This window comes from Microbacterium sp. (assembly GCF_036566905.1).
GTDB lineage: Bacteria > Actinomycetota > Actinomycetes > Actinomycetales > Microbacteriaceae > Microbacterium.
Map to the genome: position 1 here is coordinate 1 of NZ_DATCVK010000230.1, position 108,640 is coordinate 108,640.

Below are 108,640 nucleotides of genomic sequence, written 5' to 3' on the forward strand. Positions count from 1 at the left end.
CGACACGCCCGCCGCGAGCATCGCGAGGGCGCCGCCCACGAGTCGCGCCGGCGTCACCGCCACGATGCCGGCGGGACCTACGCCCGCACGGTCCAGCAGCAGACCGCTCACCGTCTGCCCGGCGACCACCCCGACCGTGAACAGCGCGACGCCGATGATGCCGACCGCGAGCGACTGGGTCGCGACCGAGAGCGCGCCGGCCACGCCGCCGCACAGCATCCAGATGGGAATGCGGCGTCCGCGAACGCCGGTGACCAGCGCGGCCAACCCTCTGCGCCCCTGCGGCAGCGCCGCCGAGAGCACGAGGAGCACGATCAGGCCGGAGCCGAACGAGATCACGGCCGCGACGAACCCGTCGCCGATGCGGACGCCGAGCTGGCCGTTGATGCGGGCCTGCACCGCGGTGAGGATGCCGATGAGCGCGGCGCCGCCGAGGCCGATCCAGACGGGCGGGCGGGATGCGGTCACCCGATCCATCTTGCCTGCTGCCGGTGCGTGGAGCCGACTACGGGACTTGAACCCGTAACCCCCGTTTGTGGGATGCGCGATTCCGCATCTTACCGAAACCTACCCGGACCTGGGCGGAATTGGTCGATCGGCAGCGCGCGAGGTTCCGCGATATACCGCTGTTTCCCGCTCAAAACCCCGAGTAAACAGCGGATCGCTACCGAGTGCGCCGCTGCCTCTTCGCTGTCGCGACCACGGCTGCGATGTCGAGACCGAGCGCATCGCAGAGCGCGTCGAGCTGGTCGACGTCAGGAACGCGCACACCGCGAAGGTACTTCGACACCTGCGACTGGGAGATCCCCGATGCCTCGCCCACCTGCTCCTGCGTCATGCCGGACTCGAGGAACGCGCGGTCGAGCGCTTCAGCGATCAAGCGCGACAGCGACGCATTCCCCCAGTTCACGGCCTGAAGGTATAGGTGCCGCAACGTTGGTGACATCGGGACGCTCGGACTAGTTCATTTGAACTAGTCTCCTCGTGGGAGTGGCCTTTCCTGGGGACGCGATCCGGCTCGAGTGGCGGGCGGACGCGGGGTAGGTGGAGAGCAGACCGGTGACGACGATCGTCCTGAATATCGACAGCATCAACGCAGCAGCCCTGCGCATCGGGCGACCCGATGTCGTGGTGACGGCGTCGGAGCCAGTGACGTGTGAGCTCGTCGTGCGATTACACCTGCTGCTCGGCATGGACCTCGCGGCGCTCGGTCACGTCATCGACGAACTACGGACCCTCGCCGTCGCAGGATGAGGTGCGCCGTCATGGCGTCGTGCGCCTGGCCCTGGATCGACGCGGCCGTGCGGTGCAGGAGCTGGTAGTACCTCGCCGGCGTCAGCCCGCGGTCGCGGATCGCGTTCTCCTTCGCGTGCGAGTGGCGCGGCCAGGCGCGCTCGAAGTCGAGCGGCTCAGGTCCTCTCACCGAACCCGATCCTGCAGCGTGTAGTGACGGAGGAACCACGCCTCCGTGCAGATGTTCTCGTGGTGGGAGTCGACCTGCCCCCACGACACAAGGCGTCCTTGCCCCTGCTCCCACGAGTCGAAAACCAGCTCGACGTACACCTCGACATTGTCACTGTTTCGTCGCCAGACGTCGTCCTGCTCCACGGTGGTGCTATCCCCAGTTGCCACGGTGGATAACTCTGCATGGTGGTTCCGACATCGAGGTAGCCTGACCGCCATGGAGACGCGTGGTTACACGCGGCCGCTGTTCTCAGGCGATGACACCGCGGCCGACGTCGAGGCGCTCGGCGAGCTCGGCGCGTCGAAGGTGACGGCCGAAGTCTCGCACCGTTCACGGGTTCACCGGACTATGGCGATCGCCGATCTCTCCCCCGGCGACGTCCTGATCGTGACGTCTCTGGAGCGGCTGGACACCCGCCTACCTGGCCTGGTGCGGGTGCTGCTCGAGCTCCGCCAACGCGGCATTCGTCTGCAATGTCCCGTGGCTCCCGCGGTCGAGACCGACGCTGATGCAGTCACGGCGATGCTCAGCGCGCTGGTCGACTTTCAGCACCGTGTCCACTCATCGGCCGCGAGGACCGCAGACTACGGCGGGCGCCGAGGGCGACCGCGCGCACTCGATGCAACCGGCGTCGCGATGGCTGTCGAGCTACAACGGGCAGGCCGTACGATCCCCCGCATCGCGCAGATCCTCGGCGTCGGGCAGTCCGCTGTCAGGACCGCCCTCAACAGCCCGGGCGCCGAGGGAGGAACGCGTGAAGATGACAGATGACGATGGCGCTCAGCCTCGATGCGAGGAGTGCGGCGTGCTGATGCGTGACATCCCCGGCGGCTGGGAATGCCCGGCGTGCGGGCACCTGCTGGTGCCGATCGTGCAACAACAGGAGCAGCCACCGGAATTTGACGGCCCGAGCATCCGCGGGGGCTGAGACAATTGCAGGTTTGCTACTGGACTCACGGTCGCGGGGTGCTGCTCCGCGAGGAGACCGACGTCGTTCCGGCCACCGGAGAGATCGTCACATTGCGGAGCCGCGGCCTGGTCGGCCGGGTGATCCTTCGCGACTTCGCGACAGCACCCGACGGCAGCGAAGAGCTACTCATCGAGCTGCAGCTGGCCACTCGCGCCGAGACCCGCCGACGTCGGCTCTGACCCACTAGTACGTCACCGCTCCGTCGTCAACGGGGTACCGGCGCAGGCTTGGTGTCGCCATCGTCGAACACAGGAGGGGACTTTCGTGCTGCAACCAGTACAACAAGTCGAAACGCCCGATGGGCACTCAGGCCGCATCGTCGCGATCCGAGCCCGCGCCGGGAATCTGCACGCGACCGTCGACGAGAGCGGGATCACGGTACGTGCGGTGCTGCTCACTGGCGGCGAGGTCCGCTGGAACGCCGACGTGGCGCTCCAGCCGCTGACGTGGGCTCCACCGACCGAGGACATCGAACTCGACGCATCCGTGATGAGTCACCATCAGAGCTGACTGGGGATAGCCGGCCCAGAGCCGGCGGCTGCCCTCCCACGTTGGGGCTGGGAGGGCAACTCCTTCTTGAGGATCGCGGTTGACCAGGCGCCCTTCAACCGCCAGGCATCCCCGGCGGACCACATCAGGACGGCGACCCGGTCTAGCGCAGCTGCGCGCGGATGACGTCGTCGATCATCCGCAGCTCGACCCAGTCGAGCAGGGGCATCGGTTCGCGGGTGTTGAACGTGGCGTCGGCGACGATGCCATCGCCTCCGCGTGAGAACGAGTAGCAACCGTAGTCGTGACCGTCGGAGCCGAGGGCGCGAGGACCCTCCATTTGGTCTCCGGCGCCCGCGCCGAGCCTGCCATACGGGTCGTCTTCGACGAGCGGCCACGTGAGCCGGAACGTGGTCCGGAGGTTCCAGAACTCCACCGAGGTGAGGAACACACGGTGGTTGCGGACGACGTACTGCTGCTGCACAGGGATATGGACGGACAGCAGATCGAGGGTCTGCGGGAACTGGGAGAAGTCGAGGTCGTCGCTCACGGGCTGAGACTATCGCTGGCGTCGGCGTAGCCTCTGGTCGTGGCCGCCATGTCGTTCGGTGAGTACTGCGAGCAGCATGGCATCCAGCCGGAGGAGGACGGTGCGGGCGTTCGCGGCATACCCGCACGAGATCAGCTGGTGGGACGGCGACGCCGAGCGCGTGGAGCTACCGGGAGCGGCGGCGTCGCCGACGCGGAGCGAACTCCAGATAGAGCCCGGCGACGATGACAAACGCGAGTAAGGCGAATAGCCAAGGGTTCTCGAGCATCCCCTGCCAAATCCCGCCCACCATGATCCCGATGCCCTGCCAGAACGCGGGCAGGAACGAATCCCCCAGATTCCCCATGCGAGAACCGTACCGGCAGACACCGACTCCGGACGAGGGTTCGCGCGAGGGGTCGTACCGCTAGCCGATAACGGGAGGTATTGCCCCCGCGGCGACCGCGAACGGATACCGCAGCCGGTTGGCTTCATCACCATCGATCTGCAAAACCCAGTTGTAGACACCCCCGGGGGCAAGCGGCAATCCAGTACCGAAGTCCAAAACCACGATGTGGCGAGAACTCAACTGATCACGCACCGATACCGGCCCGGGTAGTTGCGGCTTCTCGATCGTGGTTGCTTGACCGATGCGCAGCGCCTGCGGCCCAGCAGGGCCTGGGAGCTGCACGAGCTCTCCGTGCTGCTCAAGCATGACCTCGATCGCACACTCTGCAGGGAGATAGGCGCTAGGGACGTCCACAATAGCCACCAGCGAGATGCGCGTGGTGAGACCCTGTTCCGGCTGAAAGCCGAGCATTGCGACGCCACCGCCGACCACGCTGAGCTTGCCGGTCGCGTCCATCATGGCGAAATCCGCCAGGATCAAGGACAGTGAAGCGTGCTGTGAGACTTCACTCATGCGGCAACCGGGACAGGTCCCGACGACACAGAAACGCCAACCCCACCGTGCCCCGAGGCGACACCGCTCGCCTGCGTTGCAAACGCCGTCCACCAACCGACGGCATGCACTTCAACGGCAGAGGCAACGTTCAGGGCCATGCCTTCATCGGTACGCTCGACGAGCTGCACTGTCTCGCCTTCAAGGTAGAAGTCAACGCCGTCGCGCACGAGAGTACGTGTCTCCTCGAGAGTCGACCCGACGGCGGTGAAGCCGTCGAGATCGTCTGACTCCGCCCACCACGACTCGTCTTCGTGGTGGTAGCTCACGAACAACTTCCGCATGGTCACCCCTTCAGGCCTAAGAGAGCGGCCGCCTCGGTCTCGGACAGGCCCGCGTCACGCAGGATCTTCCTGACAACACCTGGAGGTATCGTCGCACCCTCATGATACGAGAACAAGATACGGCCCCGGCCCACACACTCTAGGTGCCGGTGCGAGCCATTCTGTCGTTTGATCGCATACCCAAGCCCGAAGAGCAGCGCGAGCATCTCGCCAGCCTTCTTCGAGGGATACACGGGCACCGGATGATTGTTGCATGTCGCACCCCCGACGCATCCGTGATGTCGGTGGTGAGCACGTAGCCTTTCTAACTCTCGGCCGGAGGAAGGATCCCGGCCACCCTTGACGAAGAACCGTCGCTACGAGGCGCACTACGACGCCCTCAACGACAAGCGCATCGCGGAAGCACCAGCCCGCCCGATCACACTGCCGGCGGCCGCGTACGGGCCGCACGAGCTCGAGTGGGTGCCGACAGGCCGATCGGCGCCGGCGGTGTGGGCGTGGGTGTCCTGGCCCGACCGTCCCGCCGAACGGATCGCGGCGTTCGCGAAGGGCTGGAACGATCGCGTGGTCGTCGTCGCATGGGACGGGCCCGGCGGGGCGATCGACACCGTCGTGTGGCGCAACGCGGTGACCCGTCGTGAAGCCTGACGACGTGACCCTTGTCCGCTACAAGGTGGACAGCTAGGTTGAGACGGCGGCCAGTGATGGGACTTGGGGTCCACTTACATCATTGGCCGCACTGGGGACTGGGGAAGAACGGCCGGCCTCTGCACGGGCGCTCCAGCGGCGGCCCCCTCGAGCCCGGACGTGCTATCAGGCTCGAGGGGGACCGGGCCAACTGCGACGGTGTGCGCCCGCTTGGGGACGGAGCGCACGGCCCATTTGGTACTGGGGAGACCGGGCAGAGTGTCAGCAGAAGGCCAATCTCACCTTTCCACAGACCTGCTGTCCGGTTCCATTCCCTTCAGGTTATGAGCTTGTTACAGGTCGTGGTCGTGAACGACGAAACGCCCCCTCGAACCCGGCTCCGTGATGGAGTCGAGCCCGAGGGGCGTTCAGCTATGTGCGTTCGATAGGTGAGCTTGTCCCCCGAAGAGGGGACACGACGTTCACCACGCGGAAACACGCGATCGGTACCGTGAGGTGCGTGCCAAGTGGAGGAACAGCAGCCGGTCGTGGTTTCGTAATCCCGTCGCTCGACGGGCTCCGGTTCGTCGCGATCCTGCTCGTGGTCTGGGGGCACGCACAGCTGCCGTACCAGTTCATCCGCGAATCCGCGGGTGTGACGATCTTCTTCTTCCTCAGCGGCTACCTGATCACGACCCTGCTGCGCCGAGAGTTCGACAAGACGAACCGGGTGTCGATCAAAGACTTCTACCTGCGCCGGCTGTTCCGCATCTTCCCGCCGCTATACATCGTCGTGACGATCATGGTCGTGCTCTCGCTGGCCGGGGTGCTCGCGAACGCGATGACCGGGTGGGGTGCGCTGGCCTCCTACGGGTTCTGGGCGAACTACTTCATCATCTTCGAGGGCCGCGAAGGGCTCCCCGCCGGGATGAACGCGCTTTGGTCGCTGGCGGTCGAGGAGCACTACTACCTGCTGTTCCCGCTGATCTACATTGCCCTGCGCAGGTGGCTCCCGAGCCGGTGGTGGCAGGCCGGCGTGCTCGCCGCGATCTGTGTGGCGATCATGGGGTGGCGGGTCTGGCTGTTCGCCCACGATGCCGGATACGACCGCATCTACCTCGCCACCGACACCCGCGCTGACGCGATCCTGTGGGGCTCCATTCTCGCGATCATCGCGAACCCGATGTACGGCGAGATCAAGTCGCCGCGGCGCCCGTGGATGCTGACGCCGATCCTCCTCGCGTCGGTCGCGGTGTTCTATCTGGTCACCCGCATGCCGGATTCGATCGGGATGACCGTGGGCTACACCGTGCAGGCGGTCGCCCTGGCCGGGGTGTTCATCCCGTTGATCATGGCGCCCCGGTCGGTGATCGGCCGGGTGATGAACTGGCGCCCGATCATGTGGGTCGGCGTGATCTCGTACTCGGTGTATCTGATCCACCGGCCAGCACTGATGCTCGCCGAGGAATACCTGCCCGGCCCGCTGCTGCTCCGATCCGTCATCGGTATCGCCGCCACCGTGCTGCTCTCATGGGCGATGCTCGTCCTCGTGGAGCGCCCATTCGGGAAGCTGCGCAAGAAGCTCGGACACGCAGGTGAGACCACCAACACCGCGGTTAACGACGAAACTCCCTCGGGCGCACCCGAAGGTGAGCCCGAGGGAGTCTCGAAGGGGTCACGCGTAGACGTGTAGATCGTCGAACGAGTTCGGCGTGACGGCGCGCAGCGCCGCGTTGGTGTCCGTCGCGAGATGCGAATCCGTGACCGACCCGACGAACTGGCCGTTGACGAACATCCGGTACACACCGCCGGCCAGGCAGACCACCTTGACGGTGTCGCCCGAGCTGACCGGGATAGTCGATACGAGCAGTGCCGTCGTGGTGCCCGACACCACCTTGACGATTTGCCAGAAGCCGCCCGAGGACCGGACCACCCCGACGTTGCTCGAAGAAGTGGTGCCGCGCAATAGCACGCCCACCGTCGAACCGGCGAGGTAGTTCGTGAGCGTCGCCTCGATCGTCCGCGCGACCACCCCTGTGTTGAACGCGGCGATCGACGCCGTGCCCGTCGCCGTAGAGAACGCACGGTTGTTCGAGATCGACCACGACACGCCACCGGCGTATGCGACCGGCGAGCAACCGGAGTCCATCGTCCCGAGTCCACCGGTCGCATCGGCACGGTTGAAGGTGTCGCCCATTAGCAGCGCACCGGTCCAGCCGAATGCCGCAGCCCACGCCGAGGTGCCGGCCGGGCTCACCGCGGCAACGCGCACCTCGTATTGGTCGCCAGCGTTCAGCGCCGTGAGGGTTTGCGTCGTGGCGGTCGACGCCGCGTGCGCGAAGGTGGTCCACACGCTGTCACCGACCAGGCGGTATTGCACCGTGTAATCGGTGATGTCGTCGGCGATCAACGGCTCTTCCCACGCCGCGACCAGACTCGTCGACCCCGAGGGAGTGACGGCGAGACCCCACGGCGCCGTGGCCGACAAGCCACGGGCATCGATGCGGTACGAACCGGTGATCGCCTGTTCAACGACCGCACCGTCACCGCGGTAGTCACCGCTGATCTGGATGCCAGTCGCCGCGAGGCTGGTCCCCAGAAGCGCGAGACCCTCTTCGGTGTTGTCCCATGTGCGGACGTCGACGAGGAGGTCCGTCGAGGGAAGCCCGATCTCGATCCCGCGACCGCCGTTGTCGTACGACGCGCCGCGGATGGCGGTGTGTGGAGCGAACCCGCCGCCGGACTTGGTGGCGATGCCGTCGCCGACGTTGTGGTGCGCCTGCACATCGAACGCGTAGGCGCCCGCCGTCGCGAGACCGATCAGCAGTCCCGTCCCGTTGCCCGACAGCTCGCCGCGGAGGCGACCGTTCCTGCCCGCAGAAGGGGCGAGCACGGTGCGATCGTGCAGGACACCCGCGTACGTGTTGTTGACGGCGATGATGTCGGCCGTGAGCCCGTCAGAGCCGCAGTCGCGGAAGCCAACGAAGTTGCCCTCGACGTACGCGCGGATCCGGGAGCCCTTCGAGAAGTGCCAGGTGATGTCGCCGGCCACCTTGTACAGCTCCTGCGTTTCGGTGAACACGCCGTGGAAGCCGCAGTCGAATGCCGAGACATCGAGCACGTAGTCCTCGACCTCGAACAGGCCCGTCCCGATTCCGAATCCCGATCCGCCCGACGTCGTGAGCGGATCGACGGCGAGTTCAATGAGCCCGCGTCCGCAGCCGCGTGCGACGCCGGTCACGACGGTGTCGCGCAGGAAGTCGCAGCCGAAACCGGTCGCCCACGTTTCCTTGATCAGGATGTCGCGGAACCGCGCGTGGTTGAGGTCCTGGATGAACCAGGCCTTCATCATCGTCGTGTAGGTCGCGTTGCTCTGCTGCGATCCGTCCACCGTGTGCGCATCCACGTAGACGTGCTCGATGCTCCCGAAGCTCTTCGCCGCGTGGAACATCGTCGCGTTGGTGGGCGCCACGAATGTGACGCTGGTGGGATCGCCGTTCGACGCGATGCCAACGCCCGACTTCCAGCGGAGCCCGTATGGCGCGCCGGAGAGCGGCTCGAAGCCCTGGCGCACGAACCGCATCACCGACCCTGGCTTCACCTGGATCTTTCGCGGCTTGCCGTCGGCGATGAACCACGCGTTGCACTGGTCGACGGCGCGCTGCCAGATGGTCGTGTTGTTGCCGCTTCCCGACCCGTCGGTGACGAGGGTCTCCCCCGCGTTCACGAACTGCTCGATTGGGACCACCCCGAAGACGGATCCCGCGATCGCAGCCATCATGCCATCGGCGGTAATCGGGATGGCCTCTACCGCCGCCTGAGCGGCCAGGGCCGCGTCGCGAGCAGCTTCCGCAGCTTCCACCGAAGACACGGCAGCAGCAACCGCCGCCGCATCGAATCCGGCCTCCGTGAGAACGCCAAAGCGTGACTGAACTCGGGTGATGAACGTTCCCGACTTGATGTTCACCTCGGGAGGGTTGCCCGCGACGGCGAACTGCGGGAGCACGCCGTCGGCGTTCGACGTGAGCGGTGCGATCGCCGCGCCGGATGCCGGCTCGAACACAGCGAGCGGCGTCGTGAATGACAGGTCGTCGACGGCGAACACCTGGAAGGTGGCTGAGCGGACGAGTCGATCCTCGTCGGGCGCGACGTTCGGGTTGTACGCGAGCGAGATGTCGAACTTGTCCTGAACCATCAGCGCGGGTCCTCCTCGATGGCGCCCTGGTACTCGGCGTGGGTCGATGAAGCGGGGTCAAGGAGCGGCGACTCGTTGACGACAATCACCTGCGCGGGAACGACGCGGGTCGGGTCAGCGGGCAGCGTCGCGAGGATCAGGCGAACGAGCGAGACGAGAGCGGCCATAGCGGATGCCTGCAGGACCACGCCCCAGTCGACGTCGGTCAGGAGAACCGCGCCCAGCAGACCAGCAGCGAGAGCCTGAGCGAACGTCTTCACCACGCGCTCGACAGCGGCGAGCCACCACGGCAGATCGACGCCGTCGACCTCGGGCAGACCGGCGAGCGACGTCGCGAGCGACGCAACAGCGCCGACCGCGCCGGCGGAGACCACGGTGAGCCACGATACCTCGGCCACGAGCTGCGTCGCCGCGAGGTACGGGAGAGCGATCGCGACCGCCGAGTAGAGCGCACGCTTGGCGGCGTCCTTCCACCAGACAGGGTTGGCGAGGTTGGAGAGCGCCAGCTTGGCGCGCAGAGACAGCTTCATGATGACCTCCTCAGGTCGTTGGGTTCTCGGTGTCCTCGATCGACGGATGCCGGCCGGGCTCGACACCCAGCGAGAGCAGCTGGTAACGGAGGAACGCCGCGTGCTCCTGCCACGCGATGCGGCGCTCCCGCTCCCGGTCGGCGCGGGCATCCGCGGCGCGCTCCCCCGCTTCGGCTTCGGCCTGCAGGGTGAGTGCGTGGTCGCGCTGCGCGATGATGTCGACGCGGCGCTTGTCTTCCTTGCCGGAGACGCCCTTTCGTGCCAACGACACGACGGATGCGATCTCTCGGATTGCGGCGCCGATGCCTCCGGCGCCGAGCACCGCCACGAGGACTGCGATCCAGTTCAGTTCCACAGTGGTTGCTCCTGGATCACTCGTGACGTTGGACGAAGTTCGGCGTCTTCCTCCGTAGGGCCTCGGCCATGCGTGACCGGAAATCGCTGTGATCGGGGTCGGTGGCAAAGATCTGCAGCTCAGCCCACCGCCGGACCATGAGACCCATGGCGACGAGCACGAGTGCGACGGCGACCGAGGACGTGATGGATGCGAACGCGAACCGGCCGAGGACGACGAAGTAGATCAGGATCCCGAACGCCGCGAGCACGGTCGCGGGTACCTCGACCATCCATCGGCGCATCAGTCGGCCGACGAATCCCACGCCGCCGCCAGCGAGCAGGAGGAACGCCCACACGACGATGAGCCATGGGGCGGACTCGAGTTCGTCGACGACCGTCGCTGGCGTGCCGACGAGCGCGTACACGCCGCCGACGAAGACCGCGGCGTAGACGACCAGGTCGATGATGCGGATGATCGCCTCGAACCGGCGTCGACGGTCCGCGGGCACCGGGAACCTATCCACCGTCACCCTCCGTTCAGCAGCGGGATCGCCCACGACAGCTCCCACACGAGCACTCCGGTGCCCGCGAGGATGAGGATCGTGGGGGGCCAGGGCCCGCGCCACCACGTCGTGCGGCGGCGCGGGCCAGCATGGTGCGGCCCGCTCATCGGTTGAGCTTGTCCCAGGTCAGAGGGCCGACGAGGCGGTCGACCGTCAGCCCGTTCTTCGACTGGAAGTCCGCGAGTGCGGCGCTGGACTTCGGACCCCACCGGTTGTCGACCGCGAGGCCGTAGCCGTGGCGGTTGAGTGCGACCTGGATGTCGGCGTACGTGAGCTCGCCTGCAGACTTCGAGCTGGGGCGTGCGGGCGGGAAGAACACGGCGTCGGTGTTCGGACCCCAGATGCCGTCCGCGACGAGGCCGGCGCCCGCCTGCGCTGCCTTGACCTTGGCCGTGGTCTCCGGGCCGTACTTGCCGTCGACGGCGGCGCCGACCTTGCGCTGGATGTCCTCGACCGAGCGGTTGACGGTCACGCGTCCGACGCTCGTGTCGCCGCGACCGGCGAACGTGTAGTGCACCGGATCGGTGGCGCCGTACCACTCGAAGCCGAACTCCTTGAGCTTTGCGCGGTCCGAGGTGTAGTTGTACACGTCGACCGCGATGCCGCCGCTCTTGACGTGGTTCGACGAGCTGGCGGGGCGTGCGGGGGCATACAGGCCGGCCCGCTCGCCGCGGTCCCACTTGTCGATGATCTCCTGCTGCTGCGCCTCGGTGACGCCGGCGCGGTTGATCTTGATGACGCCATACTTGTCCTCGAGCGCGTTGATCGCGTCGGCGGCGTCCGCCCGGAGCCACATGCCCGGGTGGTTCTTGAGTGCCTTGGTGGTCATGGTGTTTCGGGTCCTTTCACGACGAGAGCCCCGGCACGTTGCCGAGGCTCGCTTTGGGTGTTGCATTGGACTTGCGTTATCCGAGCTGGACGAACGATCCGCCCTTGCCGATGCGCATCTCGGGGATGATGAACGCGTTGCCGCGGCCAACCGTCGTCGGGGCTGGCGGGAAGGCGTTCCCCTTGCCGACGTAGAACCCCGCCGGGAGGGTGATCAGCCCGTCCGCGGAGGGGTTGGAGAATCCGCCGTTGTCGACCGAGCCGTTGTGGGCGTACACGCGAAACCGGTATGCGCCGCCCGGCGTGAGGCCGGTCACGACCCGCGACGTGTTGTTCTGGATCGAGTGGTCGATGTACGGCCCGGTGCCAGCGGCGTTCGGCCAGAACCGCAACAGGTAACCGTCGATCCCCGCACCGCCGTTGTCACCAGAACCGCCCCACGCGACTCGGACCGATGTCGGAGTGACCTCAGAGAACGTCGGCGTGCCGGGAGGCGACGGCCGCTTGGGGATGCGCGGAGCATCGACCCACGCGTCCCCGGATCCGCCTTCTCCGATGTTGGAGTGCGGGACCTTCATGTACGCGTTGCTGGCGAACCCCGGCCGATAACCTGACCCGTCGTGGTCGTGCCACGTCGAGCCCGACGCGATGATCCGTTCGAAGCCGATCGGGCTCGGGATCGTGAACGTGCCGTAGTAGGGGACGCCGCCGATTGACGTCCACCATTCGCACGTGGCGTTGGTGAACGAGCCCCAGTTGGCCTGGTCGCGGAGTCGGACGTTCCAGTCGAAGCGCGATCTGTTCGCAGCCCAGTCCTGCACGCCTGAGTACCAGACGTCGATGCCGACGCGATAGTCGCGGGCACCGTTGAGCTGCCCCTCGGCGTAGGCCATTACGGCACCTTCGCCCAGACGAGGTTGTCGGCGTACGGAGGCGCCGTCGTGCCGACGTATACCGAGTCCGGCGCCCAGGCCGGCGATGCGCCGTCATAGGCAAGGATCCACGCGACGCCCTGGATGCGCACGCGCGATCCAATCCGCGAGAGATAGTCGCGCACGAGCAGGTCACGGGCCACGAGCCCGCCGCCCGAGCCTGCCCAGCAGCGGACGTCGACGAGATCCTGCACGGCGGCCTGACCGGCTGCGAAGCGCGCCAGGAACAGCGGCTGGTCATCCTGGTCCCCCGGCCCGGTCTCGCGCGTCGGCAGCGCCCGCGTCGCCCCTCCCTGGATGAGCACCAGCGAGGTGTCGCCGGTCACCCAGTTGCGGCGCAGCGCGACGAGATCCCACCGGTTCCCCGTCGCGACCGTGGCACCGGTGAGCGTCACGGCGGCGTCGGAGGTGTCGAGGATGCCGTGGCCGTACGCCTCGCCGGGCTGCACAATAATCTCGCGAGTGCCGACGCCGACGCCGCACGCGAACGCATCCTGACCGAACACCGAGTACTCGGCGCCTGCGTGTGCGAGCATCCGGCCGAGCTCGGCGTAGTTGATGGCGCGCTCGTAGCCGACGGACGTGATCGTCATGGTTACCTTCTTTCGAGGTTGCGGACGGAGGTCGCCAGCGATCCGACGAACTCGGTCAGCCGCACTTGCGGGTCGTCGACAGCGAGCCCGACCTTCGGGACGACGACGAATCCGGCGTCGGCGGTGTGAGTGATGCCGATCTCGCTGATCACGTCTTCGGCAGTCATCGCGCCGGCTTGAATGGTCACCTTCGTGCCGATGCCGTAGGCGGTGGGGAACCGGAACCACGACGTCTCACGGAGCGTCGCCTCCACCCCGGCCTTCGCGGCGGCGTCGGCGAGCGTGGCCTGTCCGTACGGGACGAGGTTCGCGCCGGCCTCAGCCATCCGGGAGTCGTCGAAGCCTTCGATGATGCGCTGCAGCGCGGTCTCGCGGGTGGGATTGATGACGAGGGCGAACTCGCGTTCCTCGCCCTGGCCTGCGCCGCCGATGACCGCCCGGGTCATCGTCGGGCGTGCGCGCCGCCACTTCCAGCCCGCGAGCACGCCGGACTGCGGCGTGAGCGGCCGCGTGTACGCCGTACCGGCGCGCACCGCGACCTCCCACAGGTCCGTGCTGGCGTTGCGTTCGATGGTCAGCTGCAGCCGGTCGGCGGTGAGCGCAGGGAGGATGCGGTCGGCGAGCGGGTGCATCCGCAGCTCGGTCGTCCCTGAAGTGCCGCGCCCGGCGCTGGCGGCGATAGTCCACGGCAGCCCGAGGCGGGTCGCATTGGCCGCGATCGCCGCGAGCGCGCGCGTCTCAGACGGTCCCGAGTAGCGCGCGTATTCGTCGACCTGGGCGGTGATCGCGGCGCCGGGGTTCTGCCATCCGAGGATCTGCGAGAACCACGCGAAGTCGTCGATCACCGGGATCGTCACGGTGCCGTAGGGGCCCTCGCCCGACAGGTCGCCGACGACACCCTCGAGGAGACGTGTGGTCTGCACGGGCGCGTTGTCCTCGACGGTGACCATCCACACGGCGGCGCGGACGCCGTCAGCGAGCAGCTCAGGCACGGCCGGGTGCGAGTCCTTCACCGTCAGGTACGCCGTCGACGGTGCGTTGTAGCGGAGGGTGCAGGTGGTCTCGTCGGGCGCGATCTTGGTGATGAAAGAGCGGCCGGCGGTCTGCAGTTCGACTTCGATCCGGTGCTCGCGCATCAGAACGCCCGCCAGTGCAGCGGCACGAGCTCGGCGGTCACTGAGCCGGTGCCGGACGTCGTGATGGTCAGCGGGGATGTGCCGCGCGAGGGCACGGGGCCGAAGATCTGGAATCCGAGTGTGCTGGTCACGTCCACCTCGTCGAGGGTGGCGAACTGGCCGGCTGGGTCGGTGTCGATCTTCAGCACCGAGCCGTCGGCGACGGGGAACGGCACCTCGATGACGGCGCCGTCGACGCCGAGCTCGAGGCCGGTATCCTGCGGGCCGTTCACGATCCACGTGAGGTAGGCCGGCTCGTTGCCGGGGTTGTCGATCTCGGCCTTCGCGAACGTGGCGATCGGCGTCGGGTAGTAGTCGTCGCCGGGCTCGTCTGGGATGAAGTCGACGTCGGCTTCGGCGTAGAACGTCTTGCGGATCGGCTTGCCGCGCCAAAGCGGCCGCGGTGCGGTGAGCTCGACGCCTATGAGCGCGCGTCCGGTACCGAACGGGTCACGGGTGAACGCGTAGTCCCCCGCGAACTGGCCGGTGAGTGGAAGGGTGCGCGCCTTGTCGCCCGCGCCGACGGTCCAGATCCCGGGTCGGATCGGGTGCACCGAATCGAAGAACCCGGCGTACTTCGCCTCCCAGTCGTCGACGTTCTTCGCCGCGAACACCAGCGGCCAGTACACCGAACGCTCCCCGATCCGGTAGCCCATCAGGTCGACCCCGGGAACGAGCGGGGTCTCGGACTTGTAGACCGTCATCGCGGGCATGTGCAGGCCCTTCACGCCCGGGCCCATGCCGGGGACGGCTCCGCGGGGATCGGAGAGATCCCACACGGAGCCGTCGAAGCCGGTCCAGCTCATGAACAGCGACTGGAAGCCGCTCGATCCGCTCGGGGCCGCGAGGGGTGCGGCGAACACGATCGGCATGTGACCTCCTAGGTGAACGGCAGGACGTCGAGTGCGCGGCCGAGCTGCTCGCGCTGCTGCCGTGCGAGGTCGGTCGGGTCGTACGCGTAGTTGTCCCCGTTGTGCACGACCTGGATCGGCGCCGCTGGTACGTCACCGTCGGCGGCCGCACCGCTCGTCGAGCGCGTCGACGACGTCGCCGCCGCAGTGGCCACAGTCGCGCTCACGGTCGCCATCGCGGCCCGAGCACGCGTTGACGCGGCCGCAGCCGCCTCCGCGAGCGACTCACCGAACGCGGGCGCCTCTGCGTGGGCCCCGTCGATGAACTGGGCCATGGTGGCCTTGCCCGACTCCTTCAGCTGCCGCCAGCCGGGCGAGGACAGAGGTCCACGCTTGGCGGGCGAGTGCGGGAAGAAGTCGAGGATGCCGCCGAGCACGGAGCCGATCGCGTTGCCGACGGCGCCGACCATGCTGAAGAAGCCATCGATGATGCCCTGGATGATCTGCGCGCCAAGGCCGAGCCAGTCGACGTTGGCGAGACCATTCCAGATCGCCTCGATGATCTGCGGCAGCATCTCGATGATCTTCGGGATCGCCTGCAAGAGACCGACAATCAGCGCGACGATCAGCTGGATGCCCGCTTCGATCAGCTTCGGCAGCATCGTCAGCAGCCCGACGACGAGCTGCACGACAAGGTTGATCGCCGCGGTGATCAGCTGCGGGAGTGCGTTGATCAGGCCGGTGACCAGCGACAGCAGCAGCTGGATGCCGGCCTCGATGATCAGCGGCAGGTTCTCGATGATCGCGCCGAGCAGACCGATCACGAGGTCGAGCGCCGCCTGCAGCAGCGTCGGCAGCGCGCTGATGAGACCCATCACCAGCGCCATGAGCAGTTGGATGCCGCCCTCGATGATGATCGGCAGTGCCGCGACGATCGCCGTGAGCAGCCCGGTCACGAGCTGCCCTCGCGGACGTCGGCGGCCGCGTCGAAGATGGCGATCTGCTTGGTCGTGGTGAGCTGTTCACGGACGGGGTCTGTCCCGTACGCGGAAGAGGCTGACGACCAGGCGCCGCGCAACGGGAGCTCGCTCGGTTCCGTCCAGTCCTCGACGACCGCGTCCGGGTTGTACGGATCCGAGATCTCGGCGGCGCGGAGGCGAGTGAAGCTCTCGGCGTGCTCCGGCTCGTTGCTGGCGATCCAGTCGAGTGCGTCGGTCATCGTGTCCCCCACTCGAGGCGGTAGGGCTCGAGTGCGTCCTTCTCGGGCTGGAGCAGCGGGATAGCGATGGGTGCGCCGCGATCGAGCGCGCCACCCCGTGAGGAGCCGTTGACAGCCTCGGACGCGTCGACCCGGCCGGCGTTCGGGCCGCGCTTAGCGACGCCGGCGATGATCGCTGCTACCTCGGGAACCTCGTCGAGGTCGTACCCGTGTCGCAGCTGGACGGTGACGCGCCCGAAGCGATCTGTCCAGCATCCGCTTGGGAGTCGCAGCATGCCGGCGCGTGATGTGTCGACCTGCGTCGTGACGTCGACGCCGTCGTTGGTGACGGAGAGCACCTCGACGACGCGCAGCGACGGCAGGAGGATGTCCCGGCCGCCGCTGCCGTCGAGCGTGAGCGTCTCTTCGATGAGCGGAGCCACATGCCAGCCACAGTGCCGCCGCACGGACCCGTGCGCGGCCGCGAGCCAGAACGCCGGCCCGATGGTCGTGGTCGGTCCGACGATGGGCGGGATGGCAGGCATGTGGCCCCCTCTCGATTACTTGTCGCCGCTGGTGCGGCTCTTGGTGGTCGAAGGCTCGCGGACCTTCTTGACGTCGGGCTCCGCGACCTTGGTCGCCAGCTCGTCGTCGTCGATCTGCTCAGCCGCGACCGGCTCGCCAGAGTCGGGCACGGCAGCCTCCTCTTTCGGCGCGTCCGCGGACGCGGCGCGCTTCTGCTCGAGCTCACGCTCGAGGTCAGCGCGACGCCCTGCGATCTCCGCTTCCAGGGCGGCCTCGGCCTTCGCGCGGCTTGCGTCGAGCTCGGCCTGCAGTGCGGCGCGTGCCGCCTCGGCCTGCTCTGCGGCCCAGGCGTCGGTGTCAGCCACCGGCACCTTGGTCTGCACTGTGCCGACGACGTCGGCCCGCTTGGCGTCCTTCTTGCGGTAGCGGACGTTGTCCTTGACCACGATGTCGCCCATCACGCACCTGCCGTGAGGTCGAGCACCGCCAGCTTCGCGGGCTGCCGGAACAGCTGGAGACCGCGGAGCTCGGCGCGGACGTACACGAGATTGCGCTGCGCGTAGTCCTTGTGCTGGTTGAACGCGAGGATCGACAGCGCCTCGTAGATCAGGAACTGGAACGCACGGAAGTTGCCCATGATCGCCTGACCGACCGGGACCGCTGCCGAGGTGACGCGCGGCGTCGCCCAGATGTTGGTCGGGCCGGCGGTGAAGGGGCCGCCGCTGTAGTAGCGGCCTTCCAGATCCTTGAGGAGGTCGAGCGCCTCGTCGTCCTCGGGGTTGAGGAGGATCGCCTGCGGGATCGTGTTCGACGTCTCGCTGAGCAGGGTCTTCGCCTTGCGCACCGTGGTGACGACGTCGGTCGCGAACGCCTGCTGCAGAACGCCAGTGGTGTTGAGGATGCCGTCGGGCTCGCCGTTCGCCTCGTCGCCGGCGAGGATGATCCGCTCGATCTCGTCGCGGAGGTTCTGTGCGAGGATGCCGTCGATCAGCGACGCGAGCGCGCCGTCGTCGTTGAGCTCCTGCTGCGTCGCCTCGATGCCGTCGGCGTAGGTGTGCGCCTTCGCATCGGCGGTGCGGGTCTGCAGGTCGGAGATCGGCTTGAGGTTCGCAGCGTTGTTGTTCGTCTGCGCCTCCGGCACGATCGCGGCGTTGTTCGTCACCGCGATCAGCTGGCGGTACTCCAGCCAGGCCGAGTTCGTCACGCCGACCGTGATGAGGTCGAGCAGCGTGTTCGGCTTGCGGTAGGTGACGTCCTCGATGCCCGGCAGGCGGGTCGGGCTCGTGTCGCCGTTGTCGATCGTGTTGAGCGGCGCCTTGACCGCCCGCACGGACGACTTCTTGGACGCGAGGTCGCGGGCCTCGATCGAGATCGGGGTGCCCTTGGCAGCGCCCTGCGGGTACCGCTCGCGGAACGCCTTGAGCGCCTCGGAGCCGACGAACGCCTCACCGACCGATCCGGGCTGCTCGGCACGCGCCTTGCGGCCGCCGGGCTCGCCGGCGGTCTGCTGCTCGTCGGCGGCGAACGCCGACTTCAGCGCCTCGGCAGCCGCGTCCTGCGCGTCGATCTTCGACTTGACGTCGGCGATCTCCTCCGTCAGCTTCGGGACGCGCGCGACCTCGTCATCTGTGAGGTTCTCCGCACCCTTCTTGTGCAGCTCCTCGGCCTCCGCCAGCAGGGCCTGCAGCTTTGCCTTGAGATTCATCTCAGGCGTCTCCTTTCGCGGCCCTGGTGGCCGTCATTGTGAGGTTGAGCAGCGCGACAGCCTTCTGTCGCGCTACGAGGAAAGCCCCCGAATTCTCGGAGGCTTCGTCAGCTTCGCCGGGGGTCGGCTCCGCGTCTGTCGGGTTGTCTTCTTCCGCGGGCGGATCGCCGCCGGGAGTCTCGTTTTCGGTGGTCGCGGCCACCAGCTCGGCCGCCGACTTCACGTCGATGAGGCGGGTCTCGGGATTCGCGCCGCGCAACACGAGCGAGACTTCGACGAGCTCGAACTCGTAGATCTGCCAGATGTCACGGCCGTCCTTCTCGACGCGGCGGATGCCCTCGGAGGGCTCGAACCCGCCGACCGAGAACTCCTTGATCCGCTTCGACTTGAGGAGGCGAAAGGCCTTCGCCGAGGTCGTGTCCTCGAGGTCGAACTGCATGGTGACGACGAGCCCCTCGTCGGTCTCCTCGCCCTTGGCCTCCGCCAGGTGCGCGTCCATGACGGCCCACTGGTGGTTCCAGAGGATCGGGATCGGGTCGTCACCGAATCGCTCGAGCGACGTCTTGAAGGCGCCGGGCATAATCTCCTCGTCGTACGAGTCGACCACCCCGAACGCCGAAACGAGCGCCGTCACGACGCCGGTGTCGGCGTCGGCGGCCTTCACGGAAACAGCGAAGCTCTTCCGCGCCTCACGTACTGCAGGTGCTGCCATGGTGGCCCCCTTCGTCATGCGGCCGGCGCATCGTCTTCACCGATGCCTCGGTCGTCTGTGGTTGCGCCAGTGACGCCGTCCTGCGGGGACGCCTGGCCGCCCTCGATGACGTTGAGCGGAACGATCAGCTCGTCCGTCCCGTCCTTCTTCGACAGGTTCAGCGCCGCCCGCGCCTCGGCGCGGGTCATGTACGGCCCGCCCACCGCGGTGGAGAGCAACTTGGCCTGCTCGAGCAGCGACCCGTTGATCGCCGTCTGCCGGTCGAGTTCGGCGTAGAAGCCGTCGCCGGCGAGGGTCGGCACGACCTCGGCGTTGAACGCCTGCTGGAACTCCTCGAAATGCGGGCCGAGGACCGGGCCGAACAGCATCTGACGGAACGCGGCGACGTTGCTGTTGGTGCCCTCACGGGCGCCGACGAGCTCCGGCGGCACGTAATAGGCGGACGCCACCTCAGCGTCGGTGAGCTTGCGCCCCTCGATGTCCTGAGCGTCGACGGGAGCGATGGACTTGGACCAGTCCTCCCACTCCATCCCGTCCTCGAAAAGAGGGGCGCCGTCTGCCTGCCCTGTCCGCCATTCCCGGAACGTCTGCACCCATCGGGTGCGCTGCGTCTCGCCCCACTTAGGCGCGGTCGCGGGGCGCTTGACGATGCCGGAGAACTTCGGGCGCTCGTCCCACTGCCGGCGCCGCCAGTCGACGGCGTCCGCCTGCTCTTGCAGGATCGCGTCGAGCGTCGTCAGCGGCGAGATGCCGTCACCTGACCAGGCGTCCCATCCTGTGCCGAGTGCGAGCGGTAGGTCCGTGACGTCGACGGTGCGACCAGCGACGTTGACGCCGACGAACTGGATCTCGTCCATCGCATTCGACTCGATGACGAGAGCCCGCGGTGGGATGCGGTGGGGAACCCCATCAGGGGTGAGAAGCACCGCCCACCGGTCATACAGGCATTTGTCGACGGTGATCCGGTACATCAGCTGGAAGCCGGTTAGGAACCGCTGCGGTCGGCGCAGACGCTGCTCGGCGATCGACTCAGACGCGCGGCGCCGGTCGTCGTCGTCGATCCGCTCGAAGACCTTCCACTGCACGGAGGCCACGTTCCGCGCGATGAAGCCGACGACCTTCCGCAGCGACGGCTGCGTCTTCCACGCTTTCTCGGGCGTCAGCTTCGACAGATTCGTGGTGCGGGTGAGAGGGATCCCGGGATCAGGAGTGAGGAACGGCAGCGACTGGCGGCCGCTGAGGCCGGTGAGCGGGTCGATCTTCGCGAGCTCGCCACCGACGGTGGTGAGTCCGACCATTAGCTGATCACCTGCACCGTGAGCACTGCGCGGGCGTAGACGACGATCATGCCGGGGACCTCACCGTGCTCGGTGGCGACGTCGACGAGCCGGATGCGGCCGAACCGCCACGAGCCGGCGGTCCGGCCCGTGAGCACGGAGCCGTCGACGAGCGACACGGTCACCCGGTGGCCCGCGCGGAACTGCGCGCGGTCCATCCACCACATCAGCAGCCCGCAGAGCGCGAGGGTGGCGATGACGGCCGTCATCCCCTGGGCCAGAACGTCCATGAGGTCCTCCTTCTAGGCGACGAGCAGACCGTGGTCCTCGTACGCCGACGACTCGAGCTCGGGCATGACCTCGAGTCCGTACGCCGCATTCGACACACACACCAGCGGTGCGATGTCCACCGGCGACGCCTCGCGATCCCACACCCGAACGTCATTGAGCTTCTTGGTGACCGCATGCTTCACGGCCTGGTCCAGCGCCTCCTGCGAACGGTGCCGCATGCGCTGGTCGTCGACGCGGTCGTGCATCTTCCCGGTGCCGGCACCGAGCGCCGGGCCAGAGACCTCAATGACAGTGAGACCCAGCTTCTCGAGCGGATCCTTCAGCTCGGACGCGTGGCAGCCGCGCGCCTGCAGCGCGACGAAATCGATCCCCCACTCGTCGGCGATCGCCTTCACGCGACCCGCCACGGCGGTCATGCGTGAGACGACGTCGATCACCTCGAGGTGCTGCAACCCGTCCTCGCGCCACCCGGCGACGCCGATCCAGGTGCGCTTGCGGTCCGATGATGTGTCGACGCCGAGGATCACCGGTGAGGAGGGCGCGATCTGCGAGCCCTCGTAGACGATGACGCCTTCGTGGTCGACCCGCGGCGGGTCCGCGAGCAGCGGCCAGATCTCGACGTCCAGCGACGGCTCGAGCGTTGCCGTCACCCAGATGCCGAGCACCTCGGTGCGCGTGACGTGCTCGGGCTCCCCCGATGCCAGGTCGGACAGCAGCGCATCAACCTCGTAGCCGTACCCGATCGACGGGTTCGACTGCAGGTAGGCCTCTGGGTCGTCGAGCTTGCAGTCCTCGGGCGCCGACCACTCGAAGATGCCGATCGACACGTCGTGGGTGTTGGCGTACTCCTCGATCGACGCGATCCCCGCGTCGACGTACTTCTGCCAATCCTCGAGCGCGGCGAGCGCCGACTCGCGGATGTCCTTCAGCACGACCGAGCGCGCGTCGCCGGCTGACGAGATCGCCCACATCTGCGAGTTGTATGTGCCGTTGAGCGTCTTCGAGAGGGCGGCCCAGCCCTCCCAGTTCTTCTGCTCTCGCAGCTCGTCGAGCACCGCGCGTGAGATGGAGTCACCGCGGCCGCCGCCCGACGTCGACGCTGCGATCTGATACTGGGCGCCGTTCTTCAGGATGATCGCCTCAGAGCCGTTCGACTCTGACGGCGGCATCGCCTCGGCTACCAGCGCCGGCACAAGCGCCGCGCGGGCGGCCGGCGAAAACCGACCCGGCCACTTCTCGACGTTCGGGTTACAGCGGCGCAGCACCCGCTTCCAAACCTTCTTGGCAGTGTCCTTATCCTGCGCGGTGCCGAGCACGAGGAACTCATCGGCCGGCACGTGATCGGGGAAGCTGTCGCTGTCGACGAATAGCCACCACAGCGCGAGGACCTCGATCAGTTTCGTCTTGCCGTTCTGCCGGCCAACGATGATGACAACCTTGCGGAACCGGTACCGACCGTCCTCGAGCAGCTCGAGCGCGTGGATCAGCAGCCACTTCTGCCACGGCCGCAGCGTGATGCCAAGGAACATCGCGGCGAACTCGATGACGTGGAACCCGTGCGACGTCTCTGAAGTGAGCTCACGCAGAGGCCGCGTCCACAGCCGCGGCGTCATCGATCCCTTACCGCGCTGCAGCGCCCCCCTTAGCTCGCTTGAAACTCGCAAAGTCCGCCACCTCCGGGTCGACCGCCGGCGCCGCCGGCACCTCAGGCTCCTCAGCCACCGGCGGGTCCTTCTCGTCTGGGTCCGAGCCGCCCACACCCGCGGAGCCGGGCGCAGCCGCGAGCACCCGGCGCGCGTCACGCAGCGCCGTCAAGTACTGCTGCCGAGTCCGCGGCTCCGCGCCGGCATCGAGTTCGGCAGCGAGATCCTTGAGCAGCTCGACCAGCGGACCCTCCTCATCGAGCCGCGACAGCCCCGACTCCTGCAGCATCCGGTCGACCGCGGCCGCATGACGCCCCGGCGTCGGCGTAGCATCCGGCGCACCGGTAGCACTCGACGACGGCACCTCGGGTTTGCTCGCCGCCTGCGACTCTTTCGTCTCAGCCTTCTTGCGGGCCCGGTACGCGCGCATGTACTCGCGCTGCTTCTCGCGGCTACGGCTCACCGTGACCTCCTCGCGGTGTCACACCCGCAGGTGTCACAAGTGCAGCGGCGCGCGCCAGATCCGCGGGGAGAGAGGAAGCCCGCGGGAGGTGGGCCGGGTTCGGGTGTGTGGAGACTCAAACGCCCCTCCCCGTGTGTGACTCTTCTTCCGCTAGAGGGTGGGTGCCCATTGGCGGGAGAGGATGCCGAGGCCGCCGACGGCGTCGCTGTTGCCTCGGCGTTCGTTGCAGCCTGCGTGTGATGGTCGCCAGTTCTCGGGGTCGTCGTAGAGCTCGGGGTGTGTGGAGGCTGGGTAGAAGTGGTCGCGTTGGAAGCGGTCGTTGTTGGTCCAGTCGTCCCAGGCTGCGGCGTAGTCGATGGGTAGGTGGCAGAGCCAGCAGGGCAGGTCTGCTTCGGCGCATTCTGCCCGGTATTGCTTGCGTGCTGCACGGTCGGCGCGCGTGGACTTGTGATGCTGGCTCACGCTGCCTCCTGGTGTGCTGAGGGCGCGTTAGGGCGGGCTGTTCTGGTTGAGCGTTCCCTGCGCGCGTATAACTCAGTCCCTTAGTTACTAATCAAAGAGCTGTGGCAACTGGGAAAAACGCGCCCTATCGCGCCCTTTGGGCCGGAATCCGCGGAATCATGCGGTAGGACGAGGGTCCGATGCCGTTTGGGATCGCGCCCTAATCGCGCCCTCGCTCGGATATCGCGCCCTATGGCCGGTTGCGGGGAGGGCGCGATTTGGGGCGCGTTCTTCAATGGGGGTTTGAGAGGCGCCGGCTGTGGTTGGCCGGCGCCTCTCTGGGTGCGGTGCAGGTGTCTCCTCGCCCGAGGAATTGGCGGGCGTCGTGGGAGTCCTTCGCGGGAGCATGAGTTCGCGTTGACACCGGTTTGATCCTCGACCGAGAGGTCGAGGCGTTTGGAGCTGGGGAGCCGCTTTCACTGGCACAGGGTCGAGATACGATCGCGACGTGGCGCGTGACGATTTCTCGAGCAAGGTAAAGAAGAAGCTCGAAGAGCGCGCTGGTCACACGTGTTCGAATCCGACGTGTGGGCGGCCGACCTCGAGGCCGGGGCCTACGTATGACAGTTCGGTGCGCGTCGGTGTGGCGGCTCATATTGCTGCAGCGAGTCCAGGTGGACCGCGGTTCGACGAGGCGATGACGAAAGAGCAACGCGAGTCGATCGAGAACGGTATTTGGTTGTGTTCGTTCTGTGCTCACGCGATTGACGTCGTTCCCGAGGCGTTCCCGGCTGACGCCCTGCGGGTCATGCGCCGCGACGCCGAGAGTCGTGCATCGATCCGCGCGAACAGTAACGCAGCCATTGTGGATGTGCTCGCTGCCATCGACGAAGCATCGGCGGCCGTTCAGAACTTCATCAACGGCCGGGATATACCTGTCGAGTCGCGGTTCAGGCAGCTGCTATCGGAGAGCCACATTCTGCTGAAGCGCGACGAGACCGACGAAGAGGGCAAGCGCATCTGGGACGAAGCGGGCGCATACCTGGTGGAGGAATCGATGCGTCTGCACCACAGCTACATGACGGAGGTGTCGCCGCTCGTCGCCAAGGCGTTGGCGCGCATCTCAGAGATTCTGCCGCCTGCCGAACAGTTGCTGCTGGAAAAGCTGGTGCGCGAGGCGGAAACAGCCCAGATCAATCGGCTCGGTCGCGAGTCATTAGGCGACGTGTTCATTCGGGTGCGGACGCTTATCGAGCGGCGGTAGCTGCTCTCGGTTGCGAGATCGTTCCAACACTGACGTTAGGGGCGGCAAGTACTCCGGTGTCAAATGGGGCGCGTGAATTCGTATTTCGGCGTGTCTCAGGCGAAGAGGCGGTCGAGTACTGCGCCGGCGGCGGGGCCGATGTGGGCGACGGCGTCGGCGTAGTGACCTTTGGTGGTGCGTTCGTGCTCGTGGCCGAGCTGGTCGCGGGCTGCTTCGATGCCGAGCTCGTCGCGGAGGACAGTGGCGACCGTCTTCCGGAAGCTCTTTGGCGTGGTGCCTTTCCAGGGGGTGTCGGCGAGTGCTGCGCGCCAGGTGGTGCGGTAGTTGTTCGGGTGTCGGAAGGTGCCGACCGCGGAGGGGAATGCGAATTCGGAGAATGAGGCGACGCGGCGGCGGAGCAGCATTTCGACGACGTGCGGTGGCAGCTCGAGCTCGCGCATGCCGGCGTCGCTCTTGGTGAACTCCTGGACGAAGAACTTGCCGTCGCGGTTCTGGGCGATGGTGCGCTTGACCCTGACGCGGCCGGCTGCGAGGTCGAGCGCGTCCCATTGGAGGGCGAGTACTTCGCCGGTGCGCATGCCGGTGCCGATGAACATGTCGGTGGTGTCGAGCAGCTCGGATGCGCGCGGCCGCCGCGGTCGGCGATCGCCTTCGCTGCGTGGTTCGGTGCCGGCGTCCCACTGTTCGAAGCGGGCGCGGATGCCGCGGACGCTGTCGACGTCGGGTGCGGCTGGGCGGGTGCGGCGTTTTGGCTGCTCGGGCGCGGGTACGTCAGACATGGGGTTGGGCTTCACAGCACCGTGTCGGGAGGCGAGGGTGAACATGCCGCGCAGGCACACGTGGGTGGTCGCTGCAGTGCCGGGGCCGGACGATTTCGCGAGGGCGGCCAGGAACCGGTCGAGGCGTGGCACGGTGATCTCGTTGAGTCGAACGGCGCCGAGGCCGGGTTTGATGTGCTTCTCGATCGCGCTGCGGTAGATCCGGATCGATCCCTCCGCGAGCTGATCCTGTTGTTCGCGCATCTCGAGCCACTTGGCCGCGAGCTCGCCGACAGTCGAGGCGGGTGTGAGGTCCTCGCTCGCGGGGGCGAGTTGCTTCTTGAGCGCACGGATCAGGTTGCGCTCGGCTTCGGCAGGCGTCTTGCCCTGGCGCTGCATCGGCTTGGTGACGCCGTCGCTGCCGCGGTAGTAGGCGACGGCGGCGGGCTGCCCGTTGACGGTGGTGCGGCGAATCTTGCCCCACGTTTCAAGCTCGAGGGGTGGTCTAGGCATATGCGCTCCTGTGGTGCCACTGGCCGATGCCCATGCGTGCGCGGACGTAGGTGACGCCGCGGAGTCGGGTGAGGCAGTGCTGCTGGTACACGTCGATCAGCTCGGGTGTGACGGCGAGTTCTTCGGCGATCGCGTCGACGTCGTGGGTGAGGCGCTCGAGCTCGGCGTAGCGTTCGGGGTCGATGAGGAGGCGTGCGGCGAAGACGTCGGCTGCGCGTTCGGCGCGAATGTCGTCTTCGCAGCCATGGCCGTAGTGGTCGTGCCCGAGCTCGTGTGCGAGGACGACGCGGCGTTCGATGGGCGTGAGGTCGAAGTCGTAGACGACGCGGCGCCGGTCGAGGTCGTAGAACCCGCGGTATGGGCGCGGCAGGTGCGCGACGTGCACGGTCACGCCTCGGCGCGCGGCGTAGGCGATGAGCTCACGCAATGATTCCCCCCGGATCAGTCACAACGCCATCAACCCTGTGCGGCACCGCCGACATTCACTCCGCGTGGTCCGTGTCGCCCTTGCGGGGCTTCTTGTCTGCGGCGCGCTTCGCTGGCATGTCGCTCTCGTGCACGCGGCCGATGTACGGGATCTCGTCCTCGGGTGCGGGTAGGCGCTGCTCGTCGAGCACCTCCTGGATGACGTCGGAGGAGATCGGTTCGGTGAGCGCGGTGGTCGCGTTGCCGGCTTCGATGCGGCGCACGATCTCTTTGGAGAGCTCGAGGTCGGTGTACTCGTCGAGGCCGTAGGCCTTCGGTGTGCTGGCGTTGGCGAGGTCGTCGGTGGTGAGGTAGCCGGTCGCGATGAGGGCGAACACGGCGCTCTGTCCGAGCTTGCGTGCAACGGCCACGATCGTGTCGGCGTCGGGGCGCGGGGTTTTGCCGCTGAGCCACCTGCTGACGGTGGCGTCGTTCTGACCGAGTGTCCTGGCGAGGTCTGCCTGGGAGAGGTCCGGAGCTGCTCGCTTTAGGTACTCACTCCATGGCGTCGGTGATGTAGGCACGCCCTGAGTATTGCATGTCTGCAATAACTTTGCATGGGCTTTGCCGCAAGATTCCGCGAATTCGAAGCGCAACACGGGTGCAAGAAAGTTGCAATCGCGCAGGTCGTGTGTACGGTTACTCGCATGCAGGAACTTGACACCAATGCAGGACAGCCCAAAACGTGGCTGCGCCGCGAGAAGCTCAACGAGCTTCGGAAGGCCAATGGTATTCAGACCGAGGCTGAGCTCGCGCGGATCATCGGCGTCTCCCCCGAGACGCTGTGGCGGGTCTCGAACTACAAGATGCCGGCCTCGGGCGGCTTCATCGCGCGGACGCTGATCGCGTTCCCGCACGCGTCGTTCGAGGTGCTGTTCGAGGTCACCGCGAGCGAGCCTGCTGCGGCGGTGGCGTGATGATCTGGCTTACCCCGGCGCAGGTCTCGGAGCAGACCGGCTTCGCCCAGCAGACCCTCGCTAACTGGCGGTCGCAGACGACCACCGGTGACGTGCAGGTCGGCCCGGAGTTCGTGAAGGTCGGCCGGCTCGTCCGGTATGACGCCGACGCCGTGAAGGCGTGGCAGCAGTCGCAGATGACGGCGGCGGCATCATGAGCCCGCAGACCGGCCGCCTGCTCACGCCGGCGCGAATCGTGCTGGTCCTGTCGGGCGCGGCTCTTGCCGCCCTGGCGTGGACGCTGATCCGCGGCGTCTGGGACATGGTCACGCTCATCGGTCTCGCGGCCGCGGTGACGCTCATTCTGTTCGGCGTGTACGGCCTGTTCGACGAGGTCGTGGCGTCGCCGTCTCGACGCGTGATCCCGGTGTCGTTCGACTGCCGCGGCGGGGTGCACGGCGGGTGCCCTGTGTGCTCGTGCGAGTGCCACTCGGGCGATTCAGCCCTGCACTCCCCCTAGTCCCCCGCCGGGGTGCGACTTCCCGACCGACGTCCCCCAGCGTCGGCGCCCCCGGCGGGCCCCTTCCCTGCAGCACCGCATCTCACCGATTCACCGATCAACAGGAGTCAGCATGTCCACCCGCATCCTCGTGCACGCGCCGGCACTCAATCGCCGCCGCCCGATGCACGCTCGCCGCGCATCGGTGGCCGAGGAGGTGCCGGTCGAGTACTCGACCGACCAGCAGCCGCCGCGGTGGCTGGTGGTCGGCACCGGGATCCTCGGCCTAATCACGTTCGCGATGTTCATCGTCGGCCTGGTCGTGATCGCGTGATCGCCGTCGGCATCGACCCATCGCTCACCTGCACGGGCGTCGCGGTGATCGACGTCGAGGGCGGGGCGATCACTCGTCGCGTCATGTCGCCGAACATCGGCAACACGCTGCTCGCGCGCCGCAACCGCATCCGCCAGGCAGTGGCCGGCGTCCTCGCGACCATCCCCGCACGCATCGACGTGACCGTCATTGAGGTGCCGACGTCCCGTCAGCAGTTCGGCGCTCAGAACGAGCGCACCGCTCTCTACTGGTTCCTCGTCGACCAGCTGCTCGCACGCGGGCCCGTGGTGGAGGTGGCGCCGTCGAGTCGAGCGAAGCTCGCGACCGGCAGCGGCCGCGCCACCAAGGGCCAGGTCGTCTCGCTCATGCGCGCCGCGTTCCCCCACGCACACATCCCGGATGACAACGCCGCCGACGCGCTCGCACTCGCATGGGCCGGCGCTCGCTGGGGCGGCGCCGAGGTCCCCGCCTACCTGCCCAGCCAGGAGGAGGCGCACGCGCGCCTCGACTGGCCCTCAACCACCCACTGAAAGGAACCCCGCATGGTCAAGCTCGCCCCGTCGCTCCCGAAGGAGTACGACGACAACGGCCTCGAGTCGAACACCCGCTATCTGCTCGGAATCTATCCGAAGCAGGAATACGTCCCCGTCGTCGCGCTGGTGCGCACGAAAGAGATCACGCAGACCGAGAACTTCGAGCGCGTCCCGAAGCTCGAGATCGTGCACGTCGAGATCGCGATCGACGAGGACGACCAGGAGGCGGTGCGCGACCTGCTGCGTCGCCTGCGCGACCGCCGGGTGCAGCACATCAAGCAGCCGCTCGACCTGCCCGACACCGAGCCGGTGCCTGCGGTACCGCTCGAGCTTGAGGCGAGCGCCGGCGAGTACTCGATCGAGATCTCCGACGAAGCGCCCGGCTCGTTCGAGCTCCGCCTCGTCGCCCCGTCCGGCGCGGACGTGCTCTCGCGGCACGCACTGCCCCGCGCCGAGTACGGCGAGATCCTGCCCGGCACGCATCCGCTGCACCTGCTCGAGCCGGCGCTCGGCGAACTCGTGCGGCAGCTAATCGGCGAGTACGAGCAGGGCTTCGCCGTCGACGAGACCGACGACGTCGTCGACGCGGAAGTCGTCGACGAGACCAACCCCACTGAGGAGGACTGACCCATGAGCACGCCCGCACCCATTACCCCGATCCGTGCCGACGAAGCCGGCCTGAGCAAGTCGGACGCGATCGCGAAGCGGCTGATCGAGCGTCGCGCGACGCTCGAGGCCGACCGGGAGTTCATCACCGCGGAGCTCGATGCGCTCGATGCGCAGCTGCTCGACCTGGTCGGCGGTGTCGTCGGCACGCACGAGCTCGGCGGTTCCAAGGTCACCGTGCGCGAGTACTCGCGCACCGACTACGCCGCGGTCGAGGCGAAGTACTCGGCTGCCGAGTACCCGCAGCTGTATGAGACGAAAACGGCGCTTGACCAGGCCGCGGTGAAGCGTGAGTTCGCCCCGGCTGCGCTCGAGGAGTTCAAGGTGCGCGGCAAGAAGTCGGTGACCGTCAAATGACCGGCGTCGATCACGTCCACGAGGCGACACTCATCCTCGCGGAGGGCGAAGCTGCCGTCGAGAAACTCCGTGATCGCCACGAGCGTGGAGATTTCGACGCAGCGGATGACTACGGCAAGAAAGCCGCCGGGTGCTGGACGCAGGCCCAGGCGCACGCGACGCTCGCACTCGTCGAGCAGCACCGCATCGCCAACCTCATCGCCTTTGTGGCCCACGCGTCGGCGGCCGTCGGCGACGAGGCGACCCCGGAGGCGATCGCTTATCTGTCCGCGATCACCTCACAGATCCGAGAGGCACTCGGGCTGTGACGTCGGTGGAGGACCTCTATCTCGGGGTTATCAAGGACGGGATCACGCGGCACCCGCGGTCCCTGCAGAAGCGCATCGGCCCCAGCGAAATGGGTCGGCCCTGCGATCGGTGGATCCTCCACAAGCTCAACGGCGACGGTGAGCCCGACCGCGGGCCGGCATGGAAGCCCGCGGTCGGGACCGCCGTCCACGACCAGCTCGAGCGGTGGTTCGACGCCGCGAACCGTGGCGGTGGCGAGGTTGACCGCACCGAGTGGGTGACTGAGTGGTCGGTGACGGTCGGTCAGATCGGCGGCCAGGACATCGATGGCCACTCTGACCTGTTCCACGTGCCGACCGGCACCGTCATCGACCACAAGATCGTCGGCCCGAAGCAGCTCTCGAAGTACCGCCTCCACGGCCCCAGCCAGCAGTACCGCGTGCAGGCGCACCTCTACGGCAAGGGGTTCACCGACGACGGCGGATGGGGCCCCTGCCGCGCGGTGGCGATCGCGTTCCTTCCCCGGGACGGCGAACTGTCCGGCGCGTACTTCTGGTCCGAGCCGTACAACCCGCACCTGGCCGCCGAGGCGCTGCAGCGCGCGAACCGGCTGTGGACGATGCTCACCGTCGTCGGCATCGATGCCGCGCTGGCCGCGTCGCCGCTGTGCGATGACCAGTGGTGCACCTGGTGCAAGACCGAGAAGCGGGCGCAGCATCGCGCCGCCGGCGGTTCGCTGTTCGACATCGGCGAGCTGCAGGTGGTCCCCGAGCCTCAGCCTCGGCAGCTCGCGCTGCCGGCGCCGATCCCGATTCGCCCGGCCGAGCCCGCCGCGCCGACCCGCTGCACCGTCTGCGGCGAGCCGATGGCACCGATCGTCACGATGGGCGGCTTCACCACGCACCCGTCGTGCGACCCCGAGACCCCGGCCCCGAGGCCGGTCCCCGCGACACCGCAGCCAGCGGCGCTCGCACCCGTCACCAACCTGTTCGACCGCTGACAAGACCAACCAAGGAGAAGACCAACCATGTCCCTTTTCAACTCGTCCAGCAAGGGCCTCAAGTTCGACCAGATCGGCGTCACCCACACGGGCACCGTCAAGTCGGAGCCGCGCGAGCGGCAGCAGACGAAGTTCGGCACCCAGGAGCCCGCTTTCTGGCCGAACGGTGACCCGATGATGCAGATCCTCGTCGATCTGCAGACGGACCAGCGCGAGGACCCGAACGACGACGGCGCCCGAACGCTCTACGTCGCGTCGGGCAACATGAAGCGCGCGATCAGCGACGCGATCCGCACGGCGGGCGCGTCGGACATCCTGCCCGGTGGTGTGCTGACGGTGCAGTACGTCGGCAACGATCCGGCGTCGAAGAACCCGGCGAACCCGGCAAAGATGTACGCCGCGCAGTACACGGCGCCGCCGTCGGGTTTCGTCGCTCAGCCGGCGGCCGCGGCGCCCCAGCAGGCGTTCGTCCCTCAGGGTCATGGTGCGCCGACGTTCGTGCCGACCACGGCGGCCGTGGCGCCGCAACCGGTCTCGCAGCCGGCCGCCCAGCCGGTGCAGGCGCCGTTCACGCCGGCCGCGACGCAGCCGCACCCGAGCGGCCTCACTCAGGACCAGATCGGCAAGCTGCAGCAGCTCCGCGCCGCCCAGATCCCCGACGAGACCATCGTCACCGCGATCGGTGCGACGCCGCAGCAGCTCGCGACGTACGACGCCACCCCGTTCTGAGCGACACCGCCCGGATGGTCGCAGGCGCGGTTCGACTCCGCGCCCGGGCACATGACGAATACAAGCGAACCGAGCGTCGCTCAGCGACCGATGACGTGCCCTGACTGCTCCAACTTCATCAAGGTCGGCGACCCGGTCACGCGCGGCAACGCGTTCGACGAGTGGCGGCACGTGCGCTGCCCGAGAACGAAGTTCGACTTCGACCCCACGGACGTCTGTCCCGACTGCTTCACGGTCCGCACTTCGACCGGAGCCTGCAACTGCGCATGACCACTCTTCTCACCACCGCGCTCGAGCTCCACGCCGCCGGGCTCTCCGTCGTGCCTGTCGCGGCAGACGGCTCGAAGCGGCCGCTGGTGTCGTGGAAGAACTACACCGCGAACCCGGCTGGTACGGATCAGCTCGAGTCGTGGTTCGGTGACACGGGAGTGCAGGGCATCGGCATCGTCACCGGTTACGGCGACGTCGAGATGCTCGAGGTCGAAGGCAAGGCGATGGCGTCGATGGGCGACGTCGTCGAGCTGCTCGACGGCACCGGCCTCCGTCCGCTCTACGACAGGCTTATCGCGGGCTGGTCCGAGCAGTCACCGTCCGGCGGACTGCACCTGTTCTACCGCCTCTCCGAGGGCGACGTCCCCGGCAACACCAAGGTCGCGTCGCAGCCCCTCGACGTCCCGCCCGGCCGGGAGACGCTCGCTGAGACCCGCGGCACTGGCGGTTTCGTGGTGCTCGCTCCGTCGGGAGGCGGCGTGCACCCGACCGGCACCGGCTGGATCCGGCTCGCAGGCGGCCCCGCGTCGATGCCGACGATCAACCGCGAGGAACGCGACCAGCTGCACGCCGTCGTGCACGCCGCGCTCGACACGATGCCGGCCGAGACGGCCGTGCCCGCGGGGCCCGTCGACGCGAAGTGGTCGACGAGCTACCAGGCCCAAGCAGGCGACATCACCCCTGGCGACGACTTCGAGGCGAAGACGGACTGGTCAGAGATCCTCATCGGCTGGGCGCATGTTTTCGACCGCGGCGCGACGAAGTACTGGCGTCGGCCGGGGAAGAACGACGGCATCAGCGCGACGACCGGGCATGCGGGCGATCGCGACCGCCTGTACGTGTTCACGTCGTCGACGGACTTCGAGCCGGAGGTGCCGTACACGAAGTTCGGTGCGTACGCGCTGCTGAACCACCGCGGTGATCACGCCGTGGCCGCGAAGGCGCTCGTCGACGCTGGCTACGGGCACCGCGCGCCGCGCGAGCTGGCGCCCGCTAGCCGCACGACGTCGACGGGCACGCAGCTCGCTGTGCTCGGCAATGCCGCGGCCGCGACGGTGCCGGCAGCGGCGATCGGCTCGGACAGCGCGGACCTCACGGACGACGGCAACGCGCGGCTGCTGGTCGCCGAGTACTCCGGCGAACTCCGCTACGTCCCGGACGCCGGCAAGTGGGTCACGTGGGAAGGGACACGCTGGGTGTGGCACCCGGACGACGGGCCCGCGATCGAGGCCGCCCGTGACGTGATCCGGCGCATCCCGACCGACAACGCGCAGTTGAAGGCGTGGCGGCTGAAGTCGATGCGCGCCCGCGCGATCGCTGATGCGGTGCGCCTCGCTCGGTCGGCACCCGCGATGCGTCTTGACGCGGCCGCGTTCGATCGTCACCCGTGGCAGCTCAACACCCCGGGCGGTGTCGTCGACCTGCGCACCGGCGCGATCGCTACGCCGACGCCGGCGCTATTCCACTCGAAGCAGACCACTGTGACGCCGGATGCCGGCATGCCGACGCCGCTGTGGGACAAGTTCCTCGCGACGACGTTCCAGTCGAACGCGGCGATGGAGCGGTATATGCAACGCCTCGCCGGGCTGATGTTCATCGGCGAGGTCATCGAGCACATCCTCCCCTTCGCGCACGGCAAGGGCGGCAACGGCAAGGGCGTCTTCGCGGAGGTGCTTTCCTCGATCGCCGGCGACTACGCGACCGCCGCGCCGCAGGGCTTCCTCGTCGTCGGCCGCGACAAGCACGAGACCGAGCTCGCCAAGTTGCAGGGCCGCCGCCTCGTGACGGTGTCGGAGATCAACGCGAAGACCACCTTCGACGAAGCGAAGCTCAAGTTCCTCACCGGTGGTGACACGATCACCGCCCGCTTCATGCGGCAGGACTTCTTCGACTTCACGCCGTCGCACACGTTCCTGATGCTGGCGAACGACCAGCCGCAGGTCGAGACGGGCGGCGACTCCGTTTGGCGACGAATGCGGCTCATCCCGTTCACGCACACCGTCACCGACTCCGAACGCATCGACAACCTGCAGCAGCGCCTCGTCGACGAGGAAGGCCCCGGGATCCTGGCCTGGATCATCCGGGGCGCCGTCGACTATGCCGCAGACGGGCTCCGTACGCCGGACGAGGTCCTCGCCGCGACCGACACGTACCGCGCTGAGGAGGACCATCTCGGCCGGTTCGTCGAGGAGCGGTGCGCGGTCGGCGGCGGCGACATCGTCCGCGTCGAGATGAGCGAGCTCCGCCGCGCATACGACGCGTGGTGCAGAGAGCAGCACGAGGAAGCGATCACGGCGCAGTCCCTCGGCCGGCAGTTGCGGCAGCGATTCGACATCGGCACCGCCAAGTCCAGCGGTCGCCGCTTCTACACCAACGTCACGCTCTACGCGCCCGAGACACCAGAGGACGACAGCAACGGCGAGAGCACCCTTCGGTGGGACCAGCGATGACCGCCACCACGCCGCTCTACGCCACCTGCAGCTCGTGCCGCGGCCGCGTCGTCGAGGTCCGCTGGGACTGGCAGCAAGACCTGCTGATCGGTGAGCCGCGGCTCGAGCCCGTCGCCCTCGACTACCAGCAGGTCACCGCGTGTGTCATAGCCGGCATCCCGCTGTGGCAGCTGCACGAGCACGCCGGCCGCCCAGTCACGTCGCGGCGCACCAGGTGGTGGCCGAAGCGGAAGGTGCCCGGCCACATCCTGCCCGAGCACGCATGCGGCCGCGTCTGGGATGCCTTCCCGATCGACCTCGCACCCGACCCCGCATTGATCCCCGAAACCTGCCCGTTCTGAGAAGGAGTTCATCATGACCGAAATCACTCGAAGCGTCGAGCAGTTGGTTGCCGACGTCGACGTCGACGACGACGGGTACGTGTGCGTCACCGTCACCGCCCCGCTCACGGTCGACGAGGCTCGCGACGTCGCCCGCGCGATCCTCGAGGCTGCACAGCAGGGCGCGGCGTATCTCGCCGAGGAGGGCACGCGATCGGCGTCCGCGGTCCCGTCCTGGGCGGAAAAGGTTCACGGTATGCCGCTCACCGGTTACTCGACCACGACGTGCTGCGGGATCTCGCCGTTCGAGCTACCGGCGGTCGACCGCATCACCGCGCACCCCGACGCGATCACCTGCAGCGGAAAGGGCGGTGCGTCATGAGCAAGCCGTTTCAGCCCTCGTTCGCGCCTGAGACGCGTCCTCGCGAGGCGCCGGTCACCCGCTGCAAGCGGTCATGCTGCTGGTCGCCGTACGGGCACATCCCCCGGCAGGGATGCACCTGCCACAACACGAACGGAGCACGGTGAGCTGGCTAGTCCTGCACGACCGTCGTACGCGTCGCCGTGTGAAGGCCGTTGAAGTCAATCTGCGTCGCCTCGCTGTCGCCAGGGAACGTGAACTCGAACGGACGCCCCGCCTGGGCCTTGGCCTGGAAGAGAACCGCGTCGTCACCCTCGAGCGAGTGGGTGCGGCCGTCGAAGGTGACCTCGAGCGTGGTGCGGTTGTTGCTGCCGAAGAAGTCCATGCCGGAACCCTATCGGTGGTGATCGCATGATCGCGGATCTCGCCGCCGTCGAGGCGATCGATCCGGAGGCCGCCTATCACCGCTGGGTGGAGCGGTTCCTGTGGCATGTCGACCAGTTGCCCAGCGTGGTTGAGACGACTGGGACCATCGCCGTGGCGGCGCGCGGCGTGCACGCAGCGCCGCTGAGGGAGCGCGTCTCCGGGGGCGGGTACATCGACAACATCCCGCTCGTCGACGGCCCCGAGGCGCGGAGCGGGCGCGCTGTGTGGTCGGCGTTGCGGGGCTACCTGGTGGTCGCATCATCCCGGCTCGGCGTCGAGGCGCCGCAGATCCCCGCTGGACTCCCGGACGACGTCGAGCTCGCCCGCCAGTGGGCGTACGCGGCCAACGAGTGGCTCGCGGCGGTCGTCCACGAGATCCGCGATTGGCCAGACCTCGCCGAGCTCGAAGAGGCGCTGTTCCGTCTCATCCGACGAGCCCGCGGCCGCGTCGACCCGCACACCGCACGGCGCGCACGCCCCGAGCTCTGCAGGACTTGCGGCGAGGCCGCGGTGCTCGTCGATTGGATCGACGGGCCCGACGGCGCGGCCGAGCTCGCGAAGGCATGCAAGGTCTGCGGCCAGACCTACACAGACACCGGCAACGAGAACAGGAGCGAGTGATGGGCTACAACATCGGAGCGAAGGGCGTCGCGATCGGGCTGCTCGCGTTGACGGGCGGCGACCGGCAAGAAGCCGACCGGGTCTGGAAGGAGATCCGCTACGGGGATCCGCGTGACGTCGCGGAGGCGCTCGACATGGTCGAGGCGGCGATCGCGGCCAAGTCGGAGGACACACCGTGACACCGCGTCATTGCGCCGGCTGCGGTCAGCCGATCGGCGAAGCGGATTTCGTAGAGACGGTCGACGGATTCGTGGTGCACGAGGGCTGCACGCCGGGAGCGCACGAGGCCGGGCACGCATGAGCGACCTTCTCACCTACCGGCAGGCTGCGGCCCTCGTGAAGCGGTCTCCGCGCACGATCCGCTACTGGCGGCAGCAGGGTATGCCGATGGGTTGGGAAGAGCGCGACGGACAGCTGGTTCGCGTCGTCGAGCAGGAAGTGCTGCAGGCGTGGTTCCGCGCGCGCCTCGTGGCCTGGCCGACGCATCGCTGGCGGATGCGGAAGAAGCTCAGCGAGTTGCATGCGAGCAGCGAGGACCAGCGTTAGGTCTCGCGCGGCGGGCCGGAATCGATGATCTCCGCCTCGACGGTGGGTCCGCTATCGGACACGATCCGCACGACGCCTGGGCGGACGCCCTCGAACTCGAGCGATGAAATCGGGTGCTCGCCGCGAAGCCAGCCGAACAGCTGACCGCTTCGACGGTCGATTACGCGCAGCTTGGCGTCGACGGGATTCGTCGCGCGTACCTCCTGCTGCACTTTGTCCAGGAACGTCTCGACCGGCCGCTCGCCGTGGCCGAGGACCGCAACGAGCTTCGCGCGGGCAGTGACCAGCTCGATGTCTGCGCCCCGGTAGTTGTGTGCCTTCTTGGCGAGCACGTCGAAGTATTCGAGCGCGCGCTCCGTTCGCTCTGTGTCGCGAGCCGCCTTGGCCACCCGTCGGCGCTCGCGATCAGCGCGCCACTCGGGGCCCCAGTACTGCGCAAGGACACCAGTCACCGCGATCACGACCGAACCGATCGCGCTAATCAACGCGATGGCGACGACATCCGACATGCGCGACAACCTACCGGGAACTGCTAGCCGCGGCGATCGTGGTGGGGGGGTCGATGTGTCCGCAGTTGCCCCGTAGGCACCGGCCGAAAACCCCGAGTAAACAGCGAAAAGCCCCGAGCCTCACTTGGAGGACCGGGGCATATTCTGCTGTTCACCCGGGGTTATTGGAGCCGACTACGGGACTTGAACCCGTAACCCCCGTATTACAAGTACGGTGCGCTACCAATTGCGCCAAGTCGGCAGAGCGCCCAGTCTAGCGGCGCCCGTGCGGGCACCCGATCAGGGAGCCGTCGTCGGCGTCGGCGTGGGGCTCGGCGTGGCCTTGTAGTACGCGTCGCTCGCGATGGTGAGCACGAACTGCGCGAACTCCTTGGGGTCGTCGAGCTTGCCGACGTACTGGGTGCCGTTGACGAGCACCATCGGCGTGCCGGTGAGGGCTGCGCCGTCGGTGTCGGGCAGCTCCTGCAGGGCACGGTCGGTGGCGGTCTTCGCCCACGAGGCGTACGACTGGTCCTCGATGCACGCACGCACGACCTTGGGGCCGTCCAGGCCGGTCGCGATGGCGAGGGCCGCGAGCTCACTGTCGCTGTAGCCGTCGGAGTCCACCTCGGGCTGCTGGCGCAGCAGCGCGTCGTTGAACGCGAAGAAGTAGTCGGGCGCGTGCTGCGCGACGCATGCCGCGGCGCCGGCGGCGCGCAGCGAGTACTTGGTGCCGTTCGACTTCGCCGTCAGCATCGCCACCGGGTAGTAGGTCAGGGTCGCGGCGCCGTCGCCTACCCACTCCGACAGCTGCTTGGTGTTGGCGAGCTGGAAGTCGCGCGAGCCGGTCGAGAGGTAGTCGACGTAGACACGGATTTCGACGGCCGGGGCCTCGGTGGGGCTGGCGGTCGGCGTCGGCTCGGGCTCGGGCTCGGCGGGCGGACTCGGCGTGGCCGCCTCGCCCTCGAGCGAGCCGTTGGAGTCGGGGTCCACGGAGTCGACGCCGCCGCCCCTGACGTCGGTCACCACGAAGCCGTCGTTCACGACGTTCGCGGGGCTCATCATCGGCTTGGACGCACTCGACGACACGGTCCACGTCACCACGACGGCGATGACGGCGACGAACGCGACCGCGACCACTGCGAGCGAGGTGCGACGGATCAGCCGCGCCCGCGACTGTCGCACCTTCACCTGCTGTGCCTTCTCACGCACGGCGTCGCGGCGCTCGCTGGACGCGGCGTTCTGTGACTCGTCGCTCGACATGGAACCTCTCGGGGCGGAAATCAGCCGGTATCCGGCGGGGCCGAACGGGAAAACGGCCGTCCACGATGCTAGTCAGCCACCCTGGGAAATGCCCAGACGCAACCTCCGTACGCGCCGTGTCATACTGTTCGTGCGCCCGATGAAGGGCGTGCGGGAAAGCCCCCGCTCATTCCATCACTACGGATCGTCCGGCACGTACCTGCCGGTGAAGGAGAAGAGAACATGGCGTCCGTCACGTTTGACAACGCAACTCGTCTGTACCCCGGGGGCACTCGCCCCGCTGTGGACAAGCTCAACCTCGAGGTCGCCGATGGTGAGTTCCTGGTTCTCGTCGGCCCCTCGGGCTGCGGCAAGTCCACGTCGCTGCGCATGCTGGCCGGCCTCGAAGAGGTCAACTCCGGCCGCATCCTGATCGGCGACCGTGACGTCACCGACGTCCCCCCGAAGGACCGCGACATCGCGATGGTCTTCCAGAACTACGCGCTGTACCCGCACATGACGGTCGCCGAGAACATGGGCTTCGCGCTCAAGATCGCCGGCGTCGGCAAGGAGGAGCGCGCCGCTCGCGTCCTCGAAGCCGCGAAGCTCCTCGACCTCGAGGAGTACCTGACCCGCAAGCCGAAGGCGCTCTCGGGTGGTCAGCGTCAGCGCGTCGCCATGGGCCGCGCGATCGTCCGCCAGCCGCAGGTGTTCCTCATGGACGAGCCGCTGTCGAACCTCGACGCCAAGCTCCGCGTCCAGACCCGTACGCAGATCGCGTCGCTGCAGCGCCGCCTCGGCGTCACCACCGTCTACGTGACGCACGACCAGACCGAGGCGCTCACCATGGGCGACCGCATCGCGGTCCTCAAGGACGGCCTCCTGCAGCAGGTCGGCACCCCGCGCGACCTGTACGAGAAGCCGAACAACGTGTTCGTCGCCGGCTTCATCGGCTCGCCCGCCATGAACCTGTTCCCGGCGCACCTCGCCGAGGGCGGCGTGCAGTTCGGCGACACGGTCGTGGGCATCGAAGCCGACACGCTCGGCAAGGCGCACGGCTCCGACGTCACGATCGGCGTTCGCCCGGAAGACATCCAGGTCGCCCCGGCGGACGGCAAGGGCCTCACGGTCACGGTCGACCTCGTCGAGGAGCTCGGCGCCGACGGCTACCTCTACGGACACGCCGACGTCAACGGCAAGCGCACCGACATCGTCGCGCGCGTCGACGGCCGCCGTCACCCGATCGCGGGCGACAAGGTGGCGCTGGCTCCGGTTCCCGGGCACGTCCACGTCTTCGACATCGAGTCGGGCGAGCGCCTCACGGACCGGGCGATCGCCGCGGCGTAACACCGTTTCGCATCGCGACGGCGCGGGTGGGAGCAATTCCCCCGCGCCGTCGCTGTCTTTTCAGGAGGCACCGTGCCCGACGCCCTGAGCATCACTGCGAGCAGCGTGGATCCCGGGCTGCTGACGCTGCCCTGGTCGACACCGCTCGGCGACTGGCCGTCGCAGCACATCGTGTTCCTCCCGAAGGGCATCTCCCGCCACCTGGTGCGCTTCGCCAACCTCTCGGGCCGCGTCGTCGCCATCAAGGAGACGACGCAGGCGATGGCGCAGCGCGAGTACGACATGCTCGGCAACCTCGCACGTCTGGACGTCCCCTGCGTCGAGCGGGTCGCGGTGATCGCCGGGCGCACGGATGCCGCGGGCGAGCCGCTCCCGGCCGCGCTGGTGACCGCGCACCTGAAGTTCTCGCTCCCCTACCGCGCCCTGTTCACCCAGGTGCTGCGGCCCGACACCGCCACGCGCCTCGTGGATGCGCTCGCCCTGCTGCTGGTCCGTCTGCACAACGTCGGATTCTTCTGGGGCGACGTCTCGCTGTCGAACACTCTCTTCCGCCGCGACGCGGGAGCCTTCGCCGCCTACCTCGTCGACGCCGAGACGGGCGAGCTGCACGAGAGCGGGCTGACGCCCGGTCAGCGCGCGCACGACCTCGACGTGGCCCGCACCAACATCGCGGGCGAGATCATGGATCTCGAGGCGGGCGGGCGCCTGGAGGGCGGCGTCGACGCCATCGCGGTGGCCGACGGCATCGTGTCGGCGTACCACGCGCTGTGGGCGGCGCTCACCGACGAGGAGAGCTTCCGCGCCGACGAGGCCTGGCGCCTGACGGAGCGCGTGCAGCGGCTCAACGACCTCGGGTTCGACATCGGCGAGATGTCGATCCAGGCCACGGCCGACGGCGCCCGGGTCTCGATCCAGCCGAAGGTCGTCGATGCGGGCCACCATCAGCGGCGGCTGCTGCGTCTGACCGGCCTCGACGTGGAGGAGAACCAGGCCCGGCGCCTGCTCAACGACCTCGACGAGTTCCGCGCCCGCATCTCGCGTCTGGGCGACGACGAGGAGATGGTCGCCCACGAGTGGCTCACGCGCGTATTCGAGCCGGTCGTCAAGGCGATCCCCTGGGACCTGCGGTCCAAGCTCGAGCCCGCCGAGGTGTTCCACCAGCTGCTCGAGCACCGCTGGTACCTGTCGCAGGCGAAGGGGAAGTCGGTGCCCCTCGCCGAGTCGCTCACGAGCTATATCGACAACGTGCTGCGTCACCGCCGCGACGAGGCGACGCTGATGGGCCCGCCGACAGAGACGGTGTCGCTGTCGATCATCACGTCGCCCACGCCGGTCGTCGACGACGAGGAGGTCGACATCGACTGGCGCGACCTGGTCTGACGCCCCACCTGGAACAGACACGAGAGGCAGGTCCCGCCCAGCGGTGACCTGCCTCTTCGCGATCCGGGCTCAGTAGCCGACGGTGAACCGCTTGCGGGGGTGCTGCGGGTTCTCGATCTCGTCGACGATGGCGACCGCGAGGTCCTCGCCCGAGATGTACGACTCTCCCTCGGCATCGGTCACGATGACGTCGCCGCCGGTGCGGTACGAGCCGGTGCGCTCGCCCGGCTTGAAGGCGCCGAACCCGCCGGCGGGGTGGATGTAGAACCAGTCGAGCGACTCCGGCCCGGCCTGCAGGTCTTCGAGGATGCCGATCGCCTCGAGGGCCTCGGGCTTGTAGTCCTCGCTGAACGACGGCAGGTCCACGACCCGCTGCCCGTCCTCGGTGACGAGGCTGCCACCGGCACCGCCGATGACACCCAGCCGGACACCCTCGGGCAGGAGCGAGGCGAGCGCGGCGATGTTCGGGCGCACCAGGCCCTGCATGTCGCCGCGCGGCGCCACGGCCGACACCACCACGTCGACGCCCTCGAGCTGGGCGAGCAGGTCGGGCACGTCCGTGAGCGAGCCCTCGATGTACACCGCGCCCGGCTGGCGCTCGCTCGGGACGCGGCGCGCGATCGCGAGGACGCTGTGGCCGCGATTCACCGCCTCGGCGACGATGTGACGTCCGGCGTAGCCGGAGCCTCCGATGACGGCGATGCGTGCCATTTTCTGCCTTTCGATCTGTCGTACCGCCGAACGCTCGCCGGCTCTGGGTGGGAGAAGCGCGTCACAGGGCTGTTCATTCCCGTGAATGCGTCATACGGCGTCTCAGGCGGGCGGCGCGGTCCGAAGGGTCGCGACCTGATAGAGGGCGACGGATGCCGCGATGCCCGCGTTGAGCGACTCGGTGCTCGACGAGATCGGGATCGAGACGATCTGGTCGCAGGTCTCGGTGACCAGCCGCGAGAGGCCCTTGCCCTCGGAGCCGACGACGATCACGACGGGGCGATCGGCGAGCTGGAGCTCGGGGAGGGAGACCTCTCCCCCGCCGTCGAGCCCGAGCACGAACACGCCCTGCTTCTTGAAGTCCTTGAGCATCGCGGTCAGGTTGGCGGCGATCGCGACGGGGATGCGGGCGGCTGCTCCGGCGCTAGTCTTCCATGCGGCCGAGTTGACGCTCGCCGAGCGTCGCTGCGGCACGATGACGGCGTGGCCGCCGAACGCCGCTGTCGAACGCAGGATGGCACCGAGGTTGCGGGGGTCGGTGATGCCGTCGAGCGCGACGAACAGGGGCGTCTGGCCCTTCTCGATCACCTGCTCCAGCAGATCCTGCGGGTGGGAGTACTCGTACGGCGGCACCTTGAGGGCGACGCCCTGGTGCACCCCGTCGAAGCCGGCCATGCGATCCAGCTCGGGCCTCGTGACCTCGAGCACCGGGATCTCGCGGTGAGTGGCGATCGCCAGCATCTCCTTGACGCGGTCGTCCATCTCGACGCGCTGCGCGATGTAGAACGCGGTCGCCGGGATCTTCGCGCGGAGCGCCTCGAGCACCGAGTTGCGACCGGTGACGGTCTCGGTGTCATCGTCCTTCTTGCCGGGGCGCGACGAACGGGGAGCCGGCTGCCCGGGCTTGCCGGTGCCGCCCGCGGCGGTGTACCGCTCGGCGGCCGCCTTGCGCTTGCCGGCGGGGTGCCACGCGCGGTCCTCGGCCTTGGGCGTCGGCCCGCGACCGGCGAGCGACCGCTTGTTCTTGCCGCCTGTGCCCTTCGTGGGGCCCTTCTTGTTGCCCTTGCTCGCGCCGGGGCGTCCTGGCTTGGCCATCAGTTCTCCTTCATGCGGGGCGCCGCCCCGTCAGTTGCTCTCCGCGGAGCGAGGCGTGTCGGCGACACTCCAATGCGTTCCGTCGGGTCCGTCTTCGAGGGCGATGCCGGCCGCCGCGATCGCATCGCGGATGCGGTCGGCCGCCGCCCAGTCCTTCGCCGCGCGCGCGTCGGCGCGCTGCGCGATCATCGTCTGCACCAGGGCGTCGAGCGCGGCTGCCTCGGCCGAGACGTCCGTCGAGCGCCAGTGCGGGTCGAGGGGGTCGATGCCGAGCACCCCGGTCATCACCGCGACGTCGGCGAACGCGCGCAGCGCGCCGTCGCGGTCGCCGGCGTCGAGCGCCGAGTTGCCGTCGCGCACGGCCTCGTGCAGCACGGCGAGCGCCTGGGGCACGCCGAGGTCGTCGTCGAGGGCTGCCGCGAACGCGGCCGGGACCGCGGCATCCACGCGCACGTCCTCAGCGCCGCGGAGCGTCCGGATCGCGCGCTCGAGGAACGTGCGGATGCGGTCGAGCGCCGCCTCCGCCTCGTCGAACGTCGAGCCGGTGATGTCGAGACTCGAGCGGTAGTGCGCCGCGGCGAGGGCGTAGCGCACGACGAGCGGGTCGCGTTCGCGCAGCACGTCCTCGGCGAGGACGAAGTTGAACAGCGACTTCGACATCTTCTGCGCGCCCACGGTCACGAGACCGTTGTGCACCCAGTAGCGCGCGAATCCGTCGCCGGCGGCCGTCGACTGCGCCAGCTCGTTCTCGTGGTGCGGGAAGCGCAGGTCCAGACCACCGCCGTGGATGTCGAACTCGCTGCCGAGATAGCGCCGCGCCATCGCGGAGCACTCGATGTGCCAGCCGGGGCGTCCGGCACCCCAGGGCGAGTCCCACCTCGCCGTTGCGGGCTCATCGGCCTTGGCGCCCTTCCACAGCGCGAAGTCCCGGGGGTCGCGCTTGCCGCGCGGGTCGGCGTCCGAGGCGGGCTCCATCGCGTCGAGGCTCTGTCGTGTGAGCGACCCGTACGACGCCCACGACCGGACGTCGAAGTAGACGTCGCCGGCGGCATCCGCGCCGGCGCCTGCCGACGGGGCGGCGTACGCGTGCCCCGCGTCGATCAGCCGCGCGATCAGCTCCTGCATCTGCGGGATCGAGGCGGTCGCGCGCGGCTCGTAGGTGGGAGGAAGGATGCCGATGGCCGTGTACGCGTGCGTGAACTCGAGCTCCATGCGGTAGGCGAGCGCCCACCAGGGCTCGCCGTCGCTCGCGTTCGCGAGCACCTTGTCGTCGATGTCGGTGACGTTGCGGACGAACGTGACGCGGCCGTAGCGGTGGGCGAGCCAGCGCCGCAGGATGTCGAAGCTCAGCGCGCCGCGGAGGTGCCCGATGTGGGGGCCCGACTGCACGGTCGGGCCGCAGACGTAGATCGTGACGTTTCCGGGGTCGAGGGGCACGAAGTCGCGCAGGGCCTGCGCCTTGGTGTCATACAACTGAACCGTCACCGCACCAGCCTACCGGCGGGTGCCACGGCGACCCCTGGGAGCCGGGTGGCGCATGTCGGTCGAAGGGCGACGATGCGGATATAAACGGAGGGTGCATGTCCTCGCCGTCCTCGCCGCCGCCGTGCTGTTCGGCACGACCGGGACGTCGCAGGCTCTCGGCCCCGACGGGACGACCCCGCTGTCGATCGGCGTCATGCGCATGGTCATCGGCGGCGCCGGTCTGGCCGTCATCGCGTTCACCCTCGCTGCGCGCCACGCCCGCCGGCGCCCGGACGCCACGGCGAAGAGCCTCCAGTCGCTGAGACCGTCGAAGGGCGGCATCCGCCCTCTCGCCCTCATGGTGCTCACCGGCGTCTGCATCTCGGTGTACCAGCCGCTCTTCTTCCTCGGCACCGGCCGCAACGGCGTGGCGGTCGGCACCGTCGTCGCGCTCGGCTCCGCCCCGATCCTCGCTGGCCTCCTGGAATGGGCGCTCACACGACGGATGCCGAGCTCGACGTGGATGGTGGCGACCGCCCTCGCGACGATCGGCGTCGTGCTGCTGGGCTTCGGCGGCGAAGCGGGCTCCGCCGGCGGGACCGATCCACTCGGGCTCCTCGGCTCCGTGGGCGCCGGCGCCTCCTTCGCGGTGATCGCCAACGCGCAGCGGCGACTGCTCGACGACGGGTGGGATCCGTTCACGGTCGTGGGCGCCATGGGGGCGAGCTCGGCGCTCATCTGCGCCTGCGCGCTGCCCTTCGTCGACCTGGCGTGGCTGGGCACGCCGACGGGCTTGGCGATGGCGCTGTGGCTGGGGCTCGCGACGATCTCGATCGCCTACGTCCTGTTCACCTGGGGCCTGAGCGGGCTGACCGCCGCCACCGCGGCGACACTCACGCTGGGCGAACCGCTCACGGCGAGCGTGCTCGGGATCGTCGTGCTCGGCGAGCGGCTCTCGGCGCTCGCGATCATCGGCCTGATCGTGCTCGCAGCGGGCCTGGCGCTGCTCGCCTGGGGCTCGCGCGCGCCGCGCGACCCCGCGCCGTTCGCGGTCGAGGCCTGACCCCCCCACGACGCTCGAAACACGCCTGCAACAGCGGCGTGGCACACTGGCCGCGACATGCAGCGCACCATCGAGATCCGCACCGACGACCTGAGCGGCGAGGCCACACGGCGCCTCATCGCGTTCCATCTGGCGGGCATGCACGACACCTCTCCGGCGGAGAGCGTGCACGCGCTCGACATCGACGCGCTGCGGCATCCGTCGCTCTCCGTGTGGTCGGCGTGGATCGACGGCGAGCTCGCAGGTGTCGGTGCGCTCAAGGCGATGGATGCCGACCGCGGTGAGATCAAGTCGATGCGGGTCGACGACCGGTTCCGCGGCAGCGGGGTCGGGCGCGCGGTGCTCCGCCACATCGTCGATGAGGCACGACGGCGGGGCATGTCGAGCCTGTGGCTCGAGACCGGCACGACCGCCGACTTCGCACCGGCGCAGCGGCTGTACGAGAGCGAGGGCTTCGTGCTGTGCGGGCCGTTCGAGGGCTACGCGGTCGATCCGTTCTCGATCTTCATGACGCGCTCGCTCTGACGGCCCGGTCGCGCTGGCCGCCAGGTCGCGTCAGGCGGGGACCACGACGGCGACGGCGAAGACCGAAACCCCTTCGGTGCGCCCCGTGAACCCGAGCCCATCAGTGGTCGTCGCCGACACCGCCACGGGTGCTCCCCCGAGCGCGGCCGACAGCGCCCGCTCGGCCTCGGCACGGCGGCTCGAGAACCGGGGGCGGTTCGCCTGCACCTGCACCGAAACGTTCCCCACACGCCACCCCGCCTCGCCCAGGAGGGCGACCGTGCGGCTGAGGAACACGTCCGCGTGCGCGCCTGCGTACTCCGGGTGATCGGTGCCGAAGTGCGTGCCGATGTCGCCCAGGCCCGCGGCGGAGAGCAGCGCGTCGACGATGGCGTGGGCCACGGCATCGCCATCGGAGTGTCCCGAGAGCGGTGCCTCGCCGGGCCATTCGAGGCCGGCGAGCCACAGCGTGCCGTCGCCGCCGAAGGCGTGCACGTCCGTGCCGACGCCGACGCGAGGGATCGGGTGCGGGTTCTCCAGGTGCGCGGCAGCGTGCGGGGCGGGCGCGGTGAGCAGATGGCGGGCACGGTCGAGGTCGGCGGCGGTCGTGATCTTGAAGGCGAGCGGATGCCCCGGCACGGCCGCGACGGCATGACCGGCCTCGGCGACGAGAGCGGCGTCGTCCGTGAATTCGGCACGAGCCGCGGCATATGCCGCGTCGAGCACGTCACGACGGAATCCCTGCGGGGTCTGCGCGGCGGCGAGCTCGGCACGGTCGACGACGGCGACGATCTCGTCCGCCACGACCCGCTTGATGGTGTCGATCACCGGGAGCACCGGGATCGCGCCGGCCGCCCCGGCATCGATGGCGGCGACGACGCGTTCGAACACCTCGGACGGGGTCAGGGCACGGGCCGCGTCGTGCACGAGGACGATCTCGACGTCCGCCCAGAGGGCGTCGAGCCCGGCTGACACGGAGGCCTGGCGGGTCTCGCCGCCGGGGACCACCGAGACGAGATCACGGCGTTCGCCTGCCGTCGCCAGCGCCTCGCTCCACGCATCGCCCTCGCGCCCGACGGGTGCGACGATGACGACCTGCGCGACCGGTGCGGCGAACACGCCCGCGAGCGCGTGGCGCAGGATGCTGCCGCCGTCGATGCCGACGAACGCCTTCGGCGCGCCCGCTCCGAGGCGGGTGCCGGAACCTGCGGCCACGACGACGATGCCGATGCGCGGCACGGGGGTGATGCTCACCCGATCACGCTATCGCGATCGACCTCGGGCGCCGCGCAGGGCGTCCGCCACGAGACGGCGCACACAGCAGAACGGCGCCCCGTGGGGCGCCGTTCTGGGAGTCTCAGCTTGCGAGGACCTCGTCGAGGAGGACGCTCGCCTTCTCCTCGTCCGTCTTCTCAGCGAGCGCCAGCTCGGAGATCAGGATCTGCTTCGCCTTGGCGAGCATCCGCTTCTCTCCGGCCGACAGGCCGCGGTCCTGATCGCGGCGCCAGAGGTCGCGCACGACCTCACTGACCTTGATGACGTCACCGGAGGCGAGCTTCTCGAGGTTGGCCTTGTAGCGGCGCGACCAGTTGGTCGGCTCCTCTGTGAAGGGAGCGCGCAGCACCTCGAAGACCTTGTCGAGACCCTCCTTGCCGATGACATCTCGGACGCCGACCAAGTCGACGTTCTCTGCGGGGACTTCGATGATGAGATCACCCTGCGTGACGTTGAGCTTCAGGTACTTCTTCGTCTCGCCCTTGATGATCCGGTCTTTGACCTCGATGATCGTTGCCGCCCCGTGGTGGGGGTAGACGACCGTCTCGCCAACCTCAAAAAGCATGGAGTTATGTCCTTTCGGCAACCTCCAGGATACCACAGGAGAAATACGCTAAGGTTCTCCGCCCCACCGGCCGGGCGGTGACACATCCCCCACCGGGCATCGGCCGCCGCGGCGCTCCGCGCGGTCGGCGGCGAGCCCCTAGAATGCTGGAGAACCGTCATCCGTCTAGGAGGATCCGTGATCTCGATACACCGCCGCAGCGGTTCTACGCGCGGACGATCCGCGGCGGCACTCGGCACCCGCAACCGCCGGCTGATCGCCTCGCTGGCCGTCGGCGGTGCTCTGGTCCTCACCGCCACCGGGTGCAGCATGATCTCGCCCCAGGCGACCACGATCGGCTACTCGGCCGCCGAGGGCACGAATGTCCACGGCTCCGGCCCCCTCGAGGTGCGCAACGCCCTCATCGTGGCGAACGAGGACGGCTCCGAGGGCAACTTCGTCGCCGCGATCATCAACCGCACCGACGACTCGCACACCCTCAACGTCGAGATCGGCGAGGACGGCGTCGCACTGACGGTGCGTGTGCCCGCCAACACGACGGTGAGCCTCGGCTCCGAAGAGGACGAGCCGCTGCTGATCGAAGAGCTCGACGCGCTGCCCGGCACCGACGTCACCACCTTCTTCCAGTCGGGCGACGCCGAGGGCACGCTGGTCTCCGTGCCGGTCCTCGACGGCTCGCTCGACTACCTCTCCGCGCTCGCTCCCTGAGCGGACGCGTCGCACGAACGACGAAGAGGGCGCCCCGGTCGGGGCGCCCTCTTCGTGCGTCGGCCCCGCTCAGCCCTCGAAGCGGTAGCCGAGGCCACGGACGGTGACCAGCATCTCGGGGGATCCCGGGTTCCGCTCGATGCGCGAACGGATCCGCTTGATGTGCACGTCGAGCGTCTTCGTGTCGCCGAAGTAGTCGCTCCCCCACACGCGGTCGATGAGCTGCCCGCGCGTGAGCACCCGGCCGGCGTTGCGCATCAGCACCTCGAGCAGCTCGAATTCCTTGAGCGGCATGTTGATCTCGCCGCCCTCGACCGCCACGGTGTGCCGGTCGATGTCGAGCACCACGCGGCCGCCCTCGAGCACGCGATCCTCGAGGTCGGCGTCGATCTGCGAGAAGCGCCGCAGCACGGCACGCATGCGCGCCAGCAGCTCACGGGCCGAGTACGGCTTGGTGACGTAGTCGTCCGCGCCGAGCTCGAGCCCCACGACGATGTCGACCTCGGAGTCCTTGGCCGTCAGCATGATGATCGGCACCGCCGAGGTGGTCCGGATCTGCCGGCACACCTCGGTCCCCGGCATCCCGGGCAGCATGAGGTCGAGCAGGACGATGTCGGCACCGCGCTCCCGGAACGAGGCGAGGGCCGCCGGGCCGTCCTCGGCGATCTCGACGTCGTACCCCTCGCGACGCAGGAGGTAGGCGAGCGGGTCGGCGAGATCGGGCTCGTCCTCGACGATCAAGACGCGGGTCATGCGGGGTCTCCATTCCTGCCGGAGGCGAGGTTCTTGCCGGCAGCAGGGCCGACGGTGGTTCGGGGGGCGGTCGCGCCGGCGCCGGTGGAGGCCGCTCCGACGCCGGCGCCGGCGGCCCCGGCGGAGGCAGCGGTCGGCCGCTTCTTCTTGCGTCCGCGCTTGAGTGCGGGCTCGATGTCGGGGGCGTCGATCTGCGGCAGCCGGATGGTGAACGTCGACCCGCGGCCGGGGCGCGACCACAGCCGCACCTCGCCGCCGTGCCGCTGCACCGCATGCTTGACGATGGAGAGCCCGAGGCCGCTGCCGCCGGTGCGGCGCGCTCGTGCCGGATCAGCGCGGTAGAAGCGCTCGAACACGCGGTCCTGCTCGCCCTCGGCGATCCCGATGCCGCGGTCGGTCACGGCGATCTCGACGACGCGGTCCACGGCCTTGATCCCGACCCCCACGCTCGAGCCGCGGGGCGAATAGGCGATGGCGTTCGCGATGAGATTGCCGACGGCCTCGCTCAGGATCTGCGCGTCGCCGTGGACGTAGAGGCCGCGGGCGCCGCCTCGCACCACCTCGACGCCGGCCGAATCGGCCTGTATGGCATGCGCGTCGAGCGCGGAGGCGATGACCTCGTCGATCGAGACGTCCCGCTGCGGCAGCTCGTTCGAGGCCTGCAGGCGCGAGAGGTTCATGATGCGCGAGGTCAGCAGTGCGAGCCGGTTCGCCTCTGCCTGCAGACGCGTCGCGAAGATCCGCACCTGCGGCGGGTCGTCGGATGCCGACTCGATGGCTTCGGCGAGCAGGCTCACTGCACCCACCGGCGTCTTGAGCTCGTGACTCGTGTTGGCGACGAAGTCACGGCGCATCTCTTCGACGCGCTCGCGCTCGGTGATGTCGCGGAGCACGAACAGGGTCAGGCGCGGCGAGATCCGCGAGGCCCGGACGACCACCAGGCGGGGTTCGGCCGGCGGGGCGCCGCGACGCATGCGCATGGTCTCGGTGGCACTGGTCTCGGTCGCGACCGCGTCGCTCGTGCGCACGCGGCGCACCAAGGCGCGCAGCTCGTCATTCGGGAGCGTGCCGCCCTCCACGAGGTCGAAGGCGGCGGCTGCCGCGGAGGCGGCCAGGACCGTGAACGACGCGTCGACGACGAGCGCGGCGTCATCCATGCCGTGGAGTACGCCGCGGACGCCATCGGGGATCTCGACCGACATCTCCGCGTGCGCACGATCGCGCGCCCGCATCGCCGCGACGACGACGGCGGAGATCGAACCGCCGATGATGATCCCCGCGAGGAGGGCGAGCAGCGCGAGCTGCGTCGTGTCCATGCGACCAGCGTAGAGCCACGCTCATGGTGGGATCCGACGGGAACGGGAGGGACGCGGCATCGGCCGGGTACTGTTCACCGCGGAGGCACCATCCGTTAACCTTCCCTGGCGACAATCGGCGGGGCGCGGGGCCGAGCCTCTCCCCAGAAACCCATGAAAGGTGCGTCGGAATGCGCGAAGTCTTCCACCAGTCCCTCGAGGACGTGCAGGGGCGTCTCGTCGAGATCGCCGAACTCGTCACGGTCGCCATCGACAAGGCGACGCGCGCGTTCGGCACGAGCGACGTCGCCCTGGCGGAGGAGGTCATCGAAGCCGACGCGGTCATCGACGAGAAGGCCGTCGAGCTCGACGAGCTGGCCATCGAGATCCTCGCGCGTCAGCAGCCGGTGGCGCGCGACCTGCGCATCGTCGTCAGCGCGCTGCGCATGAGCGCATCGCTCGAGCGGATGGGCGACATCGCCGAGCACATCGCCCAGCTCACCCGCATGCGCTTCCCCGAGCGAGCCATCCCCAAGGGGCTGAAGTCGACCTTCCTGAAGATGGGCGAGCTCGACGTCGAGGCGGCGCGGCAGCTGACCGAGCTGCTGCGCACCCAGGACGGCGACCTCATCGACGAGATCCGCAACGCCGACGACAAGCTCGACGAGCTGCACGTCTCGGTGTTCGAGAAGGTGCTGAGCGACAGCTGGCAGGGCGACCCGTCGGCCACTGTCGACGCGACGCTCGCCAGCCGCTACCACGAGCGCTTCGGCGACCACGCCGTCTCGGTGGCGAAGAAGGTCGCCTACCTGTCGACGGGCGACTGGACGACGAGCACCGACACCATCGACGTGGTGACCCCGCAGTAGCCAGGCGCCACCGCGCCGCAGAAACACGAAGAGCGGATGTCTCCCGGGGGAGGCATCCGCTCTTCTGCGCGTCTGGGCTCAGGCCTTGCCCTGGTTGGCGACCGCAGCGGCCCCGGCAGCGGCGGCCTCGGGGTCGAGGTACTCCCCCGGGCTGAGCGGCTCGAGGTTCTCGTCGAGGCGGTACACCAGCGGGATGCCGGTGGGGATGTTGAGCTCTGAGATGTCGGCGTCGCTGATGCCGTCGAGGTGCTTGACCAGGCCGCGCAGCGAGTTGCCGTGCGCCGTCACGAGCACGGTCTTGCCGGCCCTCAGGTCGGGGACGATGTCGCTGTGCCAGTACGGCAGCATGCGGTCGATCACGATCTTGAGCGACTCGGTGTCGGGCACCTCGCCGTCGATGCCCACGTAGCGCGGGTCGCCGACCTGGCTGTACTGGTCGTCGGCGGGAAGCGGCGGCGGCGGCACGTCGAACGAACGGCGCCACAGCATGAACTGCTCGTTGCCGAACTCCTCGAGGGTCTGCGCCTTGTCCTTGCCCTGCAGGGCGCCGTAGTGCCGCTCGTTCAGGCGCCACGAGCGCTTCACCGGGATCCAGAGGCGGTCGGCCGCGTCGAGGGCGATGTCGGCGGTCTGGATGGCGCGGCTCAGCACCGAGGTGTGGAGGACATCGGGCAGGACGCCGGACTCGGCGAGCAGCTCGCCGCCGCGCGCGGCCTCGGCCTTGCCCTGGTCGGTGAGGCGGACGTCGACCCAGCCCGTGAACTGGTTGGTCTTGTTCCACTCGCTCTGGCCGTGACGGAGGAGGATCAGCGTATAGGGCGCGGTCATGCGCCCCATGATATCCGGGCGATGACGCCCGCCCCGGCGCTGTGTCGGCGGGCGAGACCGTCAGCTGCCCATCGCGGCGGCCTGGCATCATGGGGGGATGGCGCGGGCACCGGTCGGGCAGATCACGCGCGGCACGACCGGGACCAACCGGCTGCGGCGCGTGGATCGCTGGATCGCACGGCAGCCCGCCCTGCGCCGGGCCTCCGACCCGCTCGTGGTCGACCTCGGCTACGGCGCGAGCGGCGTCACCGCGCTGGAGCTGCACTCCCGGCTCGCGCGCGTGCGCCCGGACGTCGAAGTGCTGGGTCTCGAGATCGATCCCGCGCGCGTGGCCCGCGCCCGCGCGCAGCTCGCGCAGGTACGCAGCGGCGACACGTCGTTCCCACCGGGCGCCCGCGTCTCGTTCGCACGCGGCGGGTTCGAGGTGCCGGTGGCCAGTGGCCGCCGGCCCGCCGTCGTGCGGGCGTTCAACGTCCTGCGTCAGTACGAGGAGGCCGAGGTCGCCGAGGCCTGGGCGACGATGGCCGGTCGTCTCGCCTCCGACGGGCTTCTCGTCGAGGGAACGTGCGACGAGATCGGACGGATAGCGACCTGGGCGGCGATCGGCCCCGACGCGGCGCCCCGCGCCCTCACGGTGTCACTGCGACTGGCCGGGCTGCAGCATCCGTCCATCGCCGCGGAGCGGCTTCCGAAGGCCCTCATCCACCGGAACGTGCCCGGCGAGCGTGTGCACGCGTTCCTGGCTGCTCTCGACGCCGAGTGGGAGCGCGCGGCGAGCGTCTCGCCTTTCGGTCCGGTGCATCGCTGGCGCACGGCGCTGTCGGCGCTCGTCGACGGCGGATGGCCGATCCTCGAACGCTCCCGGTGGCGGCTGGGCGAAGTCACCGTCCCGTGGGAGGCCGTCGCGCCGCTGTGACGCCCGAGTCTCACAGCCGCGGCAGCAGGGCGCGCGCTTCGGCCGACGGCATACCGGTCGCGGTGAGCAGGTCGACCGCGAGCGGCCGCAGCGCGGTGATGAGGTACTGCTCGCCCGGCGACCCGTCGGGCAGGATCTGCGCGGGATCGAGGCGGATCGCCACCGCCCGCACCGCCTCCTGCGCCGCGGGTTGGAACGAGATGTCGTCGAGGCTCTCGCCGACGAGGGAGGCGCCCCGCATCAGTTCGGCCAGGAGCTCCGCCGGAACGGGACGGCGCTGGCCGTCGTCGCACAGGTACACCGCGCGGCGCGCGACCACGCGAAGATTGCGGGTGGCGAAGTCCATGGCCTGCAGCACGGTCTGATGGCGCCGCAGCTCGGCGCGCTGGGGGCGCAGCCAGGGCGAGAACCCGGCGACCGCGAGCCCTGACTCCAGGGACGCACGCCATTCGTCGATCCGGGGGCCGATCGCCCGGGCCTTCTCGAGTCCTCTCGTCGCCCGCAGCGCATCGCCGCGGCGGAGCGCCTGCACGATGGTGCGCGCGGCGGCATCGGCCGCCGCGAACACGGCGTGCCCGTCGCGCGCCTCCTCGCTGCGGGGGTTGCGCGGGATGAGCGCGGTCACGACGAGCGCGGCCACACCGCCCACGATCCCGTCGATGAGTCGAGAGAACGGCTGCGACGCCGGCAGTGACATCACGATCGACGCCTGGATGCCGGCCATGATCGCGAACGGCGGGTACGGCGACAGGAACCGGGCGACGAGCAGCGTGACACCGAGCGCGAGGGCGAGCTGCCACCACCCCGGCCCGACGACCACGACGAACCCCTCGGCGACGAGGATGCCCACCAGCATCCCGACGACCGTCTCGAGCACGCGGCGAGGACGGGCGTCGCGCACGAGACCGAGGCTCGAGATCGTCACGGTCGCCGCGAGCAGCGGTGCCGGATGCCCCACCACGTAGTGCGCGAACGCCCACGCGGCGGTCGCGGCCACCGTGATCTGCACGATCGCGATCGCGGATCCGCGGACGCGCGCCAGCTGCGGCCGCACATCGAGCCGGGCGCGCCAGCCCGTGGGCACGGTCTGGGTGATCGCGGCGGTGTCGCCGTCGCCGCTCACCGCTGCCGCTCCTACTGCGCTGCCGCGCGGCGGGACAGCCGGGTGATCCGGGGAACGTTCGCCGTGGCGCCGGCGTCGGGCGGCACCACGACCTCTTGCGCTGCGGCGATGGGGCCGTCGGCGGTGTCCACCGTGAGCGGCGCGTCGACGGGTGTGGTGCGGCGCACGACCGCCAGGGCGATGGGCCCCTCCTCGTAGTGCAGTGCGGCCGACGTCACGATGCCGACCGCGTCGTCGCCGATCCGCACGGCCGCGCCGTGCTCGGGCAGGACGCTGTCCGAGCCGTCGAGCTGCAGTGCCACGAGTCGTCGCGGCGGGTGGCCGAGATTGTGCACCTTCGCGATGGTCTCCTGGCCGCGGTAGCACCCCTTGTCGAGGTGGACGGCGGTGCGCAGCCAGTCCAGCTCATGCGGCAGAGCGCGCTCGTCGACGTCGGCCGTCCAGCGCGGGCGCCACGCGGCGACGCGGAGCGCATCGACCGCCGCGAGCCCGGCGAGCTCGAGATCGCCGGCGGCCGCGGCATTCGCGATCCGCTGCTCCTCGTCACGCGTCACGATCGCTTCGGCCCAGTCGCGGTCGGCACCCGGATGCGGGTCGACCGGGGCGTACGCATGCCCGCCGGGCGCGACGGACGGCCACGGGTCGCGCCACACCAGCGGCACCCCCGACGGCGTGGCGGGCGAGATGCGCTCGAGCGCGGCCGCGGTGCCACCGACGACGGCATACTCGTCGTCGGCGATGCGCGGGGCGACACGCAGCCGGAAGCGCATCTTGCGCAGCCAGTCGAACAGGCCGTCGACGTCGGCCCGATCGGCGATGAGCCAGGTGGTCTCGCCGTCATCGAGGACGGATGCCGCATGCTCGACGTGTCCTTGCGGGTCGAGGATGAGCAGCTCGGTGCTCACGCCGGGTTGAAGGCGCGCCAGCGCCTGCGACGACAGCGAGTCGAGCCAGGTCAGGCGGTCCTCACCGGGTACCGCGATGACCGCGCGGTCGCGGCGCGGCGCGATCGCGGCGCCGGCGGCGAGACGGCGCTGCTCGACGAGGGGGCTGCCCACGTGCTGCAGACCGGCGTCGTCGACGACGGCGCCGGGGACGGCGGCGAACGGGTCAGTCATCGATCACTCTGCTCATGAAGGGCCTGCTCATTTCGGGGATCGCTCATTCCACCGCGCTCATTCCAGCTTGGCGAGGCGGGCTGAGGCATGCGCGCCGAGTTCGAAGCCGAGTGCGGCGATGTCCCACGCCCACAGCAGATGGCCGTCGACGAGGCCGTACATGCGCGTCGCCGCTGCGTAGGCCTTGGCGCTGGCAGGACGCACCACGGCGTCCGTGGCGATGTCGATGCGGGGGCCCTTGATCTGGCCGAGGTACAGCTCGCTCACGCCGTCGGCGTGCACGAGCGCCACCTCGAGGTCGAACCCGCCGTCGCCGTTGCGCACCCCCTCGATGTCGTCGGCGGTCCGTGCGACCGGAGCCGAGACGGCCGGCAGCAGGCCGGGTCCGGCATCCGCATCGGTCGCGGAGAGGGCGAGACGCCAGTAGCCGAGCTCGGCCACCAGCCGCGTGCGCGCCTCGGGATCGTCGGCGTCGTGCAGCCACGCCTCGGCGGAGTAGTTCAGGTAGTCGCCGCCGTCGTGGCTGAAGCTCACGCGGTGCGTGAACTCGCCCGTGTAGGCGTGGTCACCGTAATCGATGACGCCGGTGCCCTCCCACACGCCGATGAGCCACGACAGCGGCACGAGCTCTGCGGGAAGGTCGGTCGGAATCTCGAGCACGACGCGACCCGTCAGCGCTGGCCGCGGTACAGGTTCTTGACGACGACCGCGGAGACGAAGACGATCGCGAGCGACGCCAGACCGAGCAGGCCCACGAAGAACAGTTCGAGCGCGACGAGATCCATGAGACCGAGTCTAACCGGGAACGAGGGCGGCCAGACCGAAGCCGAGACTGATGACGCCCATCACCAGCGCCGCACCGAGGACGCTCGCCGCCACCCGCTCGGTGAAGCCCTGCGAGCGGCCCGACCAGAGCTGGGTGGCGAACGCCACGATGAGGCATCCGCCCAACCCGACGCCCAGCCAGGCCGCGCGCCAGTCCGGCGTCGCGAAGATACCGACCACGATCGCGATCAGCGCCGCCAGCACCCATACGGCGACGATGCCTCCGAAGGTGCGACGAGGGGCGAGTTCTGGGACGGCCACGGCTCCATCATCGCCCATCGGGTCGCTCGGCGCACGCGTCCCGATGGCGTCGACGATGGTCATGAGAGCGGACCGTCTCCCGCCCACGCCCTACACTGGGGTTCGCGGCGCGCCCCCACGCGCCGGGAAGGCGATCCATTGGCACAGCTCCTGGTTCTCAGTTCCACTCACGGAGGCGGCCCCGTGCTGCCCTCGCTCGAGTTGCTGAGCCACCGCGTGCGCCTGATCCCCGCCGAGCCCGCCCAGCTGGTCAACGCGCCCAGCGCCGACATCATCTTCGTCGACGCCCGTGTGGACCTCGTCGGAGCGAAGTCGCTGTGCAAGATCCTCAACACGACGGGTCTGGACGCCCCGCTCCTGCTGATCGTCACGGAGGGCGGTCTCACCGCCGTCTCACCGGACTGGGGCGTCGACGACGTGATCCTCTTCACGGCGGGTCCCGCCGAGGTGGACGCGCGCATCCGGCTGGCGGTCGGACGCCAGTCGGCCGAGCAGGTGTCGACCCGTATCCAGACGTCGGGCATCACGATCGACGAGTCGTCGTACTCGGCCAAGGTGCACGGCCGGCCGCTCGACCTCACCTACAAGGAGTTCCAGCTCCTGCACTTCTTCGCCACCCACCCGTCGCGGGTGTTCACGCGCGAGCAGCTGCTGAGCGAGGTCTGGGGCTACGACTACTTCGGCGGCACCCGCACGGTGGATGTGCACGTCCGGCGGCTGCGCGCCAAGCTCGGCGACATGGAGCAGCTCATCGGCACGGTCCGCAATGTGGGCTACCGCTTCAACGTGTACGAGGACGAGCCCGAGCCCGCACCTCGCGAGCGCACCCAGGCCTAGGGGCGACCGGGCCCGACCCGCGGCATCCGTCCCGCCGTTCACACTCTCGTCACGTGACCCTGCAATGATGAGGGGATGATCGAACCCGAGGTGCTCGACGCCGGCCTGGGCGATGCGGACGACGACGACTTCGACCTCTCGGAGGTCTTCGACTCGCAGCTTCCCGACCATCGCTACCTGGACCGCGAGCTCAGCTGGCTCGCATTCAACCAGCGCGTGCTCGAACTCGCCGAAGATCCGAACCTGCCCACGCTGGAGCGCGCGAACTTCCTGGCGATCTTCGCGAACAACCTCGACGAATTCTTCATGGTGCGCGTCGCAGGCCTCAAGCGCCGCATCGTCACCGGTCTGGCGCTGCCGACGAACATCGGGCGCTCCCCCGCCGACGTGCTCGCGGACATCTCGGCGGAGGTCCGCCGCCTGCAGTTGCGCCACGCCGAGGCGTGGACGTCGCTCGTCAAGCCGGCGCTCGCCGACGCCGGGATCCAGATCGTCTCCTACGACACCCTCGACGAGGACGAGCGTGCGCGGCTGTACGACTACTTCCAGGCGCAGGTCTTCCCCGTCCTGATGCCGCTCGCGGTCGACCCGGCACACCCGTTCCCCTACATCTCGGGGCTGTCGCTGAACCTCGCGATCCGCATCCGCAGCGCCCGAACCGGCCGGCAGGAGTTCGCGCGCCTGAAGGTGCCGCCGATGCTCCCCCGGTTCGTCGAGCTGCCCGCGGCTGCGGGGACGGTGCGCTACCTGCCGCTCGAGGACCTCATCTCCAACCACCTCGACGACCTCTTCCCAGGCATGGAGGTGCTGGACCACCACGCGTTCCGCCTCACGCGCAACGAAGACGTCGCGATCGAGGAGGACGAGACCGAGAACCTCATCCAGGCGCTCGAGGCCGAGCTGCTGCGACGCCGCTTCGGCCCGCCGATCCGGCTCGAGATCACCGACGACATGGACGACGTGACGCTCGATCTCCTCGTCAAGGAGCTCGACGTCACCGAGCAGGAGGTCTACCGCCTCCCCGGCCCGCTCGACCTGCGGGGACTCTTCGATCTGCGCATCGATCGTCCCGACCTGCGCTTCACGCCGCACCTGCCGACGACCGCTGTCGCCTTCCAGCCCGGCGACAACAACGAGCGGCCCGACATCTTCGCGTCCATCCGCAAGGGCGACGTGCTCGTGCACCACCCGTACGAGTCCTTCGCGACCAGCGTCCAGGCGTTCCTCGAGCAGGCGGCGAAGGATCCGCACGTCCTCGCCATCAAGCAGACCCTCTACCGCACGTCGGGCGACAGCCCTATCGTGGAGGCCCTCATCGACGCCGCCGAGGCCGGCAAGCAGGTGCTGGCCCTCGTCGAGATCAAGGCGCGCTTCGACGAGGCGAACAACATCGTCTGGGCGCGCAAGCTCGAGAAGGCGGGCGTTCACGTCGTGTACGGCCTGGTGGGCCTGAAGACCCACTGCAAGCTGGCGCTCGTGATCCGCGAGGAGAACGGCGTACTGCGCAGCTACAGCCACGTCGGCACGGGCAACTACAACCCCAAGACCAGCCGGGTGTACGAGGACTTCGGCCTCTTCACGGCCGACGACGTCGTGGGCCGCGACCTCACCCGCCTGTTCAACGAGCTGAGCGGTTACGCGATCGAGAAGAAGTTCAAGCGCCTCCTGGTCGCACCACTCCACCTTCGCAAGGGTCTGCTGCGGCTCATCGACAAGGAGCGCCGCAACGCGCTCGCCGGCAAGCCCGCGAGCGTGCGCATCAAGGTCAACTCGATGGTCGACGAGCAGATCATCGACGCGCTCTACCGGGCCAGTCAGGCCGGTGTGAAGGTCGAGGTGTGGGTACGCGGCATCTGCTCGCTGAAGCCGGGCGTCGAGGGCATGAGCGAGAACATCACGGTCCGCTCCATCCTCGGCCGCTACCTGGAGCACTCGCGCATCTTCGCCTTCCACAACGACGGTGACCGGGTGGTGTACATCGGCAGCGCCGACATGATGCACCGCAACCTCGACCGGCGGGTCGAGGCGCTCGTGCGGGTGTCGGCACCCGCCCACGTCAAGGAGCTCAACGACCTCTTCACGCTGTCGATGAGCGACACCACCAGCTCGTGGCATCTCGGGCCCGACGGCGAATGGGTGCGCCACAACGTGGGCGAGGACGGCAAGCTGCTCCTGGACCTGCAGGACCGGACCATGACCAACGTGCAGCGCCGGCGGCGGGCACGGGCGGTGCGATGACCGAGACGGCCGTCTACGCGGCCGGGGGCGTCGTCTGGCGTGTCGTCGACGGCAAGCTGCGCGTGCTCCTGATCCACCGCACGAAGTATCGCGATGTGACGCTGCCCAAGGGCAAGGTCGACCCCGGTGAGATGCTCGCCGAGACGGCCGTCCGCGAGATCCACGAAGAGACCGGCATCCGTGTCGCCCTCGGCGTGCCCGTCGGCGTCTCTCGCTATCGACTGCCCAGCAAGCGCACCAAGATCGTGCATTATTGGGCGGCAGAGGCGACGGAGCCGGCGATCCGCGCCTCCGCATTCATCCCCAACAAGGAGATCGCCGCGATCGAATGGGTCTCGCCGAAGAAGGCCCTTCGCCGGCTCAGCTATCCCGTCGATGCCGAGATCCTGGAGTACTTCGTCCGCCTGATCGACGAGGGGGTGCTGCGCACCTTCCCCATCGTCGCTCTGCGGCACGCCAAGGCGGTGGCCCGCGAGGAGTGGGACGGCAAGGACGCGGCACGTCCGCTCGGGGCGCGCGGTCGGAAGCAGGCCGACTCGATCGTCGGCCCTCTGCTCGCATTCGGCGTCCGCAAGATCGTGTCGAGCCCTGCCGTTCGCTGCGTCAAGACGGTCGCGCCGCTGTCGGCCGCACTCGGCCGCAAGATCGACACCACCAAACTGATCGGCCAGGACGCGTGGGAGGAAGGCAAGTCCGACGCGCGCACCGTCGTCGGCGAACGCGTGCGCGCACGCAAGCCCTCCGTGGTGTGCAGCCATGGGCCCGTGCTGCCCGACATCCTCAGTGAGCTCGCACTCGCGACGGGCACGCTGCGCGGGTCGTACCTGGGCAGCGCCTCGGCGCTCGAGCCGGCAGCCTTCTCGGTCGTGCACATGTCGGTGGACAATCCCGGCTCGGGCATCGTGGCCATCGAGACCCACATCCCGAAGGTCTGACGCGCGCGCCTCAGCCGGGTGAGTGAACAGCAGCCCCCGGATGCCGCGGAATTCCGCAGCCGGACACCTGGCGATCTCGATGCCGACGCATGGATGTCGGCATCCCGTTCACCTTCCGTTCACCCGCGCAGCGCACTCTCTTAAGAGTCCGAGCCTACGTTTCAGAACGAACCCCGCACCGGGTTCGAACCCGAAGGCCTTCCCGGGCCTCTTTCCCTGACACGTGAAGGATTCACACAGTGAAGATCTCTCGCATCGCCCAGGTGGGCGCTGTCGCCGCAGTCGCGGCCCTCGCCCTCGCCGGCTGCGCTTCCAACGAGACCCCCTCCGCCGCGACCACCGACGCACCCGAGTCGAACCTCTCCGGCGAGATCGCAGGCGGCGGCTCCTCGGCTCAGGAGGTCGCCGTCCAGGCATGGACCGCCGGCTTCCAGACCGCCAACCCCGACGTGACGATCACCTACGACCCGTCGGGCTCGGGCGCCGGTCGCGAGTCGTTCCAGGCCGGAGCCTTCCCGTTCGCCGGCTCCGACCGCGCGTTCAAGGTCGAGGAGATCGAGGCCGGTCCGTTCGACGGCTGTGTCGAGGACTCGGGCATCATCGAGCTGCCGACGTACATCTCGCCGATCGCCGTCATCTTCAACGTCGAGGGCGTCGACTCGCTCAACCTGGACGCGGCGACCATGGCCGGCCTGTTCGCCGGCACCATCACCAACTGGAACGACCCGGCGATCGCCGCGCTCAACCCCGACGTGACGTTCCCCGACCTGGCCGTGACGCCGGTGCACCGCGCCGACGACTCGGGCACGACCGAGAACTTCACCGACTACCTCTACCAGGCGGCCGGCGACGTGTGGACGAACGAAGCCGACGGCGTCTGGCCGCTGTCCAGCGGTGAGGCCGCACAGGGCACCTCGGGCGTCGTCTCCGCCGTCGCGGGCGGCAACGGCACCATCGGCTACGCCGACGCGTCGCGTGCCGCTGAGGAAGGCCTCTCGACCGCCGCGGTGAAGGTCGGCGACGAGTTCGTCGAGTACTCGCCGGAGGCGGCCGCCGCCATCGTCGACGAGTCGCCGTTCGAAGAGGGCCGCGGCGAGGGCGACCTCGCCATCGAGCTGCACCGCACCTCCGACGTCGCGGGCGTCTACCCGATCGTGCTCGTCAGCTACATGATCGCGTGCCAGGAGTACGCCGACGCAGCCGTGGCGCCGATCGTCAAGGGCTACCTCCAGTACGTCGCGAGCGCCGAGGGCCAGGACGCGGCCGCCGCCGCGGCCGGCAGCGCGCCGATCTCGGACTCGCTGCGTGAGCAGGTCAACGCCGCGATCGACCTGATCGTCACCCAGTAAGGCCCCGATACCCGGCCCGGTCGTGACGATCGGGCCGGGTGTCACCCTGAGAACCTGAATCCAGAAGGACACCATGACCACCACGACCGCCCCCGCCTCGGGCAAGGTCAAGCAGCGGCCGGGCGACCGCTGGTTCTCGGGAACCGCGCTCGGCGCCGGCGTGATGATCCTCGTCACGCTGGCGGCGGTCGCCATCTTCCTCGTCATCCAGTCCGTTCCCGGTCTGACCGCCACGTCGAACACCGCCAGCATCCTTTCGGGAAACTTCTGGGAGTACGTCTGGCCGCTCGCCTTCGGCACCGTGTGGGCCTCCTTCCTGGCGCTTCTCATGGCCGTCCCGCTGGCGGTCTCGGTCGCCCTCTTCATCTCGCACTACGCACCCCGTCGACTGGCCCAGGGGCTCGGCTACGTGGTGGACCTCCTCGCCGCCGTTCCGTCGGTGGTCTTCGGCCTGTGGGGCATCCTGGTGCTCGCCCCCGCCGTTCAGCCGATCTACGCATGGCTCAACGCCAACATGGGATGGTTTCCGCTCTTCAGCGGCACGGTCTCCAGCACCGGCCGCACCATCTTCACCGCCGCGATCGTCCTCGCGGTGATGGTCGTCCCGATCATCACCGCGATCTGCCGCGAGATCTTCCTGCAGACGCCCGTGCTCCACGAGGAGGCCGCGCTCGCACTCGGCGCCACGCGGTGGGAGATGATCAAGATGGCCGTCTTCCCGTTCGGCCGCAGCGGCATCGTCTCGGCCTCGATGCTGGGCCTCGGGCGCGCACTCGGCGAGACGATGGCGGTCGCCATGGTGCTCTCCGTCGCGAACGTGGTGACCTTCCAGCTGTTCACGGCAGAGAACCCCGGCACGATCCCCGCGAACATCGCCCTGACCTTCCCCGAGGCGTACGGCGTGAACATCAACGTCCTCATCGCCACCGGCCTCATCCTCTTCATCGTCACCTTCGCGGTCAACGCCATCGCCCGATGGATCGTCAGCCGCCGCAAGGAATTCTCGGGAGCGAACTGACATGACCGTGACGACCGCTCCTCCCCAGGCTCCGGAGTCGGCGCCCGTGCGCGAGACCCCGCGGCTGACCAGCGGCCACCTCCCCTCGTGGGCGCCGTGGGCCATCCTCGTCGGCAGCCTCGTCATCAGCGCCATCCTGTTCGCGATCGTCGCGATGGGCTCCGGGGAAGGCTTCAACGTCGCCGGCTGGGCGGTCGTGGCTGCACTGGTGTACCTCGCGCTGATCACGACGATCTCGTCCCTCGTCGAGGGCCGCCGCAAGGGCATGGATCGCCTGGTGACCGGCGTCGTGACGATCGCGTTCCTCATCGCCATGGTCCCCCTCGTCTCGGTGGCGATCACGGTCGTCGTGAACGGCGTCGCCGGCATCTCGGCCGAGTTCTTCTCCTCCTCGATGCGCAACGTCGTGGGCGAAGGAGGCGGCGCGCTCCACGCGATCGTGGGCACCGTCCTCATCACGCTCGCCGCCGCCGTCATCTCGATCCCGATCGGCATCTTCACGGCCATCTACCTCGTCGAGTACGGCCGCGGCGGACGCCTGAGCCGCGGCATCACGTTCCTCGTCGACGTCATGACCGGCATCCCGTCGATCGTCGCCGGTCTGTTCGCCTACGCCCTGTTCGCTCTGTTCCTCGGTCCCGGCATCCGCATGGGCATCATGGGCTCGGTCGCGCTGTCGGTGCTGATGATCCCGGTCGTCGTGCGTTCGACGGAGGAGATGCTGCGCCTCGTGCCGAACGAGCTCCGCGAAGCGTCGTACGCGCTCGGCGTGCCCAAGTGGCGCACGATCGCGAAGATCGTCCTGCCGACCTCGCTCGCCGGCATCACCACCGGCGTCATGCTCTCGATCTCCCGCGTGATCGGCGAGACCGCCCCGCTGCTGCTGACGGCGGGCGTCGCGACCTCGATGAACTACAACCTCTTCCAGGGCCGCATGATGACCCTGCCGGTCATGGCCTACTCGCAGTACATGAACCAGGGCATTCCGGCCCAGGCCTACATCGACCGCGCGTGGGCCTGCGCTCTCGTCCTCATCGTCATCGTGATGCTCCTCAACCTCATCGCGCGCCTCGTCGCGAAGGTGTTCTCCCCCAAGCTGGGCCGCTGAGCCTCCACCCGAAAGCACTGACAGGAATCATGTCCAAGAGCATCGAAGTCAACGACCTCAACGTCTACTACGGCGACTTCAAGGCCGTCGAAGGCGTCTCGCTCGGCATCGAGCCGCGCAGCGTCACCGCCTTCATCGGCCCGTCGGGCTGCGGCAAGTCGACGTTCCTGCGCACGCTCAACCGCATGCACGAAGTGATCCCCGGCGCCCGCGTCGAGGGCGAGGTGCTGCTCGACGGCAACAACCTCTACGGCGCCAACGTCGACCCGGTGCTCGTGCGCCGCCAGGTCGGCATGGTGTTCCAGCGCCCCAACCCGTTCCCCACGATGTCGATCAAGGAGAACGTGCTGGCGGGCGTCAAGCTCAACAACAAGAAGATGTCGAAGTCCGACTCGGATGCTCTCGTCGAGAAGTCGCTCCGCGGCGCGAACCTGTGGAACGAGGTCAAGGACCGCCTCGACAAGCCCGGATCGGGCTTGTCGGGCGGCCAGCAGCAGCGCTTGTGCATCGCACGCGCCATCGCCGTCTCGCCCGAGGTGATCCTCATGGACGAGCCCTGCTCCGCCCTCGACCCGATCTCGACGTACGCGATCGAGGAGCTGATCGGCGAGCTCAAGAACGACTACACGGTCGTCATCGTGACGCACAACATGCAGCAGGCGTCACGGGTGAGCGACAAGACCGCCTTCTTCAACATCGCGGGCACGGGCAAGCCCGGCAAGCTCATCGAGTACAACGACACGCGGTCGATCTTCACGACTCCGTCGGTGCAGGCGACCGAGGACTACGTCTCCGGTCGATTCGGCTGAACCGCCCGATCGCTGCACGAAGCCCTCGCCGATCGGCGGGGGCTTCGTCGTCGGTCGGGCTCAGTCGTGCGGGCTCAGTCGCGCGGGCTGAGCAGATAGCGGTTGAAGGATGCCGTGAGCTCGGCATCCACCGGCACCGGGACGTCGTCGATCGCCGTGATGGGCGCCGCCAGACGCACGCTCGACACCAGCCACGCGGCATCCGCGTCCGTCAGAGCGCTCGTCGGGAGCGTGGCGTAGCCGGTGTCGTGCCCCTGCTCCTCGAGGTGGGCGAAGAGGCTCAGCTGCGTCGTGCCGTGGAGGATGCCGCCGTTCGGCGCGGGCGTGACGAAACGGCCGTCGATGCGCAGGATGAGCGAGGCGGTGGGCGCCTCGAGCACGAAGCCGTCCGAGGTGACGAAGACGGCGTCGTCGGCCCCTCGGCGCTTCGCCTCGCGGATCGCGGCCATGTTGACCGCGTACGACAGGGTCTTGGCGCCGAGCAGCAGCCAGGGCGCCTTCGCAGGGGTGTCGATGCCGTAGCCGCGATCGAGCGTGACGACCCGGATGCCGTGCTCGCGCACGGCGGTGTTGTCGGCGGCGGCCGCCACCGTCACCCACGCCGTCGGTGCGGGGCCGTGCTCGACGCCGCGGCTCAGGATGAGCTTGATCACGCCCTCCCCCTGGCGCGGCGCGTGCTGGGCGGCGGCGTCGACGGCCCGCCGCCACTGCTCGAGGTGGGGAGCCGCAAGGTCGCAGATGCGCGCGGAGTGCGCGAGCCGCTCGAGGTGGGCCTGCGTCTCCTGCGGGTGTCCGTCGACGACGCCGATCGACTCGAAGATGCCGTCCCCACGCTGCGTGCTCAGCTCGCCGACGCTCAGCGCCGGCGCCGACGGGTCGATGACTCGGAAGGTGTCGGCGAAATCCGAGCGAGGATCGTCGGATTTCGCCGGGTCGATGACGAGCGCGAAGAGCAGTGCCATGCCCCCGAGCCTAAGCGTTCGGGAATGCCACGCCCCTCGTCTCGGTTACACTGGATCGGCCGGGCCGCAGTAACCCCGGGCTCCATCTTCTGCCGCTGCGAGCGGCTCCGCGCCGAGAGGCGTTCTGCGGCCCGGCACTCTCGTACCCGGGCGATGCGCACGGCCCATCGAGCGGGAACGCCTCTCCCGCGCAGCGGAATCAGCGCTGCGGCGTTCGGCGGCCCGGCACTCTTGTACCCGGGCGCAGCCGGCGTCAGGTCAGGGCGTCGCGGCGCCAGAGGGCGGCGCAAGCCGACAGGTCGGCCCCGTAGTCCGAGAGGCGCAGCGCCCGCGTGGTGAACGCCGATGCGCGGTCGGGCTCGGTCGTCTCGTAATCGTCGGCGAGGTGCGTGGCACCCGATGCCTCGACGCGGCAGAAGGCTGCAGCGCGGTCGAGGGCGACGGCGAAGTCGCCCTCGAAGAGCCCGCGCAGAATGGTGTCGACCAGCGCGACGAGCTCGTCGGGACCGGCAGGCGACGGCGCGCCGGCCACGACATCGTCGACGGAGGCGAGCTCGGCACGGCCGCGCTCGTAGAGGAGCGCGGCCGTGCGCGGGTCGTCGTGGATCATGAGCTGCACGAGGTACAGCCGCCACAGCGCGCCGGGCAGCGTCTTCGCGGGCGAGCGCGACCACAGCTCGGCCAGGTCGTCGATGCCGTGCTCGTCGGTGAACGAGACGAGCCGGTCGACGACGCGGCCGTCCGGGTCGGCGCGGACCCTGGCGAGCAGGGCGTGCGCGGTGGTGTGCGCGACGCGCGAGACCTCAGCCGGGTCCTCGGCCGCAAACGCCCGGTCGAAGACCTCGGCCGGGCGACGGACGGGCTTGTGGAACTCCCTGGACGAATCGCTCATTCCGTCCAGGCTACTCGCCGCCACGAGCACCGGCTCGCGCTGCATCGCGGCTGCCCAGGGCAGGCACATGACCCGGCGCTCAGACCTGGTTGATGCGGATGTGGTTGCCGGCGGGGTCGCGGAACGCACAGTCGCGCGGCCCCCAGCCCTGCTCCTTGGGCTCCTGGAGCACCTCCGCGCCGAAGGCGCGCAGCTTCTCGAACGTCGCGTCGAGGTCGCTGGTCGTGAAGACGTAGGGTCCGGGGCCGGAACCCTTCACGACCAGTCGCTGGAGCGACTCACCGTCGTCCGGCGAACGGCCGGCGGATGGGTCGGACACGACGAGCGACAGGCCGGGCTGACCGGGGAAGCCGAAGCTCACCCAGCGGTGGCCGTCGTACGAGACGTCGTTGACGACCTCGAGGCCGAGAGCGTCGCGGTAGAAGGGGATGGCGGCGTCGACATCGTCGACGGTGATGGGGCTGTAAGCCAGGGCGATGTTCGTCATGCCTGCCACGCTACGATCCCGCGCGAACACGCGCTTCTCCGATCCTGCTCGGTTCACGAGCCGCGACTCGGGCTCCGCGCCGAGCCGCTTCGCGTCAGACGTACCGAGTCGGTCGCGTGAGGATCTTCGCGACGCACAGCGGCATCGCCTCGGCGGCGTCGTGCGGGCGCGAGCGGTATGAGCTCGGGGTCTCCCCCACGATCTCGGAGAACGTCGAACTGAACGAGCCGAGCGATGTCGCACCGACGGCGGTGCAGGCATCCGTCACCGAGACACCCTCGCGGAGCAGGGCCATGGCACGCTCGATCCGCCGCGTCATCAGGTACGCATACGGGGTCTCGCCGTAGGCGGCCTTGAACTCGCGCGAGAAATGCGCGGGCGACATCAGGGCCTTGGTCGCCATCGTCGGCACGTCGAGGGGCTCGGCGTAGTCGCGATCGATGAGGTCGCGCGCGCGGCGCAGGTGGGCGAGGGTCTGGGTCGTCTGCGGAGCGGAAACCACGGACTTCACGCTACCGGGATGACGCCTGCCCGCGGTTCGGCTCCCGGGTCAGGCCGTCGGGATCGTCACGATCGGGTCCGTCGACGGCTCGCCGGTGGGCGACCCGCCCTGCGGCTCGATCGTCACCGCGATGACGTCGCCCGGCTCCATCGCACCGTCGAGCAATGCCGTCGCCTCACCGTCGGTGGAGTCGAAAGTGCCCGCCGAGACCGGGCCTTCGTCGCGAACGAACCAGAGCTCGAAGCTCTCGTCGTCGGCGATCTGCGGGAGGCCCTGTGAGACGAGCACGACCTTGCCGACCGATTCCGACCAGTGCGCGGTCGCGGTGCCGCCGTCGGTGACCTCGACCGTGGCCGACTGCGCGTCGGGGGCATCCTCGATCTGCTGAAGCGCGACGACGTCTGCGGGCCGGTTCAGATAGTCGTTGATCATGGCCGCGCCGAGCCCGAGGGCGACGAGCAGCACCAGCGAGGCGGCGAGCGCGACGATGCCGCGGGTCCACCGGCGCCGTGAGACCGCCTGGATGACCGCGGTGGCGGGGGGCGGCTCCGGGACCGGCTGATCGCTGCTCTCCGGCCAGGCGGCGACCGGTTCGGCGACCGCGGCGGCCGAGGCGTCCATGGCCGGCAGCTGAGGGGTCGCAGCGACCCGCGACAGCAGCGTCGAGCGCAGCGTCAGCGGGGGCACGGCATCGGCGACGGTGTCGGCGAGGGCGGCGGCGGTCGCGGTGTCCGCGTCCACCCGCTCCTCCCACTCGGGGTGCCGGCGGCGGGCGGCCTCGAACGCCTCGCGATCGGCGGGTGACAGCGCGTTCAGCGCAGCGCCTGCGGCGAGCTCGGCGAACTCCTCCTCGTTCATCACGCGGTCACCCCCATCTCTGCTCTCAGGCGGGACAGGCCGTCCCGCATCCTCGTCTTGATCGTCCCCAGCGGTGCTCCCACCAGGGCCGCGATCTCGCTCTGACTGTAACCCCCGTAATACGCGAGGGTCAGCGCTTCCTTCTGGGGGTCCGGCAGTGCCGACAGTGCGGTCGCCACCCTCTCCCCCTCGATGCGCAGCTCGACCTGTTCCGCCACCTCGTCATGGGCTACGCCGAGGTCGCGGAATCCGGCACGCACGTCGCGATCCGTGCTCGACTGCGAGGCGCGCACACGGTCCACAGCCCGGCGGTGCGCGATCGTGAGCACCCACGATCTCCCCTGACCTCTGTTCGGAGCGAACCGCGATGCGGATTGCCACACCTCGAGGAAGACCTCCTGCAGCACCTCCTCGCTCTGCGCCCGGTCGACGAGAACCCGCAGGATCAGACCGAAGACGCGCGGCGAGAGCAGGTCGTAGACGCGCGCGAATGCTGCCTGATCGCCGGCCGCGACCCGCAGCAGCAGCTCTCCGATGCGGTCGACCGGTTCCGTGCCGTCCTCCGGCACGTCGATCCCGTCGATCACCATGTTGACCAGCATGCCCTACGTCACCTCCCTGCGACCTGACCGCGCCCGGTGTCAGCCGAACGTGAACGAGTAGACCTCGACGCCCGGCGACACGAGCACATCGAGCACGTGCGCCGCGGCATCCTTCCCCTCCGCCACTGCATACGAACGCGGCGTTCCCGACACGGCCAGCGTCTGCTCCTGCCCGTCGTCCAGCCGCACGCGCACCTCGCCCTGGCCGGCGAGCACCATCCGCACCACCTCGGCATGGAACTCCAGACGGATGCCGCCGCCCGCGGTCCCCGATGGTGTGGCGTACTGCGTCTCCACGCGCCACGCGCCGTCCAGCGCGAAAGAACCGCCCGGCTGCTCGTCGGGCAGACGGTACTCGCCCTCACCCGCCCGATACGCGGGCTCACCGCCGTAGTTCACGTCCTTCGCCGACCCGAGGAACGTCTCGCGTGTGCGAGTGCCCGCATCCGGAGTCTCGTCGGCGACCTCGGTCGGCTCGGGCAGCGTCACAGCGGGGTCGGCATCCTGCAGCAGCTCGCGGATGAGCGTCTCCGTCGCGGCGTAGTTGCCCTCGCCGAAGGCGATGTGGCGGACCGCGCCGTCGGCGTCGATCAGATAGTGCGCGGGCCAATAGCGGTTCCGGTAGTTCGTCCACGTCGACAGGCTGTTGTCGAGCGCCACCGGGTACGTGATGCCGAAGTCGCGCGCGCCTGCGGCGACGTTCGCGGCATCCTTCTCGAATGCATACTCGGGCGAGTGGATGCCGATCACCCGCAGCCCCGCATCGCGATAGGCGTCGTCCCAGGCGACGACGTGCGGGACGCTGCGCTGGCAGTTGATGCACGAGTACGCCCAGAAGTCGATCAGCACGACCTCACCGCGAAGATCCGCGAGGTCGATCGGCGCTCCGGCCGGCGTGTTCAGCCACCCCTCGATGCCGCGGATGCTCGGCGCCGCGCCGCAGGACTCGAGCTCCGCCGCACCGTTCGTGCACTTGTCCAGATCCCGATTCTCATCGGTGACGAGACCGCCGAGGTCGAGGGCCCGTCGCGCGTCGGGGTTGTCGGTGAGCTGGCGCTGGACGCCCGCCGTGTAGTCGGGCACGAGCCGCTGGAGCAGCTGCGGCACGTTGAAGACGAGACCGACGGCGAGCGCGAGCATCGCCACTCCGGCGGCGATCCGCAGACCACGCTCGTGCGTGCGGAACGCGCGGATGCGCTCGACGAGCCCGCGGCCGGCGAGGGCGAAGAAGAGCAGCGGGATGCACACCCCGACCGCGAAGGACAGCGTCAGCACGACGGTGCCGACATCGATGCGGCCGGTCGATCCGGCGACGATGATCGCCGCCAGCACGGGTCCTGCGCAGGGTACGAACACGGTGCCGAGCGCCAGCCCGACACCGTAGCCGCTCCCGCCGTTCTGAACCTCCGAGCGCCGGGCAAGCCTCTGGAACGGCTTCTCGAGCAGCCGCTCGAACCGCGGCACGAGAAGTCCGACGCCGATCAGGACGAGCACCGCGATGCCCGCCCACCGCAGGACGTCCTGCGGGAGTCCGAGCGCTCCGAGCAGGAGCGAGCCCAGGAGCGTCACCAGTGTGAAGCTCGTGACAAGACCCGCGATCACCAGGTACGGCCGCCACCGCGATGCGGGAGCAGGCCCGTCTGCGTCGGACGAGAACCGGGCGGACTGCGCGCCCCCGGTCAGGAAGATGACCGGCAGCACCGGCAGGATGCACGGCGAGATCCCCGTGATGAGTCCGCCGAGCAGACCGATGATGACGAGCTCCATGCGTCCCCCTAGGTGTCGCGGGTTGTTCGCTCCGGAGCCCCGTTCGGATTGGTCGGACGGGTGGGATGCGGCGTGCTCGAGATCGGCATCCGATTCTTCCAATCCGTTCCGGCGAGCCCTCCGAACAGTCCGTGTAGCCGCTCCTGCGGCACGCTCCCCGCACCGGGGGCCACCAGACCGCGGTCGTACGACCGCACGGAGGAGGAAGACATGTCTCGCATCACCAGGAAGCGTCTGTCGGCCGGGCTCGCGCTCGCCGTCGCCGCGACCTTCGCGCTGTCCGCCTGTTCGATGGGCGGCTCGGCCGCCGAACCGTCGACCGAACCGTCGGCACCCGCCATGGAGTCGAGCGAGGAGCCGATGGCGGCCGACCCCGCCGCAGACCTCGTCGGCCCGGGCTGCGCCGCCTATGCCGAGGCCGTGCCGGACGGCGCCGGCTCGATCGAGGGCATGTCCGCCGACCCGGTCGCTGTGGCGGCATCCAACAATCCGATGCTGACGACCCTCACCGCTGCCGTGAGCGGCCAGCTGAACCCCGAGGTGAACCTCGTCGACACTCTCAACGGTGACGAGTTCACGGTCTTCGCGCCGGTCGACGACGCATTCGCGGCGATCGACCCCGCCACGATCGAGGCGCTCAAGACCGACACCGCGACATTGACGTCGATCCTCACCTACCACGTGGTGCCCGGCCGGATCGAGCCCGCCGACATCGCCGGCATGCACACCACCGTGCAGGGCGCCGACCTTGAGGTCACCGGCAGCGGCGATGCCTGGATGGTCAATGACGCGAACGTGATCTGCGGCGGCGTGCAGACGGCGAACGCCACCGTGTATCTCATCGACGCGGTCCTGATGCCTCCGGCACAGTGACCGACGCCGGCCTCGGCCGGCACCAGGGGGGCGGTGAGGCCGCCGGCGTCTGCGAGGTGGCGCCGGCGGCCTTGTCGTGCTTGCACGCGGTCGCGGGAGAGTCAAGGGTGTGGGCCTAATCAGGCGCGCTGTCTAACGTGATCCTGGGCCTGGGGTTGCGCCGGAGGGGTGCGGACGCCAGGTGGGAGGAGACGTGACAGACCTGCGCGAGTCGGCGGAGTTATCCACCGGCGACATCTTGGACGATCGCTACGTCCTGCATGAGCGGATCGGCGAAGGTGGGATGGCGCGCGTGTATCGCGCCGAAGACAGCCACCTCCAGCGCTCGGTGGCGGTCAAGGTGTTCCGCGAACCCACCGACGGCATCGATTCCGTGGAGCGCGCGCTGTCAGAGACGACCCTCCTCGCCTCTCTGAGTCACCACTCCCTCGTCACCGTGTTCGATGCCCGCGTGGGCACGGGTGAGACCAGCTACCTGGTCATGGAGCACGTCGACGGCATCACCCTGCGCGATCTCATCGCGCGCGGGCCCGTCGATCCGCAGATCGTCGCATCGATCGCGATCGACATCGCGGAGGGCCTCCATGTCGCGCACGAGCACGGGGTCGTACATCGCGACATAAAGCCCTCGAACGTGCTCCTGTGGGCTTCTCCGCGGCCGGGATGGGAGTGGCGGGCGAAGCTCGCGGACTTCGGCATCGCCTACTTGATGGACACGGCCCGTGTGACGACCCCCGGAGTGATCGTGGGCACGATGGCGTACGTCGCTCCGGAACAGGCGCGAGGCGTGCCGCCGGCGCCGGCCGCCGACATCTATGCGTTCGGTCTCCTGTTGATCGAGGCGCTCACCGGCGAACGCCCGTTCGGCGATGCCGAAGGCATCGGCACGGTGGTGGCGCGGCTGTCGTCGGCGCCCGAGATCCCGGCGTCGCTCCACCCGTCGTGGCAGGGCCTGCTGCGCGGGATGACGGCGATCCGCCCAGACGACAGGCCTACTGCGCTGGAGGTGGTCACGGCCGCGTCCCGCCTGGCGGCGATGGAGAACACCCTCGCCCGTGAGAAGGCCGACCCCTCGACGGCGCCTGTCGCGGCGCCTGTCACCGGCCCGACGCAGGTCTTTCCCGGGCCGGCGCTCGTGGCAGGTTCGCGAGGACCCGTCGAGCGCGGAATGCTCCGCCGCGATGCGCGCGCGGCCGCGCTCGCGTCGGGAGCTCCTGTCGGGACGGATGAGGCGGCAGAGGTCGTCCCCGTCGTGCCGGACGAGCAGCGGCGACCCTCGCGCCGTGCCCTGGTGATCGGTGTGGTCGTCGCGGCGCTCCTGGCGGTCGGACTCGCGCTCGGCACGGTCCTGCTGGCGAACAGCTGGTCCGCAGAGCCGGACCCCGCATCCACCCCACCCGCGGAGGAACAGGCTCCGCCGGTCCCCTCGGAAGAGGCTCCGGTCGAGGAAGCGCCGGCGAGCGTGCCCGCCGAGCAGCTCCCGGCCGACGAGGTGCCTCCCGCGGACACCGGCGGCGGAGGCGGCGGCAACGACAACAGTGGCCCGGGGAACAACAACGGCAACGGAAACGGCAACGGCAACGGCGGTCGTGGCAACGGGAATGGGAAGGGCTGAGCCAGAGAACGGAACCACACCTGTGGGCAAGTAGGCTGGTATCGAGGGCCTCTAGCTCAGTCGGTAGAGCATCGGACTTTTAATCCGCGGGTCGTGGGTTCGAGCCCCACGGGGCCCACTCACAGCGTCGAAGCGCCGCAGCGGCTGCGTCCTCCTGTCGCGCCATCCCCCCTCAGCGGGCGATCGCGGCGGCGATGAGCCAGACCACGATGCTCAGCACGAGCGCGATGAGCGGGTACCAGAACGCCGTGTGCTTGCGCGAGAGCGCGACGATGCCCGCGACCGCGCCGATGACTGCGAAGGCGAGCGGCAGATAGCCGCCGAGCACGATGGCGAGCGTGTTGTCGTAGGTGCCGATCGCCCACAGCAGCGAGACGAAGAAGAGCACCACCGCCGCGCCCACCGAGAAGCCGATGAGCAGCAGCGTGGCGACGAGGTCTCCCGTGCGGCGCTCTGCGGCGGCCGCGCCGCCGGTCACGAGTCGAGTCCGATCTCGTAGTGGACGAATCCGGTGGCGGTGGCCACACGGTCGTAGAGGGCCCGGGCGGTGGTGTTGGTCTCGTGCGTCAGCCAGTACACCTTCGCCGCACCGTGCTCGCGCGCCCACCCCGTGACGTGGGCGATCAGCGCGCGGCCCGTGCCGGTCCCCCGGGTGTCGGGAGCGACGAAGAGGTCCTCGAGGTAGCAGTACGGGGTGGCCGACCAGGTGGCGGCGTGCGTCAGCCAGTGTACGAAGCCGATCGCCGTTCCGGCCTCGTCTGTCGCGAGTGCGCCGTGGATCGGGAACTGCGGGTCCAGGAGCCGGTGCCAGGTCAGTTCGGTCTGCTCGGTGGACAGCTCGGACTCGTAGAACGTGAGATAGCCGCGCCACAGGGGCAGCCAGGCGTCGTGGTCGGCGGGGGCGAGGGGACGGATGGCGGTCACGAGACCCGAGGCTAGCGGGTAGCCGGCCTCAGGTGAGGGCAGTGCGCGCGGTTCGCCTCGCGTGGGCACTGAGATCCGCTCCCCGACGGCCGAGGAACTCCTCCAGCCGGCCGCTGTCGATCCGTCCGATCTCGCGCAGCGCCACCCCGACGTTCGTCTGCACCAGGTGCTCGGGATCCGCCGCGAGCAGCTCGCAGATCGCGAGCGGGTCGTCGAGGTCGCCGGAACGGATGATCCAGAACACCGCCGTGATCGCCGTCCGGCGCCGCAACCAGTCGTCGGAGCGCGCGAGGTCGAACAGCACATCCCGCGGCCGGTCGAGCAGGTACCCGCCCAGGACGCGGGGAGCGGCGCGGTCGATGAAGTCCCAGGTGTCGATGCGGTCCATCCGCCGCATCCACAGTTCGTACAGGGCGGCGCGGTCGGCATCCTTCGTGCGCGCCTGGAAGTCGAGGATCGAGACCGCCACCATGCGCATCTCGTAGGCATCCGCGTCGAGGAGCCGGTCGACCTCGGCCAGCGGCATCCGTGCATTCGTCTGGGCGATGTCGAAGACCGTGCCCATGCGCACGCCGATGACCTCGGTGCGCTCATCGGTCATGCGCCGCTGGATCTTGGCCCGTTCGTCAGCGGATGCCGCAGCCTCGAGCGCCGCGCGGACGCCCTCGGCCGTCGGTGACCCGCGGAGGGGCTCAGTCACCGCCGGAGAGACCGGAGTGGCTCAGCTCGGCCCCGGCATGCGCGAGCTCGGCAAGTGCGGCATCGCTCGACTCCGCCGCGACGCCGGCGACGAGGTCGGTGAGGATCCGCACATGCCGCCCGTGCTCGATGGCGTCGAGGGCGGACGCGCGCACGCAGTAGTCCGTCGCGATGCCGGCGACGTCGACGTCCACCACGCCGTGCTCTTCGAGCAGGTGCGCCACCGTCACGCCGTCATCGGTGGTGCCCTCGAACAGCGAGTAGGCCGGCGCGCCCTGGCCCTTCTTGACGTGATGCGTCACCGCGGACGTGTCGAGGCCGGGGTCGTACTCCGCGCCCTCTGTGCCGCTCACGCAGTGCACGGGCCACGTGTCGACGAAGTCGGGCTCCGAGCTGAAGTGTCCGCCGTTGTCGCCCTCGCCGTGATGCCAGTCGCGCGAGGCGACGATGACGGCGTACTCCTCGCCGTGCGTGACCAGGTACTCCGTGATGCGCTGTGCGACGGCATCCCCGCCCTCCACGCCGAGCGCACCGCCTTCGGTGAAGTCGTTCTGGACATCGACGATGAACAGCGCCTTGCTCATGATCCGAGCGTACGCCTGTACTCCTCGCGAGTGAGAGGGTGTCCGTCGTCCGCCACGAGCTCGGCCTCCGTCTCCGCGGGCAGGGGCCGGTCGGCCGGTTCGGCGAACGATTCCTCGGGAGAGCCCGGGTCGCGACCGGCTGCTGCCGTTCCATCGCGCCGCGCCAGCTTCGACGGCCACCAGATCGCCCGGCCGATGTCGTACGACAGTGCCGGCACGAGAAGCGACCGCACGATGAAGGTGTCGAGCAGCACGCCGAAGGCCACGATGAAGGCGAGCTGCGCCAGGAACAGGATCGGGATGACGCCCAGAGCCGCGAAGGTCGCCGCCAGCACCAGGCCCGCCGAGGTGATGACGCCGCCGGTGGCGACCAGACCCCGCAGGATGCCGGGTCTGGTGCCGTGCACGAGGGACTCCTCGCGCACGCGCGACATCAGGAAGATGTTGTAGTCCACCCCGAGCGCCACCAGGAAGACGAAGCCGTACAGCGGTACAGCGGGGTCGGCACCGGGGAATCCGAACACCTCGTTGAACACGAGCGCGCTCACTCCGAGCGCCGTCGCGAAAGACAGGATGACCGTCGCGATGAGCAGCACCGGTGCCAGGATCGACCGCAGCAGCAGCATGAGGATCAGCAGGATCACCAGCAGGATGACCGGGATGATGACGGTCCGGTCGCGCGTCGACGTGTCGTTGGTGTCGATGTCCGTCGCCGTCTCGCCGCCGACGACCGCGGTCCCCGCGCCGAGCGCGTCGTCGAGGTCGGTGCGGAGCTGCCGGACCGTGTCCTCCGCGGCGAGCGAGTCGGCGGCATCCGTCAGCGTCCCGATGACGAGGACGACGCCGTCTGCGACGGTCGCCTCGGGAGCAGGCGTGCCGGGCGGGCCGACAGCCGTGAGCACCGGCTCGCCGTCTTCGACCTCGACGGCGGCCTGTCCGGTCGGCGAGTCCTCGGAGGCGACGGCCACGGATTCGATGCCGTCCGAGGCGTCGAGCACCTCGACCGTGTCGGCAAGGTCCTCTTCAGGCACGATCACGTACGCCGGCGATCCCGATCCGGCCGGGAAGTGCTCGGCGAGCACCGCCTGACCGTCGCGGGCCTCGGACGATCCGAGCACGAGGTCGCTCGTGGGCACGCCGTCCGCCTTGAGCTGGGTGATCCCGATCGCGCCGGCGAGCAGGACGATCGTGCACGCGATCCACACGACGCGCGCGTTCCGCGCGACGAACCGCGCCTGCCGTGGCCAGAGACCCTTGACGGGCTGCGTCAGGTCGTCGGGGATCATGGCGAGCGGCTGCTTCGGGATGAACGGCCAGAAGGCGGCGCGACCGCAGAGGGCCAGGAGGGCCGGGAGGAACGTCAGCGCCGACAGGACGGAGAACGCGATGCCGATCGAGGCGATCGGCCCGAGGGCACGGTTGGTGGCCAGATCCGAGAGCAGCAGGCACAGCAGGCCGGCGATCACCGTCCCGCCGGAAGCGAGGATCGGCTCGAACGCTCCCCGCCATGCCGAGAGGGTCGCATCCCACTTCGACGCGCCTGTCGCGATGGACTCTCGGAAGCGCGCGACGTACAGCAGCGCGTAGTCCGTCGCGGCGCCGATGACGAGGATGAAGAGGATGCCCTGCACCTGCCCGTTGAGCACCACGACGCCGGCGTAGGCGAGCCACCACACGGTGAGCAGCGCCGCGCAGAGCGCGAACATCGACGTGAGGAGCACGAGGATCGGCAGCAGCGGCGACCGGTAGACGATCACGAGGATCAGGAACACCGCGAGCAGCGCCACGCCGAGCAGAAGTCCGTCGATGCCCAGGAAGCCCTCGACGAGGTCTGCCGTGAAGCCGGCCGGCCCGGTGACCCACGCCTCGAAGCCGTCCGGAAGCTCATCGGCGACGAGTGTCCGGATCGCCTCCACGGTCTCGCCCACCTCGCCGGAGGCATCGATCGGGACGAAGATCTGCATCGCCTCGCCGTCGTCCGACAGGATCGGCGGCGACACGTCCTCCTGCACGCCCTCGATCCCGGCGATGTCGTCCGCCAGCGCCTGGACGTCGGCGACGTCCTCCTCGGAGAGCTCGCCGTCACCGGTGACAACCACGACGGCGGGGATGCTGTCCTCGCCGAGGAAGTCCGCCAGCCGCTCGTTGACCTGCGTAGCGTCGGCGCCCTCGGGCAGGAAGCTGGACCGGTCGTTGGTCGAGACCTCGTCGACCTTTCCGAAGTACGGTCCGCCGATGGATCCGGCCGCGAGCCAGATGAGTACGAGGAGGGCCGGGATGCCGATCCGCAGCCACCCGGAGGGGCGGCGGTTCGCGTGGTGAGGCGAGGACATATCGCTAGCTTATCTAGCGAACTGGGTTTCGTGAAACGGAACCCGGATGCCGCCGAGGGCGTCGGCGCGCCTCCTATGCTGGGTCGCGATGCTCTCCGCCGCGCTCGCCCTCATCGGCGCCGTCGTCTACGGCTCCGCGGACTTCCTCGGCGGCCTGGCCGCGCGGCGGCTGCGCTCCATCGTGGTCACCGCCGTCGCGGCTCTGTCCGGACTCGTCGCGCTCGCGCTCGTGCAGCCGCTGGTCGGCGGCGTGTGGACGGCCGCCGACGTCGCGTGGGGCGTCCTCGCCGGGATCGTCGGCGTCGCCGCCGTCGCCCTGCTGTACGCCTGCCTGGCGATCGGACCGATGAGCATCCTGTCGCCGCTGACGGCGGTCGTCTCGGCCATCGCTCCGATGCTGTGGGGTCTGCTCGTCAAGGGCGATGCGCTCGCGCCCATCGGCTACGCCGGGCTGGCGGTGGCCCTGGTCGCCGTCGTACTCGTCGGCTTCATCCCGGGCGAGAGCATCGTGCGACCGAACCCCCGCGGACTCGCCATGGCGGTCGGCGCCGGACTCGCGATCGGAGCCTTCCTGATCATCGTCGACCAGACCTCCGCCGACAGCGGCCTCGTGCCCCTCGTGACCAGCCGCGCCACCAGCGGTGTGATCACCGTCGCCGTGGTCGGCATCCTGGCCCTCGTGGCCATGCGCCGGGGTGCGCCGGCGCGCTCCGTGCTCGCCGTCGCAGGTCCGCCGCTCGGAGCGATGCCGAGCGGGCACGCGGATCTCGAGCACGCGGCGGAACCGGGCCGCATGACGACGACGGCGCGGTGGGCGTGGACGCTCGCCGTCCTGTGCGGAATCGCGGATGCCGTCGCCAACGCGCTCATGCTCGTCGCGCTGCGCGCCGGCGACCTCGCCGTGGTCTCGGCGCTCACGGCGCTGTACCCCGCCGGCACGATCCTGCTGGCCGCGATCGTCCTGCGCGAGCGCGTCGCCGCGATCCAATGGGTGGGTCTGGGTCTCGCCCTCACCGCCGGAGGCATGCTCGCCGTCGCGTAGGCAGCTGCGGCCCCTGACCGCGTCCGCGCGATCAGCCGCGCGCGAACAGCATGACGAGCGAGGTCACGAGCGCGACCACGCCGAGCGCGAGCATCCCGCCCGCGAGGAGCGCGACCGCGCGCACCGCCGGCGAGCCCTGGGTCAGCCGCATCCGGTTGAGGGATCCGCGACGGACGAAGATGTCGGCCATATCGGCATCGCCGATGTGGTGCTCCTGCTCGTGGGTGAGGTGCGCCTCCCCCACGCCGCCGTCCTCGTCGAACCAGCGGACCAGACGGCCGTGGGCCGATGACTCGACGACGGCCCGCACCGGCACCCAGGTGCCGTCGAACAGGTACATGATCAGCGCGATCCCGGCGAGCAGTGCACCGATGCCGAACCCGACCCACGAGAAGATCTCGGCGAGGGCGTCGATCGCCTGGGACACCGCACCACCGTCCTTCACATACGGAAAACGGCCGCTGCCCGCGGCCGTTCCGGTTCTGAGCCACCTAAGGGAATCGAACCCTTGACCTATTCATTACGAGTGAATCGCTCTGCCGACTGAGCTAAGGTGGCGCGCCTCGCTCGCGCGATGCACAAGCAACGATCTTACAGGGTCTCGCGAGTGCTCGCGAACACGAGGGGTCCTCAGGGGTCGTGCTGCGGCACGACAGGTCGCCGCCCGCTCGGTGTCGACGTGTTACGGCCCGGTTCGAACGAGCGGCGCGCGCCACGTAGGTTCGAACGCGGTCCGCGACGAAGCGTGCGCGGTCCCGTGGATCGTGCGCGCGGCCACCCGCCGACACGGGCCTCGATCCACAGGAGCACGCACATGTCCACGCCCAAGAAGCTCATCGCCACCGCAGCCCTCGCGCTGCCCCTCGCCCTCCTCCTCGCCGGCTGCGCCGGAAACGGGACGGATGCCGCCGCCGGCGGGTCCGCCGACGACGAGGTGGTCCGCATCGGCGTCGTCGACTCCGGCGACCCGTACTGGGAGACCTACAAGGAGGCGGCCGCCGACGAGGGCATCGAGATCGAGCTCGTCAACTTCAGCGAGTACACGCAGCCGAACCCCGCCCTCTCGGCCGACGAGCTGGATCTGAACCAGTTCCAGCACATCATCTACCTCGCGACCTACAACGTGCAGAGCGACGACGACCTGCAGCCGATCGGCGCCACCGCGATCTACCCGCTCGGCCTGTACTCGTCGCAGTACGCGTCGGTCGACGACATCCCCGAGGGCTCCACGGTCGCCGTGCCCAACGACGAGTCGAACCAGGCCCGCGGGCTTCTCGTGCTGCAGTCGGCCGGACTCATCGAACTGGCCGACGGCGGCTCGGTGTTCTCCACCGTCGCCGATGTGCTCCCCGAGTCGAAGGTGAAGGTCGAGGCGCTCGATGCCGCGTTCACCGCGACCTCGCTGCCCGACGTCGCCGCGTCGATCGTGAACAACGACTTCCTCGCAGACGCCGGCCTCACGCCCGAGGACGCCATCGCCACGGACGACCCGTCGGACCCGAGCGCCTTCCCGTACATCAACATCTTCGCGGCCAAGGCCGAGGACGCCGACAACCCGACGTACCTCAAGCTCGTGGAGATCTACCAGAACACGCAGGACGTGCTCGATGGCGTCGTCGAGGCGTCGGGCGGCACCGCCGTGCTCGTCAAGACGCCCGTCGACGAGCTCCTCACGTCGCTCACCGACGTCGAGGACGACATCCGCGCCAACTCGTAAGACCGCCACACCGCGGCACTCGCCTGTGCGGCCCGCCGGCGCCTCGTGCGCCCGGGCCGCACACGCGCGTCCCGCCGAGGAGCACCCATGACCCTCATCCGCCTGAACGGCGTGACCAAGACCTTCCCGGCGTCCGCCAAGGACGCCGCGCCGATCGTCGCCGTCGACGACGTCTCTCTCGACGTCGCGGCCGGCGAGGTGTGCGGCATCATCGGCTACTCCGGCGCCGGCAAGAGCACGGTCCTTCGCCTGGTGAACGCGCTGGAGACCCCGACCGGCGGCACCGTGGAGATCGACGGCCGCGACATCACCCGGCTTCGCGAGCGCGAACTGCGGGAGCTGCGCGGCGACATCGGCATGATCTTCCAGCAGTTCAACCTCTTCGACTCGCGCACGGTGGCGAAGAACGTCGCGTACCCCCTCGAGGTCGCCGGGCGACCGCGGGCCGAGATCGCGGCGCGCGTGGACGATCTGCTCCGCTTCGTCGGTCTGGCCGACAAGGCGCGCAGCTACCCGGAGCAGCTCTCGGGCGGGCAGAAGCAGCGCGTCGGCATCGCCCGGGCGCTCGCGACGAGCCCGCGCATCCTGCTCGCCGACGAGGCGACGAGCGCCCTCGACCCCGACACGACGCAGGAGGTGCTCGCCCTCCTCGCTCGCATCAACGCGGAGCTCGGTGTCACGATCCTCGTGATCACGCACGAGATGGACGTCATCCGCACGCTCGCCGACCGGGTCGTCGTGATGGAGAACGGCCGCATCATCGAGAGCGGCGCGGTCTTCGACGTACTGTCGGCGCCCCGTCACGCGGCCACGCGCCGGTTCGTCGCCAGCATCATCGAGGACGTGCCCGCCGGCGACCAGCTGCGCACGCTGCGGGATCGCCACCCCGGGCGGATCGTGACGTTCACCGTGCGCGAGGGCGATGTCACTCAGGCGGACGTGTTCGCCGCGCTCTCGGCGCACGGCGTGCGGTTCGAGCTCATCCACGGCGGGATCAACGACATCGCCGGGCGGGTGTTCGGGCATCTCACCCTGGCGCTGACCGGAGACGCGGACGCCGTGCAGCGGGCGATCGACGCCGCGTCGGCGTTCGCGCCGCTCATCGAGGAGGACGCCCGTGGATAGGCTCGTCGATCTGCTCCCCGAGCTCTGGGCCGCGACGGCCGAGACCCTCTACGTGGTGTCGCTGAGCCTCGTGTTCGGCGGCATCGCCGGCCTGTTCGTCGGGTTGGCCCTGTACGCGACGCGACCGGGGAGCCTGTTCCCCAACCGGTTCCTCTTCGGGACCATCAACGTGATCGTCAACTTCTTCCGCCCGATCCCGTTCGTGATCCTGCTCGCCGCGGTGCAGCCGATCGCCCGCAGCGTCGGCATCCCCGGGATCGGACCGGAGTTCGGCATCTTCGCGATCACCATCGCGTCGCTGTTCGCGATCAGCCGCATCGTCGAGCAGAACCTGCTCACCGTCCGCCCCGGCGTCATCGAGGCGGCCCGGGCCACGGGCGCGAGCCGTTCGCGCATCCTTCTGCGCCTGCTCCCCCGTGAGGCGCTGGGTCCGCTGATCCTCGGCTACACGTTCATCGTGGTGGCGCTGGTCGACATGACGGCCATCGCCGGCGCCGTCGCTGCCGGCGGCCTCGGCGAGTTCGCGATCGTCTACGGCTTCAAGCAGTTCAACCCCTGGGTCACCTGGGCGGCCGTGCTCGTCATCATCGTGATCGTGCAGGCCGTGCAGTTCATCGGCAACGCTCTCGCCCGCCGGGTGCTGCGGCGCTGAGTGCTCCGGCGCTGAGTGCTCCGGCGCTGAGCGCTGCGGCGGCCCCGCCGCCATGAGAGAAGCGGATGCCGCGTGCTGCGGCATCCGCTTCTCTCATGCGTCGGGAGTCACTCGCAGCGCAGGCCGTCCTCGGGCGGTGTGCCGTCGAGCAGGTAGGTCTCGACCGCGGAGTCGACGCACGCGTTGCCCTTGTTGTAGCCGGTGTGGCCCTCGCCGACACGGGTCACCAGGACGCCGGACGACAGCTGGTCCGCCAGCGATACCGACCACTCGTACGGCGTCGCAGGATCGTTGGTCGTGCCCACGACGACGATCGGCGCGGCGCCCTCGGCCGTGATGCGCTCGCGGACGCCGGTCGCGGGGTACGGCCAGACCTCGCAGGGGTCGGGCCCGCTCCAGTACGGTGCGACCGTCGGCGCCTCGGCGGCGAGCAGCGCCTCGGCGGCGGCCTGCTCCTCGTCGGTCGCGTCGACCGGATAGTCCATGCAGTTGTACGCGCGGAAGGCCTCGGTCTGGTTGTCGAGGTAGGCGCCGTCCTGACGGTTGTAGTAGAAGTCGGCGAGCTGGAACGCCACGTCGGCGTTGCCCTCGAGCACGTCGCTCAGCGCCGTGGTCAGGTAGCCCCAGCTGTCCTGCGAGTACAGGGCGGCGACGATGGCCGTCATGAGCGAGTCGGCGCCCAGCAAGCGCCCGTCGCCGTTGGTGATCGGGTCGCGGTCGACGCTCGCCAGCAGTGTCCCGAGATCGGCCATCGCCTCGTCCACGGTGCCGCGGAACGGGCACTCGTCGTCGGTCAGGCAGTCCGCCATGTAGGCACGAAGGGCCGATTCGAAGCCGATGCCCTGGGTGATCCCGACGTCGAGCCCCGGGATCGAGGGATCGATGGCGCCGTCGAGCACGAGGCGCCCGACCTTCTCGGGGAACAGCTTCGCGTACGTGGCGCCGAGGAACGTGCCGTACGAGTAGCCGAGATAGTTCAGTTCTTTGTCGCCGAGCACCGCGCGGAGCAGATCCATGTCGCGGGCGGCGTTGTCGGTCGTGATGTACGGCAGGATGCCGTCGCTGTTCGCCTCGCACGCCGCGCCGAACTCCTGGTGCCGGGCCAGCAGCTCTTCACTCCAGGCATCCGTTCCCCGTGCGTCCTGCGGGATGTCGAAGAGGTACGCGTCCATCGCGCTCGCGTCGAAGCAGGTGACGGCCGTCGACTCGCCGACGCCGCGCGGATCGAAGCCGATCACGTCGAAGCGCTGGCGCACCGGGTCGCTCACGGCGAACGAGACCGAGTCGCGGATGAGCCCGACGCCGCTCGCACCCGGCCCGCCCGGGTTGGTGAGCAGCGACCCGATGGGCTCGCCGCTCCCCTCGGCACGGCTGCGGATGACGGACAGCTCGATCTCGCCCTTCGACGGGTCCGCCCAGTCCAGCGGAGCGGTCACCGCGGTGCAGTCGAAGCCGTCGCAGTCGGTCCAGGCGAGGTCCTGCTCGTAGAACGGCAGCAGGTCGGCCGGCACACCGTCGACATCGGCCGCCTTGCTCGACGTCGGACGCGGCGACGCGTCGGGGATCATCGCGGAGAGACACCCGCTCAGCAGGACGGATGCCGCAGCCAGGCCGGCCACGATGGCAGCGACCCTCGTCCGCGTGCCGAGCCGGGAGAACGGCGATGGCCGGGATCGGCCGGGTGTGGGGTTCACGGGGTCCTTCCGCTTGCGACGGTGACGAGCATGCTCTCCAGCGCCAGCGCCGGCGCGGCATTCAGTTCGAGGTTCTCGCGGGTGACGCCGATGCGATCGACGACGGTCAGGGTGCGCTCAGGCGTCCAGGCGGCGGCGAGCGCGCGCAGCTCGGGCTCGAGCTCGCGGTTGATGAGGACGGCGTCGCGGCCGAACTGCAGCATCAGCACATCGCGGAACATGGACTCGAGGTCGGTGAGAACGCGATCGATGCCGTCGCGCAGGCTGCGCGTGGCGCGGCGCTTCTGATCGTCTTCGAGCGCGGAGAGCTGTGAGCGCACGGCCGGCGGGATCGCAGCGCCCTCGGCGATGCCGAGGGTGCGCAGGAGTGAGGCGCGCTCCGCCTCGTCGCGTTCCGCCGTGAGAGCCTTCGCGTCGTCGGTCGCCGCCGCGACGATGGCTCCCGCCACCTCGACGGCGTCGCCGACTCCGCGCACCGCCAGGACCCCGCGCAGCGTGGCGTCGCGGCGGGCGCGGGCTGCGGCATCCGTCGCCAGTCGCTGGGCCATGCCGATGTGACGCTGTGCGTGTCGCGCCGACTGCTCGGCGATCACCGGATCGACGGCGCTCCGCCGCACGATGAGATCGGCCACGTCGGCGATGTCGGGCTCCCGCAGCCGCAGCGTCCGCACGCGCGAGCGGATCGTGGGCAGGAGGTCGGCGTCGCTCGGCGCGCACAGCACCCACACGGTTCGCTCGGGAGGCTCCTCGAGCGCCTTCAGCAGAACGTTCGACGTGCGCTCGGCCATGCGGTCGGCGTCTTCCATGACGATGACCCGGTAGCGGCCCAGCGATGGGGAGAAGTACGAGCGCTCGACGAGTGCCCGGGCGTCCTTGATGGAGATGATGACGCCCTCGGTGCGCAGCGCCGTCAGGTCGGGATGGGTGCCCGCCAGCACCTGCTGCATCGCCCGCTCGTCGCCCGGCTCGGCGATGAGGGCCGCCGCGAACGCATGAGCCAGCGTCGAGCGGCCCGACCCAGGTGGCCCCGTGATCAGCCACGCGTGCGTCATCGACGCGGGATCGGATGCCGCCTCACGCAGCGCGGCGACCGCCTCTGGCTGCCCCCAGACGTCGCCCCACGGGAGGCTCGCGGCCGCGTCGCCGTCGTCTGCGCCTCCCCCACCGGTCGTCGACGCGTCGTCCGCAAGGGTGACATCGGCGACCGGCTCCATGCGGACCAGCCTAACCGCGACCTCCGACGACCAGCGCCGTGGGCTCAGGCGAGAAGGGCGGCCACGTGCCCGCGCACGGCGGCTGCGAGCTCGTCGGCCGGAAGGGACGCGTCGAGCACGAGGAAACGGGCGGGCTCGGCGGCCGCGAGGGCCAGGAACTCCTCGCGCACGCGTGCGTGGAAGTGCTCCTTCTCGGCCTCGAGCCGGTCGAACGGCTTGTCGTCGGCGTCGAGCCGGGCGCGCGCGGTCGCCGGATCGAGGTCGAGCAGCACGGTCACGTCGGGCAGCAGGCCCTCCGTCGCCCACAGCGACAGCTGGCGCACCTCGTCGCGGCCGAGAACACGTCCGGCGCCCTGGTAGGCGACGGACGAGTCCAGGTAGCGGTCCTGGATCACGACGTCGCCGCGCGCGAGCGCGGGACGCACCAGCGTCTCGACGTGGTGCGCGCGGTCCGCGGCGTACAGCAGGGCTTCGGCGCGGGCGGCGACCTCGCCGCGGTGGTGCAGGACGATGTCGCGGATGAGCACGCCCACCTCGGTGCCGCCCGGCTCGCGGGTGCGCACCACGGTGCGCCCGGCATCCGTCAGCCACTCGTCGAGAAGCGCCGCCTGGGTCGTCTTGCCGACCCCGTCGCCGCCCTCGAACGTGACGAACAGTCCCGTCGCCGACGGCAGCCCTTCGGCGGGCTCAGGAACCGATCGGGGCGCGGTATCCGCCGTCACTTCTTCGCCGCGGGCTTGCGCGTCGTCGTCGTGCGTCGTGCCGGGCGCTTGGCCGGGCCCTTCGCCCGCTTGTCGGCCAGCAGCTGCACCGCCCGCTCGAACGTGACCTCCATCGCGTCCTCGCCGCGCGGGATCGTCGCGTTCGTCTCACCATCGGTGACGTACGGTCCGAAGCGGCCGTCCTTGAGCTTGATCGGCTTGCCGCTGGTCGGGTCCGCCTCGAACTCCTTCAGCGCCGAGGAGGCGCCGCGGGCGCCGTACTTCGGCTGCGCGTAGACGGCGAGCGCCTCTTCGAGCGTGATGTCGAAGATCTGCTGCTCGCTCTGCAGCGTGCGCGAGTCGGTGCCCTTCTTGAGATACGGCCCGTACCGGCCGTTCTGCGCGGTGATCGGCTCCTGGGTCTCGGGGTCGAGTCCGACGGTGCGCGGGAGGTCGAGCAGCTGCAGCGCGGTGTCGAGGTCGATGGTGTCGACCGACATCGACTTGAAGAGCGACGCCGTCCGCGGCTTGGGCGCGGCCTCCTTCTTCGCGCCGCGCTTCTTCGGCGCGGGCGCTTCGACAGGCTCAGCGACCGGAATCACCTCGCCGGTCTCCTCGTCGACCTCTTCCGCCGCCGGCGGGTCGGTCTCCTGCACATACGGGCCGAAGCGACCGTCCTTCACGAGCACGAGCTTGCCGTTGGCGGGGTTCTCGCCCAGCACGCGGTCGCCTGCGACAGGTGCGTCGATGAGCTCCTGCGCGCGGGCCGGGGTCAGCTCGTCGGGAGCGAGATCCTCGGGGATGTTGACGCGGCGGGGCTCGGCATCCGGATTCTCCTTGTCGGGCACCTCGAGGTACGGCCCGTACTTGCCGAACCGCAGGGTGGCCACGTCGCCGATCGGCGTGGAGTTGAGCGCGCGGGCGTCGATCTCGCCGAGGTTCTCGACGATGTTGCGAAGACCCACGTGGTCGGTCGAGCCGAAGTAGAACTCCTGCAGCCAGTCCTGTCGCTTCTGCTCGCCGCGCGCGATGGCGTCGAGGTCGTCCTCGAGGGCCGCCGTGAAGTCGTAGTCGACGAGGTCGGCGAAGTGCTGCTCGAGCAGGCGCACCACGCTGAACGCGAGCCAGCTCGGGATCAGGGCCTGGCCGCGCTTGGTGACGTAGCCGCGGTTGAGGATCACGTCGATGATGCTCGCGAAGGTCGACGGGCGGCCGATGCCCTTCTCCTCGAGCGCCTTGACGAGGCTGGCCTCGGTGTAGCGGGGCTTGGGGCTCGTCGAGTGTCCCTTGGGCTCGACCTCGCGAAGCCGCAGCACGTCGCCCACGGCCATCGCGGGAAGCGCCTGGTCATCGGACTTGTCGGCGTCGCTGCGCTTCTCGTCGCGGCCCTCTTCGTAGGCCTCGAGGAAGCCCTTGAAGGTGTAGACGGTTCCGGACGCCGTGAACTCGGCACGACGGCCGCCGGCCGCGACCTCGAGGGTCACGGTCGTGGTCTCGTACTTCGCGTCGGACATCTGGCTGGCCATCGTGCGCTTCCAGATGAGGTCGTACAGCCGCAGCTCGTCGCGGTCGAGCTGACTCGACACGTCGGACGGCGTGCGGAACGTCTCACCGGACGGGCGGATCGCCTCGTGCGCCTCCTGGGCGTTCTTGCTGTTGTTGCGGTAGGTACGCGGGTTCAGCGGCACCGACGCGGCGCCGTACATCGCGACCGCCTGCTCGCGCGCGGCCTGGATGGCCTGCGTCGACAGGGCGGTCGAGTCGGTGCGCATATAAGTGATGAACCCCTTCTCGTAGAGACGCTGCGCGACGCCCATGGCGTGCTTGGCGCTCATCGAGAGCTTGCGTCCGGCCTCCTGCTGGAGGGTGGACGTCGTGAAGGGCGGCTTGGGGCTGCGGGTTCCCGGCTTGGACTCCAGAGCGGTGACGGATGCCTCGGCCGCCGCTTCGATGGCCGCGGCGAGCTCGCGCACCTGCGCCTCGTCGAGGACGACGACGGCCTTCTTCAGCTGGCCCTTGTCGTCGAAGTCGGTGCCGCGGGCGAGCACTGCACCGTCGACGCGCGCCAGACGGGTCGAGAACGACTCGTCGATCCCCTGCGGGCGGTTCGGCGCGGCGAGAGCTTCGATGTCCCAGTAGGACGCCGAGACGAAAGCCATGCGCTCGCGCTCGCGGTCGACCACGAGGCGCGTGGCGGCCGACTGCACACGGCCGGCCGAGGTGCCCTGCTGCACCTTGTACCAGAGCACGGGGCTGACGTCCCAGCCGTACAGGCGGTCGAGGATGCGCCGCGTCTCCTGCGCGTCGACGAGTGCGAGATCGAGCTCGCGCGTGTTGCCGACGGCGGCCTGGATGGCGTCCTTGGTGATCTCATGGAACACCATGCGCTTGACCGGGACCTTCGGCTTCAGCGTCTGCAGCAGGTGCCACGCGATGGCTTCGCCTTCGCGATCTTCATCGGTGGCGAGCAGGAGCTCGTCCGCCCCCTTCAGCGCGCGCTTGAGCTCGGCGACCGTCTTCTTGCCGCGCTCGCTCTCGACGTAATAAGGGTCGAAGCCGTTCTCGACGTCGATCGAGTACTTCCCGTACGCCTGCTTCTTGTCTGCCGGGATGTCGCGCTTATCCGCGAGGTCGCGGATGTGACCGACCGAGCTCAGCACCTCGTAGCCGTCGCCGAGATACCCCTGGATCGACCTCATCTTCGTCGGTGACTCGACGATGACGAGCTTCTTGCCTTCTGCCAACGGGGGCGTCCTTTCTTCGACGCAAACCATACACGCCAGTTATCGGTACAGGCGCTGTGAGCCGGGATCACGGCGGCGGGCCCGCCCGTGCCGCGGCCTGTGCGGTGATCGGTCCCAGCTGCGCCGAGACCGTGATCGTCGCGATGAGCCCGTCCAGGTCGCACGCCTCCACGGCCGCTCCGAACGTGCCGGCCACCTCGGCTGCACGGTGGCACGGGACTCCCGGGATCGCCCCGGATGCGGCATCTGCGGCGGCGAGCGCCCCGGCGTCGGCCGCGGATGCCAGTCGCTGCCCGACGACCGCCGCGCCGCCGACCATCGCGAGACCTGATGCGAGGACCGCCGCGGCGGCCACGATACCGGTCACCGCCGTCGTTCCCGGCATCAGCCGCCCCCGCACTCCGTGCGGGCACCGCGCGGCGGAGCAGACACGTCGCTTGGCCGACCACGCCGCGGAGCGCACACGTCGCCCCTCGCGGCGGGCGACAGGCGACCCGCTCGCCGTTTCATAGGCCGCCGCCCAGCGCGCAGCCGGTGGCGGTGATCCGGAGCCCGAACAGCGCCGACGCGGACGCGCTCACGCACACCAGATCGCCGCGCGCGGCGATGTCGACGGATGCCCCGGCCACCGCCGCCGACACGGCCGAGCGTGCACGCTCGTCGGACTCGCCGCGCGCGCTCAGGCGGGCGGCGTCCGCGACGGCATCCTGCAGTCGCACCTGCCGGGACGCGCCGGCGAGCGCTCCGACTCCGACGACCAGCACGAGGACGAGAGCGGGGAGCGCGACCGCGAACTCGGCGACGACCGACCCGCGGTCGTCGCCCAGCCGCGGACGGGTCATGCCACCGTGAGCGCGCGCCGGACGAGGTCCGTGAGGATGCCGCGGACCTCGTCGCTGCGCATGATGACGACCAGGAGGCCGGCGAACGCCACGGCCGCCATCGTCGCGATGGCGTATTCGGCCGTCGCGGCGCCCGTGTCGTCGGCCGGCGCGCCGCCGACGCGCTGCGGCCGGAAGAGGCGCTCCGCACGTCGACGGGTGAGAGGCGGCAACGACGGCGTGCTCCAGGGGAAGGACATGATTTCTCCGTTCGATGAAGGGGTGTGCGGGCACGGTCTGGAAGATTGGGACGCGGTGAGCGGAGCGGCGGGAGTCGCGTGCCGGGCGGCGGCGTCCGGCGCCGACGCCGTCACAGCGAGACCGACATCGTCGACATCACGCTCAGCATCATCGGGGCGACTCCGAGCAGGAGGAACGCGGGCAGCGTGCAGACTCCGAGCGGGAGCAGCAGCCGCGATGAGAGTCGCGCGACCCGCAGCCGTCCGTCGATGCGGGCCTGGTGGCGCGCGTGGGCGGCGGATGCGCGCAGCAGCTCCACCGCCGGCACGCCGGCTGTGCGGGAGAGCGCCAGCACGGCGTCCACGTCATCGCTTCTTCGTTCAGGCGCGGCGACGTCACGCGGTGCGCGCGCCGGCCCGGTGCCGGACCTTTCGGCGGTCGCCGACCCGGCGGAGCGGGATGCGCGGGCATCTCGCACGACCGAGCGCGCCCGATCGATCGAGACACCGCCTGTCAGCGCGATCGCGATCAGCTCGGCGTCGAGACCGGGGATGTCATCGGACGCGCGCGCGCCGCGCACCAGACGCGATGTCCAGCGTTGCGCCACCACCATGAGGATCGCCCCACCGGCAAGGCAGGCGAGACCGAGCGGGCTGGTGAGGAGCGTCCCGAACGTGTCGAAGCCCAGCGCTGCTCCCAAGCCGACCGCCACGAGCGGCAACCAGCTCATCAGCCGGGCCGTCCCGGCCGGTTCGGCGAGCGCGACACGCACATCGTCGGCGGCCTCGTGCGCGTCGCGCAGCGCGACGGCCAGCCCGCGCAGGCACTCGGCGAGGGGCGCTCCGACGACGAGGGCGACCTGACAGGCCGCGCCGACATCGGGCCAGGCACCCGTCCCCGCCGTGGCAACCGCCTCGGACAGTGGCATCCCGGCGTCGATCGACGTCACGACCAGCGCCGCCGAAGGATCACCCGAGTCGGCGAGGTGCTGCCACGCTCTAGCGGGCGACACCCCCGCCTGCAGCAGCACGGCGAGCCTCAACACCGTCTCTGCGACATCCGCCGCCGGCGCCGCGGCCGGCTGCCCGCGACGCCGCAGCAAGCGCCTCCGCGACGCCGCACCGCCGAGCCGGTCCGCCGGATCGGACGCCGGCTCCGCGCGCGTCATCGTTCCCCGTCCCATCGCGCCTCCTCGATGGCGAGGCGACCGTCGCCACCCACCACCGGCCGCCCGGCCGCGACGATGCGGCGTGTTCCGTCAGGGCCTCTCTCGACGTGCAGCACGAGCCCGATGGCGCTGGCCGCCTGGCGCCCCAGGGCACGATCGTCGAGCCCCGCGAGTGCGGCGAGCGCTTCGAGCCGCGCGGGCACGTCCTGCAGGCTGTTCGCGTGCACCGTGCCTGCGCCGCCGTCGTGACCCGTGTTGAGCGCCGAGAGCAGCTCCCGCACCTCGTCACCCCGGCACTCGCCCACCACCAGCCGGTCGGGGCGCATGCGGAGGGCCTCGCGCACCAGGCGTGCCAGGCCGATGCCACCGGCGCCCTCGATGTTGGGCTGCCGCGCCTCCAGCCGGACGTGATGCGGGTGCGCGATCCGCAGCTCGGCGACATCCTCGATGGTGACGATCCGCTCGTGCTCGGGAGCCTCCGCGAGCAGCGCGGCGAGCAGGGTGGTCTTCCCGGCGCCTGTCGCACCGGAGACCAGGAGATTCGCGCGCCCCGCGATCGCCTCTCCGAGTCGGCGCCGCATGGTCTCGTCGAACATGCCCGTGCCCTGCAGGTCGTCCAGCGTCGCGACCTCCAGGCGCGGCACGCGGATCGAGAGGACGGTCCCCTCGGGCGCGATCGGCGGCAGCACGGCGTGCACGCGGATGCCTCCCTCGAGCCGCACGTCGACGCACGGCGTCGCGTCGTCGATGTGCCGCCCGCCCGCTCCGATGAGAGCAACGGCGAGATCGCGTACCTCTTCTTCTGTAGCCCGCCACTCACGTGCCGCGACGACCCCCGCACCGCGATCGACGAAGAGTCCCGTACCGCCGTTGACGAAGAGGTCCGTGACGTCGGGATCGTCGAGGTAAGCCGCGAAGGGGGCGAGCACAGCGGGCCGGTCGACCGCGGTGCTCCGCGACCGCGGTGCCGCGTCGCGGGGATCGCGCGGGCCATCACTGCGCGGGAGCGGTGACTCCGAGCCGCCCCGATGCAGGCCCGCGGGCGCCGCGTCATCCGCGGCGGCGCCGCGTTCCGGCACCCACGCACGACGCGCTGACCACCCCCCGGCGACTGCGTCGGCGCGTTCGAGGGCTGCGCTCTCGGGGGTCGCCCGCTCGGCGGCAGCGCTCTTCACCATCGGACGCCAAGCCGCCGCGCCTGCCGCGCCAGCACCTTCACGGGCGGACCGGGTCGCCCCATCCCACGGGTCCTTCATCGCCCGCGCAGCGGCGAGGCCGGAGCGGGGGCGGGCGACGAAGGGAGCGGACATGCCCCGACGCTATGGGCGACGCACCTTCACCCGAGGGCGGATCGCGTCATCCGTGGATGACTCACGTGACGCAGCCGTTGGGGAGGAGCCGGCCGCGGGTCGTCGGGACCGCTCCCAAAAATTAGAGGCGGCATCCCATGGGGGGAATGGGATGCCGCCAAGCGCGGGCCCGAATTCGGGGGGTGACGTCGGGCGCCGCAATGCCAGAATCGAAGTTCGGCCAACGGTCAGCATATGCGAGGTAGGGGTCCTGACAAAACGAAAAGGAGAGGATTCTCACTGATATATCGGTCCGAGTCCAACATTGCCGTGGCACCTACTATCGGGGGTAGTCGCCTCCCGCGGCTCTGGGTACATTTCCTGGCAGACTCGCCGAAACTGCTCGGCGCCCACCTCAGCCCGCAAAGGAGCGCGCTCCCATGAGCGAACAGTCACCTCTCACGCAGCCCGGCAGCAGCCAGATCGATCACCTGCTCACCGAGGATCGGCGCTTCGCACCCGCGGCCGAGTTCGCCGAGAACGCGGTCGCGACGGCCGAGCTCTACGAGCAGGCGAAGACCGACCGTCTCGGCTTCTGGGCCGACAAGGCGCGCGAGCTCCACTGGCACACGCCGTTCACCGAGGTGCTGGACTGGTCGAACCCGCCGTTCGCGAAGTGGTTCGCCGACGGTGAGCTGAACGTCGCCTACAACTGCCTCGACCGTCACGTCGAGGCGGGCAACGGCGACCGTGTCGCGCTGCTGTGGGAGGGCGAGCCCGGCGACGAGCGGCGCGTGACGTACGCCGAGCTCACCGACGAGGTCAAGCGCCTCGCGAACGTGCTCGAGGGGCTCGGCATCGGCCAGGGCGACCGTGTCGCGATCTACCTGCCGATGATCCCCGAGGCGGTCGCCTCGATGCTGGCGGTCGCCCGCATCGGCGCCGTCCACTCCGTCGTGTTCGGCGGGTTCTCGGCCGACAGCCTCCGCGCCCGCATCGACGATGCCGGAGCGAAGCTCGTCATCACCGCCGACGGCGGCTACCGCAAGGGCAAGGTCTCCCCACTCAAGCCCGCCGTCGACCTCGCCCTCGGCGATCGCGGAACCGGCGAGCAGGAGACCGTCGAACACGTTCTCGTCGTCAAGCGCGGCGACAACGAGGTCGACTGGAGCGACGGCCGCGACCTGTGGTGGCACGACGTCGTCCCGGCCGCGTCCGCCGCGCACGAGGCGCAGGCCTTCCCCGCCGAGAACCCGCTGTTCATCCTCTATACGTCGGGTACCACGGGGAAGCCGAAGGGCATCCTGCACACCTCCGGCGGCTACCTCACGCAGTCGGCCTTCACCAACAAGGTCGTCCACGACATCCACCCCGAGAGCGATGTGTACTGGTGCACCGCCGACATCGGCTGGGTCACCGGTCACACCTATGTCACGTACGGTCCGCTCGCGAACGGTGCGACCCAGGTGCTCTACGAAGGCACGCCCGACACGCCGCACCCGGGCCGGTGGTGGGAGATCGTGCAGAAGTACGGGGTCACGGTCCTCTACACCGCGCCCACGGCGATCCGCTCCTTCATGAAGCTCGGACGCGCGATCCCCAAGCAGTTCGATCTGTCGTCGCTCCGGCTGCTCGGATCGGTGGGCGAGCCCATCAACCCCGAGGCGTGGATGTGGTACCGCAAGATCATCGGCGGCAAGGCCGCGCCGATCGTCGACACGTGGTGGCAGACCGAGACCGGCTCGGTCATGGTGTCGGCGCTGCCCGGCGTCACCGAGACGAAGCCCGGCTCAGCGCAGGTCCCCCTCCCCGGCATCTCGATCGACGTCGTCGACGAGGACGGCACGCACGTCGGCAACGGCAACGGCGGGCTCCTCGTCGTCACCGAGCCGTGGCCGTCGATGCTGCGCGGCATCTGGGGCGACCCCGACCGCTTCGTCGAGACGTACTGGGAGAAGTTCCAGAAGCAGGGCTACTACTTCGCCGGCGACGGCGCGCGCCTCGACGACGACGGCGACGTCTGGCTGCTCGGCCGCGTGGACGACGTGATGAACGTGTCTGGCCACCGCCTGTCGACCACCGAGATCGAGTCCGCGCTGGTCGGCAACGAGGCCGTCGCCGAGGCTGCCGTCGTGGGCGCGTCCGATGAGACCACGGGTCAGGCCGTCGTCGCGTTCGTTATCATCAAGCAGTCGTACCTCTCGGAGCACTCCGCCGAGGGCCTCGCGAACACGCTGCGGCTGTGGGTCGGCGAGCAGATCGGACCGATCGCACGTCCGCGCGACGTGTACATCGTCGGCGAACTGCCCAAGACGCGCTCCGGCAAGATCATGCGTCGCCTGCTGCGCGACGTCGCCGAGGGCCGCGAGGTCGGCGACACGACCACCCTCGCCGACACGGCCGTCATGTCGGTGATCTCGGCGCAGGTCAAGTAACAGACGAGAAGAGCGGATGCCGCAGCCCAGGCTGCGGCATCCGCTCTGTCGTTCGTCGTCAACTCCGGTCCCGGAGCCCGTCGAAGGGCGCCTCGACAGGCTGATCGACCGAAGGAGGCCGGATCAGGCGTACGAGAAGACGACCTCGACCTCGACGGGGGCGTCCAGTGGCAGCACAGGCACGCCCACCGCGGATCGCGCGTGCTTCCCCGCGTCGCCGAAGACCTCGCCGAGGACCTCGCTGGCGCCGTTGATCACGCCCGGCTGTCCGGTGAACTCGGGAACGGAGGCGACGAAGCCGGTGACCTTGACCACCCCGGTGAGGCGGTCGACCCCGCCGACGGCGGCCGCCGCGGCGGCGATGGCGTTGAGCGCGCTCTGGCGCGCGTATCCCTTGGCGTCGTCGGCAGGGACGAGTCCTTCGCCCTCGCCCACCTTGCCGGTCGCGGGCAGCGCGCCCGAGACCATCGGCAGCTGGCCGGCGGTGTAGACGAGGTCGCCGTGCGCCTTGGCGGGGACGTAGGCGGCGACGGGCGGCACGACGTCGGGAAGGGCGATGCCGAGCTCGGCGAGACGGTCGCTGACGGTCATGGTCACGCCCCCTCGAACTGCTGGGCGGCCTGGGCCGCGGCATCCAGTCCCGCGTTCTGCTGTCCCCCGCCGACGGGGCGCTTCAAGTAGGCGACGAGACCGCCCTCGGGGCCGGGGACCACCTGGACGAGCTCCCAGCCCTGCTTGCCCCAGTTGTTGAGGATCGCAGCGGTGTTGTGGATCAGAAGGGGCGTGGTGAGGTACTCCCACGTCGTCATCGCGACTCCTCGGCTAGGCGGAAAGGACGGCAGGTGAAGGCTGGGAAACACCTCATTGGGCGCACGTCTCTGAGGGAATCGCCCAGGTATCTCCCCTACGATCAAGCCTATGCCTGATACCAAACGCACGGCCACAGGTGTGCTCGGCGGACTCGCCGGGCTCGTGGGCCTCAGCGCCGCAGCCGGTGTCCTCATCGCGGCGACGATCACCCCCGCGGTCGCCATCACGAGCACTGCGGCCGAGCGCGCGATCACGATGTTCGACAACCTGCCGAGCTCGCTCGAGATCGACAAGCTCATGCTCCCGAGCAACTTCTATGCGACCGATCCGGCCACGGGCCAGCCGTCACTGCTGACGCAGTTCCTGGAGCAGGATCGCACCCCGGTCGCCTTCGACCAGATCAATCCGGTCATGTACGACGCGCTCCTCTCCAGTGAGGACCCGCGCTACTACCAGCATGGCGGCATCGACCTCATCGGCACGACGCGTGCCCTCCTCTCGAACGCGCAGGGCGGCGGCGAGACCCAGGGTGGTTCGTCGATCAGCCAGCAGTACGTCAAGAACGTGCTCATCCAGAAGTGCGAGCAGAACGCCACGACGGTGTACGAGACCGACGAGAAGGGCGAGAACGTCCTCGACGGGAACGGCGCACCGGTGGTCAAGGTGAGTCGCGACCAGGCGCTCCTCGACTGCTGGACCGACGCCACGACGGCCGAGGGCTCGGAGGGCTACACCCGCAAGCTGCAGGAGATGCGCTACGCCATCGCGCTGGAGCAGAAGTACTCCAAGAACGACATCCTGCTGGGCTACCTCAACATCGCGAACTTCGGTGGCATCACGTACGGCATCGAGGCCGCAGCCCGCCACTACTTCAGCACCACCGCGGCCAACCTGACCGTCGCCCAGTCCGCGACCCTCGCCGGCATGGTGCAGAACCCCAACAACTACCGCATCGACAGGCCCGGTGGCTCGATCACCGGTTCCGACGGCACGACCTTCAACAAGGCACCGGATGGTGTGATCGACGAGGGTGCGAACCTCACTGTCCTGGACGACCTCGTGGCGTCCGGCGAGATCACCGAGGAACAGAAGCTGGCCGCCGCCGACGGATACACCTCCACCAAGGTGCGTCAGCTCTACGTGCTCAGCCGCATGCTCGACGACGGCAAGATCACCCGCGAGCAGTACATCGAGGCGGCCGTCTGGCCGATCACGCCCGCCGTCGTCGAGCCGAAGACCGGCTGCGGAAACGCGGGCGGCTCGGCGTACTTCTGCCAGTACGTGAAGGACGTGATCCTCAACGACGCTGCGTTCGGTGAGACCCGGGAGGAGCGTCAGGCCCTGCTGCAGCGCGGCGGGCTCAACGTGTACACGACCCTGGACCCGCGCGTGCAGTCGGCCGCCGAAGCGGCGATGTCGCAGTACGCGCCGTCCAACCCCAGCCTGCCCGCGACGAAGGACTTCCCGACGGGCGGTCGGTTCGGCTCCACGAGCGTCAGCCTGGAGGCGAATACGGGGCGCGTGCTCTCGATCGCCCAGAACACGCAGTTCAGCGAGGACTCGGCGGTCAAGGACGATTGGAACTACTCGTCCCTGGTGTTCGCCGGTGACCAGACGTACGGGCACTCCGGCGGCTTCAACGCCGGGTCGACGTTCAAGCTCTTCACGCTGATCGACTGGCTGGAGAAGGGACACTCCGTCAACGAGACCCTCAACGGCTCGCTCCGCGTGTTCCCGAAGCTGAAGAACAGCTGCAACGGCGACTTCGACGGCCAGCCGCACGACTGGGTCAACGTGTCCAAGGACCTGATCAAGAACTTCGGCGGCAACAGGGGCTACGTCGGCACACCCATGCGGTTCACCAAGGACTCGCTCAACACCGGGTTCTTCGCGATGGCGGAGAAGCTCGATCTGTGCGACATCAAGAACGTCTCGACACGCATGGGCGTCACCCTGGCGGACGGCAAGGAGGTCAAGATGGACAGCCTGACCTCTGTCATCGGCACCAACGCCGTGTCGCCGATGGCGATGGCCGCCGCGTACGCGACCGTCGCGAACAACGGCGTCTACTGCCAGCCGCAGGCGATCGACCGTGTCACCGACTCGGACGGCAACGAGCTTCCGAAGCCGCAGCGCACCTGCACCCAGGTCATCGCTCCGAACGTGGCCGCGACAGCCGCATATGCGCTGAAGGGCGTCATGACCAGTGGTGGCAGCGGCAGCCCGGGCAACCCCGGTGACGGTACGACGACCATCGGCAAGACCGGAACCCACGAGTCGATCCAGACCTGGCTCGTGCAGTCGAGCACGCGTGTCACCACCGCAACCTGGGCAGGCAACGTGTTCGGCGGCGGCGACGTCTTCAAGGCGGGCCTGAACAACATCCGCTTCAACATCTCCAAGGCCATTCAGCGAGCGGTCGACGAGGCCTACCCCGGCGGCGATTTCGCCACCCCCGACAACGAGCTCCTGAAGGTGCAGCTCACCGCGCTGCCCAACGTCGTCGGCCAGACGATCGAGCAGGCGACGCAGACGCTGACCGACGCGGGGTTCACGGTCGAGGTCGGAGCCCCCGTGGACTCGGATCAGCCTGAGGGCGTCGTGGGCGCGCAGAACCCGGGTCCCGGAAATGTCGCGGGTGGGAGCACCGTCACGATCAGCCCGAGCAACGGTCAGGGCCTCACCGTCCCCGACGTCGTGGGACGCACGCTCGAGGATGCCAAGAAGGCCCTTCGTTCGGCCGGCTTCGGCAACGTGAGCGACGGGACCTGCACCGCCGACGCCGCGCTGGGCGCACAGACGAAGGCGACCGCGACGAATCCCGCTGCGAACTCGGTCGTGAACCGCAACACGTCGATCGTCGTCGACTACTCCGCCGCGATATGCGGCGGCGGCGGCGGCAACGGCCCCGGCAACGGCGGCGGCAACGGCTAGTGCCCTCCGCAGCAACTCGCACCGCCCTCACCGTGCTCGGCACGGTGGGGGCGGTCGGCGCGGGCGCCGCGATCTGGGGCATCGGCATCGAGCGCTACCTGTTCACGGTCCGCTTCCATGACGTTCCGGTGCTTCCCACGGGCTCGGAGCCGATCCGCGTCCTCCACCTGTCCGACGCGCACATGGCGCCTTGGCAGCGTCGCAAGCAGGAGTGGATCGCAGCCCTGGCAGAACTCGAGCCCGACCTGGTCGTGAACACCGGCGACAACATGGGCCACGCCGATGGCCTCCGCGGCCTGCGCGCGGCCTACGACCCGCTGCGCGGCATCCCGGGCGTCTTCGTCCACGGTTCGAACGACCACGCCGCTCCCTCGCCCCGCAACCCCATGAAGTACTTCACAGGGCCGTCGAAGGTCAAGCACAGGGCCGAGCCGCTCGACACCCAGGCGCTCGACGACTACCTCACCGACGAGCTCGGCTGGCTCGATCTCAACAACCGCGTGGGAATGATGGATGCCGCCGGCCGCCGTATCGCGGCGTTCGGCGTCAGCGACGCCCACCGCGAGTGGGACAGGCTCGATGTGCTCCCCGGCCTGCTGTCGGAGCTGCGCACCCAAGAGTCCGCAGACTTCACGCTCGGTGTGACGCACGCCCCCTACCGGCGCGTGCTCGACGACTTCGTCGACCTCGGCGCCGACGCCGTCTTCGGCGGTCACACGCACGGCGGTCAGGTGCGCATCCCCGGCTTCGGCGCTCTCGTCGCCAACTGCGACATCCCGCTCAGGCAGGCGCGCGGACTCAGCTCGTGGACGCACCGTGGGCGCACGGTGCCCCTGAACGTCAGCGCCGGTCTCGGCCACTCGATCTACGCACCCGTGCGCTTCGCGTGCCGGCCCGAGGCGTCGCTTCTGACGCTCGTGCCGCAGGCGTAGCGCTCGACTCCTCCCCAGGCGCGACCGCGCGCGCTCGGTCCACAGATCGAGTCGGCGGCGGTCCGCGACACCGGCGCGTCCGGCAGTCTCGCAACGTGCCGAGAACAGATCCTCCGTCCTTCCTCCTGACACCGCGTCGCCCCTCCCGCATCGTGCGCTTGCGGCGATGGCGCACCCTCCCGCTACCCGCCTACGTCCTCGTCGTGGCCGTCCTTGCGGTGCTGCTCGTCATGGACATCGCGGCGCCGTCGCGCGCCGACGCCGCCGAGCGCGGAACCGGATTCGGCACATGGGCACCGATCTCGGCCTACGGATGGCATGGCTCGATGCTCATCGACGGCGTGCACACGTACTGCATCACGCCCGGTGCGCCCGCTCCCACCGGGCCGAGCACCGACCACGGCATCAGCGGATCGGCCGCCGGGCTGTCGCCGCAGCAACTTGCCGGGATCAACCTCCTGGTGTCGACCTACGGGCAGACCGACGACCCCGTGCAGGCCGCCGCGGTGGCGTGGGCGGTCAAGGCGATCGCGAACCGCGAGGAGACACTCCACGCGTTCGGGTACCGGGGTGAGTCCCTCGCGGGAGCCATCCACTGGACGTTCTCGGCGCTCGCGCCGCAGCACGACCGGGCCGTGCAAGAGCGCGCGGTCGCCTACTACGACGAGGCCGTCCGCGCGGCGCAGAATGCGGTCAACGTAAGCGGGAGTCTGGCGTTCTCGACCGACCCCGCCGACCACCGGGCCGGCACGGTGCGCGTCGACGCCACGAGCGCCGCGACCGGGACCGTGACGCTGGTGAACGCCGTCTTCGCCATGACGGGTTCAGCCACGCTGGACGGCGCTACTGCGGGCACCACGTACGCCATCAGCACGGTCCAGCCCGAGCCGGGCCGGGCGTACACCGTCAGCGGCACGGGACGCTTGACCGCCGGCCTTCCCGCCGCAGTCCGCCACTACACGACGCCTGGCGGCCAGGAGACCGCCGGTCCCGCCGCCGCAGTGCCGTTCGACATCGCGGGAGCAGACGCCGCCCCGCGCGTTCCCCCTTTCTCGCCGTCCATCTCGACGCAGGTGCTGGCACGGGAGACGGCTGCGGGCCCGTACGTCGACGAGGTCACGTTCGCCGCAGAGGACGGATCGTGGCCGCGCGCCGAGGACGGCTCATATCTGCCCGTGACCGCCCACGCGGTCGTCTACCGCACCGATGCCGAGCCGCTGACAGGGTCGGAGGTTCCCGAAGGCGCGACCGTCGCGGGAACCCTTCAGGTCACGACCGATCCCGTGCTCGGTCCGACGGCGGCGTACACCGTCGCGTCACCGTGGGAGATGACGGTGCCCGGCTTCTACACAGCGGTGTGGAGCGTGAGCGGTGCCGACCAGGTCACCGCGGTAGGCGCCCACACCGGACCCGACTTCGTGTGGACCGAACGTTTCGGGGAACCGTCGCAGGTCGCCGTCGTCGCACCGCCCGCCGTGGAGCCCACGCCCGCCCCGACGCCGGATGTGACGACGCCTGGCCGCGCCGCTACTGACGTCGCCCCGAGTCCGCGGTCGGCCGCCCTCGCCGCGACCGGACTCGATATCGCTGCCGTTCGCACGCCCCTGGCGGTCGCCATCGCCCTTGTCAGCATCGGCGTCGCGATCGTCGCGTCACGACGGCCCCGGTTCGGAGCACGGCTCACGATCAGGTAGACTCATGGGGTTGTCGACGGGGTGTGGCGCAGCTTGGTAGCGCGCTTCGTTCGGGACGAAGAGGCCGCAGGTTCAAATCCTGTCACCCCGACAGCGAAGAGGCTCCGCCGTGAGGCGGAGCCTCTGGCATGAAAGGACGGACACCGTGACGGACAGCATCCCGCCCCTTCTCGTCGCCTTCGACCTCGACGACACCCTCGCGCCCTCCAAGAGCCAGATCGACGATCGCATCGGCGGACTGCTGATCGCTCTCGCCGAGCGCGTCGAGGTCGCGATCATCTCGGGCGGCCAGCTCGGCCAGTTCACGACGCAGGTCGTCGACCGGCTCCCGGAGGCGTCCGCTGCCGTGCTCGCGCGGCTGCACCTGCTGCCGACCTGCGGCACCCAGTACTACCGTCTGACCGAGGACGGGGTCGTCACGGTCTACAAGCGCTCGCTCACCGACGACCAGAAGTCACGGGCACTCGCCGCCGTCGAGGGTGAGGCGCGCCGCCTCGGGCTCTGGGAATCCGAGACGTGGGGCGACATCCTCGAGGACCGCGGCTCGCAGATCACCTTCTCGGCGCTCGGCCAGCAGGCTCCGGTCGCCGCGAAGACCGCGTGGGACCCGACCGGTGAGAAGAAGAACGCACTGCGCGCCGCGGTGGCTGCGCTGCTGCCCGATCTCGAGGTGCGCTCGGGCGGATCGACGTCTGTCGACATCACCGAGCAGGGCATCGACAAGGCCTACGGCATGCGTCAGCTCGCCGAGCAGACCGGCATCGCCCTCGACGACATGCTGTTCGTCGGCGACCGCCTCGACCCGGACGGCAACGACTACCCCGTCCTCGCCATGGGCGTGCGCTGCCACGCGGTCGAGGGCTGGGAAGACACCGCCGACTACCTCGAGCAGCTCATCCCGACGCTTCCCGTCCGCGTCTGACGCGTTCCGTCGCGGACCTTCCGCGAGCAGCCCCGCGCCTCGTGCGTGCGCCGAGGTGCGTTTCGCCTCGGTCGTTCCTCGCTCGCTCGCGACCGGGACCCCCGAGCACGCTCATCCGCTCGACGGCCGAGTCCGCAGACCCGGCCGTCGAGCGAGACGAGGCTCGGGTCAGCCCTGGGAGCCCGAGCCCGTGCCCTTCGACGCCGTCGTCTTCGCGGGACGGGATGCCGCGGCATCCGTCTTCCCGTTCGCCGTCGTCCTCGGAGCCCGCGCCGTCGCACCGGACGCGACGCGCACGCGCGGTGCGCCGCCGCCGACGGCCTCGGCCGGCGCTCCCGCGAGGGGCAGCAGGCGCGTGAGCTGCGTGACATGGCGCGGCTCCAGCTCGGCGATCGTGGAGACACCCAGCAGCTTCATGGTCCGTTCGATCTCGCTGCGGAGGATCGCGATCGTGCGGTCCACGCCCTGGCGCCCGCCCGCCATGAGGCCGTAGAGGTACGCGCGGCCGATGAGGGTGAACTTCGCACCGAGCGCGATCGAGGCCACGATGTCGGCGCCGTTCATGATGCCGGTGTCGACCATGACGGTCGCGTCCTTGCCGACCTCGCGCACCACCTCGGGCAACAGGCGGAAGGGGATCGGCGCCCGGTCGAGCTGGCGTCCACCGTGGTTGGACAGGATGATGCCGTCGACACCGGCATCGATGAGCCGCTTCGAGTCCGCCACGTTCTGCACGCCCTTGACCACGATCTTGCCCGGCCAGATGTCGCGGATGATCGCGAGGTCGTCGTAGCTGATCGTCGGGTCCATCGCGGCGTCGAGCAGCTCGCCGACCGTGCCGCCGGTGGTCGACAGCGACGCGAACTCGAGCTTCGGCGTGGTGAGGAAGTCGTACCACCACCACGGCCGCGGGATGGCGTTGATGATCGTGCCCAGGGTGAGCTGCGGCGGGATCGAGAAGCCGTTCCGCTTGTCGCGCAGGCGTGCGCCGGCGACCGGGGTGTCGACGGTGAACTGCAGGGTGTCGAAGCCGGCAGCGGCGGCTCGGCGGGCGAGTCCGTACGAGATCTCACGGTCGCGCATGACGTACAGCTGGAACCAGTTGCGTCCGTGCGGGTTGGCCTTCTTCACGTCCTCGATCGAGGTGGTGCCGAGCGTCGAGAGTGTGAACGGGATGCCGGCGGCACCGGCCGCACCCGCGCCGGCGGTCTCGCCCTCGGTCTGCATGAGGCGGGTGAAGCCGGTCGGCGCGATGCCGAAGGGCAGAGCCGAAGGTCCACCGAGGATCTCGGTGGACATGTCGACGTGCTCGGCCGGGCGCAGGATGTCGGGGTGGAACTCGACGTCCTCGAACGCCTGGCGCGCACGGGCGAGCGAGAATTCGCCCTCGGCGGCGCCGTCGGTGTAGTCGAAGGCCGCCTTGGGCGTGCGGCGCTTCGCGATCGTCCGCAGGTCGTGGATCGTGAGCGCCGCCTCGAGCCGGCGCTTGCGCCCGTCGAGTTCGGGCTTCTTGAACTGCATGAGCTCGAGCAGCTCAGCAGGCTTGGGGAGCTGGCGCTGGACCATGGGAGTTGCCTTTCAGGAGGTCGGACCCGTCGCAGCGGATCCGGGGACGGAGTCGGCGGCGGCGGCGCGCGCGAGGCCCGCCGAGGCGTAGTAGCCGACGATGTGGTCGTGGACGAGGGTGCGCGCACGGGCGGCATCGCCCGCGTCGACGGCATCGAGGATCGCGTGGTGCTCGTGGCGGAGGCGAGCGGCCGCGGCATCCCATTCCGCGATGCCGGCGGCCCCCGCCTGCACGTACGATTCGATCGCCGTGCGAAGGCCCGCCATCATGGCGGCGATGACGAGGTTGCCCGACGCCTCGGCGAGGGCGAGGTGCAGCTGCGCGTCGAGTGCGAGGAACTCCGGCGCCGTGAGGTCGACGGCATCCATCGCGTCGAGCACGTCGCGGGCGCGCGACGTCGAGAGCGCCGGGTCGGTCGCGACCGCGTCGACGACGGCCGATTCGAGCACGAGCCGCGTGGCGACGACGTCGTCGAAGGGGAACCCCTGCGCGGCGACCTGCAGTCGCAGCAGGGCCGACATGCCGCCCTCGGGTGTCGCGATGATGATCGCGCCCGACGTCGGCCCCGAGCCGGTGCCGGTGCGGATGAGGCCCATCACTTCGAGCACGCGCAGCGCCTCACGGACGCTGGAGCGACCGACCCCGAGTGTGGCGGCGAGTTCGCGCTCGGGTGCGAGCCGGTCGCCCGGGCGAAGCGTGCCGTCGAGCAGGTCGGTCTCGATCTTCTCGAGCACGACACGCCAGGCGCGGGCCGGTGCGATCGCCGGCGAAGTCGGGGTCCCTGCCACGGATCTCCTCGTCGATGTCGGATCCGCCTGCCCTCCTCGATGAAGAGCTCGGTGTGGTCAGACCACGATAACGTGTGGTCGGACCACAGACAACCCGTATGACGCGGGGTGTCGCCAGAGGGCGATACTCTGACCCCATGGATCCCCTCCCCCTCGTCCTCATCGTCGCGGGCGTCGCGGCCGCGTTCTGCTGGATCACCTCGCTCGTCACGAACGAGACGTCGTGGATCGACCGGATCTGGTCGATCGTCCCGGTGATCTACGTGTGGATCTTCGCCGGCGCCGCCCTCGCCGCCGGAGCCGACGCCACGAGGCTGGTCGTGATGGCCGTGCTGGTGACCGCCTGGGGCGTGCGGCTCACCTTCAACTTCGCGCGCAAGGGCGGCTACACCGGCATGGAGGACTACCGCTGGGCGGTCCTGCGCGGGCGCATGAAGCGGTGGCAGTTCCAGGTGTTCAACCTGCTCTTCATCGTCGGGTTCCAGAGCGCCCTGCTCGTGCTCATCACACTGCCGGCATTCATCGCCTGGCAGCACCCGGTGCCCTTCAACGGGTGGGATGCCGCATTCGCACTGGTCTTCGCGGCGTTCCTCGTAGGCGAGACCATGGCCGACCAGCAGCAGTGGGCGTTCCACCAGGCGAAGAAGCGCGCCGGGGGCACGCTCGAGCCCGGGTTCCTGACGACGGGACTGTTCGCGTACAGCCGCCACCCCAACTTCTTCTTCGAGCAGGCGCAGTGGTGGGCGTTCTACGCGCTCGGCGCGGTGGCTCTCGTCACCGACGGCGGCAGCTGGCTCAACTGGACCATCGCCGGGCCGGCGCTGCTCACGGTCCTGTTCATCGGCTCGACCGTCTTCACCGAGTCGATCTCGGCGGCGAAGTACCCCGCCTATCGGGACTACCAGCGCACGACCTCGATGCTGGTGCCACTCCCCCGTCGCCGCGGACGCGCACCCGAGACCGCCTGAGCGCCCGCCCGGGAGTCACTCCAGGCGCCCACCCGAGGCGCGCAGGTAGTCTTCGGCGCACAGCGATTCGTATGTGATGCGGTCCGCGGTGAGCTCGTCGATGGCGACCTGGTCACCGTCGAAGACGAACCGGCCGCCGACGAGGCGGGCGTTGAAGAGAGCCTTACGGCCGCATCGGCAGATCGTCTTGAGCTCTTCGAGGCTGTGGGCCAGCTCCAGCAACCGGGCCGAGCCGGGGAACGCCTGCGTCTGGAAGTCGGTGCGGATGCCGTAGGCCAGCACGGGCACGCCGTCGAACACCACGATGCGCAGCAGGTCATCCACCTGTTCGCGGGTGAGGAACTGCGCCTCGTCGATGAGGAAGCAGGCGACGTCGACCTCGTGCTCCTCGGATTCCGGGACCAGCGTGGCCGCGGCATCCGCCCTCACACGCGCGCGGTGCTCGGCGAAGAGCGCGCGGATGTCGTCGTCGGGGCCGACGAGGAAGTCGACCGTGCGCTTGACGCCGAGGCGGCTGTCGATCTGGTCAGCGCCCTTGGTGTCGATCAGAGGTTTGGCGAGCAGCACGTGCTGCCCGCGCTCCTCGTAGTTGTACGCGGCCTGGAGGAGCGACGTCGACTTGCCGGAGTTCATCGCCCCATAGCGGAAGTAGAGCTTGGCCACGGATCGAGCGTAGTCGGTGGCGGCATCAGCGCCCGCCGAAGCGGCGCCCGCGACGCGCGCACGGGGTGTCCCGCTCTATGGGGCGAGGGCTCCGCGCTCCCACGACTCGATCGCCCCAGGCCGCTCCACGAAGCTCGGCGCCGGAGTGGCGATCTCGGGCACCCGGGGCAGCCAGGCCGGGTCTCGGACCGCCACCTTGGCGCGCAGGTGCGCGAGCTCGAAGCCCAGCTGCCCGGAGGTCACGGGGATACCGGGGCCGGCGGCGTCCGGTCGGAGAATGCGGGAGCCGTCGAACGAGTAGCCGCGAGCCGTCGCCTCCGCACGCAGGGCGCCCAGGTAATGACCGATCGCATCGAGCGGCTCGGCGACCGCTCGGAACCGCACGAGCTGAGGGTGCTGCGTGTAGCCGCGCGTGGTGCCCGTGAGCACACGCTGAGCCAGCAGGCCCTCACGCCAGCAGGCGACGAGGGCCATCCGGTCGAGGCTCGACGGATGCAGCGACCACAGCCTCATGGCGCACTACGCGGTGAGGGCGAGCGCCTCCGCGGTCTCGCCGAGCAGCTCCTGCGCGACCTCGGGCCGAGCGTTGAGGGTGTCGCCGTAGGTCGGGATCAGCTCGCGCAGACGCGGCTCCCAGGCGTCGATGCGGTCGGGGAAGCAGGTCTTCAGCAGACCGAGCATGATCGACACCGCGGTCGACGCACCCGGCGACGCACCCAGCAGGCCGGCGATGGTGCCGTCGGCGCCGGTGACGACCTCGGTGCCGAACTGCAGCACGCCGCCCTTGTCCGGGTCCTTCTTCATCACCTGCGCGCGCTGGCCGGCCTGGATGATCTCCCAGTCCTCGTCCTTCGCGGTCGGCATGAAGACGCGGAGGCTGTCGACCTTCTTCGCGTGGTTCTTCAGCAGCTCACCGACGAGATAGGTGATGAGGCTCGGGTTGTCCCACGCCACCTTGAGCATCGGACCCAGGTTGCCGGGCCGCACCTGGCCGACGATGTCGAACCACGAGCCGGTCTTGAGGAATTTCGGGCTGAACGTCGCGAACGGACCGAAGAGCAGGGACGCCTCACCATCGACGACGCGGGTGTCGAGATGCGGCACCGACATCGGCGGGGCGCCCACCGACGCCTGCGAGTACACCTTGGCCTTGTGCTGGGCCACCACCGCGGGGTTCGAGGTCTTCAGGAACTGCCCGCCGATCGGGAACACTCCGTAGCCCGCGATCTCGGGGATGCCGGACCGCTGCAGCAGCTTCAGGGCCCAGCCACCGGCGCCCACGAAGACGAACTTCGCGCGGATCTCGCCGGGCGTGCGACCGACGGTGCGACGGTACTTCACGCGCCAGGTGCCGTCGGGCAGGCGCTTCAGACGACGGACCTCGGTGTTGAGTCGCACGTCGGCGCCGTTCTCGGCGAGCCGGTCGATGAGCTGGTGGGTCAGTGCACCGAAGTCGACGTCGGTGCCCGCCGGCATCCGGGTGGCGGCGAACGGCTCACCCTTGCGCCGCTTCTGCATGAGCAGCGGCGCCCATTGGTTGATGACGCGGGAGTCCTCGCTGTACTCGATGCCGGCGAACAACGGCTCGTCCTTCAGCGCCTCGTAGCGCTTCTTGAGGTAGGCGACGTCCTTCTCGCCGCGCACGAAGGTCATGTGCGGGGTGGAGTTGATGAACGTCGACGGGGCGTCGAGCACGCCGGCCTCGACGAGCGACGACCACAGCTGACGGCTCTGCTGGAACTGCTCGTTGATCGAGATCGCCTTGGCGGGGTCGACCGTGCCGTCCTTGCCCTCGGGCATGTAGTTCAGCTCGCAGAGCGCGGCGTGGCCGGTGCCGGCGTTGTTCCAGGGGTTCGAGCTCTCCTGCGCGACATCGCTCAGCCGTTCGAAGACGGCGATCTTGAGGTCGGGCTGCAGCTGCTGCAGCAGCGTGCCGAGCGTCGCACTCATGATGCCGCCGCCGATCAGCAGAACATCGACCGTCCCCGTGGGGAGATCGCTGTCGTCAGGGCTGGGCAGGGCGTCGGAGGGCGTTTCGGTCACCAGATGATTCTAGTTCCGCCGGAAAGCACCCCCGACCGGGCGCCGGCTCCTCCCCCGAAAGTCCTTCGGTTCTTGCTGAAACGACAAGGGAGCGGATGCCGCGGCCGCGGCATCCGCTCCCCCTCACGTCGTCGAAGCGAAGGTCAGGCGCTGACACCCAGGTTGGCCGCGACGAGCTCCGCGATCTGCACCGCGTTGAGCGCCGCGCCCTTGCGCAGGTTGTCGTTCGAGATGAACAGCACGAGGCCCTTGCCGTCGGGCGCGGACTGGTCGGCGCGGATGCGACCGACGTACGCAGGGTCGGTGCCGGCCGCCTGGAGGGGCGTCGGCACCTCCTCGAGCTTCACGCCGGGAGCTCTCGAGAGCACCTCGCGCG

The 108,640-nt window shown here is 69.4% G+C and carries 128 protein-coding genes and 4 tRNA genes (1 of these 132 cut by a window edge); 52 read left to right on the forward strand and 80 right to left on the reverse strand.

The features are described 5' to 3' along the window. Together VIP82_RS20615 and VIP82_RS20620 are read right to left on the reverse strand one after the other, a co-directional pair. A partial coding sequence (locus VIP82_RS20615; RefSeq protein ID WP_331912093.1) for a DMT family transporter occupies positions 1-477 on the reverse strand: 477 nt, incomplete at its 3' end. A 187-nt stretch (positions 478-664) separates the two neighbouring features. Then, positions 665-910, reverse strand: a complete 246-nt coding sequence (locus VIP82_RS20620) for a helix-turn-helix domain-containing protein (protein ID WP_331912095.1) — start codon at positions 908-910, stop codon at positions 665-667. A gap of 149 nt (positions 911-1,059) precedes the next feature. Between VIP82_RS20620 and VIP82_RS20625 the strand changes: the two genes are divergently transcribed. After that, positions 1,060-1,254 carry a hypothetical protein gene (locus VIP82_RS20625; RefSeq protein ID WP_331912097.1) on the forward strand — a complete coding sequence of 65 codons (195 nt, stop codon included), beginning with the start codon at positions 1,060-1,062 and terminating at the stop codon, positions 1,252-1,254. Here VIP82_RS20625 and VIP82_RS20630 read toward each other — a convergent pair. Beyond that, positions 1,217-1,423, reverse strand: a complete 207-nt coding sequence (locus VIP82_RS20630) for a DUF3263 domain-containing protein (protein ID WP_331912099.1) — start codon at positions 1,421-1,423, stop codon at positions 1,217-1,219. The two genes, VIP82_RS20625 and VIP82_RS20630, sit on opposite strands and share 38 nt — an antisense overlap. Next, on the reverse strand, positions 1,420-1,632 hold the full coding sequence (locus VIP82_RS20635; protein ID WP_331912101.1) for a hypothetical protein: 213 nt from the start codon (positions 1,630-1,632) through the stop codon (positions 1,420-1,422). Before VIP82_RS20635 ends, VIP82_RS20630 begins: the two co-directional genes overlap by 4 nt. Positions 1,633-1,681: 49 nt before the next feature. Here VIP82_RS20635 and VIP82_RS20640 point away from each other — a divergent pair, with 49 nt between their 5' ends. From VIP82_RS20640 to VIP82_RS20655, 4 genes are all read left to right on the forward strand, one after another. Then, complete coding sequence (locus VIP82_RS20640; RefSeq protein ID WP_331912103.1) at positions 1,682-2,236, forward strand: recombinase family protein; 555 nt, start codon at positions 1,682-1,684, stop codon at positions 2,234-2,236. A gap of 34 nt (positions 2,237-2,270) precedes the next feature. Then, positions 2,271-2,393 carry a hypothetical protein gene (locus VIP82_RS20645; RefSeq protein ID WP_331912105.1) on the forward strand — a complete coding sequence of 41 codons (123 nt, stop codon included), beginning with the start codon at positions 2,271-2,273 and terminating at the stop codon, positions 2,391-2,393. Positions 2,394-2,431: 38 nt separating this feature from the next. Then, a complete protein-coding gene (locus VIP82_RS20650; protein ID WP_331912107.1) occupies positions 2,432-2,614 on the forward strand; it encodes a hypothetical protein in 183 nt (60 codons plus the stop codon). Between the two features lie 85 nt (positions 2,615-2,699). Continuing rightward, positions 2,700-2,945: a hypothetical protein gene (locus tag VIP82_RS20655; protein WP_331912109.1), complete on the forward strand. Its 246-nt coding sequence runs from the start codon at positions 2,700-2,702 to the stop codon at positions 2,943-2,945. Between the two features lie 142 nt (positions 2,946-3,087). Here VIP82_RS20655 and VIP82_RS20660 read toward each other — a convergent pair whose 3' ends face one another. From VIP82_RS20660 to VIP82_RS20680, 5 genes are all read right to left on the reverse strand, one after another. After that, positions 3,088-3,474 carry a hypothetical protein gene (locus VIP82_RS20660; protein WP_331912111.1) on the reverse strand — a complete coding sequence of 129 codons (387 nt, stop codon included), beginning with the start codon at positions 3,472-3,474 and terminating at the stop codon, positions 3,088-3,090. 166 nt (positions 3,475-3,640) lie between these two features. Further along, the gene (locus tag VIP82_RS20665) at positions 3,641-3,820 is read right to left on the reverse strand and encodes a hypothetical protein (protein ID WP_331912113.1); all 180 of its coding nucleotides are present in this window, start codon (positions 3,818-3,820) and stop codon (positions 3,641-3,643) included. Between the two features lie 60 nt (positions 3,821-3,880). Next, positions 3,881-4,375 (reverse strand): hypothetical protein, encoded by a 495-nt coding sequence (locus tag VIP82_RS20670; protein ID WP_331912115.1) that lies wholly within the window; start codon positions 4,373-4,375, stop codon positions 3,881-3,883. Continuing rightward, complete coding sequence (locus VIP82_RS20675; RefSeq protein WP_331912117.1) at positions 4,372-4,698, reverse strand: type II toxin-antitoxin system HicB family antitoxin; 327 nt, start codon at positions 4,696-4,698, stop codon at positions 4,372-4,374. The genes VIP82_RS20670 and VIP82_RS20675 overlap by 4 nt, the downstream gene beginning before the upstream one ends. 2 nt (positions 4,699-4,700) lie before the next feature. After that, complete coding sequence (locus tag VIP82_RS20680; protein WP_331912119.1) at positions 4,701-4,937, reverse strand: type II toxin-antitoxin system HicA family toxin; 237 nt, start codon at positions 4,935-4,937, stop codon at positions 4,701-4,703. 100 nt (positions 4,938-5,037) lie between these two features. Here VIP82_RS20680 and VIP82_RS20685 point away from each other — a divergent pair, with 100 nt between their 5' ends. Both VIP82_RS20685 and VIP82_RS20690 read left to right on the forward strand, forming a co-directional pair. Continuing rightward, positions 5,038-5,346, forward strand: coding sequence for a hypothetical protein (locus VIP82_RS20685; RefSeq protein ID WP_331912121.1), 309 nt, complete (start codon positions 5,038-5,040; stop codon positions 5,344-5,346). A gap of 499 nt (positions 5,347-5,845) precedes the next feature. Then, positions 5,846-7,018, forward strand: a complete 1,173-nt coding sequence (locus tag VIP82_RS20690; protein ID WP_331912123.1) for an acyltransferase family protein — start codon at positions 5,846-5,848, stop codon at positions 7,016-7,018. On the opposite strand, the gene VIP82_RS20695 is transcribed toward VIP82_RS20690, so the two are convergent. The 21 genes from VIP82_RS20695 to VIP82_RS20795 form a co-directional block, all read right to left on the reverse strand. After that, a complete protein-coding gene (locus tag VIP82_RS20695) occupies positions 7,001-9,520 on the reverse strand; it encodes a fibronectin type III domain-containing protein (RefSeq protein ID WP_331912125.1) in 2,520 nt (839 codons plus the stop codon). The two genes, VIP82_RS20690 and VIP82_RS20695, sit on opposite strands and share 18 nt — an antisense overlap. Beyond that, entirely contained in the window at positions 9,520-10,050 is a 531-nt protein-coding gene (locus VIP82_RS20700) for a holin (RefSeq protein ID WP_331912127.1), read from the reverse strand. The genes VIP82_RS20695 and VIP82_RS20700 overlap by 1 nt, the downstream gene beginning before the upstream one ends. A gap of 10 nt (positions 10,051-10,060) precedes the next feature. After that, positions 10,061-10,405 (reverse strand): hypothetical protein, encoded by a 345-nt coding sequence (locus VIP82_RS20705; RefSeq protein WP_331912129.1) that lies wholly within the window; start codon positions 10,403-10,405, stop codon positions 10,061-10,063. Between the two features lie 16 nt (positions 10,406-10,421). Next, positions 10,422-10,895, reverse strand: a complete 474-nt coding sequence (locus tag VIP82_RS20710; protein ID WP_331912131.1) for a hypothetical protein — start codon at positions 10,893-10,895, stop codon at positions 10,422-10,424. Between the two features lie 17 nt (positions 10,896-10,912). Beyond that, positions 10,913-11,056: a hypothetical protein gene (locus VIP82_RS20715; RefSeq protein WP_331912133.1), complete on the reverse strand. Its 144-nt coding sequence runs from the start codon at positions 11,054-11,056 to the stop codon at positions 10,913-10,915. Further along, positions 11,053-11,778: a peptidoglycan-binding domain-containing protein gene (locus VIP82_RS20720; RefSeq protein WP_331912135.1), complete on the reverse strand. Its 726-nt coding sequence runs from the start codon at positions 11,776-11,778 to the stop codon at positions 11,053-11,055. The genes VIP82_RS20715 and VIP82_RS20720 overlap by 4 nt, the downstream gene beginning before the upstream one ends. Before the next feature lie 76 nt (positions 11,779-11,854). After that, positions 11,855-12,670, reverse strand: a complete 816-nt coding sequence (locus VIP82_RS20725) for a fibronectin type III domain-containing protein (RefSeq protein WP_331912137.1) — start codon at positions 12,668-12,670, stop codon at positions 11,855-11,857. Continuing rightward, on the reverse strand, positions 12,670-13,302 hold the full coding sequence (locus tag VIP82_RS20730; protein WP_331912139.1) for a hypothetical protein: 633 nt from the start codon (positions 13,300-13,302) through the stop codon (positions 12,670-12,672). Before VIP82_RS20730 ends, VIP82_RS20725 begins: the two co-directional genes overlap by 1 nt. A gap of 2 nt (positions 13,303-13,304) precedes the next feature. Then, complete coding sequence (locus VIP82_RS20735) at positions 13,305-14,438, reverse strand: Gp37-like protein (RefSeq protein ID WP_331912141.1); 1,134 nt, start codon at positions 14,436-14,438, stop codon at positions 13,305-13,307. After that, positions 14,438-15,349 carry a phage tail family protein gene (locus tag VIP82_RS20740; RefSeq protein WP_331912143.1) on the reverse strand — a complete coding sequence of 304 codons (912 nt, stop codon included), beginning with the start codon at positions 15,347-15,349 and terminating at the stop codon, positions 14,438-14,440. Before VIP82_RS20740 ends, VIP82_RS20735 begins: the two co-directional genes overlap by 1 nt. A gap of 8 nt (positions 15,350-15,357) precedes the next feature. Next, a complete protein-coding gene (locus VIP82_RS20745; protein ID WP_331912145.1) occupies positions 15,358-16,284 on the reverse strand; it encodes a phage tail protein in 927 nt (308 codons plus the stop codon). Beyond that, positions 16,281-16,547 carry a hypothetical protein gene (locus VIP82_RS20750; protein WP_331912147.1) on the reverse strand — a complete coding sequence of 89 codons (267 nt, stop codon included), beginning with the start codon at positions 16,545-16,547 and terminating at the stop codon, positions 16,281-16,283. Before VIP82_RS20750 ends, VIP82_RS20745 begins: the two co-directional genes overlap by 4 nt. Next, on the reverse strand, positions 16,544-17,071 hold the full coding sequence (locus VIP82_RS20755) for a hypothetical protein (protein ID WP_331912149.1): 528 nt from the start codon (positions 17,069-17,071) through the stop codon (positions 16,544-16,546). The genes VIP82_RS20750 and VIP82_RS20755 overlap by 4 nt, the downstream gene beginning before the upstream one ends. A 15-nt stretch (positions 17,072-17,086) precedes the next feature. Continuing rightward, a complete protein-coding gene (locus VIP82_RS20760; RefSeq protein ID WP_331912151.1) occupies positions 17,087-17,509 on the reverse strand; it encodes a hypothetical protein in 423 nt (140 codons plus the stop codon). Next, a complete protein-coding gene (locus VIP82_RS20765) occupies positions 17,509-18,756 on the reverse strand; it encodes a phage major capsid protein (protein ID WP_331912153.1) in 1,248 nt (415 codons plus the stop codon). The genes VIP82_RS20760 and VIP82_RS20765 overlap by 1 nt, the downstream gene beginning before the upstream one ends. Position 18,757: 1 nt before the next feature. Continuing rightward, complete coding sequence (locus tag VIP82_RS20770) at positions 18,758-19,468, reverse strand: HK97 family phage prohead protease (RefSeq protein ID WP_331912155.1); 711 nt, start codon at positions 19,466-19,468, stop codon at positions 18,758-18,760. Between the two features lie 14 nt (positions 19,469-19,482). Beyond that, positions 19,483-20,766 carry a phage portal protein gene (locus VIP82_RS20775; protein WP_331912157.1) on the reverse strand — a complete coding sequence of 428 codons (1,284 nt, stop codon included), beginning with the start codon at positions 20,764-20,766 and terminating at the stop codon, positions 19,483-19,485. Then, on the reverse strand, positions 20,766-21,035 hold the full coding sequence (locus VIP82_RS20780; RefSeq protein ID WP_331912158.1) for a hypothetical protein: 270 nt from the start codon (positions 21,033-21,035) through the stop codon (positions 20,766-20,768). The genes VIP82_RS20775 and VIP82_RS20780 overlap by 1 nt, the downstream gene beginning before the upstream one ends. 12 nt (positions 21,036-21,047) lie before the next feature. Next, entirely contained in the window at positions 21,048-22,649 is a 1,602-nt protein-coding gene (locus tag VIP82_RS20785; protein ID WP_331912160.1) for a terminase large subunit domain-containing protein, read from the reverse strand. A gap of 7 nt (positions 22,650-22,656) precedes the next feature. Next, complete coding sequence (locus VIP82_RS20790) at positions 22,657-23,142, reverse strand: hypothetical protein (RefSeq protein ID WP_331912162.1); 486 nt, start codon at positions 23,140-23,142, stop codon at positions 22,657-22,659. A 150-nt stretch (positions 23,143-23,292) separates the two neighbouring features. Continuing rightward, entirely contained in the window at positions 23,293-23,604 is a 312-nt protein-coding gene (locus VIP82_RS20795; RefSeq protein WP_331912164.1) for a hypothetical protein, read from the reverse strand. Positions 23,605-24,091: 487 nt separating this feature from the next. Between VIP82_RS20795 and VIP82_RS20800 the strand changes: the two genes are divergently transcribed. Continuing rightward, complete coding sequence (locus VIP82_RS20800; RefSeq protein WP_331912166.1) at positions 24,092-24,847, forward strand: hypothetical protein; 756 nt, start codon at positions 24,092-24,094, stop codon at positions 24,845-24,847. Between the two features lie 95 nt (positions 24,848-24,942). On the opposite strand, the gene VIP82_RS20805 is transcribed toward VIP82_RS20800, so the two are convergent. From VIP82_RS20805 to VIP82_RS20815, 3 genes are read right to left on the reverse strand one after another with little or no spacing between them, the layout of a single operon-like run. Then, entirely contained in the window at positions 24,943-26,118 is a 1,176-nt protein-coding gene (locus tag VIP82_RS20805) for a site-specific integrase (protein ID WP_331912168.1), read from the reverse strand. Next, complete coding sequence (locus tag VIP82_RS20810) at positions 26,111-26,545, reverse strand: ImmA/IrrE family metallo-endopeptidase (protein WP_331912170.1); 435 nt, start codon at positions 26,543-26,545, stop codon at positions 26,111-26,113. The genes VIP82_RS20805 and VIP82_RS20810 overlap by 8 nt, the downstream gene beginning before the upstream one ends. Before the next feature lie 55 nt (positions 26,546-26,600). Next, positions 26,601-27,107 (reverse strand): helix-turn-helix domain-containing protein, encoded by a 507-nt coding sequence (locus tag VIP82_RS20815; RefSeq protein WP_331912172.1) that lies wholly within the window; start codon positions 27,105-27,107, stop codon positions 26,601-26,603. A gap of 33 nt (positions 27,108-27,140) precedes the next feature. Between VIP82_RS20815 and VIP82_RS20820 the strand changes: the two genes are divergently transcribed. From VIP82_RS20820 to VIP82_RS20880, 13 genes are all read left to right on the forward strand, one after another. Then, entirely contained in the window at positions 27,141-27,500 is a 360-nt protein-coding gene (locus VIP82_RS20820) for a helix-turn-helix domain-containing protein (protein WP_331912174.1), read from the forward strand. Further along, positions 27,500-27,697 (forward strand): helix-turn-helix transcriptional regulator, encoded by a 198-nt coding sequence (locus VIP82_RS20825; protein WP_331912176.1) that lies wholly within the window; start codon positions 27,500-27,502, stop codon positions 27,695-27,697. Before VIP82_RS20820 ends, VIP82_RS20825 begins: the two co-directional genes overlap by 1 nt. Beyond that, entirely contained in the window at positions 27,694-27,999 is a 306-nt protein-coding gene (locus VIP82_RS20830; RefSeq protein ID WP_331912178.1) for a hypothetical protein, read from the forward strand. The genes VIP82_RS20825 and VIP82_RS20830 overlap by 4 nt, the downstream gene beginning before the upstream one ends. Before the next feature lie 112 nt (positions 28,000-28,111). Continuing rightward, on the forward strand, positions 28,112-28,312 hold the full coding sequence (locus VIP82_RS20835) for a hypothetical protein (RefSeq protein WP_331912180.1): 201 nt from the start codon (positions 28,112-28,114) through the stop codon (positions 28,310-28,312). Next, a complete protein-coding gene (locus VIP82_RS20840) occupies positions 28,309-28,842 on the forward strand; it encodes a crossover junction endodeoxyribonuclease RuvC (protein WP_331912182.1) in 534 nt (177 codons plus the stop codon). The genes VIP82_RS20835 and VIP82_RS20840 overlap by 4 nt, the downstream gene beginning before the upstream one ends. A gap of 12 nt (positions 28,843-28,854) precedes the next feature. After that, positions 28,855-29,472, forward strand: coding sequence for a hypothetical protein (locus VIP82_RS20845; RefSeq protein WP_331912184.1), 618 nt, complete (start codon positions 28,855-28,857; stop codon positions 29,470-29,472). 3 nt (positions 29,473-29,475) lie between these two features. Then, complete coding sequence (locus VIP82_RS20850; protein WP_331912186.1) at positions 29,476-29,868, forward strand: hypothetical protein; 393 nt, start codon at positions 29,476-29,478, stop codon at positions 29,866-29,868. Next, a complete protein-coding gene (locus tag VIP82_RS20855) occupies positions 29,865-30,176 on the forward strand; it encodes a hypothetical protein (protein ID WP_331912188.1) in 312 nt (103 codons plus the stop codon). The genes VIP82_RS20850 and VIP82_RS20855 overlap by 4 nt, the downstream gene beginning before the upstream one ends. Further along, on the forward strand, positions 30,173-31,156 hold the full coding sequence (locus VIP82_RS20860) for a hypothetical protein (RefSeq protein WP_331912190.1): 984 nt from the start codon (positions 30,173-30,175) through the stop codon (positions 31,154-31,156). Before VIP82_RS20855 ends, VIP82_RS20860 begins: the two co-directional genes overlap by 4 nt. 27 nt (positions 31,157-31,183) lie before the next feature. Further along, on the forward strand, positions 31,184-31,885 hold the full coding sequence (locus tag VIP82_RS20865; protein ID WP_331912192.1) for a hypothetical protein: 702 nt from the start codon (positions 31,184-31,186) through the stop codon (positions 31,883-31,885). Between the two features lie 266 nt (positions 31,886-32,151). Next, entirely contained in the window at positions 32,152-34,605 is a 2,454-nt protein-coding gene (locus VIP82_RS20870; RefSeq protein ID WP_331912194.1) for a phage/plasmid primase, P4 family, read from the forward strand. After that, on the forward strand, positions 34,602-34,946 hold the full coding sequence (locus VIP82_RS20875; RefSeq protein ID WP_331912196.1) for a hypothetical protein: 345 nt from the start codon (positions 34,602-34,604) through the stop codon (positions 34,944-34,946). The genes VIP82_RS20870 and VIP82_RS20875 overlap by 4 nt, the downstream gene beginning before the upstream one ends. Before the next feature lie 13 nt (positions 34,947-34,959). Then, the gene (locus VIP82_RS20880; protein WP_331912198.1) at positions 34,960-35,307 is read left to right on the forward strand and encodes a hypothetical protein; all 348 of its coding nucleotides are present in this window, start codon (positions 34,960-34,962) and stop codon (positions 35,305-35,307) included. A gap of 151 nt (positions 35,308-35,458) precedes the next feature. Here the strand turns inward: VIP82_RS20880 and VIP82_RS20885 are convergent, their stop codons facing one another. Continuing rightward, positions 35,459-35,671 carry a hypothetical protein gene (locus VIP82_RS20885; RefSeq protein ID WP_331912200.1) on the reverse strand — a complete coding sequence of 71 codons (213 nt, stop codon included), beginning with the start codon at positions 35,669-35,671 and terminating at the stop codon, positions 35,459-35,461. Positions 35,672-35,697: 26 nt separating this feature from the next. Here VIP82_RS20885 and VIP82_RS20890 point away from each other — a divergent pair, with 26 nt between their 5' ends. The 3 genes from VIP82_RS20890 (at position 35,698) to VIP82_RS20900 (ending at position 36,879) form a co-directional block, all read left to right on the forward strand. Next, positions 35,698-36,333 carry a hypothetical protein gene (locus tag VIP82_RS20890; protein ID WP_331912202.1) on the forward strand — a complete coding sequence of 212 codons (636 nt, stop codon included), beginning with the start codon at positions 35,698-35,700 and terminating at the stop codon, positions 36,331-36,333. Continuing rightward, the gene (locus VIP82_RS20895) at positions 36,333-36,512 is read left to right on the forward strand and encodes a hypothetical protein (protein ID WP_331912204.1); all 180 of its coding nucleotides are present in this window, start codon (positions 36,333-36,335) and stop codon (positions 36,510-36,512) included. The genes VIP82_RS20890 and VIP82_RS20895 overlap by 1 nt, the downstream gene beginning before the upstream one ends. A gap of 118 nt (positions 36,513-36,630) precedes the next feature. Continuing rightward, positions 36,631-36,879, forward strand: a complete 249-nt coding sequence (locus tag VIP82_RS20900) for a hypothetical protein (RefSeq protein WP_331912206.1) — start codon at positions 36,631-36,633, stop codon at positions 36,877-36,879. Here VIP82_RS20900 and VIP82_RS20905 read toward each other — a convergent pair. The 3 genes from VIP82_RS20905 to VIP82_RS20915 all read right to left on the reverse strand — a co-directional run bounded on the left by VIP82_RS20905 (position 36,876) and on the right by VIP82_RS20915 (position 38,630). Next, positions 36,876-37,388 (reverse strand): hypothetical protein, encoded by a 513-nt coding sequence (locus VIP82_RS20905; RefSeq protein ID WP_331912208.1) that lies wholly within the window; start codon positions 37,386-37,388, stop codon positions 36,876-36,878. The genes VIP82_RS20900 and VIP82_RS20905 overlap by 4 nt on opposite strands. 165 nt (positions 37,389-37,553) lie before the next feature. Further along, positions 37,554-37,629 (reverse strand) — tRNA-Thr (locus VIP82_RS20910). A gap of 38 nt (positions 37,630-37,667) precedes the next feature. Beyond that, a complete protein-coding gene (locus VIP82_RS20915) occupies positions 37,668-38,630 on the reverse strand; it encodes a DsbA family protein (RefSeq protein ID WP_331912210.1) in 963 nt (320 codons plus the stop codon). 222 nt (positions 38,631-38,852) lie between these two features. On the opposite strand from VIP82_RS20915, the gene VIP82_RS20920 reads away from it, so the two are divergent. Beyond that, a complete protein-coding gene (locus VIP82_RS20920; RefSeq protein WP_308869902.1) occupies positions 38,853-39,956 on the forward strand; it encodes an ABC transporter ATP-binding protein in 1,104 nt (367 codons plus the stop codon). 72 nt (positions 39,957-40,028) lie between these two features. After that, positions 40,029-41,336 (forward strand): DUF4032 domain-containing protein, encoded by a 1,308-nt coding sequence (locus VIP82_RS20925; RefSeq protein ID WP_331912212.1) that lies wholly within the window; start codon positions 40,029-40,031, stop codon positions 41,334-41,336. Between the two features lie 69 nt (positions 41,337-41,405). Here the strand turns inward: VIP82_RS20925 and VIP82_RS20930 are convergent, their stop codons facing one another. The 3 genes from VIP82_RS20930 to cysS all read right to left on the reverse strand — a co-directional run bounded on the left by VIP82_RS20930 (position 41,406) and on the right by cysS (position 44,627). After that, positions 41,406-42,047 carry an NAD(P)-dependent oxidoreductase gene (locus tag VIP82_RS20930; RefSeq protein WP_331912214.1) on the reverse strand — a complete coding sequence of 214 codons (642 nt, stop codon included), beginning with the start codon at positions 42,045-42,047 and terminating at the stop codon, positions 41,406-41,408. Positions 42,048-42,149: 102 nt separating this feature from the next. Next, the gene (gene rlmB / locus VIP82_RS20935; RefSeq protein ID WP_331912216.1) at positions 42,150-43,142 is read right to left on the reverse strand and encodes a 23S rRNA (guanosine(2251)-2'-O)-methyltransferase RlmB; all 993 of its coding nucleotides are present in this window, start codon (positions 43,140-43,142) and stop codon (positions 42,150-42,152) included. A gap of 30 nt (positions 43,143-43,172) precedes the next feature. Beyond that, on the reverse strand, positions 43,173-44,627 hold the full coding sequence (gene cysS / locus VIP82_RS20940) for a cysteine--tRNA ligase (protein WP_331912218.1): 1,455 nt from the start codon (positions 44,625-44,627) through the stop codon (positions 43,173-43,175). 91 nt (positions 44,628-44,718) lie between these two features. Here cysS and VIP82_RS20945 point away from each other — a divergent pair, with 91 nt between their 5' ends. Next, positions 44,719-45,669 carry a DMT family transporter gene (locus VIP82_RS20945; protein ID WP_331912220.1) on the forward strand — a complete coding sequence of 317 codons (951 nt, stop codon included), beginning with the start codon at positions 44,719-44,721 and terminating at the stop codon, positions 45,667-45,669. A 57-nt stretch (positions 45,670-45,726) separates the two neighbouring features. Then, positions 45,727-46,194 carry a GNAT family N-acetyltransferase gene (locus VIP82_RS20950; protein WP_331912222.1) on the forward strand — a complete coding sequence of 156 codons (468 nt, stop codon included), beginning with the start codon at positions 45,727-45,729 and terminating at the stop codon, positions 46,192-46,194. A 30-nt stretch (positions 46,195-46,224) separates the two neighbouring features. Here VIP82_RS20950 and ispD read toward each other — a convergent pair whose 3' ends face one another. Both ispD and VIP82_RS20960 read right to left on the reverse strand, forming a co-directional pair. After that, positions 46,225-47,427, reverse strand: coding sequence for a 2-C-methyl-D-erythritol 4-phosphate cytidylyltransferase (ispD, locus tag VIP82_RS20955; protein WP_331912224.1), 1,203 nt, complete (start codon positions 47,425-47,427; stop codon positions 46,225-46,227). 103 nt (positions 47,428-47,530) lie between these two features. Beyond that, positions 47,531-48,013, reverse strand: coding sequence for a CarD family transcriptional regulator (locus VIP82_RS20960; RefSeq protein ID WP_045298114.1), 483 nt, complete (start codon positions 48,011-48,013; stop codon positions 47,531-47,533). Positions 48,014-48,190: 177 nt separating this feature from the next. Here VIP82_RS20960 and VIP82_RS20965 point away from each other — a divergent pair, with 177 nt between their 5' ends. Then, a complete protein-coding gene (locus tag VIP82_RS20965) occupies positions 48,191-48,721 on the forward strand; it encodes a DNA modification methylase (RefSeq protein WP_331912226.1) in 531 nt (176 codons plus the stop codon). A 69-nt stretch (positions 48,722-48,790) separates the two neighbouring features. Here VIP82_RS20965 and VIP82_RS20970 read toward each other — a convergent pair whose 3' ends face one another. Together VIP82_RS20970 and VIP82_RS20975 are read right to left on the reverse strand one after the other, a co-directional pair. Next, the gene (locus VIP82_RS20970; RefSeq protein ID WP_308869912.1) at positions 48,791-49,474 is read right to left on the reverse strand and encodes a response regulator; all 684 of its coding nucleotides are present in this window, start codon (positions 49,472-49,474) and stop codon (positions 48,791-48,793) included. Beyond that, positions 49,471-50,790 carry a sensor histidine kinase gene (locus VIP82_RS20975; protein ID WP_331912228.1) on the reverse strand — a complete coding sequence of 440 codons (1,320 nt, stop codon included), beginning with the start codon at positions 50,788-50,790 and terminating at the stop codon, positions 49,471-49,473. The genes VIP82_RS20970 and VIP82_RS20975 overlap by 4 nt, the downstream gene beginning before the upstream one ends. Before the next feature lie 170 nt (positions 50,791-50,960). Here VIP82_RS20975 and phoU point away from each other — a divergent pair, with 170 nt between their 5' ends. Beyond that, positions 50,961-51,638, forward strand: a complete 678-nt coding sequence (gene phoU / locus VIP82_RS20980; RefSeq protein WP_308869915.1) for a phosphate signaling complex protein PhoU — start codon at positions 50,961-50,963, stop codon at positions 51,636-51,638. Between the two features lie 78 nt (positions 51,639-51,716). Here phoU and VIP82_RS20985 read toward each other — a convergent pair whose 3' ends face one another. After that, on the reverse strand, positions 51,717-52,466 hold the full coding sequence (locus VIP82_RS20985; protein ID WP_331912230.1) for a phosphoglyceromutase: 750 nt from the start codon (positions 52,464-52,466) through the stop codon (positions 51,717-51,719). A gap of 97 nt (positions 52,467-52,563) precedes the next feature. On the opposite strand from VIP82_RS20985, the gene VIP82_RS20990 reads away from it, so the two are divergent. After that, the gene (locus VIP82_RS20990; RefSeq protein ID WP_331912232.1) at positions 52,564-53,382 is read left to right on the forward strand and encodes a class I SAM-dependent methyltransferase; all 819 of its coding nucleotides are present in this window, start codon (positions 52,564-52,566) and stop codon (positions 53,380-53,382) included. Between the two features lie 10 nt (positions 53,383-53,392). On the opposite strand, the gene VIP82_RS20995 is transcribed toward VIP82_RS20990, so the two are convergent. The 4 genes from VIP82_RS20995 to VIP82_RS21010 form a co-directional block, all read right to left on the reverse strand. After that, positions 53,393-54,505: an FUSC family protein gene (locus tag VIP82_RS20995; protein ID WP_331912234.1), complete on the reverse strand. Its 1,113-nt coding sequence runs from the start codon at positions 54,503-54,505 to the stop codon at positions 53,393-53,395. Positions 54,506-54,516: 11 nt separating this feature from the next. Then, a complete protein-coding gene (ygfZ, locus tag VIP82_RS21000; RefSeq protein ID WP_331912236.1) occupies positions 54,517-55,623 on the reverse strand; it encodes a CAF17-like 4Fe-4S cluster assembly/insertion protein YgfZ in 1,107 nt (368 codons plus the stop codon). Between the two features lie 57 nt (positions 55,624-55,680). Then, entirely contained in the window at positions 55,681-56,283 is a 603-nt protein-coding gene (locus VIP82_RS21005) for a nitrobindin family protein (protein WP_331912238.1), read from the reverse strand. 135 nt (positions 56,284-56,418) lie between these two features. Continuing rightward, positions 56,419-56,709 carry a hypothetical protein gene (locus tag VIP82_RS21010; protein ID WP_331912326.1) on the reverse strand — a complete coding sequence of 97 codons (291 nt, stop codon included), beginning with the start codon at positions 56,707-56,709 and terminating at the stop codon, positions 56,419-56,421. 138 nt (positions 56,710-56,847) lie between these two features. Here VIP82_RS21010 and VIP82_RS21015 point away from each other — a divergent pair, with 138 nt between their 5' ends. The 7 genes from VIP82_RS21015 (at position 56,848) to pstB (ending at position 65,003) form a co-directional block, all read left to right on the forward strand. Next, on the forward strand, positions 56,848-57,546 hold the full coding sequence (locus tag VIP82_RS21015) for a response regulator transcription factor (RefSeq protein WP_308869924.1): 699 nt from the start codon (positions 56,848-56,850) through the stop codon (positions 57,544-57,546). Between the two features lie 75 nt (positions 57,547-57,621). Further along, positions 57,622-59,784, forward strand: a complete 2,163-nt coding sequence (locus VIP82_RS21020; RefSeq protein ID WP_331912240.1) for an RNA degradosome polyphosphate kinase — start codon at positions 57,622-57,624, stop codon at positions 59,782-59,784. Beyond that, positions 59,781-60,719: an NUDIX hydrolase gene (locus VIP82_RS21025; RefSeq protein WP_331912242.1), complete on the forward strand. Its 939-nt coding sequence runs from the start codon at positions 59,781-59,783 to the stop codon at positions 60,717-60,719. Before VIP82_RS21020 ends, VIP82_RS21025 begins: the two co-directional genes overlap by 4 nt. A 239-nt stretch (positions 60,720-60,958) precedes the next feature. After that, on the forward strand, positions 60,959-62,068 hold the full coding sequence (pstS, locus tag VIP82_RS21030) for a phosphate ABC transporter substrate-binding protein PstS (RefSeq protein WP_331912244.1): 1,110 nt from the start codon (positions 60,959-60,961) through the stop codon (positions 62,066-62,068). 73 nt (positions 62,069-62,141) lie between these two features. Next, the gene (gene pstC, locus VIP82_RS21035; RefSeq protein ID WP_331912246.1) at positions 62,142-63,086 is read left to right on the forward strand and encodes a phosphate ABC transporter permease subunit PstC; all 945 of its coding nucleotides are present in this window, start codon (positions 62,142-62,144) and stop codon (positions 63,084-63,086) included. A 1-nt stretch (position 63,087) separates the two neighbouring features. Next, complete coding sequence (gene pstA / locus VIP82_RS21040) at positions 63,088-64,194, forward strand: phosphate ABC transporter permease PstA (protein WP_331912248.1); 1,107 nt, start codon at positions 63,088-63,090, stop codon at positions 64,192-64,194. A 29-nt stretch (positions 64,195-64,223) separates the two neighbouring features. Continuing rightward, positions 64,224-65,003 carry a phosphate ABC transporter ATP-binding protein PstB gene (pstB, locus tag VIP82_RS21045; RefSeq protein ID WP_331912250.1) on the forward strand — a complete coding sequence of 260 codons (780 nt, stop codon included), beginning with the start codon at positions 64,224-64,226 and terminating at the stop codon, positions 65,001-65,003. A 74-nt stretch (positions 65,004-65,077) separates the two neighbouring features. Here pstB and VIP82_RS21050 read toward each other — a convergent pair whose 3' ends face one another. From VIP82_RS21050 to VIP82_RS21080, 7 genes are all read right to left on the reverse strand, one after another. Beyond that, on the reverse strand, positions 65,078-65,965 hold the full coding sequence (locus tag VIP82_RS21050; protein WP_331912252.1) for an aminodeoxychorismate lyase: 888 nt from the start codon (positions 65,963-65,965) through the stop codon (positions 65,078-65,080). 253 nt (positions 65,966-66,218) lie between these two features. Next, entirely contained in the window at positions 66,219-66,857 is a 639-nt protein-coding gene (locus VIP82_RS21055) for a DNA-directed RNA polymerase subunit beta (RefSeq protein WP_331912254.1), read from the reverse strand. Between the two features lie 79 nt (positions 66,858-66,936). Then, a complete protein-coding gene (locus VIP82_RS21060) occupies positions 66,937-67,344 on the reverse strand; it encodes a VOC family protein (protein ID WP_331912256.1) in 408 nt (135 codons plus the stop codon). A gap of 94 nt (positions 67,345-67,438) precedes the next feature. After that, positions 67,439-67,846, reverse strand: coding sequence for a helix-turn-helix domain-containing protein (locus tag VIP82_RS21065; RefSeq protein ID WP_331912258.1), 408 nt, complete (start codon positions 67,844-67,846; stop codon positions 67,439-67,441). A gap of 48 nt (positions 67,847-67,894) precedes the next feature. Continuing rightward, on the reverse strand, positions 67,895-68,704 hold the full coding sequence (locus VIP82_RS21070) for an anti-sigma factor (protein WP_331912327.1): 810 nt from the start codon (positions 68,702-68,704) through the stop codon (positions 67,895-67,897). Next, entirely contained in the window at positions 68,704-69,306 is a 603-nt protein-coding gene (locus VIP82_RS21075) for an ECF RNA polymerase sigma factor SigK (RefSeq protein WP_331912260.1), read from the reverse strand. Before VIP82_RS21075 ends, VIP82_RS21070 begins: the two co-directional genes overlap by 1 nt. 39 nt (positions 69,307-69,345) lie before the next feature. Further along, positions 69,346-71,073, reverse strand: a complete 1,728-nt coding sequence (locus tag VIP82_RS21080) for a cytochrome c biogenesis protein DipZ (RefSeq protein WP_331912262.1) — start codon at positions 71,071-71,073, stop codon at positions 69,346-69,348. A gap of 210 nt (positions 71,074-71,283) precedes the next feature. Between VIP82_RS21080 and VIP82_RS21085 the strand changes: the two genes are divergently transcribed. From VIP82_RS21085 to VIP82_RS21095, 3 genes are all read left to right on the forward strand, one after another. After that, a complete protein-coding gene (locus tag VIP82_RS21085; protein WP_331912264.1) occupies positions 71,284-71,946 on the forward strand; it encodes a fasciclin domain-containing protein in 663 nt (220 codons plus the stop codon). Between the two features lie 193 nt (positions 71,947-72,139). Further along, positions 72,140-73,561 carry a serine/threonine-protein kinase gene (locus tag VIP82_RS21090; RefSeq protein WP_331912266.1) on the forward strand — a complete coding sequence of 474 codons (1,422 nt, stop codon included), beginning with the start codon at positions 72,140-72,142 and terminating at the stop codon, positions 73,559-73,561. 45 nt (positions 73,562-73,606) lie between these two features. Then, positions 73,607-73,679 (forward strand) — tRNA-Lys (locus tag VIP82_RS21095). Positions 73,680-73,733: 54 nt separating this feature from the next. Here the strand turns inward: VIP82_RS21095 and VIP82_RS21100 are convergent. Genes VIP82_RS21100 through VIP82_RS21120 form a run of 5 tightly spaced genes read right to left on the reverse strand, consistent with a single transcriptional unit; the run spans position 73,734 to position 78,101 of the window. Next, positions 73,734-74,039 carry a hypothetical protein gene (locus VIP82_RS21100; protein WP_331912268.1) on the reverse strand — a complete coding sequence of 102 codons (306 nt, stop codon included), beginning with the start codon at positions 74,037-74,039 and terminating at the stop codon, positions 73,734-73,736. Then, entirely contained in the window at positions 74,036-74,485 is a 450-nt protein-coding gene (locus VIP82_RS21105; RefSeq protein WP_331912270.1) for a GNAT family N-acetyltransferase, read from the reverse strand. Before VIP82_RS21105 ends, VIP82_RS21100 begins: the two co-directional genes overlap by 4 nt. Positions 74,486-74,513: 28 nt before the next feature. Next, the gene (locus VIP82_RS21110; RefSeq protein WP_331912272.1) at positions 74,514-75,185 is read right to left on the reverse strand and encodes a DNA alkylation repair protein; all 672 of its coding nucleotides are present in this window, start codon (positions 75,183-75,185) and stop codon (positions 74,514-74,516) included. After that, entirely contained in the window at positions 75,178-75,768 is a 591-nt protein-coding gene (locus VIP82_RS21115; protein ID WP_331912273.1) for an isochorismatase family protein, read from the reverse strand. Before VIP82_RS21115 ends, VIP82_RS21110 begins: the two co-directional genes overlap by 8 nt. Beyond that, the gene (locus VIP82_RS21120; protein WP_331912274.1) at positions 75,765-78,101 is read right to left on the reverse strand and encodes an MMPL family transporter; all 2,337 of its coding nucleotides are present in this window, start codon (positions 78,099-78,101) and stop codon (positions 75,765-75,767) included. The genes VIP82_RS21115 and VIP82_RS21120 overlap by 4 nt, the downstream gene beginning before the upstream one ends. A gap of 88 nt (positions 78,102-78,189) precedes the next feature. Between VIP82_RS21120 and VIP82_RS21125 the strand changes: the two genes are divergently transcribed. Further along, positions 78,190-79,143 (forward strand): EamA family transporter, encoded by a 954-nt coding sequence (locus tag VIP82_RS21125; protein ID WP_331912276.1) that lies wholly within the window; start codon positions 78,190-78,192, stop codon positions 79,141-79,143. A 31-nt stretch (positions 79,144-79,174) separates the two neighbouring features. Here VIP82_RS21125 and VIP82_RS21130 read toward each other — a convergent pair whose 3' ends face one another. Next, positions 79,175-79,570: a hypothetical protein gene (locus VIP82_RS21130; protein ID WP_331912278.1), complete on the reverse strand. Its 396-nt coding sequence runs from the start codon at positions 79,568-79,570 to the stop codon at positions 79,175-79,177. A gap of 58 nt (positions 79,571-79,628) precedes the next feature. Continuing rightward, positions 79,629-79,701 (reverse strand) — tRNA-Thr (locus VIP82_RS21135). 256 nt (positions 79,702-79,957) lie between these two features. Between VIP82_RS21135 and VIP82_RS21140 the strand changes: the two genes are divergently transcribed. The 3 genes from VIP82_RS21140 to VIP82_RS21150 all read left to right on the forward strand — a co-directional run bounded on the left by VIP82_RS21140 (position 79,958) and on the right by VIP82_RS21150 (position 82,637). Next, on the forward strand, positions 79,958-80,860 hold the full coding sequence (locus tag VIP82_RS21140; RefSeq protein WP_331912280.1) for a MetQ/NlpA family ABC transporter substrate-binding protein: 903 nt from the start codon (positions 79,958-79,960) through the stop codon (positions 80,858-80,860). Between the two features lie 87 nt (positions 80,861-80,947). Further along, the gene (locus VIP82_RS21145) at positions 80,948-81,985 is read left to right on the forward strand and encodes a methionine ABC transporter ATP-binding protein (protein WP_331912282.1); all 1,038 of its coding nucleotides are present in this window, start codon (positions 80,948-80,950) and stop codon (positions 81,983-81,985) included. Next, on the forward strand, positions 81,978-82,637 hold the full coding sequence (locus VIP82_RS21150) for a methionine ABC transporter permease (protein WP_308869958.1): 660 nt from the start codon (positions 81,978-81,980) through the stop codon (positions 82,635-82,637). Before VIP82_RS21145 ends, VIP82_RS21150 begins: the two co-directional genes overlap by 8 nt. Before the next feature lie 107 nt (positions 82,638-82,744). Here the strand turns inward: VIP82_RS21150 and VIP82_RS21155 are convergent, their stop codons facing one another. The 9 genes from VIP82_RS21155 to VIP82_RS21195 all read right to left on the reverse strand — a co-directional run bounded on the left by VIP82_RS21155 (position 82,745) and on the right by VIP82_RS21195 (position 92,148). Further along, complete coding sequence (locus tag VIP82_RS21155) at positions 82,745-84,331, reverse strand: alpha/beta hydrolase (protein WP_331912284.1); 1,587 nt, start codon at positions 84,329-84,331, stop codon at positions 82,745-82,747. Continuing rightward, on the reverse strand, positions 84,328-85,545 hold the full coding sequence (locus VIP82_RS21160; RefSeq protein WP_331912286.1) for a DNA polymerase III subunit delta': 1,218 nt from the start codon (positions 85,543-85,545) through the stop codon (positions 84,328-84,330). The genes VIP82_RS21155 and VIP82_RS21160 overlap by 4 nt, the downstream gene beginning before the upstream one ends. A gap of 44 nt (positions 85,546-85,589) precedes the next feature. Next, complete coding sequence (tmk, locus tag VIP82_RS21165) at positions 85,590-86,219, reverse strand: dTMP kinase (RefSeq protein WP_331912329.1); 630 nt, start codon at positions 86,217-86,219, stop codon at positions 85,590-85,592. Positions 86,220-86,263: 44 nt separating this feature from the next. Beyond that, positions 86,264-88,990 carry a type I DNA topoisomerase gene (gene topA, locus VIP82_RS21170; protein ID WP_331912288.1) on the reverse strand — a complete coding sequence of 909 codons (2,727 nt, stop codon included), beginning with the start codon at positions 88,988-88,990 and terminating at the stop codon, positions 86,264-86,266. Between the two features lie 67 nt (positions 88,991-89,057). Continuing rightward, positions 89,058-89,375 carry a helicase gene (locus tag VIP82_RS21175; RefSeq protein ID WP_331912290.1) on the reverse strand — a complete coding sequence of 106 codons (318 nt, stop codon included), beginning with the start codon at positions 89,373-89,375 and terminating at the stop codon, positions 89,058-89,060. Between the two features lie 121 nt (positions 89,376-89,496). Further along, positions 89,497-89,832 (reverse strand): TadE family type IV pilus minor pilin, encoded by a 336-nt coding sequence (locus VIP82_RS21180; RefSeq protein ID WP_331912292.1) that lies wholly within the window; start codon positions 89,830-89,832, stop codon positions 89,497-89,499. Beyond that, positions 89,829-90,071 carry a DUF4244 domain-containing protein gene (locus tag VIP82_RS21185; protein WP_331912294.1) on the reverse strand — a complete coding sequence of 81 codons (243 nt, stop codon included), beginning with the start codon at positions 90,069-90,071 and terminating at the stop codon, positions 89,829-89,831. Before VIP82_RS21185 ends, VIP82_RS21180 begins: the two co-directional genes overlap by 4 nt. A 110-nt stretch (positions 90,072-90,181) precedes the next feature. Continuing rightward, positions 90,182-91,234 (reverse strand): type II secretion system F family protein, encoded by a 1,053-nt coding sequence (locus VIP82_RS21190; protein WP_331912296.1) that lies wholly within the window; start codon positions 91,232-91,234, stop codon positions 90,182-90,184. Next, positions 91,216-92,148 (reverse strand): TadA family conjugal transfer-associated ATPase, encoded by a 933-nt coding sequence (locus VIP82_RS21195; protein WP_331912331.1) that lies wholly within the window; start codon positions 92,146-92,148, stop codon positions 91,216-91,218. Before VIP82_RS21195 ends, VIP82_RS21190 begins: the two co-directional genes overlap by 19 nt. A gap of 800 nt (positions 92,149-92,948) precedes the next feature. Between VIP82_RS21195 and acs the strand changes: the two genes are divergently transcribed. Then, positions 92,949-94,943, forward strand: coding sequence for an acetate--CoA ligase (acs, locus tag VIP82_RS21200; RefSeq protein ID WP_331912298.1), 1,995 nt, complete (start codon positions 92,949-92,951; stop codon positions 94,941-94,943). 123 nt (positions 94,944-95,066) lie between these two features. Here acs and VIP82_RS21205 read toward each other — a convergent pair whose 3' ends face one another. Further along, complete coding sequence (locus VIP82_RS21205) at positions 95,067-95,534, reverse strand: RidA family protein (protein ID WP_331912300.1); 468 nt, start codon at positions 95,532-95,534, stop codon at positions 95,067-95,069. Positions 95,535-95,536: 2 nt separating this feature from the next. Next, positions 95,537-95,752: a Sp36 family protein gene (sp36, locus tag VIP82_RS21210; RefSeq protein WP_308869972.1), complete on the reverse strand. Its 216-nt coding sequence runs from the start codon at positions 95,750-95,752 to the stop codon at positions 95,537-95,539. A 109-nt stretch (positions 95,753-95,861) separates the two neighbouring features. Here sp36 and VIP82_RS21215 point away from each other — a divergent pair, with 109 nt between their 5' ends. The 5 genes from VIP82_RS21215 to VIP82_RS21235 all read left to right on the forward strand — a co-directional run bounded on the left by VIP82_RS21215 (position 95,862) and on the right by VIP82_RS21235 (position 102,235). Next, positions 95,862-98,687: a transglycosylase domain-containing protein gene (locus VIP82_RS21215; protein ID WP_331912302.1), complete on the forward strand. Its 2,826-nt coding sequence runs from the start codon at positions 95,862-95,864 to the stop codon at positions 98,685-98,687. Beyond that, the gene (locus VIP82_RS21220; protein ID WP_331912304.1) at positions 98,687-99,619 is read left to right on the forward strand and encodes a metallophosphoesterase; all 933 of its coding nucleotides are present in this window, start codon (positions 98,687-98,689) and stop codon (positions 99,617-99,619) included. Before VIP82_RS21215 ends, VIP82_RS21220 begins: the two co-directional genes overlap by 1 nt. 95 nt (positions 99,620-99,714) lie before the next feature. Next, positions 99,715-101,313, forward strand: a complete 1,599-nt coding sequence (locus VIP82_RS21225; RefSeq protein ID WP_331912306.1) for a hypothetical protein — start codon at positions 99,715-99,717, stop codon at positions 101,311-101,313. Between the two features lie 17 nt (positions 101,314-101,330). After that, positions 101,331-101,404, forward strand: a tRNA-Pro gene (locus VIP82_RS21230). Positions 101,405-101,458: 54 nt separating this feature from the next. Further along, the gene (locus VIP82_RS21235; protein WP_331912308.1) at positions 101,459-102,235 is read left to right on the forward strand and encodes an HAD-IIB family hydrolase; all 777 of its coding nucleotides are present in this window, start codon (positions 101,459-101,461) and stop codon (positions 102,233-102,235) included. A 168-nt stretch (positions 102,236-102,403) separates the two neighbouring features. Here VIP82_RS21235 and VIP82_RS21240 read toward each other — a convergent pair whose 3' ends face one another. Further along, positions 102,404-103,801: an alpha-hydroxy acid oxidase gene (locus tag VIP82_RS21240; protein WP_331912310.1), complete on the reverse strand. Its 1,398-nt coding sequence runs from the start codon at positions 103,799-103,801 to the stop codon at positions 102,404-102,406. A 12-nt stretch (positions 103,802-103,813) separates the two neighbouring features. Continuing rightward, positions 103,814-104,590: a FadR/GntR family transcriptional regulator gene (locus VIP82_RS21245; protein WP_331912312.1), complete on the reverse strand. Its 777-nt coding sequence runs from the start codon at positions 104,588-104,590 to the stop codon at positions 103,814-103,816. A 137-nt stretch (positions 104,591-104,727) separates the two neighbouring features. Between VIP82_RS21245 and VIP82_RS21250 the strand changes: the two genes are divergently transcribed. Next, a complete protein-coding gene (locus tag VIP82_RS21250; protein ID WP_331912314.1) occupies positions 104,728-105,558 on the forward strand; it encodes a DUF1295 domain-containing protein in 831 nt (276 codons plus the stop codon). A 15-nt stretch (positions 105,559-105,573) separates the two neighbouring features. Here the strand turns inward: VIP82_RS21250 and VIP82_RS21255 are convergent, their stop codons facing one another. The 4 genes from VIP82_RS21255 to VIP82_RS21270 all read right to left on the reverse strand — a co-directional run. Continuing rightward, the gene (locus tag VIP82_RS21255; RefSeq protein ID WP_331912316.1) at positions 105,574-106,221 is read right to left on the reverse strand and encodes a thymidine kinase; all 648 of its coding nucleotides are present in this window, start codon (positions 106,219-106,221) and stop codon (positions 105,574-105,576) included. Positions 106,222-106,296: 75 nt separating this feature from the next. Continuing rightward, positions 106,297-106,734, reverse strand: coding sequence for a pyrimidine dimer DNA glycosylase/endonuclease V (locus VIP82_RS21260; RefSeq protein WP_331912318.1), 438 nt, complete (start codon positions 106,732-106,734; stop codon positions 106,297-106,299). A 6-nt stretch (positions 106,735-106,740) separates the two neighbouring features. Further along, entirely contained in the window at positions 106,741-108,240 is a 1,500-nt protein-coding gene (locus tag VIP82_RS21265; RefSeq protein WP_331912333.1) for a malate:quinone oxidoreductase, read from the reverse strand. 167 nt (positions 108,241-108,407) lie between these two features. Next, positions 108,408-108,640: the 3' portion of an aspartate-semialdehyde dehydrogenase gene (locus VIP82_RS21270; protein ID WP_331912320.1), read on the reverse strand. It continues 838 nt past the right edge of the window; only the last 233 of its 1,071 coding nucleotides appear in the window; its start codon lies beyond the right edge, outside the window; its stop codon occupies positions 108,408-108,410.

What these genes read in the sequence shown, in the direction of transcription:
- VIP82_RS20640 (WP_331912103.1), top strand. Translation starts at nt 1,682, where the DNA reads ATGGAGACGCGTGGTTACACGCGGCCGCTGTTCTCAGGCGATGACACC.
- VIP82_RS20665 (WP_331912113.1), bottom strand. Translation starts at nt 3,820, where the DNA reads ATGGGGAATCTGGGGGATTCGTTCCTGCCCGCGTTCTGGCAGGGCATC.
- VIP82_RS20670 (WP_331912115.1), bottom strand. Translation starts at nt 4,375, where the DNA reads ATGAGTGAAGTCTCACAGCACGCTTCACTGTCCTTGATCCTGGCGGAT.
- VIP82_RS20675 (WP_331912117.1), bottom strand. Translation starts at nt 4,698, where the DNA reads ATGCGGAAGTTGTTCGTGAGCTACCACCACGAAGACGAGTCGTGGTGG.
- VIP82_RS20695 (WP_331912125.1), bottom strand. Translation starts at nt 9,520, where the DNA reads ATGGTTCAGGACAAGTTCGACATCTCGCTCGCGTACAACCCGAACGTC.
- VIP82_RS20700 (WP_331912127.1), bottom strand. Translation starts at nt 10,050, where the DNA reads ATGAAGCTGTCTCTGCGCGCCAAGCTGGCGCTCTCCAACCTCGCCAAC.
- VIP82_RS20715 (WP_331912133.1), bottom strand. Translation starts at nt 11,056, where the DNA reads ATGAGCGGGCCGCACCATGCTGGCCCGCGCCGCCGCACGACGTGGTGG.
- VIP82_RS20720 (WP_331912135.1), bottom strand. Translation starts at nt 11,778, where the DNA reads ATGACCACCAAGGCACTCAAGAACCACCCGGGCATGTGGCTCCGGGCG.
- VIP82_RS20725 (WP_331912137.1), bottom strand. Translation starts at nt 12,670, where the DNA reads ATGGCCTACGCCGAGGGGCAGCTCAACGGTGCCCGCGACTATCGCGTC.
- VIP82_RS20730 (WP_331912139.1), bottom strand. Translation starts at nt 13,302, where the DNA reads ATGACGATCACGTCCGTCGGCTACGAGCGCGCCATCAACTACGCCGAG.
- VIP82_RS20735 (WP_331912141.1), bottom strand. Translation starts at nt 14,438, where the DNA reads ATGCGCGAGCACCGGATCGAAGTCGAACTGCAGACCGCCGGCCGCTCT.
- VIP82_RS20740 (WP_331912143.1), bottom strand. Translation starts at nt 15,349, where the DNA reads ATGCCGATCGTGTTCGCCGCACCCCTCGCGGCCCCGAGCGGATCGAGC.
- VIP82_RS20750 (WP_331912147.1), bottom strand. Translation starts at nt 16,547, where the DNA reads ATGACCGACGCACTCGACTGGATCGCCAGCAACGAGCCGGAGCACGCC.
- VIP82_RS20755 (WP_331912149.1), bottom strand. Translation starts at nt 17,071, where the DNA reads ATGCCTGCCATCCCGCCCATCGTCGGACCGACCACGACCATCGGGCCG.
- VIP82_RS20760 (WP_331912151.1), bottom strand. Translation starts at nt 17,509, where the DNA reads ATGGGCGACATCGTGGTCAAGGACAACGTCCGCTACCGCAAGAAGGAC.
- VIP82_RS20765 (WP_331912153.1), bottom strand. Translation starts at nt 18,756, where the DNA reads ATGAATCTCAAGGCAAAGCTGCAGGCCCTGCTGGCGGAGGCCGAGGAG.
- VIP82_RS20770 (WP_331912155.1), bottom strand. Translation starts at nt 19,468, where the DNA reads ATGGCAGCACCTGCAGTACGTGAGGCGCGGAAGAGCTTCGCTGTTTCC.
- VIP82_RS20775 (WP_331912157.1), bottom strand. Translation starts at nt 20,766, where the DNA reads ATGGTCGGACTCACCACCGTCGGTGGCGAGCTCGCGAAGATCGACCCG.
- VIP82_RS20780 (WP_331912158.1), bottom strand. Translation starts at nt 21,035, where the DNA reads ATGGACGTTCTGGCCCAGGGGATGACGGCCGTCATCGCCACCCTCGCG.
- VIP82_RS20785 (WP_331912160.1), bottom strand. Translation starts at nt 22,649, where the DNA reads ATGACGCCGCGGCTGTGGACGCGGCCTCTGCGTGAGCTCACTTCAGAG.
- VIP82_RS20805 (WP_331912168.1), bottom strand. Translation starts at nt 26,118, where the DNA reads ATGCCTAGACCACCCCTCGAGCTTGAAACGTGGGGCAAGATTCGCCGC.
- VIP82_RS20820 (WP_331912174.1), top strand. Translation starts at nt 27,141, where the DNA reads ATGGGCTTTGCCGCAAGATTCCGCGAATTCGAAGCGCAACACGGGTGC.
- VIP82_RS20825 (WP_331912176.1), top strand. Translation starts at nt 27,500, where the DNA reads ATGATCTGGCTTACCCCGGCGCAGGTCTCGGAGCAGACCGGCTTCGCC.
- VIP82_RS20830 (WP_331912178.1), top strand. Translation starts at nt 27,694, where the DNA reads ATGAGCCCGCAGACCGGCCGCCTGCTCACGCCGGCGCGAATCGTGCTG.
- VIP82_RS20835 (WP_331912180.1), top strand. Translation starts at nt 28,112, where the DNA reads ATGTCCACCCGCATCCTCGTGCACGCGCCGGCACTCAATCGCCGCCGC.
- VIP82_RS20845 (WP_331912184.1), top strand. Translation starts at nt 28,855, where the DNA reads ATGGTCAAGCTCGCCCCGTCGCTCCCGAAGGAGTACGACGACAACGGC.
- VIP82_RS20850 (WP_331912186.1), top strand. Translation starts at nt 29,476, where the DNA reads ATGAGCACGCCCGCACCCATTACCCCGATCCGTGCCGACGAAGCCGGC.
- VIP82_RS20855 (WP_331912188.1), top strand. Translation starts at nt 29,865, where the DNA reads ATGACCGGCGTCGATCACGTCCACGAGGCGACACTCATCCTCGCGGAG.
- VIP82_RS20865 (WP_331912192.1), top strand. Translation starts at nt 31,184, where the DNA reads ATGTCCCTTTTCAACTCGTCCAGCAAGGGCCTCAAGTTCGACCAGATC.
- VIP82_RS20870 (WP_331912194.1), top strand. Translation starts at nt 32,152, where the DNA reads ATGACCACTCTTCTCACCACCGCGCTCGAGCTCCACGCCGCCGGGCTC.
- VIP82_RS20875 (WP_331912196.1), top strand. Translation starts at nt 34,602, where the DNA reads ATGACCGCCACCACGCCGCTCTACGCCACCTGCAGCTCGTGCCGCGGC.
- VIP82_RS20880 (WP_331912198.1), top strand. Translation starts at nt 34,960, where the DNA reads ATGACCGAAATCACTCGAAGCGTCGAGCAGTTGGTTGCCGACGTCGAC.
- VIP82_RS20885 (WP_331912200.1), bottom strand. Translation starts at nt 35,671, where the DNA reads ATGGACTTCTTCGGCAGCAACAACCGCACCACGCTCGAGGTCACCTTC.
- VIP82_RS20890 (WP_331912202.1), top strand. Translation starts at nt 35,698, where the DNA reads ATGATCGCGGATCTCGCCGCCGTCGAGGCGATCGATCCGGAGGCCGCC.
- VIP82_RS20895 (WP_331912204.1), top strand. Translation starts at nt 36,333, where the DNA reads ATGGGCTACAACATCGGAGCGAAGGGCGTCGCGATCGGGCTGCTCGCG.
- VIP82_RS20900 (WP_331912206.1), top strand. Translation starts at nt 36,631, where the DNA reads ATGAGCGACCTTCTCACCTACCGGCAGGCTGCGGCCCTCGTGAAGCGG.
- VIP82_RS20905 (WP_331912208.1), bottom strand. Translation starts at nt 37,388, where the DNA reads ATGTCGGATGTCGTCGCCATCGCGTTGATTAGCGCGATCGGTTCGGTC.
- VIP82_RS20915 (WP_331912210.1), bottom strand. Translation starts at nt 38,630, where the DNA reads ATGTCGAGCGACGAGTCACAGAACGCCGCGTCCAGCGAGCGCCGCGAC.
- VIP82_RS20920 (WP_308869902.1), top strand. Translation starts at nt 38,853, where the DNA reads ATGGCGTCCGTCACGTTTGACAACGCAACTCGTCTGTACCCCGGGGGC.
- VIP82_RS20930 (WP_331912214.1), bottom strand. Translation starts at nt 42,047, where the DNA reads ATGGCACGCATCGCCGTCATCGGAGGCTCCGGCTACGCCGGACGTCAC.
- rlmB (WP_331912216.1), bottom strand. Translation starts at nt 43,142, where the DNA reads ATGGCCAAGCCAGGACGCCCCGGCGCGAGCAAGGGCAACAAGAAGGGC.
- VIP82_RS20950 (WP_331912222.1), top strand. Translation starts at nt 45,727, where the DNA reads ATGCAGCGCACCATCGAGATCCGCACCGACGACCTGAGCGGCGAGGCC.
- VIP82_RS20960 (WP_045298114.1), bottom strand. Translation starts at nt 48,013, where the DNA reads ATGCTTTTTGAGGTTGGCGAGACGGTCGTCTACCCCCACCACGGGGCG.
- VIP82_RS20970 (WP_308869912.1), bottom strand. Translation starts at nt 49,474, where the DNA reads ATGACCCGCGTCTTGATCGTCGAGGACGAGCCCGATCTCGCCGACCCG.
- VIP82_RS20975 (WP_331912228.1), bottom strand. Translation starts at nt 50,790, where the DNA reads ATGGACACGACGCAGCTCGCGCTGCTCGCCCTCCTCGCGGGGATCATC.
- phoU (WP_308869915.1), top strand. Translation starts at nt 50,961, where the DNA reads ATGCGCGAAGTCTTCCACCAGTCCCTCGAGGACGTGCAGGGGCGTCTC.
- VIP82_RS20985 (WP_331912230.1), bottom strand. Translation starts at nt 52,466, where the DNA reads ATGACCGCGCCCTATACGCTGATCCTCCTCCGTCACGGCCAGAGCGAG.
- VIP82_RS20990 (WP_331912232.1), top strand. Translation starts at nt 52,564, where the DNA reads ATGGCGCGGGCACCGGTCGGGCAGATCACGCGCGGCACGACCGGGACC.
- ygfZ (WP_331912236.1), bottom strand. Translation starts at nt 55,623, where the DNA reads ATGACTGACCCGTTCGCCGCCGTCCCCGGCGCCGTCGTCGACGACGCC.
- VIP82_RS21020 (WP_331912240.1), top strand. Translation starts at nt 57,622, where the DNA reads ATGATCGAACCCGAGGTGCTCGACGCCGGCCTGGGCGATGCGGACGAC.
- VIP82_RS21025 (WP_331912242.1), top strand. Translation starts at nt 59,781, where the DNA reads ATGACCGAGACGGCCGTCTACGCGGCCGGGGGCGTCGTCTGGCGTGTC.
- pstC (WP_331912246.1), top strand. Translation starts at nt 62,142, where the DNA reads ATGACCACCACGACCGCCCCCGCCTCGGGCAAGGTCAAGCAGCGGCCG.
- pstA (WP_331912248.1), top strand. Translation starts at nt 63,088, where the DNA reads ATGACCGTGACGACCGCTCCTCCCCAGGCTCCGGAGTCGGCGCCCGTG.
- pstB (WP_331912250.1), top strand. Translation starts at nt 64,224, where the DNA reads ATGTCCAAGAGCATCGAAGTCAACGACCTCAACGTCTACTACGGCGAC.
- VIP82_RS21050 (WP_331912252.1), bottom strand. Translation starts at nt 65,965, where the DNA reads ATGGCACTGCTCTTCGCGCTCGTCATCGACCCGGCGAAATCCGACGAT.
- VIP82_RS21055 (WP_331912254.1), bottom strand. Translation starts at nt 66,857, where the DNA reads ATGAGCGATTCGTCCAGGGAGTTCCACAAGCCCGTCCGTCGCCCGGCC.
- VIP82_RS21060 (WP_331912256.1), bottom strand. Translation starts at nt 67,344, where the DNA reads ATGACGAACATCGCCCTGGCTTACAGCCCCATCACCGTCGACGATGTC.
- VIP82_RS21070 (WP_331912327.1), bottom strand. Translation starts at nt 68,704, where the DNA reads ATGAACGAGGAGGAGTTCGCCGAGCTCGCCGCAGGCGCTGCGCTGAAC.
- VIP82_RS21075 (WP_331912260.1), bottom strand. Translation starts at nt 69,306, where the DNA reads ATGCTGGTCAACATGGTGATCGACGGGATCGACGTGCCGGAGGACGGC.
- VIP82_RS21080 (WP_331912262.1), bottom strand. Translation starts at nt 71,073, where the DNA reads ATGGAGCTCGTCATCATCGGTCTGCTCGGCGGACTCATCACGGGGATC.
- VIP82_RS21085 (WP_331912264.1), top strand. Translation starts at nt 71,284, where the DNA reads ATGTCTCGCATCACCAGGAAGCGTCTGTCGGCCGGGCTCGCGCTCGCC.
- VIP82_RS21115 (WP_331912273.1), bottom strand. Translation starts at nt 75,768, where the DNA reads ATGAGCAAGGCGCTGTTCATCGTCGATGTCCAGAACGACTTCACCGAA.
- VIP82_RS21120 (WP_331912274.1), bottom strand. Translation starts at nt 78,101, where the DNA reads ATGTCCTCGCCTCACCACGCGAACCGCCGCCCCTCCGGGTGGCTGCGG.
- VIP82_RS21125 (WP_331912276.1), top strand. Translation starts at nt 78,190, where the DNA reads ATGCTCTCCGCCGCGCTCGCCCTCATCGGCGCCGTCGTCTACGGCTCC.
- VIP82_RS21140 (WP_331912280.1), top strand. Translation starts at nt 79,958, where the DNA reads ATGTCCACGCCCAAGAAGCTCATCGCCACCGCAGCCCTCGCGCTGCCC.
- VIP82_RS21145 (WP_331912282.1), top strand. Translation starts at nt 80,948, where the DNA reads ATGACCCTCATCCGCCTGAACGGCGTGACCAAGACCTTCCCGGCGTCC.
- VIP82_RS21160 (WP_331912286.1), bottom strand. Translation starts at nt 85,545, where the DNA reads ATGGAGCCGGTCGCCGATGTCACCCTTGCGGACGACGCGTCGACGACC.
- VIP82_RS21175 (WP_331912290.1), bottom strand. Translation starts at nt 89,375, where the DNA reads ATGCCGGGAACGACGGCGGTGACCGGTATCGTGGCCGCCGCGGCGGTC.
- VIP82_RS21180 (WP_331912292.1), bottom strand. Translation starts at nt 89,832, where the DNA reads ATGACCCGTCCGCGGCTGGGCGACGACCGCGGGTCGGTCGTCGCCGAG.
- VIP82_RS21185 (WP_331912294.1), bottom strand. Translation starts at nt 90,071, where the DNA reads ATGTCCTTCCCCTGGAGCACGCCGTCGTTGCCGCCTCTCACCCGTCGA.
- VIP82_RS21190 (WP_331912296.1), bottom strand. Translation starts at nt 91,234, where the DNA reads ATGGGACGGGGAACGATGACGCGCGCGGAGCCGGCGTCCGATCCGGCG.
- acs (WP_331912298.1), top strand. Translation starts at nt 92,949, where the DNA reads ATGAGCGAACAGTCACCTCTCACGCAGCCCGGCAGCAGCCAGATCGAT.
- VIP82_RS21205 (WP_331912300.1), bottom strand. Translation starts at nt 95,534, where the DNA reads ATGACCGTCAGCGACCGTCTCGCCGAGCTCGGCATCGCCCTTCCCGAC.
- sp36 (WP_308869972.1), bottom strand. Translation starts at nt 95,752, where the DNA reads ATGACGACGTGGGAGTACCTCACCACGCCCCTTCTGATCCACAACACC.
- VIP82_RS21215 (WP_331912302.1), top strand. Translation starts at nt 95,862, where the DNA reads ATGCCTGATACCAAACGCACGGCCACAGGTGTGCTCGGCGGACTCGCC.
- VIP82_RS21240 (WP_331912310.1), bottom strand. Translation starts at nt 103,801, where the DNA reads ATGGTCCAGCGCCAGCTCCCCAAGCCTGCTGAGCTGCTCGAGCTCATG.
- VIP82_RS21250 (WP_331912314.1), top strand. Translation starts at nt 104,728, where the DNA reads ATGGATCCCCTCCCCCTCGTCCTCATCGTCGCGGGCGTCGCGGCCGCG.
- VIP82_RS21260 (WP_331912318.1), bottom strand. Translation starts at nt 106,734, where the DNA reads ATGAGGCTGTGGTCGCTGCATCCGTCGAGCCTCGACCGGATGGCCCTC.